112 protein-coding genes and 1 tRNA gene (2 of these 113 running past the window's edge) are annotated in these 115,343 nt (G+C 48.6%); 41 read left to right on the top strand and 72 right to left on the bottom strand.

Annotated elements, in window-relative coordinates; genetic code table 11:
- Positions 1 to 1,350: the 3' portion of a carboxypeptidase regulatory-like domain-containing protein gene (locus E4T81_RS07845; protein ID WP_135043125.1), read on the top strand. Its footprint begins 1,275 nt before the window's first position; 1,350 of the gene's 2,625 nt are visible here — the last part of the coding sequence; the start codon falls outside the window, past its left edge; the stop codon is at positions 1,348 to 1,350.
- A 74-nt stretch (positions 1,351 to 1,424) separates the two neighbouring features.
- Here E4T81_RS07845 and E4T81_RS07850 read toward each other — a convergent pair whose 3' ends face one another.
- The 6 genes from E4T81_RS07850 to E4T81_RS07875 all read right to left on the bottom strand — a co-directional run bounded on the left by E4T81_RS07850 (position 1,425) and on the right by E4T81_RS07875 (position 10,830).
- Positions 1,425 to 2,423: a malate dehydrogenase gene (locus tag E4T81_RS07850; RefSeq protein WP_135043127.1), complete on the bottom strand. Its 999-nt coding sequence runs from the start codon at positions 2,421 to 2,423 to the stop codon at positions 1,425 to 1,427.
- Between the two features lie 67 nt (positions 2,424 to 2,490).
- Positions 2,491 to 3,399, bottom strand: coding sequence for a site-specific tyrosine recombinase XerD (gene xerD, locus E4T81_RS07855; protein ID WP_135043129.1), 909 nt, complete (start codon positions 3,397 to 3,399; stop codon positions 2,491 to 2,493).
- On the bottom strand, positions 3,399 to 4,001 hold the full coding sequence (locus tag E4T81_RS07860; protein ID WP_135043131.1) for a hypothetical protein: 603 nt from the start codon (positions 3,999 to 4,001) through the stop codon (positions 3,399 to 3,401). The genes xerD and E4T81_RS07860 overlap by 1 nt, the downstream gene beginning before the upstream one ends.
- A complete protein-coding gene (locus tag E4T81_RS07865) occupies positions 3,998 to 6,553 on the bottom strand; it encodes a YfhO family protein (protein ID WP_245207036.1) in 2,556 nt (851 codons plus the stop codon). The genes E4T81_RS07860 and E4T81_RS07865 overlap by 4 nt, the downstream gene beginning before the upstream one ends.
- Before the next feature lie 1,197 nt (positions 6,554 to 7,750).
- Positions 7,751 to 8,191 carry a PepSY-like domain-containing protein gene (locus tag E4T81_RS07870; RefSeq protein ID WP_167761785.1) on the bottom strand — a complete coding sequence of 147 codons (441 nt, stop codon included), beginning with the start codon at positions 8,189 to 8,191 and terminating at the stop codon, positions 7,751 to 7,753.
- A gap of 260 nt (positions 8,192 to 8,451) precedes the next feature.
- Positions 8,452 to 10,830 (bottom strand): TIM-barrel domain-containing protein, encoded by a 2,379-nt coding sequence (locus E4T81_RS07875; protein WP_167761786.1) that lies wholly within the window; start codon positions 10,828 to 10,830, stop codon positions 8,452 to 8,454.
- Positions 10,831 to 10,965: 135 nt separating this feature from the next.
- Between E4T81_RS07875 and E4T81_RS07880 the strand changes: the two genes are divergently transcribed.
- A complete protein-coding gene (locus E4T81_RS07880) occupies positions 10,966 to 12,402 on the top strand; it encodes an alpha-amylase family glycosyl hydrolase (protein ID WP_135043138.1) in 1,437 nt (478 codons plus the stop codon).
- Positions 12,403 to 12,405: 3 nt separating this feature from the next.
- Here E4T81_RS07880 and E4T81_RS07885 read toward each other — a convergent pair whose 3' ends face one another.
- The 3 genes from E4T81_RS07885 to E4T81_RS16090 all read right to left on the bottom strand — a co-directional run bounded on the left by E4T81_RS07885 (position 12,406) and on the right by E4T81_RS16090 (position 15,489).
- Entirely contained in the window at positions 12,406 to 13,017 is a 612-nt protein-coding gene (locus E4T81_RS07885) for a ribonuclease HII (RefSeq protein WP_135043140.1), read from the bottom strand.
- Entirely contained in the window at positions 13,014 to 13,448 is a 435-nt protein-coding gene (locus E4T81_RS07890) for a response regulator transcription factor (RefSeq protein ID WP_135043142.1), read from the bottom strand. The genes E4T81_RS07885 and E4T81_RS07890 overlap by 4 nt, the downstream gene beginning before the upstream one ends.
- Before the next feature lie 220 nt (positions 13,449 to 13,668).
- Complete coding sequence (locus E4T81_RS16090; protein WP_135043144.1) at positions 13,669 to 15,489, bottom strand: Na/Pi cotransporter family protein; 1,821 nt, start codon at positions 15,487 to 15,489, stop codon at positions 13,669 to 13,671.
- Between the two features lie 218 nt (positions 15,490 to 15,707).
- Here E4T81_RS16090 and E4T81_RS07900 point away from each other — a divergent pair, with 218 nt between their 5' ends.
- The 3 genes from E4T81_RS07900 (at position 15,708) to E4T81_RS07910 (ending at position 19,128) form a co-directional block, all read left to right on the top strand.
- Complete coding sequence (locus E4T81_RS07900) at positions 15,708 to 16,775, top strand: linear amide C-N hydrolase (RefSeq protein WP_135043146.1); 1,068 nt, start codon at positions 15,708 to 15,710, stop codon at positions 16,773 to 16,775.
- Positions 16,776 to 16,932: 157 nt separating this feature from the next.
- Positions 16,933 to 18,057: a DUF4421 domain-containing protein gene (locus tag E4T81_RS07905; RefSeq protein ID WP_167761791.1), complete on the top strand. Its 1,125-nt coding sequence runs from the start codon at positions 16,933 to 16,935 to the stop codon at positions 18,055 to 18,057.
- Between the two features lie 72 nt (positions 18,058 to 18,129).
- A complete protein-coding gene (locus E4T81_RS07910; protein WP_135043150.1) occupies positions 18,130 to 19,128 on the top strand; it encodes a calcium/sodium antiporter in 999 nt (332 codons plus the stop codon).
- Here the strand turns inward: E4T81_RS07910 and E4T81_RS07915 are convergent.
- The 9 genes from E4T81_RS07915 to argS form a co-directional block, all read right to left on the bottom strand.
- Complete coding sequence (locus tag E4T81_RS07915) at positions 19,125 to 20,237, bottom strand: Mrp/NBP35 family ATP-binding protein (RefSeq protein WP_135043152.1); 1,113 nt, start codon at positions 20,235 to 20,237, stop codon at positions 19,125 to 19,127. The two genes, E4T81_RS07910 and E4T81_RS07915, sit on opposite strands and share 4 nt — an antisense overlap.
- Before the next feature lie 26 nt (positions 20,238 to 20,263).
- Positions 20,264 to 21,022: a tRNA (guanosine(46)-N7)-methyltransferase TrmB gene (gene trmB, locus E4T81_RS07920; RefSeq protein WP_135043154.1), complete on the bottom strand. Its 759-nt coding sequence runs from the start codon at positions 21,020 to 21,022 to the stop codon at positions 20,264 to 20,266.
- Between the two features lie 6 nt (positions 21,023 to 21,028).
- Positions 21,029 to 21,991 (bottom strand): leucine-rich repeat domain-containing protein, encoded by a 963-nt coding sequence (locus E4T81_RS07925; RefSeq protein ID WP_135043156.1) that lies wholly within the window; start codon positions 21,989 to 21,991, stop codon positions 21,029 to 21,031.
- On the bottom strand, positions 21,988 to 22,266 hold the full coding sequence (locus E4T81_RS07930) for a hypothetical protein (protein WP_135043158.1): 279 nt from the start codon (positions 22,264 to 22,266) through the stop codon (positions 21,988 to 21,990). Before E4T81_RS07930 ends, E4T81_RS07925 begins: the two co-directional genes overlap by 4 nt.
- A 5-nt stretch (positions 22,267 to 22,271) precedes the next feature.
- A complete protein-coding gene (locus E4T81_RS07935; protein ID WP_135043160.1) occupies positions 22,272 to 23,285 on the bottom strand; it encodes an NAD(P)-dependent oxidoreductase in 1,014 nt (337 codons plus the stop codon).
- 105 nt (positions 23,286 to 23,390) lie between these two features.
- The gene (locus E4T81_RS07940) at positions 23,391 to 23,903 is read right to left on the bottom strand and encodes a type II toxin-antitoxin system VapC family toxin (RefSeq protein WP_135043161.1); all 513 of its coding nucleotides are present in this window, start codon (positions 23,901 to 23,903) and stop codon (positions 23,391 to 23,393) included.
- A gap of 3 nt (positions 23,904 to 23,906) precedes the next feature.
- Complete coding sequence (locus E4T81_RS07945) at positions 23,907 to 24,965, bottom strand: ImmA/IrrE family metallo-endopeptidase (protein ID WP_135043163.1); 1,059 nt, start codon at positions 24,963 to 24,965, stop codon at positions 23,907 to 23,909.
- A gap of 134 nt (positions 24,966 to 25,099) precedes the next feature.
- A complete protein-coding gene (locus tag E4T81_RS07950; RefSeq protein ID WP_135043165.1) occupies positions 25,100 to 25,801 on the bottom strand; it encodes a Bax inhibitor-1/YccA family protein in 702 nt (233 codons plus the stop codon).
- A gap of 72 nt (positions 25,802 to 25,873) precedes the next feature.
- On the bottom strand, positions 25,874 to 27,658 hold the full coding sequence (gene argS / locus E4T81_RS07955) for an arginine--tRNA ligase (protein ID WP_135043168.1): 1,785 nt from the start codon (positions 27,656 to 27,658) through the stop codon (positions 25,874 to 25,876).
- 126 nt (positions 27,659 to 27,784) lie between these two features.
- On the opposite strand from argS, the gene nadB reads away from it, so the two are divergent.
- From nadB to E4T81_RS08025, 14 genes are all read left to right on the top strand, one after another.
- Positions 27,785 to 29,365 carry an L-aspartate oxidase gene (gene nadB, locus E4T81_RS07960; protein ID WP_135043170.1) on the top strand — a complete coding sequence of 527 codons (1,581 nt, stop codon included), beginning with the start codon at positions 27,785 to 27,787 and terminating at the stop codon, positions 29,363 to 29,365.
- Positions 29,366 to 29,437: 72 nt separating this feature from the next.
- Complete coding sequence (locus E4T81_RS07965; protein WP_245207037.1) at positions 29,438 to 30,049, top strand: DUF4294 domain-containing protein; 612 nt, start codon at positions 29,438 to 29,440, stop codon at positions 30,047 to 30,049.
- Between the two features lie 177 nt (positions 30,050 to 30,226).
- A tRNA-Asp gene (locus E4T81_RS07970) sits at positions 30,227 to 30,300 on the top strand.
- A 153-nt stretch (positions 30,301 to 30,453) separates the two neighbouring features.
- Positions 30,454 to 31,287: a lysophospholipid acyltransferase family protein gene (locus E4T81_RS07975; RefSeq protein ID WP_135043173.1), complete on the top strand. Its 834-nt coding sequence runs from the start codon at positions 30,454 to 30,456 to the stop codon at positions 31,285 to 31,287.
- Between the two features lie 5 nt (positions 31,288 to 31,292).
- The gene (locus E4T81_RS07980; protein ID WP_135043175.1) at positions 31,293 to 32,510 is read left to right on the top strand and encodes a sigma-54-dependent Fis family transcriptional regulator; all 1,218 of its coding nucleotides are present in this window, start codon (positions 31,293 to 31,295) and stop codon (positions 32,508 to 32,510) included.
- Positions 32,511 to 32,520: 10 nt separating this feature from the next.
- Complete coding sequence (locus tag E4T81_RS07985; RefSeq protein ID WP_135043177.1) at positions 32,521 to 33,057, top strand: LptE family protein; 537 nt, start codon at positions 32,521 to 32,523, stop codon at positions 33,055 to 33,057.
- 6 nt (positions 33,058 to 33,063) lie between these two features.
- On the top strand, positions 33,064 to 33,837 hold the full coding sequence (locus tag E4T81_RS15895; protein WP_245207038.1) for a hypothetical protein: 774 nt from the start codon (positions 33,064 to 33,066) through the stop codon (positions 33,835 to 33,837).
- A gap of 12 nt (positions 33,838 to 33,849) precedes the next feature.
- The gene (gene secG, locus E4T81_RS07995; RefSeq protein ID WP_135043179.1) at positions 33,850 to 34,209 is read left to right on the top strand and encodes a preprotein translocase subunit SecG; all 360 of its coding nucleotides are present in this window, start codon (positions 33,850 to 33,852) and stop codon (positions 34,207 to 34,209) included.
- A 187-nt stretch (positions 34,210 to 34,396) separates the two neighbouring features.
- Complete coding sequence (locus E4T81_RS08000; protein ID WP_135043181.1) at positions 34,397 to 34,858, top strand: Lrp/AsnC ligand binding domain-containing protein; 462 nt, start codon at positions 34,397 to 34,399, stop codon at positions 34,856 to 34,858.
- A gap of 145 nt (positions 34,859 to 35,003) precedes the next feature.
- The gene (gene dtd, locus E4T81_RS08005; protein ID WP_135043183.1) at positions 35,004 to 35,456 is read left to right on the top strand and encodes a D-aminoacyl-tRNA deacylase; all 453 of its coding nucleotides are present in this window, start codon (positions 35,004 to 35,006) and stop codon (positions 35,454 to 35,456) included.
- A gap of 21 nt (positions 35,457 to 35,477) precedes the next feature.
- On the top strand, positions 35,478 to 35,804 hold the full coding sequence (locus tag E4T81_RS08010) for a nucleotide pyrophosphohydrolase (RefSeq protein WP_135043475.1): 327 nt from the start codon (positions 35,478 to 35,480) through the stop codon (positions 35,802 to 35,804).
- 33 nt (positions 35,805 to 35,837) lie between these two features.
- Positions 35,838 to 36,722, top strand: a complete 885-nt coding sequence (gene deoC / locus E4T81_RS08015) for a deoxyribose-phosphate aldolase (RefSeq protein ID WP_135043184.1) — start codon at positions 35,838 to 35,840, stop codon at positions 36,720 to 36,722.
- The gene (locus E4T81_RS08020) at positions 36,722 to 37,171 is read left to right on the top strand and encodes a CD225/dispanin family protein (protein WP_135043186.1); all 450 of its coding nucleotides are present in this window, start codon (positions 36,722 to 36,724) and stop codon (positions 37,169 to 37,171) included. The genes deoC and E4T81_RS08020 overlap by 1 nt, the downstream gene beginning before the upstream one ends.
- A complete protein-coding gene (locus tag E4T81_RS08025) occupies positions 37,171 to 37,551 on the top strand; it encodes a DUF2752 domain-containing protein (protein WP_135043188.1) in 381 nt (126 codons plus the stop codon). Before E4T81_RS08020 ends, E4T81_RS08025 begins: the two co-directional genes overlap by 1 nt.
- A gap of 10 nt (positions 37,552 to 37,561) precedes the next feature.
- On the opposite strand, the gene E4T81_RS08030 is transcribed toward E4T81_RS08025, so the two are convergent.
- Together E4T81_RS08030 and E4T81_RS08035 are read right to left on the bottom strand one after the other, a co-directional pair.
- The gene (locus E4T81_RS08030) at positions 37,562 to 38,413 is read right to left on the bottom strand and encodes a phospholipase A (RefSeq protein ID WP_135043190.1); all 852 of its coding nucleotides are present in this window, start codon (positions 38,411 to 38,413) and stop codon (positions 37,562 to 37,564) included.
- A 71-nt stretch (positions 38,414 to 38,484) separates the two neighbouring features.
- Positions 38,485 to 38,991, bottom strand: coding sequence for a PH domain-containing protein (locus E4T81_RS08035; RefSeq protein WP_135043192.1), 507 nt, complete (start codon positions 38,989 to 38,991; stop codon positions 38,485 to 38,487).
- A 93-nt stretch (positions 38,992 to 39,084) separates the two neighbouring features.
- Between E4T81_RS08035 and E4T81_RS08040 the strand changes: the two genes are divergently transcribed.
- Complete coding sequence (locus E4T81_RS08040; protein WP_135043195.1) at positions 39,085 to 40,095, top strand: hypothetical protein; 1,011 nt, start codon at positions 39,085 to 39,087, stop codon at positions 40,093 to 40,095.
- A 74-nt stretch (positions 40,096 to 40,169) separates the two neighbouring features.
- Here E4T81_RS08040 and E4T81_RS08045 read toward each other — a convergent pair whose 3' ends face one another.
- The 4 genes from E4T81_RS08045 to E4T81_RS08060 form a co-directional block, all read right to left on the bottom strand.
- Positions 40,170 to 41,630 carry a leucine-rich repeat domain-containing protein gene (locus E4T81_RS08045; RefSeq protein ID WP_135043197.1) on the bottom strand — a complete coding sequence of 487 codons (1,461 nt, stop codon included), beginning with the start codon at positions 41,628 to 41,630 and terminating at the stop codon, positions 40,170 to 40,172.
- 149 nt (positions 41,631 to 41,779) lie between these two features.
- Entirely contained in the window at positions 41,780 to 44,425 is a 2,646-nt protein-coding gene (locus tag E4T81_RS08050; protein WP_135043199.1) for a C13 family peptidase, read from the bottom strand.
- A 32-nt stretch (positions 44,426 to 44,457) separates the two neighbouring features.
- Positions 44,458 to 44,841, bottom strand: a complete 384-nt coding sequence (locus tag E4T81_RS08055) for a hypothetical protein (RefSeq protein WP_135043201.1) — start codon at positions 44,839 to 44,841, stop codon at positions 44,458 to 44,460.
- Positions 44,842 to 45,066: 225 nt separating this feature from the next.
- Positions 45,067 to 46,701, bottom strand: a complete 1,635-nt coding sequence (locus E4T81_RS08060) for a M48 family metallopeptidase (RefSeq protein ID WP_135043203.1) — start codon at positions 46,699 to 46,701, stop codon at positions 45,067 to 45,069.
- A gap of 158 nt (positions 46,702 to 46,859) precedes the next feature.
- On the opposite strand from E4T81_RS08060, the gene E4T81_RS08065 reads away from it, so the two are divergent.
- The 4 genes from E4T81_RS08065 to E4T81_RS08080 all read left to right on the top strand — a co-directional run bounded on the left by E4T81_RS08065 (position 46,860) and on the right by E4T81_RS08080 (position 50,260).
- Positions 46,860 to 47,780: a potassium channel family protein gene (locus E4T81_RS08065; protein ID WP_135043205.1), complete on the top strand. Its 921-nt coding sequence runs from the start codon at positions 46,860 to 46,862 to the stop codon at positions 47,778 to 47,780.
- A gap of 96 nt (positions 47,781 to 47,876) precedes the next feature.
- Complete coding sequence (locus E4T81_RS08070) at positions 47,877 to 48,440, top strand: cob(I)yrinic acid a,c-diamide adenosyltransferase (RefSeq protein ID WP_135043207.1); 564 nt, start codon at positions 47,877 to 47,879, stop codon at positions 48,438 to 48,440.
- A gap of 48 nt (positions 48,441 to 48,488) precedes the next feature.
- Entirely contained in the window at positions 48,489 to 48,710 is a 222-nt protein-coding gene (locus E4T81_RS08075) for a DUF2795 domain-containing protein (RefSeq protein ID WP_008863178.1), read from the top strand.
- 215 nt (positions 48,711 to 48,925) lie between these two features.
- A complete protein-coding gene (locus E4T81_RS08080; RefSeq protein ID WP_135043209.1) occupies positions 48,926 to 50,260 on the top strand; it encodes a site-specific integrase in 1,335 nt (444 codons plus the stop codon).
- A gap of 58 nt (positions 50,261 to 50,318) precedes the next feature.
- On the opposite strand, the gene E4T81_RS08085 is transcribed toward E4T81_RS08080, so the two are convergent.
- The 14 genes from E4T81_RS08085 to E4T81_RS08150 form a co-directional block, all read right to left on the bottom strand.
- A complete protein-coding gene (locus tag E4T81_RS08085; protein ID WP_135043211.1) occupies positions 50,319 to 50,768 on the bottom strand; it encodes a hypothetical protein in 450 nt (149 codons plus the stop codon).
- A gap of 219 nt (positions 50,769 to 50,987) precedes the next feature.
- A complete protein-coding gene (locus E4T81_RS08090) occupies positions 50,988 to 51,752 on the bottom strand; it encodes a hypothetical protein (RefSeq protein ID WP_135043213.1) in 765 nt (254 codons plus the stop codon).
- A gap of 318 nt (positions 51,753 to 52,070) precedes the next feature.
- Positions 52,071 to 52,862 (bottom strand): DNA-processing protein DprA, encoded by a 792-nt coding sequence (locus tag E4T81_RS08095; RefSeq protein ID WP_135043216.1) that lies wholly within the window; start codon positions 52,860 to 52,862, stop codon positions 52,071 to 52,073.
- Positions 52,863 to 52,868: 6 nt separating this feature from the next.
- Positions 52,869 to 53,531 carry a hypothetical protein gene (locus E4T81_RS08100; protein ID WP_135043218.1) on the bottom strand — a complete coding sequence of 221 codons (663 nt, stop codon included), beginning with the start codon at positions 53,529 to 53,531 and terminating at the stop codon, positions 52,869 to 52,871.
- Between the two features lie 10 nt (positions 53,532 to 53,541).
- Positions 53,542 to 55,437 carry a YqiA/YcfP family alpha/beta fold hydrolase gene (locus E4T81_RS08105; RefSeq protein WP_167761793.1) on the bottom strand — a complete coding sequence of 632 codons (1,896 nt, stop codon included), beginning with the start codon at positions 55,435 to 55,437 and terminating at the stop codon, positions 53,542 to 53,544.
- Positions 55,424 to 55,810, bottom strand: coding sequence for a hypothetical protein (locus E4T81_RS08110; RefSeq protein WP_135043223.1), 387 nt, complete (start codon positions 55,808 to 55,810; stop codon positions 55,424 to 55,426). Before E4T81_RS08110 ends, E4T81_RS08105 begins: the two co-directional genes overlap by 14 nt.
- Positions 55,811 to 55,855: 45 nt before the next feature.
- On the bottom strand, positions 55,856 to 56,305 hold the full coding sequence (locus E4T81_RS08115) for a hypothetical protein (RefSeq protein ID WP_135043226.1): 450 nt from the start codon (positions 56,303 to 56,305) through the stop codon (positions 55,856 to 55,858).
- Positions 56,306 to 56,489: 184 nt separating this feature from the next.
- Positions 56,490 to 57,428 carry a hypothetical protein gene (locus tag E4T81_RS08120; RefSeq protein WP_135043228.1) on the bottom strand — a complete coding sequence of 313 codons (939 nt, stop codon included), beginning with the start codon at positions 57,426 to 57,428 and terminating at the stop codon, positions 56,490 to 56,492.
- A gap of 20 nt (positions 57,429 to 57,448) precedes the next feature.
- Complete coding sequence (locus E4T81_RS08125) at positions 57,449 to 57,985, bottom strand: BspA family leucine-rich repeat surface protein (protein ID WP_135043230.1); 537 nt, start codon at positions 57,983 to 57,985, stop codon at positions 57,449 to 57,451.
- Positions 57,986 to 58,247: 262 nt separating this feature from the next.
- Positions 58,248 to 59,345, bottom strand: coding sequence for a BspA family leucine-rich repeat surface protein (locus E4T81_RS08130; RefSeq protein WP_245207039.1), 1,098 nt, complete (start codon positions 59,343 to 59,345; stop codon positions 58,248 to 58,250).
- A 66-nt stretch (positions 59,346 to 59,411) separates the two neighbouring features.
- Positions 59,412 to 59,660 carry a hypothetical protein gene (locus E4T81_RS08135; RefSeq protein ID WP_167761795.1) on the bottom strand — a complete coding sequence of 83 codons (249 nt, stop codon included), beginning with the start codon at positions 59,658 to 59,660 and terminating at the stop codon, positions 59,412 to 59,414.
- A gap of 10 nt (positions 59,661 to 59,670) precedes the next feature.
- Positions 59,671 to 60,135 (bottom strand): hypothetical protein, encoded by a 465-nt coding sequence (locus tag E4T81_RS08140; RefSeq protein ID WP_135043235.1) that lies wholly within the window; start codon positions 60,133 to 60,135, stop codon positions 59,671 to 59,673.
- A gap of 12 nt (positions 60,136 to 60,147) precedes the next feature.
- On the bottom strand, positions 60,148 to 61,062 hold the full coding sequence (locus tag E4T81_RS08145; RefSeq protein ID WP_135043238.1) for a hypothetical protein: 915 nt from the start codon (positions 61,060 to 61,062) through the stop codon (positions 60,148 to 60,150).
- Between the two features lie 94 nt (positions 61,063 to 61,156).
- Entirely contained in the window at positions 61,157 to 62,293 is a 1,137-nt protein-coding gene (locus E4T81_RS08150) for a hypothetical protein (protein ID WP_135043241.1), read from the bottom strand.
- Positions 62,294 to 63,129: 836 nt separating this feature from the next.
- On the opposite strand from E4T81_RS08150, the gene E4T81_RS08155 reads away from it, so the two are divergent.
- From E4T81_RS08155 to E4T81_RS08165, 3 genes are all read left to right on the top strand, one after another.
- Complete coding sequence (locus E4T81_RS08155; protein WP_135043243.1) at positions 63,130 to 63,501, top strand: hypothetical protein; 372 nt, start codon at positions 63,130 to 63,132, stop codon at positions 63,499 to 63,501.
- An 8-nt stretch (positions 63,502 to 63,509) separates the two neighbouring features.
- The gene (locus E4T81_RS08160) at positions 63,510 to 63,827 is read left to right on the top strand and encodes a hypothetical protein (protein WP_135043246.1); all 318 of its coding nucleotides are present in this window, start codon (positions 63,510 to 63,512) and stop codon (positions 63,825 to 63,827) included.
- Between the two features lie 83 nt (positions 63,828 to 63,910).
- Positions 63,911 to 64,573: a hypothetical protein gene (locus E4T81_RS08165; protein WP_135043249.1), complete on the top strand. Its 663-nt coding sequence runs from the start codon at positions 63,911 to 63,913 to the stop codon at positions 64,571 to 64,573.
- 25 nt (positions 64,574 to 64,598) lie between these two features.
- Here E4T81_RS08165 and E4T81_RS08170 read toward each other — a convergent pair whose 3' ends face one another.
- Both E4T81_RS08170 and E4T81_RS08175 read right to left on the bottom strand, forming a co-directional pair.
- Positions 64,599 to 65,225, bottom strand: a complete 627-nt coding sequence (locus tag E4T81_RS08170; RefSeq protein WP_135043252.1) for a recombinase family protein — start codon at positions 65,223 to 65,225, stop codon at positions 64,599 to 64,601.
- A gap of 99 nt (positions 65,226 to 65,324) precedes the next feature.
- Positions 65,325 to 65,633 carry a DNA-binding protein gene (locus tag E4T81_RS08175; RefSeq protein ID WP_135043255.1) on the bottom strand — a complete coding sequence of 103 codons (309 nt, stop codon included), beginning with the start codon at positions 65,631 to 65,633 and terminating at the stop codon, positions 65,325 to 65,327.
- A gap of 877 nt (positions 65,634 to 66,510) precedes the next feature.
- On the opposite strand from E4T81_RS08175, the gene E4T81_RS08185 reads away from it, so the two are divergent.
- The 4 genes from E4T81_RS08185 (at position 66,511) to E4T81_RS08200 (ending at position 71,400) form a co-directional block, all read left to right on the top strand.
- On the top strand, positions 66,511 to 68,172 hold the full coding sequence (locus E4T81_RS08185) for a putative transporter (RefSeq protein ID WP_135043261.1): 1,662 nt from the start codon (positions 66,511 to 66,513) through the stop codon (positions 68,170 to 68,172).
- A gap of 252 nt (positions 68,173 to 68,424) precedes the next feature.
- On the top strand, positions 68,425 to 69,198 hold the full coding sequence (locus E4T81_RS08190; RefSeq protein WP_135043263.1) for a hypothetical protein: 774 nt from the start codon (positions 68,425 to 68,427) through the stop codon (positions 69,196 to 69,198).
- The gene (locus E4T81_RS08195; RefSeq protein WP_135043266.1) at positions 69,192 to 70,751 is read left to right on the top strand and encodes an Eco57I restriction-modification methylase domain-containing protein; all 1,560 of its coding nucleotides are present in this window, start codon (positions 69,192 to 69,194) and stop codon (positions 70,749 to 70,751) included. Before E4T81_RS08190 ends, E4T81_RS08195 begins: the two co-directional genes overlap by 7 nt.
- A 166-nt stretch (positions 70,752 to 70,917) precedes the next feature.
- Positions 70,918 to 71,400 carry a hypothetical protein gene (locus E4T81_RS08200; RefSeq protein WP_135043269.1) on the top strand — a complete coding sequence of 161 codons (483 nt, stop codon included), beginning with the start codon at positions 70,918 to 70,920 and terminating at the stop codon, positions 71,398 to 71,400.
- Here the strand turns inward: E4T81_RS08200 and E4T81_RS08205 are convergent.
- From E4T81_RS08205 to E4T81_RS08215, 3 genes are all read right to left on the bottom strand, one after another.
- A complete protein-coding gene (locus tag E4T81_RS08205) occupies positions 71,394 to 72,461 on the bottom strand; it encodes a TIGR04133 family radical SAM/SPASM protein (protein ID WP_135043272.1) in 1,068 nt (355 codons plus the stop codon). The genes E4T81_RS08200 and E4T81_RS08205 overlap by 7 nt on opposite strands.
- 2 nt (positions 72,462 to 72,463) lie before the next feature.
- On the bottom strand, positions 72,464 to 72,928 hold the full coding sequence (locus E4T81_RS08210; protein ID WP_135043275.1) for a radical SAM-associated putative lipoprotein: 465 nt from the start codon (positions 72,926 to 72,928) through the stop codon (positions 72,464 to 72,466).
- Positions 72,929 to 72,992: 64 nt separating this feature from the next.
- A complete protein-coding gene (locus E4T81_RS08215; RefSeq protein ID WP_135043278.1) occupies positions 72,993 to 74,609 on the bottom strand; it encodes an RNA polymerase sigma factor in 1,617 nt (538 codons plus the stop codon).
- A 262-nt stretch (positions 74,610 to 74,871) separates the two neighbouring features.
- Here E4T81_RS08215 and E4T81_RS15610 point away from each other — a divergent pair, with 262 nt between their 5' ends.
- Positions 74,872 to 75,039, top strand: a complete 168-nt coding sequence (locus E4T81_RS15610; RefSeq protein ID WP_167761797.1) for a hypothetical protein — start codon at positions 74,872 to 74,874, stop codon at positions 75,037 to 75,039.
- Between the two features lie 17 nt (positions 75,040 to 75,056).
- On the opposite strand, the gene E4T81_RS15615 is transcribed toward E4T81_RS15610, so the two are convergent.
- A complete protein-coding gene (locus tag E4T81_RS15615) occupies positions 75,057 to 75,200 on the bottom strand; it encodes a hypothetical protein (protein WP_167761799.1) in 144 nt (47 codons plus the stop codon).
- A 166-nt stretch (positions 75,201 to 75,366) separates the two neighbouring features.
- Here E4T81_RS15615 and E4T81_RS08220 point away from each other — a divergent pair, with 166 nt between their 5' ends.
- Positions 75,367 to 77,385 (top strand): hypothetical protein, encoded by a 2,019-nt coding sequence (locus E4T81_RS08220; protein ID WP_245207044.1) that lies wholly within the window; start codon positions 75,367 to 75,369, stop codon positions 77,383 to 77,385.
- A gap of 313 nt (positions 77,386 to 77,698) precedes the next feature.
- Positions 77,699 to 78,118: a PH domain-containing protein gene (locus E4T81_RS08225; protein ID WP_135043281.1), complete on the top strand. Its 420-nt coding sequence runs from the start codon at positions 77,699 to 77,701 to the stop codon at positions 78,116 to 78,118.
- A 141-nt stretch (positions 78,119 to 78,259) separates the two neighbouring features.
- Here E4T81_RS08225 and serS read toward each other — a convergent pair whose 3' ends face one another.
- Complete coding sequence (serS, locus tag E4T81_RS08230; RefSeq protein WP_135043283.1) at positions 78,260 to 79,531, bottom strand: serine--tRNA ligase; 1,272 nt, start codon at positions 79,529 to 79,531, stop codon at positions 78,260 to 78,262.
- A gap of 20 nt (positions 79,532 to 79,551) precedes the next feature.
- Positions 79,552 to 80,001: a GatB/YqeY domain-containing protein gene (locus E4T81_RS08235; RefSeq protein WP_135043286.1), complete on the bottom strand. Its 450-nt coding sequence runs from the start codon at positions 79,999 to 80,001 to the stop codon at positions 79,552 to 79,554.
- Between the two features lie 249 nt (positions 80,002 to 80,250).
- On the opposite strand from E4T81_RS08235, the gene E4T81_RS08240 reads away from it, so the two are divergent.
- The 3 genes from E4T81_RS08240 to E4T81_RS08250 are packed head-to-tail and all read left to right on the top strand — an operon-like array spanning position 80,251 to position 82,520.
- Positions 80,251 to 81,225, top strand: a complete 975-nt coding sequence (locus tag E4T81_RS08240) for a 4Fe-4S binding protein (RefSeq protein WP_135043288.1) — start codon at positions 80,251 to 80,253, stop codon at positions 81,223 to 81,225.
- 3 nt (positions 81,226 to 81,228) lie between these two features.
- Entirely contained in the window at positions 81,229 to 82,023 is a 795-nt protein-coding gene (locus tag E4T81_RS08245) for a thymidylate synthase (RefSeq protein WP_135043291.1), read from the top strand.
- A complete protein-coding gene (locus tag E4T81_RS08250; protein WP_135043293.1) occupies positions 82,020 to 82,520 on the top strand; it encodes a dihydrofolate reductase in 501 nt (166 codons plus the stop codon). Before E4T81_RS08245 ends, E4T81_RS08250 begins: the two co-directional genes overlap by 4 nt.
- On the opposite strand, the gene era is transcribed toward E4T81_RS08250, so the two are convergent.
- From era to pyrH, 10 genes are all read right to left on the bottom strand, one after another.
- Positions 82,521 to 83,411, bottom strand: a complete 891-nt coding sequence (gene era, locus E4T81_RS08255) for a GTPase Era (protein WP_135043296.1) — start codon at positions 83,409 to 83,411, stop codon at positions 82,521 to 82,523.
- Between the two features lie 102 nt (positions 83,412 to 83,513).
- Positions 83,514 to 84,062, bottom strand: a complete 549-nt coding sequence (locus E4T81_RS08260; RefSeq protein WP_135043298.1) for a YhcH/YjgK/YiaL family protein — start codon at positions 84,060 to 84,062, stop codon at positions 83,514 to 83,516.
- A gap of 357 nt (positions 84,063 to 84,419) precedes the next feature.
- Positions 84,420 to 84,884 (bottom strand): hypothetical protein, encoded by a 465-nt coding sequence (locus tag E4T81_RS08265; RefSeq protein ID WP_135043301.1) that lies wholly within the window; start codon positions 84,882 to 84,884, stop codon positions 84,420 to 84,422.
- Positions 84,885 to 84,917: 33 nt separating this feature from the next.
- Positions 84,918 to 85,313 carry a hypothetical protein gene (locus tag E4T81_RS08270; RefSeq protein ID WP_135043304.1) on the bottom strand — a complete coding sequence of 132 codons (396 nt, stop codon included), beginning with the start codon at positions 85,311 to 85,313 and terminating at the stop codon, positions 84,918 to 84,920.
- 184 nt (positions 85,314 to 85,497) lie between these two features.
- Entirely contained in the window at positions 85,498 to 86,070 is a 573-nt protein-coding gene (locus E4T81_RS08275) for a peptidylprolyl isomerase (RefSeq protein WP_135043307.1), read from the bottom strand.
- A 76-nt stretch (positions 86,071 to 86,146) separates the two neighbouring features.
- Positions 86,147 to 87,517, bottom strand: a complete 1,371-nt coding sequence (mgtE, locus tag E4T81_RS08280) for a magnesium transporter (RefSeq protein WP_135043309.1) — start codon at positions 87,515 to 87,517, stop codon at positions 86,147 to 86,149.
- Complete coding sequence (gene rsmA / locus E4T81_RS08285) at positions 87,517 to 88,314, bottom strand: 16S rRNA (adenine(1518)-N(6)/adenine(1519)-N(6))-dimethyltransferase RsmA (RefSeq protein ID WP_135043312.1); 798 nt, start codon at positions 88,312 to 88,314, stop codon at positions 87,517 to 87,519. Before rsmA ends, mgtE begins: the two co-directional genes overlap by 1 nt.
- Positions 88,315 to 88,343: 29 nt before the next feature.
- The gene (gene bcp, locus E4T81_RS08290) at positions 88,344 to 88,796 is read right to left on the bottom strand and encodes a thioredoxin-dependent thiol peroxidase (protein WP_135043315.1); all 453 of its coding nucleotides are present in this window, start codon (positions 88,794 to 88,796) and stop codon (positions 88,344 to 88,346) included.
- 16 nt (positions 88,797 to 88,812) lie between these two features.
- On the bottom strand, positions 88,813 to 89,373 hold the full coding sequence (gene frr / locus E4T81_RS08295) for a ribosome recycling factor (protein WP_135043318.1): 561 nt from the start codon (positions 89,371 to 89,373) through the stop codon (positions 88,813 to 88,815).
- A 22-nt stretch (positions 89,374 to 89,395) separates the two neighbouring features.
- Positions 89,396 to 90,106 (bottom strand): UMP kinase, encoded by a 711-nt coding sequence (pyrH, locus tag E4T81_RS08300; protein WP_135043322.1) that lies wholly within the window; start codon positions 90,104 to 90,106, stop codon positions 89,396 to 89,398.
- A gap of 65 nt (positions 90,107 to 90,171) precedes the next feature.
- On the opposite strand from pyrH, the gene E4T81_RS08305 reads away from it, so the two are divergent.
- The gene (locus E4T81_RS08305; protein WP_135043325.1) at positions 90,172 to 90,924 is read left to right on the top strand and encodes a lipopolysaccharide assembly protein LapB; all 753 of its coding nucleotides are present in this window, start codon (positions 90,172 to 90,174) and stop codon (positions 90,922 to 90,924) included.
- A 1,318-nt stretch (positions 90,925 to 92,242) separates the two neighbouring features.
- Here the strand turns inward: E4T81_RS08305 and secD are convergent.
- The 3 genes from secD to E4T81_RS08320 form a co-directional block, all read right to left on the bottom strand.
- Positions 92,243 to 95,128, bottom strand: a complete 2,886-nt coding sequence (gene secD, locus E4T81_RS08310) for a protein translocase subunit SecD (RefSeq protein ID WP_135043327.1) — start codon at positions 95,126 to 95,128, stop codon at positions 92,243 to 92,245.
- A 162-nt stretch (positions 95,129 to 95,290) separates the two neighbouring features.
- Positions 95,291 to 96,247: a PCMD domain-containing protein gene (locus tag E4T81_RS08315; RefSeq protein WP_135043330.1), complete on the bottom strand. Its 957-nt coding sequence runs from the start codon at positions 96,245 to 96,247 to the stop codon at positions 95,291 to 95,293.
- Positions 96,248 to 96,382: 135 nt separating this feature from the next.
- A complete protein-coding gene (locus E4T81_RS08320; RefSeq protein WP_135043333.1) occupies positions 96,383 to 96,976 on the bottom strand; it encodes a class I SAM-dependent methyltransferase in 594 nt (197 codons plus the stop codon).
- A 198-nt stretch (positions 96,977 to 97,174) separates the two neighbouring features.
- Between E4T81_RS08320 and E4T81_RS08325 the strand changes: the two genes are divergently transcribed.
- Positions 97,175 to 97,570, top strand: a complete 396-nt coding sequence (locus tag E4T81_RS08325) for a T9SS type A sorting domain-containing protein (protein WP_135043336.1) — start codon at positions 97,175 to 97,177, stop codon at positions 97,568 to 97,570.
- On the top strand, positions 97,567 to 99,579 hold the full coding sequence (locus tag E4T81_RS08330) for a hypothetical protein (RefSeq protein WP_135043338.1): 2,013 nt from the start codon (positions 97,567 to 97,569) through the stop codon (positions 99,577 to 99,579). The genes E4T81_RS08325 and E4T81_RS08330 overlap by 4 nt, the downstream gene beginning before the upstream one ends.
- 28 nt (positions 99,580 to 99,607) lie before the next feature.
- On the opposite strand, the gene E4T81_RS08335 is transcribed toward E4T81_RS08330, so the two are convergent.
- From E4T81_RS08335 to E4T81_RS08345, 3 genes are read right to left on the bottom strand one after another with little or no spacing between them, the layout of a single operon-like run.
- Complete coding sequence (locus E4T81_RS08335) at positions 99,608 to 100,228, bottom strand: WbqC family protein (RefSeq protein WP_135043341.1); 621 nt, start codon at positions 100,226 to 100,228, stop codon at positions 99,608 to 99,610.
- The gene (gene lepB / locus E4T81_RS08340; protein ID WP_135043344.1) at positions 100,225 to 101,691 is read right to left on the bottom strand and encodes a signal peptidase I; all 1,467 of its coding nucleotides are present in this window, start codon (positions 101,689 to 101,691) and stop codon (positions 100,225 to 100,227) included. The genes E4T81_RS08335 and lepB overlap by 4 nt, the downstream gene beginning before the upstream one ends.
- The gene (locus E4T81_RS08345; protein ID WP_135043347.1) at positions 101,691 to 102,443 is read right to left on the bottom strand and encodes a 4-hydroxy-tetrahydrodipicolinate reductase; all 753 of its coding nucleotides are present in this window, start codon (positions 102,441 to 102,443) and stop codon (positions 101,691 to 101,693) included. Before E4T81_RS08345 ends, lepB begins: the two co-directional genes overlap by 1 nt.
- A gap of 255 nt (positions 102,444 to 102,698) precedes the next feature.
- Between E4T81_RS08345 and E4T81_RS08350 the strand changes: the two genes are divergently transcribed.
- Positions 102,699 to 103,229: a hypothetical protein gene (locus E4T81_RS08350; protein WP_135043349.1), complete on the top strand. Its 531-nt coding sequence runs from the start codon at positions 102,699 to 102,701 to the stop codon at positions 103,227 to 103,229.
- A 92-nt stretch (positions 103,230 to 103,321) separates the two neighbouring features.
- Here the strand turns inward: E4T81_RS08350 and ftsZ are convergent, their stop codons facing one another.
- The 10 genes from ftsZ to E4T81_RS08400 all read right to left on the bottom strand — a co-directional run.
- Positions 103,322 to 104,641, bottom strand: a complete 1,320-nt coding sequence (ftsZ, locus tag E4T81_RS08355) for a cell division protein FtsZ (protein ID WP_371683037.1) — start codon at positions 104,639 to 104,641, stop codon at positions 103,322 to 103,324.
- 85 nt (positions 104,642 to 104,726) lie between these two features.
- Complete coding sequence (ftsA, locus tag E4T81_RS08360; protein WP_135043354.1) at positions 104,727 to 106,085, bottom strand: cell division protein FtsA; 1,359 nt, start codon at positions 106,083 to 106,085, stop codon at positions 104,727 to 104,729.
- A gap of 18 nt (positions 106,086 to 106,103) precedes the next feature.
- Positions 106,104 to 106,988 carry a cell division protein FtsQ/DivIB gene (locus E4T81_RS08365; protein WP_135043357.1) on the bottom strand — a complete coding sequence of 295 codons (885 nt, stop codon included), beginning with the start codon at positions 106,986 to 106,988 and terminating at the stop codon, positions 106,104 to 106,106.
- A complete protein-coding gene (gene murC / locus E4T81_RS08370; RefSeq protein ID WP_135043360.1) occupies positions 106,988 to 108,364 on the bottom strand; it encodes a UDP-N-acetylmuramate--L-alanine ligase in 1,377 nt (458 codons plus the stop codon). Before murC ends, E4T81_RS08365 begins: the two co-directional genes overlap by 1 nt.
- Positions 108,364 to 109,476, bottom strand: coding sequence for an undecaprenyldiphospho-muramoylpentapeptide beta-N-acetylglucosaminyltransferase (gene murG, locus E4T81_RS08375; protein ID WP_135043363.1), 1,113 nt, complete (start codon positions 109,474 to 109,476; stop codon positions 108,364 to 108,366). Before murG ends, murC begins: the two co-directional genes overlap by 1 nt.
- 28 nt (positions 109,477 to 109,504) lie before the next feature.
- Positions 109,505 to 110,869: an FtsW/RodA/SpoVE family cell cycle protein gene (locus tag E4T81_RS08380; RefSeq protein WP_135043365.1), complete on the bottom strand. Its 1,365-nt coding sequence runs from the start codon at positions 110,867 to 110,869 to the stop codon at positions 109,505 to 109,507.
- 34 nt (positions 110,870 to 110,903) lie between these two features.
- The gene (gene murD, locus E4T81_RS08385) at positions 110,904 to 112,259 is read right to left on the bottom strand and encodes a UDP-N-acetylmuramoyl-L-alanine--D-glutamate ligase (protein ID WP_135043368.1); all 1,356 of its coding nucleotides are present in this window, start codon (positions 112,257 to 112,259) and stop codon (positions 110,904 to 110,906) included.
- A complete protein-coding gene (mraY, locus tag E4T81_RS08390; RefSeq protein ID WP_135043371.1) occupies positions 112,259 to 113,518 on the bottom strand; it encodes a phospho-N-acetylmuramoyl-pentapeptide-transferase in 1,260 nt (419 codons plus the stop codon). The genes murD and mraY overlap by 1 nt, the downstream gene beginning before the upstream one ends.
- Positions 113,519 to 113,530: 12 nt before the next feature.
- Positions 113,531 to 114,991: a UDP-N-acetylmuramoyl-L-alanyl-D-glutamate--2,6-diaminopimelate ligase gene (locus E4T81_RS08395; RefSeq protein WP_135043374.1), complete on the bottom strand. Its 1,461-nt coding sequence runs from the start codon at positions 114,989 to 114,991 to the stop codon at positions 113,531 to 113,533.
- Between the two features lie 34 nt (positions 114,992 to 115,025).
- Positions 115,026 to 115,343, bottom strand: partial view of a penicillin-binding protein gene (locus E4T81_RS08400; RefSeq protein WP_135043378.1) — the end only. The gene runs 1,764 nt beyond the window's last position; only the last 318 of its 2,082 coding nucleotides appear in the window; its start codon lies beyond the right edge, outside the window; it ends in the stop codon at positions 115,026 to 115,028.

The following is a 115,343-nucleotide window of genomic DNA, read 5'->3' on the forward strand; positions in this document are numbered from 1 at the left end:
ATAGTATATCATAACCACAACCATTATCTTGACATCGATGCTTCCGATGCAGAAAATGTAATGATCTTTGAGATGCCAATCGGTATTGATGTACAAGGAGAATCCATTACTCTTTTTAGCGACAAGAGCGGAAGTTTTGTTAACAATAAAATTACTTTCCCGACCAGAGGACTTGGCATAGGTGTATATGGCGGAGAAGATGATGGTTTCTTTTATGCAAATCAATTAGGTCGTTTCGCTGTCGAATTGCCTTGCACACTTAAAGTAAAAGCTTTTGACAATGACGGTAATCCTGTAGAGGGTGCTTATGTAAATGCACTGAGAGAAGAAGCTGTAACCGATGCCAACGGTGAAGCAAGCATAAGCCTTTTCGGAGTGCTTGGTACTAAGGTAGCCGTTTCGGTTTACAAAGATTACCTCTTCTGGGAAGGCGAGGCTGACTTCACCGAAAGTGCTGAAGCCTGGGCTATCGCCGAGCTCGCAGCTCCCGACTGCACACTTAAAGTAAAGGCTTTTGACAAGAACGGTGATCCGGTTGCCGGTGCAATGGTTTATGCCAACGGAGTTGATGGCGAGACCAATGAAAACGGAGAAGCCACTCTTACACTTCCGGGTGTAATCGGCAAGCAGGTAGCCGTATCGGTCTACAAGGATTACCTCTTCTGGGAAGGAAAGGCTGACTTTACTGAAAGCATGGAAGCTTTCTTGTTAGCCGAACTTGCAGGTCCTGACTGCTCTTTGATAATCAAGGCGCTTGACAAGGATGGCAATCCGGTTGCCGATGCACATGTACTTGCAGCCGGAGTAGAGGGTGTAACCGATGAGTTTGGAAGCGCTTCTCTCACTCTTCCCGATGTAATCGGCACCAAGGTAGCCGTATCGGTTTACAAAGATTACCTCTTCTGGGAGGGCGAAGCTGACTTTACCGAAAGCATGGATGCCTTCTTGTTAGCCGAACTCGTGGCTCCCGACTGCACTTTGAAGGTGACAGTAATCGACGGTGACAGTGAACCGGTGGAAGGTGCTACAGTAGAAGCCAACGGTAAAGACGCCGTAACCGACGCCAACGGTAATGCTGCAATTGAAGTGGGCGATGTAATCGGCAAGACTATCAAAGTCAATGTAAGCAAAGACGGATATGATGCTGCCGAAGCAGAGGCTGACTTCACCGAAAGCATGGAAAACCACATAGTGGTAGTGCTTAAAGCCAAGACTGTCGGTATCTCACTCGCTGTTATCGACGCCGACAAGAGCATCAAGGTTTATGATCTTAACGGACGCCGTGTAGAGCATCCTTCAGTAGGAAACATCTACATCGTTAACGGAAAGAAAGTAAGACTGACTGAATAATCATCATTATTTAAATAAGAAAGGGGCGCTTCGTCACATGTGCGGAGCGCCTCTTTTCTGTTACTTCTATAGGATTATAGATTGGGGTTCAGTTTATGCCAGTCGGCGATAGGAGGCAACACGCCCATCTCGATTACCTCGTCACGGAGTTTGCAAAGATGTTCATAGCTCTTTTCAAGCTCCTTGTTTTCTTCGGGTGTACCTTCGATAGGCTTGTAGCTTACGCCATCCTTGGTGATGGTGGTCTCCATAGCCATCATTATGTGCTGGAACTTGTCGTTGTTGACATATGTTCCGGCAGGCCAGCGGAACGGCTTACCACCCATAGCTGCAGCAATCATCTCGATAGACAGATATGCCGGGCTCTGGAATGAAGACCTTCCACGGAGTTCGATAATGTTCTTTCCACCTTGAACGACACGTGTCTTGATAGCTTCCCAGTTTGCTTCCGGAAGGACTCCTTCGTCAATAAGCTGCTTCAGCGGTTTGCCCTTTATAGTGGTGGTGGATTCAAATACCGCCATCTGCTCGCCGTGTCCGCCATAGGTACGCGCATTCTTGATTTCTGTATCGGGAATCTTGAAATATTTAGATAGTTCCGACTGCAATCGGGTGCTGTCGAGAGCGGCAAGAGTGCTGAGGCATGAAGGTTTCACTCCTGAATATATAAGGGCGATAAGACCTGTAATATCGGCAGGATTGAATACAACTACGATATGCTTTACATCGGGGCAATACTGCTTGATGTTTTTACCGAATTCCTCGGCGATAAGTGCGTTGCCTTTAAGAAGGTCTTCACGGGTCATGCCTGCCTTACGGGCGGCACCGCCTGACGACACAACATATTTGGCACCGGTCAAAGCTTCCTTGACATCGGTGGTATAGGTAAGGTTGACACCTTCAAATCCGCAATGGAACATTTCTTCTGCGACACCTTCAAGAGCGGGTCCGTAAGGGTCGTATAGACAGATGTTAGGGGTAAGGTGCATCATAAGCGCTGTCTGCGCCATGTTAGAACCGATCATGCCGGCTGCACCTACAATCGTGAGTTTATCAGTGGTTAAAAAGTCCATAGAAGTTAATAAGTTATTGGTTTTAGAATATAACAACTTATATGGCGCTAATGTTTTCGTAAAGTTTTCAACTCCTGTTTCGCGGATGATGCAGCAGTATTTCCCGCCGGAGCATCGACCGGTCGAGATGCAGATAAATCTCAGTCGTGGCTATTGACTCGTGACCGAGCATCTGCTGGATTGCGCGCAGATTGGCACCTCCTTCAAGCAAATGAGTGGCAAAGGAGTGGCGGAGCGAGTGAGGACTTATCACCTTGCGTATTCCGGCAAGCTCACAGAGTCGCTTTATTATGTAAAACACCATTACGCGGGTGAGACGCCTGCCGCGCCGGTTAAGAAATAGTATGCTCTCCTCACCCGGCTTTATGTCAAGCGATGCCCGCTGCTGCATGTAGAGCCTGATTTCCTCAACCGCAGTATCCGACACCGGCACCATGCGCTCCTTGCTCCCCTTGCCGCGCACTATCACATACCGCTCTTCGAGAAAAAGACTGGAAAGGGTGAGCCCTACAAGCTCGCTCACGCGGAGTCCGCAGCTGTATAGAGTCTCTACAATCGCACGGTTGCGCTGTCCTTCAGCCGTCGACAGGTCAATGCACGCTATCATACGGTCTATTTCCTCAACGGAAAGCACCTCAGGCAGATGTCGTCCGAGACGCGGGGCATCAAGAAGCAGGGTAGGATTGTCGGCTATGTAATCCTCCATTTTCAGATAGCGGAAAAATGATTTCAGCCCCGATATTATGCGCGCCTGCGACGACGAGGCGATACCGAGGTCGTGGAGAGCGGCAAGAAATTCATGCAACACTTCAGGACCGGCGTCGCGAATCATCATCTTTTTGTCGGCAAGAAAGCGGAGCAGCTTGTCAATGTCGGAACGATAGGAGACTACGGTATTTTCCGAAAGCCCTTTTTCAAGCATCAGATAGCCTTCGTAGGCATCCAGTATTACTGATATATCGTTGATAGCTCTCATCAGAACCAGAGAGAAAAGTGCTGACGCGGCAATTTTCTGTTGCCTATTATCACCGCTGTCCTGCCGTTGGAAAAAGTCATGCCCCATGTCATCGCTGACGCTGCGGCTTTAACGATTGCCCTGATTCTGCCGCCGCGCTTCATCCCGCCGACAATTACCACTCCCTGCCTTTCTATCGCATCGTCGATCAAGCAGCGCAGATTGTCGTCAGACAGCGGAGTAGTCGGACTTACGTATATAAAGGGGCGGTCGTCGCCAAGATTGTCCATGTACTTTGAATACATATCGTAACCGTCACCGGCAACCGTCACCACGGCATTGACCGACAGCTGTTTAAGTGTAGTCTCGGCTGTCTTGTTGTAGCCCGATACAAGCATTGAACCCGGGTTGAAGTGATTTGCCACCCTGAACAGCAGCCTTGCCTCGCTCCGTGAGACATGATTGAGCTTTGCCTCCCGGTCTATGATGTCGTAAGAGTAGTATCGGCATGTCTCTTTTATCACCCTTTTTATAAAGTAGAAAGCAAAGGGCGAGTGTACGCCGAAGCCACGGCTACGGCGATAACGGTTAAGAGATGTAAGATACAGACTCAGCGCCTTCATTTACGTCGCAAAGGTAACTTGAAGGTGTAAAGCAGGGCTGCGGCGATAACAGCGAGATAGATGATGATAATCGCTATCGTAGCCACGGTGACAGTCGTGTGGATCGACTGGGGGTCAAAGCGCATCTTGATGCTGTGGCTGCCCGCCGGAATCTTCAACGCGCGCAGCAGATAGTCGACACGCGCAATTTCTGTCTCGTTGCCGTCAATCCACGCTTTCCATCCCCAGGGGAAATATATCTCGGAGAATACGGCTACACCGCCTTTGGCACTGTTGACCGCATAGTGTAGCTCGTTGGGTGCATAGGATGTCTCATAGATTGTGTCACCGGGCATTTTCTGAGCTACTGTAGTGCCGAGCAGCGGCTTGAACCGGTTGTCGGCTACCGCCGTGACAGCGGGGTTTATACTGTCAAGTGCGCCCATCTCGGCATCGGCATCGGCTACATACATGAGACTGTCAACAAGCCACGCGTTGCCAAGGGCGTCAGGATTGGTATAGGCTTCGTCGTCACTCATCACAATATACTTGGCATTGAGCATGTTTAAGACATTCATGTCAGCCTCGCTTATGTTTCCGGTGGAGAAATTGCCGAGATGACGGTCGATCATGTCATGATAGCGTGTAAGCTTAGCGGCGTGATATCCGCCTATTGTCTTGTGGCGGTAAGAGGGTGCTGCTTCACCAAACTGAGGTATATTCATCACACGGTAGTTCATAGCCGTGTCGGCAAGAATCATCCTGTCGGCTTTTGTAATGGGGAACGGCTCGCCCGCCGCAAGAGTGCGCGGCACAAAACTCTCTGTATCGAGATAGCGCTTGTTGACTGTATACAGGTCGCCGATCACAATAAGAGTGAGTATGGCACAAAATGTCTTCTTGTCTATCTTGCGCGACATGAAGAGCCAGAGGAATATGCCTCCGAGAGCCACTATGCAGAAACTGCGGAGTGCATCGGCCGACACCATCGCCATCCTGACACTCTCTATCGCTGCAAAAAGCTGCGGCACCTGCTGTGCCATGCCGGAAGCCACATATGCGTCATGCTCCTGGTTGCTGAGATAAGAGCCGAAAATGCTTGGCGACGCGATGCCGAGAAGACAGAAAAACAGGCAGATGCCAAACGACACGGCAACCGGAGTGCGGTAACTGCGCCAACGGTCACGGTTGTCAACCAATTCCTTCAAGGCAAGAATGGCGAGAAGAGGTATTGTAAATTCCGCTACGACAAGGATGCTTGCCACTGTACGGAATTTGTTGTACATCGGGAAATGGTCAATCATCAGGTCGGTAAGCCACATCATGTTATGACCCCACGACAGGGCTATCGAGATGACGGTCACAATAAGAAGCATCCACTTTATGGGTCCCTTGACTATTATGCATCCGAGAATAAACAGCGCCACAAGCAACGCACCTACATAGACAGGACCGTTGGTCATCGGCTGGTCGCCGAAATATTGCGGGAACTGGCTGAGGTAAGATGCCATCTCGCCCGATACGGTGCCCGATTTTACGAGTTGTGAGGCTGTGTCGGTGTCGCCGAGCGACATCAGTTTGTTGCTTCCTTTTTCCGGCTTGATAGTGGCACCACCCTTTACATTAGGTATCAGCAGGGTGAAAGTCTCACTTTTACCGTAGCTCCACGCTGTTATGTAATCCTTGTTGAGACCACCTGAGGCGTTGACAGCACCACCTCCACTGTTTCCGGAAAGTTCGCTGTGTTTTCCTCTCATGGTCTCCTTTGAATACATGTAGGTATTGTAAAGGTTAGGGGCGTTGGCGGCGACAGCGAGTATAGCGGCGACGGCAAGCGCTCCGGTAGCTTTCCACCATTTTGACATGTTATGCTTGCGATATAGTACAACACCGTAAGCGACAACAAATCCTATCACGACCATAAGGAAGTAATAAGACATCTGTATATGGTTGCCGGCAATCTGCAGCATGGCAAACAAAGCCGCCAAAGCCGCTCCGGCAAGGTATTTGCCACGGTAGGCAAGCACAATTCCGGCAATAGTGGGCGGTATATAGGCAAGGGTTATGAATTTCCATATGTGTCCCGCGCCTATGATTATAATAAAGTAAGATGAAAAGCCGTAGGCTATAGCTCCCGGCAGGGCAAGATACCACTTCACTCTCATGGCAAGCAACAGAATGAAGAAGCCCGTCATCATCATGAACAGCAGACTGACGGGCGATGGCAGCCAAAGATGATACAGATTGCCTGCAAAGGTGATGAGTTTTCCGGAAGGGTAGGATGGATTGATCTGGAAAGTAGGCATTCCTGAGAAAAGGGAGTTGGTCCAGCGCGACAGTTCCCCCGACTCTTCCTCATAGGTGTTGACTTCATGGCTTATAGCCGTGCCTTGCTGCATGTCATGCTGCCTAAGCTCGTTGCCCTCGAAGGCATCGGGATAGAAAAACGCGCAAGCCACAACAAGCATTACCACCAGGGAAATCATGAACCCTATAAACGAACGGCTCGTAAGAAAAGCCTTGAGGCGACCACCGGCGGTAAGCTCTCTGTCAGATATGTTTTTATTATTCATAATAATTGTCGTTTAACCCACAAAATTAGTAAAAAACATCATATACCGTCATAACATCAACGACTTTTCATTTTGTTTGCCAATGATAATACCGCGTAGCCGATAATACCATCGCGTATAAAATATACGCATGCACGTATACATATGCAATGTAACACATGCAATGCATACATACAATATCCACATACACGTATACATACAATATACACATGCAGGTATACATACAATATACACATGCAATGTAGGGGCGAGTGGAAGCTCGCCCGCGTATCAACCATGCGTGTATAACACCGTGTTTCGCAATGCGTGTATTTCGGGCGAGCTTCCACTCGCCCCTACAGCTACGCGATGTATTTTATATGCGATGTATTTTATATGTATATTGCATGTATACCGTATTGCATCATGACCGTTGATGAATCGCATGCACATTACCTGTGTATTTTGTTTGTTGACAATTGTTGAAAACTATGTTGATTTATGACGATATACACATGCAATGTAGGGGCGAGTGGAAGCTCGCCCGCACATCAACCATGAGCATCAACCATGCGTGTACAACACCGTGTTCCGCAATGCGTGTATTCGGGCGAGCTTCCACTCGCCCCTACAGCTACGCGATGTATTTTATACGCGATGTATTTTATATGTATGTTGTATGTATACGTGCATGTGGATTTGTGTGTTGACAATTGTTGAAAACTATGTTGATTTATGATGATATATTTTGTGAAGGTTTTTTATAATTATATTTGCCTATTTGGGATTGGTGTCTTATTAGAGATTGTGCGCGTTATTCAAAATTTTTTATGTATCAGATTTTGTGCAGATATCAACCATGATTGCAATACTTATCAATACCGACGGTCTGTGATTTTTATTTACATAGCCACTTATTAACCATGTGTTGATAATGCAGTGATTTACCTGTAATAGTGGCGGTTAACATGTTGATAACAACGAAAGTAATGTTTATACGACTACAATAACTTAATATGCAAGCAAATGAAGCAAAACTTATCATTGCTATTAACAGCTATTACTATAACCTCATAAAAGAGATTTTTAAAAAATTTTTTCTTCTAATATAAAAAGTATGGTTGATAACAAGGGTTGACGGGTAACATGTAGGACGGGCATAAAAACAGAAATAGCCGGTTTCGACCCGGCTATTTAGTAATGATCAAGAAATAAGTGTCAGTCGTCGTAGCGCACAAAGTTGCCTGTCTTGTCAAACTTCATGTCAACGCCATTGGATAGCTCAACGTCATAACCGCTGCGTTCTTTGTCGATACCAACAATATGTGTGCCCGACTGATTTTTTGCCACGTAATTACGGATGTTTTCCGGGACAAGGCTTGAGGGGACTGACTTGGTGTTTGCGGTCTCCACATTGTCCCAGTTGCCGTGACTGTCAAATGTTATTTCAGTGCCGTCGCTCAAAGTGACATCATACTCGTCTATGTGACCGAGAGTCTTTTCTATCTTGACTACACTGACCTTAGCCTTGAAATTGGACGCTATAGTAGTGCGTGCAGCTTCAGGAAGCACCGATGCGTCATGAGCGTAAGTGTCACGTGCGACTGCTGTGGCTGAGATGCCCAGCGCAACCATGAGAATCATAATAATCTTTTTCATAATTCTTTCATTTAGAGATGTAACATATCTTAGAATAAGAACAAACAATAAATCAGATGGTTTTGGCAGGAATTGACTTCTCTTCCGGTAGCTATATAAACTAAGCGCGGAGATGCCTCGCGGTATCTCCGTGCCTGATAATAAACCAATCATTATCACATTTCTTGCAATGGAAAAAGTAATTTTGCTATGTACCTTTAAAACGCGGTAAAACGTAAATGGTTCAGCAATGACGTTGAAAAAAGAGAATAAAAATTGCCTTATTTAGCTAATATCTCTATTTTCAGCGGTTTACCGTTGAAAAATTTTGTCGAAAATTTTAAATCTTTTTTCGTGGTGACTTCAAACGGGATGGTGACACCATTGACCGATACCTCCGAGACTTTACTGCAAATGCCGGGAAGCACGAAGGAGAGGTCACGTTGGGCAGGCATTCCGGGGTAGTAGCCTGACAGGTCGACGCCGATTGTGATTTTACCGTCGGCAGCATCACTGGTAAAAGTCATCAGGGCATACTCCCCGCGGTCAAGCGATGAGGTAGAGCTGCGGTCATCCTCAAAGAGCACATACCGGCTCTTTACCTCTCCGCGCGGGAAATAAAGTATGGTATAGGCGGCAGGATTATAGTCGCCGGTATTTTCCATCGCGTAGTCAGCCTGAGGGATAAACGCGCCGTTGCGTATGAGAAGAGGGATTGTTTCAAGAGGAGCGTTGTAGCTGAACTCTGCGGGACCCTGATAATCGACTTCAGGATTGTTCCAGTCTATCCACTTTCCTTCGGGTATATAAACGTTGCGGTTAACTGCGCCTTGCTGCAATACAGGGGCTACAAGCACTTCGCTTCCCCACATGAACTCATCGGTTATGGTATCGGCGGGAGTGCCTGTAATGCCGTCGAAATTGACAGGTCGCACAAGGGGATAACCCTTGGTGGCATTTTCATAAGCGAGAGTATAGTTGTAAGGCAGCCAGCGATAGCGCATCTTTATAAGATCACGGAGCAACTGCGAGTATTCGGGGTATTTGTAGGGCTCGGCATATTTCTGGGCATGAGTGCGGAGGATGGGCGAGAACACTCCAAGCTGCAGCCAGCGCACATAAAGCTCAGGGTCGGTGGGGTTTTGCTCGTCAATGGCAAATCCACCCACATCATGAGACATGTATCCGAGTCCGCTCAATCCGGAGTTAAGCATGATTTTCACCTGAGGCTGCAATCCGCCCCAGGAGCGCGAAACGTCGGTCGACCAGGGAAACACACTGTAACGCTGCAGTCCGGCTGTGCCGCCACGCATCAGAGTCATAAGACGTGTGTCAGGGTATTCATCCTTGAACAGGTCATAGATGATTGAGCTCCACACATTGCCATATTGGTTGTGATATTCGCGCGCTGTCTCGCCGTTATGGTGGACGATGGTCTCGGGATGCACCTCAGGTTCGCCAAGGTCGCCCCACCATCCGCCTACTCCTTCATTGGTAAGTGAGCGGTAGCGTTCGCGCAGCCAGCGGCGTGTGTCGGGGTTTGCGACGTCAAACATTCCCGCCTCGCCTACCCATGTGGTGACATCGTTTATGTCGCCCGCGACATTCTTTGTCAACATGCCCTTTTCGGCAAGCATATTGTAATTGTCGATAGCGCCTATCTTGTTGATATAGGGTTGCGATATGATAACAGTGTTCACTCCTTTGTCTTTCAGTCCGGCAAGCATCTTTTTATGGTCGCCCCACTGCTCGCGGTTCCATTCAAGACGTCCCATGTCGGTCTCCTTGCCATACCAATATAGATCCAGCACAATTCCGTCGACCGGATAACCTTCACGTTTCAGGGTGTCTATTACGCCACAGGTCTCTTCTTGGGTCTTATAGCCATATTTAGAGGTTATATATCCGAGCGACCAGAATGGAGGAAGCTCCTGGCGTCCCGTAAGGAGCGTGTATTGCGAGGTTACATCGGCGATGCCCTCTTTTCCATATATAAAATAGTAGGAGACCGGTTTACGGCTCTCAGTCTCGTATTTTATGGTGTCGCCCATGATGAGTCTTGCCGCCGCATAGTCGTCAAACAGGATTCCATAGCCTGTATTGCTCACGAAAAGCGGCACACATATGTTCATCTGGTTTATGCGCGGGTCTCCCTCCGTGTAGCCATAATTCTGCCTGTTATACATCACGAGGGTGTCGCCGTTCAGTTTCAGGCTGTGACCGCGTTCACCGGCACCATAATATATACCGCCTTCGACGGGAATAAGCGACAGGGTTTTCATGCCCTGCGAGGAGTTTCTTGTGCCGTCGTCATAGAGCATCCGGTTGTCACCGTTGAAAAAGGTTACACCTGCCGAGTTTCGGTCGACAGTGACCGACAGCCCTGAAGGAAGAGTCATGGTGGTGTTTTGCCCGGTGGTTGATACGGTTCCGTTGAAAGGCTGTTTTTCCATGACAGCCGACACCGACTCTCTCACGCTTTCTCCCGGCATGAAATTGGATACTTTAATAATGTAGTCGTTTAACGCATTTACCACGACTGTCTTGCCGTCGCTTGACGTTGAGGTGATGATTCCCGTTTCGGCAGCTGAAGATGACAAAGCGGATAGCGCTGTCACTGCCGTCAGCATAATTGCTGTTAGCTTTGAATGTTTGTCCATGTTTTTATTGGCATTTGATAGAGACATTGCAAATGTAGTCATTTTTTTGTTATAATAGACGGGGGAAGTGAAAAATAGAGTATATTTGCACAGTCACGCTCTTAAACCGGGCAATACACTTTAAAACATTATTTTATGAGAAAGTTGTTAATTATGGCGTTTGCGGTATCGGTTGCCGCACTACTGGCTGTTTCATGCAGCAAAGGAAGAAAATCGGCTCATTCCTTATCGGATGACCGTGACAGTACATTCACTAATCTGAGTCATCCCGACTGGAGCCGTAATGCTGTCATATATGAAGTAAATCTACGACAGTATACCGACAGTGGTACAGTAAAGGAATTTGACCGCAATCTTCAGCGTTTAAAGGAGCTTGGGGTCGATATATTATGGTTCATGCCTGTACATCCTATATCGCAGGAAGGAAAGAAAGGCGAACTCGGAAGTTACTATGCCGTCAAGGACTATAAGGCATTTAATCCTGAATTTGGCACTCTTGACGAGTTTAAGGCGCTGGTAAAGAAAGCCCACGGGCTTGGCATGAAAGTGATAATCGACTGGGTTCCCAACCACACGGGACGTGACAACAGCTGGGTGAGCCAACATCCCGACTGGTATGCAAAAGATTCGCTCGGCAATATGTATGGTCCCTATGACTGGACCGATGTCTATAAGCTTGATTACAGCAACCGCGACATGCGTGAGGCAATGACCGATGCGCTTAAATTCTGGCTGAAGGAGGTTGATATAGACGGTTTCCGCTGTGATGTGGCGGGAGAAGTGCCTACTGATTTCTGGGATGAGGTGCGTCCGCGTCTTGATTCTATAAAGGAGGTGTTCATGCTTGCCGAGGCGAGCAAACCGGAATTGCATGTCAACGGATTTGACATGGGCTACAACTGGCCTATGAAAGACCTTTTCAGCGAGATTGCAGCCACTTCCGGTCAATATACATTCAAGGATGCAGATGGAAACATGAAGAGTTTCCCTGTGAAACATGCCGTGGCAATAGATTCACTTCTCGCATCGCAGGAGAAGGATTATCCCCGCGACAGCTACCTGATGAACATGATTACCAATCATGACCTTAACTCATGGGAGGGTACAGAGCAGGAACGTCTTGGCAATCTTGCCGACGCATTTGCCGTGTTGAGCTATACGCTTCCCGGAATGCCGCTTATTTATACAGGTCAGGAGACAGGCTTGAACCGTGCGTTTGAGTTTTTCAAGAAAGATGTGCCTCCCGTATGGGAACCGCGTAACCGCTACTTTGAGTTTTACAGGAAACTGAATCATCTTAAACACACACAGCCCGCGCTTCAGGCAGGGGTTGCCGGCGGTGACATGGTGCGTTATCCTACGGAGAGCGATGACCTGTACATATTCTCGCGTTCAGTTGACAATACGACCGTATACGTGTTTGTTAATCTTGGCAGTTCACCTGCCGATGTCATATATAAATCCGGAGCGCCGGCAGGCAATTCGACGACTGTCAATTTCTTTACCGGAGCTTCCGAGGAATTTCCTTCAAAGCTGCTCCCGGGAGAATATAAGGTATATGTAAACCGATAATGTCTAAAACAGGGTGAGCTGCTGGTCAAGAAGCCTGAAGCTCATCCTGTGATAGGGCGATGCTCCATGCAGGGCGATAGCCTCGCGATGGGCTTTTGTAGGATACCCCTTGTTTATGTTCCAGCCATACATGGGGTATTCTTCATGTATCTTTCTCATAAATTCGTCGCGGTGGGTCTTTGCGAGTATAGAGGCTGCGGCTATATTGCCAAATCTGCCGTCGCCTTTGACAAATGTCTGAAAAGGTATGTCCTTATAAGGCGAGAAGCGGTTGCCGTCGACCACTATAGCCCCGGGAGTCACTCCGAGCGCGTCGATAGCCCTGTGCATAGCCTCTATAGAGGCACGCAGTATATTTATCTTGTCAATCTCCTCATTGTCTACTATGCCCACAGCCCAGGCGACAGCCTCGGCTTCTATTATAGGGCGCAGCTTCTCGCGTTTAGCCTCGGTGAGCTGCTTGGAGTCGTTTAACAGCGGATGGTGGAAATCATCGGGAAGTATCACGGCGGCGGCGTGAACCGGGCCGGCAAGACATCCTCTTCCCGCCTCGTCACATCCTGCCTCAAAGCGACCGGCAACATAACATACCGGCAGGGAAAACTCTCTTTTCATCGGTTGCTGTTTAGTGTTAGCTTTCTTCTTCTCATCAAAGAATTGACACGCGCCACAAGCTCCTTCATGGCAAAGGGTTTCAGTATATAGTCATCGGCACCAAGGTCAAGCCCGTCGATGACGTCTTCCTCGTTGTTTCGCGACGAGCAGAATATAAGGGGTATGTTGATTGTCTCAAGATTTTGTTTCAGATAGCGTGCAAGCTCAAAACCTTCCTTATCCTCCATCATGACATCTATTATATAGAGGTCAAAGTCGATGAGATTGCTGTCCATAGCCTCTCCGGTGGAGTGAAACACATTTACCTTATATCCCGACTGTTCAAGATTGTATTGCATCAACTCGCTGACGAGCGGATCTTCGTCGGCAATACATATGCGGTTAAATTCGGGCGATTTTTTAGAATTGGCGGGCATATAGATAAAATTCATGAATGAAATGCCGGTCAGAGACTGTTTTGTCTCCGGGATTCATTTCTATGGCTACAAATGTAGGAAGGTAAGGGCTACAAAACAACTTTAGTAACTGTTTTGTAGCAAAAATATGGCAGTAACAATCATTAAATCAGAAAATTGTAACAAGCGACACCCGTTTGAAACAGATTTGTAAAAATAACGTCGGTTTTACACTTGCCTGATTTTTGACTGTCTGTTATGCCACTCTTTTACGGAAATGATCTTTTACAGTGTCGACCACATTGATTATATAGTCGCCCATCTTCTCAAGGTCACTTATTATGTCCATGTAATATATACCTGCCTGATACTCATAAGTGCGGTTGTTGATATTTTCAACATTGCTTGAGCGCAGCTGATTGCGCAGATTGTTGATTTCACGCTCCTTGTTATAAGAACGTATAATGTCAACCTGACGCACTTTCTCGACATCTCCAAGCAAGGTAAGCATGTCGGTCATCGCTTCCTTTACATAGTTGAACATGGTGTCGATATTGCGGAAAATGAAGTCGTCAAACTGAACTCCGCTTTCCTGCTTGCGGATAAGTATTTTCGCGCATCCGAAGCAGCAGTCGGCTATGCTCTCTATCTCGCTTACTATATTTAACATGGCTGCGATGTGAAGCTTACCTTCATTAGAGAGGCGACCTTCGGCACAGCGGTTGAGGTAGTTGGCGATTTCGATTTCCATGCGGTCAGATATCTCTTCATATTTTTCAAGCCGCGAGAAAAGTCGTGAGAACTCCTCCGTGTTTTCTTTGGTGTGGACAAGAGTCTCCGCCATGCCTATCATGCGCTCCACGCGCTGGGCGTAGACCACCATCTCCTTCTCGGCCTGCGCTATGTTAAGCTCTGACGCGCTCAGTAGACCGCCGGAGATAAATTTGAGCTGGAATTCCTCGTCTTCCTTGTGTTTTGCGGGCACAAGTTTCTCTACAATCTTTACATATAGTCCGGTAAGCCATATCATTATGGAAAGATTGACAAGGTTGAACACTGTATGGAACATTGACAATCCGAATGACACGCTGAACTGCATGGCTCCTATCTGGGCGAGCACGGGGTGACCGTTTGGCAGACTTCCGTCAAAGAGAGAGTTATATACATCGGGCTGTGTAGCCTCGAGATTATTGACAAATGAGAAAAGAGCCTCAGGATCGCCTTGTCCTATCTGCTCGGTAATCCACACATTGAGATTTACAAAGGGGAAGAATACAAAGAGAGTCCAGACAACACCGAAGAAATTAAACAGCAGGTGACCCATCGCTGTGCGTTTTGCCGCTACATTTCCGCTCATTGACGCGAGCAGCGGCGTTATGGTGGTTCCTATGTTGCTGCCAAGCACAACCGCACATCCGAGGTCAAATGTAATCCATCCCTTTGTACACATTATGAGTACAATGGCAAAGGTTGCTGCCGATGACTGGATGATTGCGGTGACAATAACTCCGACAAGGAGGAAGAGCAAAACTGATAGATAGCCCATCGAGGCATATCGCTCCAGAAATGCAAACATCTCGGGATTGCTTTGCAGGTCAGGCACATATTCGCTGATCATGTTAAGTCCCATGAAGAGGAATGCGAAACCGATAAGAAATTCACCTATCGATTTTGTGCGGCTTTTCTTGAAAAAGAGAAGCGGCACGGCACATGCTATTATAGGCAGGATGAATACCGAAGTGTCAACCTTGAATCCGAACAGGGCTATAATCCATGCCGTGAATGTGGTTCCGACATTGGCTCCGAATATTACAGCCATAGACTGTGCGAGGGTCATAAGTCCGGCGTTGACGAAACTTACAACCATCACTGTAGAGGCTGATGAACTTTGGATGAGAGCAGTGATTGCAAATCCGGTCAATGTCCCTGTAAACCGGTTGCGGGTCATAGCTGAAAGAATGTTGCGCAAGCGGTCGCCGGCGGCTTTTTGTAGGCCCTCGCTCATAACCTTCATTCCGTAAAGGAATAAGCAGACAGAGCCAAGGAGAGCTAAAAAGTCTAAGAACGTATAATTCATTATACCTGGAGTAATAAAAAAATTTCCTACGCAAAGATATAATAAATCTTTTTAATATGACACAAATGTTAAATTTTTATGTCATGTGTCGTGCCGTATATTTTGCGTCGGTCGATGTTTTAAACATGTGGTTAAACGATAAAGTTTTTTTGATTAGGTGCGTTTTGTGTTGAACTATCAGTGATGATGTCGCGTTTAGCATTAAAAATTAAATCGTTATGACAATGAAATTTAAGGTAATTTTCTTCTTTATCGCCTTCATGGCGTATTTTGGAGTAAACAAGTCGGAAGCCTGTTCGCGTATACTTTATGTCGGTGACACGACGGAAACCACGACGTCAGGCAATCTTTTGCGTATAGTAGGGCGGTCGCTTGATTGGAAAACGCCTATACCCACCAACCTCTATGTCTATCCGCGCGGCATGAAGAAAAAGGGTACTGACAAGCCGGGTGCGGTGACATGGACCTCACGTTATGGCGCTGTCTATGCCGTAGGTTATGACGGCGGCATAACAGAGGGAATGAATGAGAAGGGGCTTGTAGTGAACGGACTGTTCTGCAAGGGCACTGTCTATACCAACGGGGAGGATGCCGGACGTCCCGGCATGTCGCTTGCCATGTTTATAGCGTGGCTGCTTGACATGAACGAGACTACACCCGAGGTTGTGGCTGTGTTGAAAGAGCATAATTTCAGTATCTCGGGTGCTACTTTTGACGGTGGAACAGCGTCGACTCTTCACTGGGGCATCACCGACGCCGAGGGCAGAAGCGCGATTCTTGAATTTGACAACGGTGTAGTCAAGGTTTATGAAGGAGAGGATATGCCGGCTATGACCAATGACCCGCAGTTTCCTGCCATGACGGCAATCAACGATTACTGGCAGAAGGTGGGTGGTGTAAACATGCTCCCCGGCACTGTCAAGAGTCCCGACCGCTTTGTAAGAGGATATTTTTATCAAGGTCATGTGAAGCGCACAAATGACGCCGACCTTGGACTGTCGATTATACGCAGTATATTGATGAATGTATCGGTGCCTTATGAATATACGGTAGAGACGGAGCCTAATGTGTCATCGACACAGTGGCGCTCTTTCAGCAACATTCGTGACAGGCTGTATTATTTCGATATAGTGACTAATCCCGGAGTGTTTTATATCGACTTGAAGAAATGTGACCTTCGTCCCGGTGCATCAGTGATGAAGCTTGACACATCCAAATCGCAGGATTACATCGGTGATGTGACCTCGAAGCTTGTAAAACACGCTCCTTTCACCCCGATGTATTAGTCTTTTAGGCGTGGTTTGTGGCATTTGAGTCATAAACCGCGCCTGTCATTTTTTATATAAAGATAAAAATAGTAATTTTGTGAATAGTTAAAATTGTAAAATGAGATTGAGGGGATTACTATGTGCCGTTATGGTGTTTTTGGCAATTTGCGCTAATGTGGCGCATGGTGCTGAAACTGAAAACTACACTTCTATTCCTGCGATTTCGCCTGATTCATGTGAAACCGTGTCAGCCGTCGCGGCGGTCGATACCTTGCCTCCGCTTGAAGGTAAAAACTGGGTCTACCGGCTTTTCAATTCCGGATTCCGTATTAACGACCCCCGTATAAGGTATCCTAAGTTTGCTCAGTTCTGTGTTGATGTCTATAACTGGGGCGACCGCACATTTAATTCATATGACCCCGACTATGTAGTAGGTACCGGTAAAAACTGGAAGATAATAGGAAAGTCTTACAACTGGGCTCAGAGCTATATGCTGACATTTTCTAAAAATACATCCATAAGGATGATTTCAGATGTCTACAGCGATGTCGGTGCCCACTTGTGTTTCATGGCTGTCAGTGTCGGTTATGACTTCAATGCCAATGAATTCATAGGCGAGCCGGTGTCCAACCGTACCAACTTCGAGTTTAATTTTACATGTGCGCTTTTTGCCGCCAACTATCAGCGCTCGTCGACCAAGGGCGGCGCCCACGTCACAAAGTTCGGAAAGTTCAAGCCGTCATATAACAAGGAACTTAATTTCAGTTTTGACGGAGTGAACCAGGAGTCTACGGTAGTTGACGTGTATTATTTTTTCAATCACCGCAAGTATTCGCAGGCGGCGGCTTACTGTTATTCCAAATATCAACTCAAGAGTGCCGGTTCTGTAATCGCCGGCTTCAATTATACCCATCAGCAGATAGGTCTTGATTTCTCGATGCTTCCCGCCGACATGCTTGCTTATCTGCCGGGTGACTATGACCATTATAATTTCCGGTATACCGACTACGATTTAATGGTCGGTTATGCCTATAACTGCGTGATGAAACCACGCAAATGGCTGTTCAATATCACCGTTTTGCCTTCAATAGGCTACAAACATTCTTACGAGGATTCTACCGAGGGCAGGAAAGATATGTTTTCGACCAATATCAAGGCCATGACATCGTTTGTGTTTAATCACAGAAGCCTCTTTGCGTCTATGTCAGTGCGGTTTGACGGGCGTGCGTATTATGGTGACGGCTACACATTTTTCAATTCCAACGAGTCAGTCACTTTTCAGATAGGAGTGCGATTCTGACAAATATTTTGTATAGGTCAATAAAAACGGTTATAAGAATTGTTATAGAAGTGTAATTCATAACAATTTCTTATGGCTCACGACATAATATTTCTGATATTAGGTATCATACTGATAATTGCCGGCGGTAATTATCTTACTGACGGGGCGTCGGCTGTGGCTCGCCATTTCAAGGTGTCCAATCTTGTAATAGGACTGACGGTCGTCGCTTTCGGTTCTTCGACTCCTGACTTTGTAGTGTGTCTAACCTCGACTTTGAGCGGCAAGTCGCAGCTTGCCCTTGGCGATGTCGTGGGAGCCAATATATTTGACATTCTTCTCGTAGTGGGTATAGTGGCGCTGGTCAATCCTATACATATCAGCAAGGATATGCTCTGGAAGGACCTTCCGATGCTTGCGCTTGCCTCTTTGGCACTGTTTTTCTGCGGTGACGACCGGTTGTTTGACGGTACGGCTGATTATATAAGCCGAACTGACGGGCTTATGCTTCTTGCTTTTTTCGCGATATTCATGGCTTACACATTTGAAATGGCGCGTGAACCACAGCCGCTTGTACCTGCAAATGCCACGGAAAATACATCAAATAAAGATGCCGGCGGAGGCAAGGGTATGAAAATGTGGCTTGCCGCAGTCTGTATAGCCGGCGGACTTGCCGCTCTTGTCGTGGGCGGTAACTGGATAGTCGACGGAGCGTCGGGAATAGCCTTGAAGGCGGGTCTGTCGGAAGGGATGGTAGGTCTTACAATCGTGGCGATAGGCAGTTCTGTGCCTGACCTTGCCACTTCAGTTGTTGCTGCCGTGAAGAAGCAGCCGGGGATAGCCCTGGGAAATGTGGTCGGGGCGTGTATATTTAATGTGTTTTTTATAATAGGTCTTTGTGCCACAATCAGGCCGCTTGACACAGGTACAATATCACTGGTCGATTTCAGCACGCTTGTAGGCGGGTCGCTGTTGCTGTGGCTGTTTGGTCAGATAATAGGAAAGCGGGTGATAACCCGTGGCGAGGGTGTTGTCCTCGCCCTGGGTTATGTCGCTTATATAACTTATCTTATTGTCAAGGCTGTAGGCTAAGAGTGGGTCTCTACCGCAGCCGACGGTGGCAACGCCGCGTTACGCTCGTCGACCGCCGCCACTACAGCGTTTCCAAGTTCCATGAATGCCTCGCCGGTAATGCTGTCTTTCAGAGCTATCGGGGCGCCGCAGTCGCCTCCTTCACAGATGGTGCCTACGATAGGTATCTGCGCGAGCACTTTCACGTCAAGTTCTTCGGCGAGCTTTACGGCGCCGTCGCGTCCGAAGATGTAGTAGCGTTCGTCGGGATGGGCGGCGGGGGTGAACCATGCCATGTTTTCAACTATGCCGAGTACCGGGACATTTACCTTTTCATCGGTGAACATCGCGATTCCCTTGCGGGCATCGGCAAGAGCCACTTCCTGGGGTGTGCTGACAATCACCACGCCGGTTATGCCGAGAGTCTGGACAAGCGTAAGGTGGATGTCGCTCGTGCCCGGGGGCATGTCGATGAGGAAATAGTCAAGCTCGCCCCATGATGCCTGGGTGATAAGCTGGTTGAGGGCGCGTGATGCCATTGCGCCTCGCCATAGCACAGGGGAGTTCTTGTCGACGAGAAATCCTATCGAGAGCAGCTTGACGCCATATTTCTCTATGGGCACAATCATGTCTTGACCATCTACATTTTCCATATAGATAGGCTCGTCTTCCACACCAAACATCTTAGGAACCGACGGACCGAAAATGTCAGCGTCAAGCAATCCTACTTTGTAGCCGAGACGCGCAAGAGCGACAGCAAGGTTGCTCGCCACGGTGGATTTACCTACACCGCCTTTGCCCGATGACACACCGATGATGTTCTTTACTTTCGGGAGAGGGCGTTCATCGGCCTTGGGAGCGGGATTTTCCTTGCGGAATTTCACGCTTATGCGGTCTTTGACGTCAATTTCCGGAGAGATGAATGTGGTGAGTGCAGTCTCAGCGGCTTTCACAAGTGATTTTACGAAGGGGTCGGTAGGCTTGTCAAATATAAGCGAGAAGCTCACTTTGTTGCCGTCGATGCGTATGTCATCCTCGACCATGCCGAGTTCCACGATATTTTTTCCGTTACCGGGATAGCGCACGTTGGTGAGCGCGTCAAGAATCAGATTGGGATATAATGTCTCCATATAGGTGATTTTTTAGATTTTTAGAGTTAACATTTGTCGGGACACTGGAGTTCGCCGCGCGAGAAACTGCGATAAGTGTCAGGCTCTATCTCCACGTCAGGTTCCGACAGGGTTGTGGCGTGGTCAAGATGCCAGGAAATGTATTTTATGGTCAGTCCGCGGTCAAGCCATTGCTGCTCGTAGAATGTTCGTATGTTCAAGATGTCGCTTACACCCTGCGGGTCATGATACAGGTCGGAGGTGTCGGTAACCTTTTTGAACCCGTTATGCTCCACCATATATTGGGTATAGGTGTAAAGGAAGGGGCTGTCGCTTTTCAGATGTATGATGCCGTTGTCGCGTATTACCTGTCGGTAAAGGTCCATGAATCGTGTTCCGGTAAGGCGCTTGGTTACTTTTTTCATCTGCGGGTCGGGAAATGTTATCCATATCTCGTCAACCTCGTCGGGTGAGAAGAAGTGGGGAAGCAGCTCGATGCTTGTGCGCAGGAACGCAGCGTTTTTAATGCCGCGGTCGCGCACCTGGCGTGCGCCTGTCCACATTCGCGCACCTTTTATATCGATGCCGATGAAGTTTTTGTCGGGAAATCGCTCGGCGAGCCCCACTGTGTATTCGCCTTTACCACAGCCGAGTTCAAGCACTATAGGATTATCGTTGCCGAAATAGTCGCGTCCCCAGCTTCCTTTCATCGGGAAGCCTTTTTCCCGAAGTATGCCGAATGGATATTGGAATACACATTCCATTGACTCCATTTCGCTGAATTTTCTTAATTTATTTTTTCCCATATCAGGTCACTTTATATTTAATATTTTTTCGACGCGGCGGCTGCCGTCGTCATATACAGTCACAATTATGTCTATTTCTGAAACCCGGTAGACGGTCACGCTCTTTATCTGTGCAGTCACAGGGAGCGCAGCAGAAGCTTCCGTGGCGAGAGTGATGTTGAAATCGCGCCATTGAGGCGATGACATGAAGCGTTCGCTAAAATCAGGACTGACAATCAGCCGTATATCTTGTTGAGGCAATCCGTGCCACACATTCTCTCCAAGCCGCGGCACATCGTCAACCCCTGTAGCGTCAATCCGCGACAGTCTTGTCATGCCTTCCATCGCCCCGGAGCCGATATAACTTAACGGTGACGGTAGCTTTATGCCTGTTACCCCTGCCGTGCAGGCAAGCGAGAAATCGCCGATAGAATGTAACGATTCCGGCAGGTCAATCTCGGTAAGCGTAGCGCATCCGAAAAGCGCGGCGTCACCGATGCTGTCAACTGATGCAGGGAGATATATCTTGCCGAGCCTGTCGCAAGAGGCAAAACACCTGTCACCTATGTGGCGCAGTTTCTTGCAGTGGCTCAGGTCAATATCTTCAATGGCGGTGGCGGCAAACGCATCGGCTTCGATGCTCTCCAGCGATGAAGGCAACTCCACTTCACGCAATGACTTGCACCCTCTGAACAATCCTTTCGGAATTACTGTGACACCTTCAGGTATCGCGGCTCTGATAAGATGGTGGCAGTCGGCAAATGCGTATTGACCTATTTTGGTGAGCCCTTGCGGGATGTCGGCTGTCTTGACTCCTGTCCCCGCATATGCTCCTTCTCCTATTGCCGTGGTGCCGTCGGGTAGACCGAGGGCGGTAACCGACAGGTCTCCTGTAAAAGCGTAGTCGGCTACGGTCGCAGCCGACAGTGGTGACAGCATAAGCATAAACACCGCTGCCAGGAAAAACGGGCAATGGACGCGTTTTTTCATATAAGCAGGGAAAATGTTACGCCAAGATATGCGAGCAGCAACAGAGCCAGCAGGATTATGCTGAGCTCGCGGCGCCCGACATAGCAGCGATAGGCGTAATATGCACTTAGAATGGCGTATATCGGAAATAGATATATAAGCATCTTCCAGTTGCCGCTGTCTTCCTCAACAGGCAGTGAGGCAATCACCATAGGCCATGAGAACAGAGGGAGCAGCATGATTAAAATTACCACTGTCATCCACCAGGGCGGGCGGTTATAGCTGTTATTATCCATAGGGTTCAGTTTTTCCGGTTTTTATTGCGGCGATATTCCTCTACAGTTAGCTCGATACCCTTCTCAAGCGACACTTTAGGATTGAACCCGAAGTCGCGGCGCGAATCGGAGATGTCGGCACTCCAGTTACGCTGCTTCATGATTTTATACTTGTCGGAGTTCAGTGTCGACGGCTTCATTTTCAGTATGCCATATTTTTCCGCCACAACGCTCGCCACCTTTGCCATCCAGAGCGGGAGCCTCAGGGGTATCACAAATTTCTTACCGAGCTTGTCGGCTACTATCCTGCGAAATTCCGACTGTGTATAGGCGCGGTCCTCGCTGATTATGTATTTGCGGTGCAGCGGCGCTTTTTCAAGAGCCTCAAACATAGCTTCCACAAGGTCGTCGACATAGATGAATGTGAGCAGCTGTTTGCGGAATCCCACCCCGAAATCCCAATGACTGTCGATACACTTTATCATCATCAGATAGTCTTTCTCGTGTGGTCCGTAGACTCCTGTCGGGCGGAATATAATCCACGGAAAATCCGGCTTCATCTCCAGGAGGGTCTCGCTCTTGATTTTTGACATGCCGTATTTTGTGTTCGGGTCAGGGATGGTCTTTGACGTGTAAGGCTGATAAGTCTTTTCATCGACCGGACCGAGAGCGCTCAGGCTGCTTATATACAGGAATCGCTGCGGGGTCATGCCGGTTGCTTCCAGTTCCTCTACGAATGAACGCAGATAGCCGAAGTTTATGCGGTTGAAGTCAGAGTAGTTGGTCACCTTTGTGGCGCCGAGATTATATATAATCCAGTCCCATTTCTCACCTTCGGGCAGAGCTGATTTCAGCACACTCCCTATTGATTCCGCGGAATCGTAGTCAAAAGTCACGAAATGCAGCCTTTCATCAGTGAGATAGTGACGTGAGGTGGACTCTCTTACCCCTACCCAGGTCTCATAGCCGCGACGCAGGCTTTCGGCAGCTATAAAACCGCCTATGAATCCTCCAGCGCCGATTATCAATACACGTTTCATGTCGAGCAATGTTTATGGCTCAAATTTACACATAAATCGCGAGATTTCAAAAGGTCAAGGCCGCTACAGCTTATCGGTCGTTGATACCGTGCCTGGAGCAATCGTCTAATCGCCGATGTCTCTCCAGCGATTCAAGCGGTTTCTTATTTCGGTTTTTGGTAGTCGGGAGTTGATGACAAATAATTCTTCAAGTCTGTCTGCCGCCGTTAAAGCTGATATGATACCATGCCTCACAAGCTCATCAAATACGAATAAGATTCCATGCACTTCAATCGACTGTTGTTCGGCATATCGTCTCAGCCGTCGGTCGCCTGTTAGCATCGGGACTTTATATTTCCTCGCGAAAAAGCATACAGAGCAATCGGGTATGGAGAGATTGCCGGAAACAGCGGAATGTTCCGCTACAATTTCCATTACCTCGTCGGCGGTGAATCCATCAACTATGATATTCTTTCCATCAACAAGCTCATCAAAAATCTTGCGCTGGTCAGAGTCTTCAATTTCCGCCACTACAAAATCCACGGTATGAATCTCATATGGCAACTGACACAAGTCTTTCAATAAACCTACCGAATGAAGGTCGATGAAGATATTTGTATCGTTTACTAATATCTTCATTCTTTATACGAGCTTGAGTTGGTTCCTTACACTGTCAATAGAAGTATTGAGCAGTGTTGCCGCTTTTGAAAACGAGATGATTTCGTCAGCTACCGCACGATATACCATTCTGACAAATCTGCCGGAGGTCTCGGAAATAAAAAGCGATTTATCAACAATCTCATTGAAATCAGGGAAAAGTTTTTTCTTTTTAAGATAGACTTGGTATCTTCTTCCGCTTATGACTCCTATCTCTTTAAGAGACAGCATGATATTGTCTATTGAAACGCCATATTGCTTCTGGATGTCTCTTAATTCAGCCAACGATATGTCATGACGTATATTGCCCAACCGTCCTTTCAGCACTGATGAAGGCACAAGCATTTCCGAGGCAAACACATTGCAAAGGTTCTCAATTATTTTTGAATCGGATTCACCGGGATATTCCATTATGAGATGTCCGAGTTCGTGTAGCAAAGTAAAACGCTTCTCTTCAGAAGCCAGATTTCGATTTACCACAATTACCGGAATCGTGTCGTTGGCGTAGCCGCTAAGGCCTCCGAATGATTGGTCTTCTGAAATCTCAATAATTTTTATACCATTATCTTCAAGCACCTCTGTCACATTTGAGATGCCATCAAGTCCGAGACCGAGTTTGGCACGTACTTCTGTGGCATATTCCCTTGCCATTTCAATAGAGTTGACCTTTCTTTTACCGAGCATGAATTCAGTCTGGCTTTCACATAGCTCCTCTATTTCAAGGTATCTCTCCAGCTCCTCTCTGACTTTTTCGCGTATAGACGCGATTATACGCTCTGATGTGCCGGCTTTTTTATTGAACATTATTTTGTCAACCGCAACAGTAAAAGGTCGGAAGAAATAGTCAGGCTTGACATCCAGTGCCGTACTGAAAGCTATCAGCATGCGGCTGTCAGGCATAGTGTGCCCCTTTTCGTACTTGTTTATTGCCTGACGGGTCACTATGGGATGAACTCTTTTTCCAAGTTCATCCATCGTGAGTCCCTTTATAAGGCGCGCCCGGTTGAGCCTTCGTCCGAATATGTTGTCAGTGTCTTTGGTCATATTAGAGAAATTTTTGGTTGACAAATTTATGAAATATTTCTCATTTGTAAACCATGCTATGCCATAAAAAGTTTATATATACAAAAAGAGCCGGGACAGTGCCCGGCTCTTTTGAGGTGTATCGTGTAGATAAATCAGTCTCTTGAGCTGCCGAAGAAACGGAGCAGATAGAGGAAGAGGTTGATGAAATCGAGATACAGGGAGAGAGCGCCTATGGTGGCAAGACGTGACACGGAGAAACCTCCGTTGTATTCTGCCATGCGCTTGATCTGCTGGGTGTCCCAGGCGGTAAGTCCGATGAAAATCAGGACACCGGCTATTGACACAATCCATTCAAGGGTAGAGTTGGCCCAGAATATGTTGACCACGCTGGCGATTATAAGCCCTATCAGCGCCATAAACAGGAAGTTGCCTATTTTTGTAAGGTCACGGCTCGTGAAGTAGCCGTAGACACTCATGGCTCCGAACACTCCCGACGTTATTATGAACGTCTTGAAGATAGACACCGGGGTGTATGCGTAAAATATGAGTGAGAAAGTTACACCGTTAAGTATGGCAAACGCATAAAACAGCAGTGTGGCAACCGGAGAGCTGATTTTGTTGACTGCTCCGCTGATGCCAAATACCATCAGAAGTTCTGCAATGAGAAGTCCCCAGTATACCCAACGGTGAGTGGCGAGGAAATATACGAGATTGGGGATGCATGAGCATATCCAGGCCGCGCCTGCTGTAACGAGCAGCGCGAGAAACATCTTTACATAAACGCGCTTCATGACCTGCGATACGCGGCTGTCAAGCGACTGTGAGTTGAATGAATCTAAATTGTAATTATTCATAATTATTAATTGGTGTTTAGAGAGATAACGTATCAGCCGCGCCTTGTGTGACGCTGCCGATGTTAAATTATGTTACATGCGCTCCGGCACCTCGATTCCGAGAAGTGACATGCCGCTCTTTACCACGGCAGCCACCTCGGTGCTGAGGGCGAGACGCAATGAGCGTACAGCCGCGTCTTCCTCGTTGAGGATGGAGTAGTCGTGGTAGAACTGATTGTATTCTTTCACGAGGTCATAGACGTAGTTGGCTATGAGTGCCGGTGAATAGCTGCGTCCTGCTTCGGCTACCACCGCTGGATAGTCGGCAAGATGCTGTATGAGCGAAATCTCCTTTTCATTAGGTTTGACTGTTTCATATCCCTCAGCCTTGTAGCCGGCATCGGCGGCCTTGCGAAGCACTGAACGTATACGGGCATAGGTGTATTGAATGAATGGTCCGGTGTTTCCGTTGAAGTCGATTGACTCTTTGGGGTTGAACGTCATGTTTTTGCGCGGGTCAACCTTCAGGAGGAAGTATTTCAGTGCGCCCATTCCTACTATTCGCGCTATTTCTTCCGACTCTTCGGGAGTGAAATCGCCTTTTCCGCGTTCAGCCGATACTTCGCGTGCGCCCTGTATCATCTCGTCCATAAGGTCGTCGGCATCTACTACTGTGCCTTCGCGGCTCTTCATCTTTCCTTCGGGAAGCTCCACCATTCCGTAGGAGAAATGCACAAGATCCTTACCCCACTTGAATCCGAGCCTGTCGAGAAGCAGTGAAAGCACCTGGAAGTGGTAGTTTTGCTCGTTGCCTACGACATAAATCATCTTGTCAATCGGGAAATCCTGGTAGCGGAGCTTGGCGGTGCCGATATCCTGGGTCATGTAGACCGACGTGCCGTCGCTGCGGAGCAACAGCTTGTGGTCAAGTCCCGCATCGGTAAGGTCAGCCCATACTGAGCCGTCCTCCTTGCGATACATTATGCCCTTTTCTATGCCTTCAAGCACCTTGTCTTTACCTTCAAGATAAGTGTTGCTCTCGTAATATATCTTGTCGAAGTCCACACCGAGACGCTTGTAGGTCTCGTCAAATCCGGCATATACCCAGTCGTTCATCATTTCCCACAGAGCGCGCACCTCCGGGTCTTTCTGCTCCCAGCGGCGAAGCATCTCTCGCGCCTCAAGCATGAGCGGTGACTGCTTTTCAGCTTCTTCCTCGCTTAGCCCTTTTGCGACAAGCTCTTTCAGTTCAGCCTTGTAGTGCTTGTCAAATAACACATAGAAGTCGCCGATGAGGTGGTCGCCCTTCTTTCCGGTCGATTCCGGGGTGGCTCCTTCGCCCCATTTTTTCCATGCAAGCATCGACTTGCAGATGTGTATGCCTCGGTCGTTGACTATGTTGGTCTTTACGACGCGGTTGCCACAGGCGGCAAGGATGCGTGACAGGCTGTAGCCGAGCAGGTTGTTGCGCACGTGTCCGAGGTGAAGCGGCTTGTTGGTGTTTGGCGAAGAGTATTCGACCATTACAAGCGGGCTGTCGTCGGTGGCTTTCACAAATCCGTAGTCGGGGGTGTCGGCGATGTGACGGAGCATCGAGGTGAAGTAACCCGGCTCGATCACGATGTTGAGAAATCCCTTGATTACATTGAAGCGGTCGACAGCCGGCTCGTTGTCCACAAGCCAGTCGCCTATCTCGGTTCCCACCGCCTCGGGTGACTTCCGGGCTGCTTTCACCCAAGGAAACACTACGACAGTGAGGTTGCCCTCAAATTCCTTCTTGGTAGTCTGCGGCACAATTGACGCAGGGTCGGTCTCGACTCCGTAGAGTTCCTTGACCGCGCGTGCCACTGCCTGAGCTATAATGCTATCTATCGACATTATCTTTTGGTTTAAATTAATTTTTGCGGGTAACTTATGGCTGCAAAGATAATGTATTTTTTGCATTTTATTTTCAACCGACGCATAAAGTTGCTACCTTTGCGGCATATATATTATTCACGCGTTATGACTTACGAATATGACTATTTGGTGATAGGGTCGGGCATTGCGGGCATGAGTTTTGCCCTGAAAGTAGCCGGGACCGGTAAAGTGGCGTTGATTTGCAAGACAAATCTTGAAGAAGCCAACACCTATTTTGCCCAGGGCGGAGTGGCGTCGGTCACTAATCTTGAGGTAGATAATTTCGACAAGCATATCGAAGATACCATGATTGCCGGCGACTGGCTGAGCGACCGTGCCGCTGTCGAAAAAGTGGTAAAAGGAGCGCCGCAACAGATTAAGGAGCTCATCGGGTGGGGCGTCAACTTTGACAAGAATGAGAATGGCGACTTTGACCTGCACCGTGAAGGCGGACACTCCGAATTCAGAATACTCCACCATAAGGACAATACCGGGGCGGAGATTCAGGAAAGTCTTGTAAAGGCGGTAAGAAACAATCCGAACATCGACATATTTGACAATCACTTTGCCATCGAGATAATAACCCAGCACCATCTGGGCAAAATAGTGACACGCCGCACTCCCGACATCACATGTTACGGTGCCTATGTGCTTAACCCTTCCAACGGCAAGGTTGACACTTTCCTGGCGCGTGTGACGCTTATCGCCACCGGCGGAGTGGGGGCGGTCTACACCACCACCACCAATCCTCTTGTCGCTACAGGCGACGGAATCGCTATGGTCTACAGGGCAAAAGGCACGGTGAAAGACATGGAGTTTATCCAGTTTCACCCTACGGCGTTATATCACCCCGGCGACCGCCCGTCGTTTCTTATCACGGAGGCTATGCGCGGTTACGGCGCGGTGCTCCGCAACAAGCGCGGCGAAGAGTTCATGCATAAATATGACCCGCGACTGTCGCTCGCTCCGCGTGACATAGTGGCGCGTGCCATCGACTCGGAGATGAAGCAGTATGGCGACGAGCATGTGTATCTCGACGTCACCCATAAGGATCCGGAAGAGACTAAAAAGCATTTCCCCAACATATATCAGAAGTGTCTGTCGCTCGGTATAGACATAACGAAGGATTATATACCTGTCGCGCCCGCCGCCCATTATCTCTGCGGCGGAATAAAGGTCGACACCAATGGCGAGTCGTCGATAAAGCGCCTGTATGCGGTAGGCGAGTGTTCTTGCACGGGACTGCACGGCGGCAACCGTCTTGCGTCCAATTCGCTTATCGAGGCTGTGGTCTACGCCGATGCCGCCGCCCGCCACGCGATGGAGGTGAAGGATCATTACAGTTACCGTCACGATGTGCCGCAGTGGAATGATGAAGGCACCCGCCATCCTGAAGAAATGGTGCTGATTACCCAGAGCATAAAGGAGGTGGGGCAGATTATGTCAACCTACGTGGGCATTGTGCGCAGCGACCTGCGTCTTAAAAGGGCATGGAACAGGCTTGACATCCTTTATGAGGAGACCGAAAAACTGTTCAAATGTTCAAAGGCGAGCCGTGAGATATGTGAGCTGCGCAACATTATAAATGTAGGGTATCTTATCATGCGTCAGGCTATGGAGCGCAAGGAGTCGCGCGGTCTTCACTACACGGTCGATTATCCTCACACTGAACGCCGTGGGGAATAATCCCGCTCGTGTCATGCAATCTTTGCCGTCATGTCGCGTTATAGAGTTATGAGGATTCTGTTCTGTATAATCATGACCATATTATGCGCTTTCGGCTCATATGCCGCCGCGGCTGTTGATGCCGACGGCGTGCCTGTGCCCCGCAGTGTGGTCAGGAAGCCTGTCAACGGACGTTATCATTTTGTGACAGAGCAGGGCGACACGGCTTTGATGGTCGTGCTTAACGAGGTCACGGTGTTTCCTCCGATGAAGTTCAAGAATAAAAAGCAGGAGGAGTTTTACTGGCGCACCGTGCGTGATGTAAAGCGCACTTTGCCTTATGCAAAGCTGATAGCCGAGACTCTCCTTGAGACCTATGAATACATGGAGACGCTTCCTACCCAAAAAGAGAGGGAGGCCCACCTGACTCAGATGGAGAAAGAAATTTTTGCCCAGTATAAGCCACATCTGAAGAAGTTTACAAAGTCACAGGGAAAGATGCTCGTCAAGCTTATCAACCGGGAGACCAATCAAAGCAGCTATTCGATTCTGAAAGCGTTTCTCGGCACTTTCCGTGCCGGATTCTGGCAGACATTCGGAAAATTCTTCGGGGTTAGCCTGAAGACGAGCTATAATCCTGATAAAAATGAAGATGACGCGATTGTAGAGAGAGTGTGTATACTTGTTGAGCAGGGTCAGCTGTAAATCGATTGATTTACAGCCTATTGATGCTTGCATGGCGGCTCCTTGTAATGGCGCCGGAAATTTAATGGGAAAATATTTTTCAAAAAAAGAGTCAAAAAATTTGCAAGAATGAAATTTAGCATATAACTTTGCACTCGCAAAACGGCAGAGGCGGTTTTGATAAAATAGAAAAAATTTGGTGCGTTAGTTCAGTTGGTTAGAATACATGCCTGTCACGCATGGGGTCACGGGTTCGAGTCCCGTACGCACCGCTGAGGAGAGAGGAGAAGGAGAATTTGTAACACTTTCGGGTTTACATTTTCTCCTTCTTTTTTGTCTTGTGTACAAGATTTCGTAACTTTGTGGTAAATAGGCTTATGCCTGTATGCGCCCGGGAGGCGCGATAAATATCTTGAACGACAGAAATGAGTGAAAATATAAAACGTACTGTACTTGACTATAATGACATAGTAGGGATGTTGCCACAGCTTGAAGGTCATGAGAAACTGGTGAACAATGTGATTCACTGGATTGCGCTTGACAAGGTTAATGCCGTGCATGACAAGTATTGCGACAATCCCGGACCTGAATTTACGCGTAACCTGCTGAAAGATTTTGACATCACCCTGCGCGTCGACGGCAAGGAGGTGCTGGAGCATCTTCCCGAAGGGGCGTTCATCACTGTGAGCAATCATCCTTTCGGTGCGCTCGACGGCATATCGTTGATTTCGCTTATAGGCTCCATTCGTCCTGAGTTCAAGGTCATGGTCAACATGGTCTTGAACCATATCTCGGCGATGCGCCCCAACTTTATCGCTGTTGACGCCCTTGCATCTGACGACCCGGCAAAGAAAGCCGTGTCCATGAAGGGTATAAAGGAGGCTATAATGCAGGTGCGCCGAGGTAATCCTATCGGATTTTTCCCGGCTGGAGCTGTAAGCAAGATAAACGGTAAGCTACGTATCGAGGACCGCGAGTGGCAGCCCTCTATCATACGCCTTATACAGCAGCTCAACGTGCCCGTCATACCGATTTATTTTCACGGACATAACAGTCTTTGGTTCAATATACTCGGACTCATTGACTGGCGTCTGCGCACATTGCGCCTCCCTGCCGAGGTGTGGCGCAAGTGTCACAGCGAGATTCATGTCTCGGTAGGTGATGTAATATCGCCAGACGAGCTGAAGCAATATCCCGACGTGGCTGGGCTGGGCGATTTTCTGAAGAATAAAACCTATCAATTGCGTAATCGCCGATGAATGTGATGGATCTCTCTACTGAAGTGCGCGAGGCAAAATCGCGCTTCGGAATCGTTGGCAACGCCCCGGCACTTGTAGCCGCCGTCCAGCGCGCCCTGCGTGTGGCTCCGATTGACCTGTCGGTGCTTATTACGGGCGAGAGCGGTGCGGGAAAAGAGTTTTTTCCGCAGATAATACATGCCTACGGTTCGCGAAAACATTCAAAGTATATCGCCGTCAATTGCGGTGCGATACCCGAGGGCACTATCGACTCCGAACTTTTCGGTCACGAGAAAGGTGCTTTCACCGGAGCCATCGCTACCCGAAAGGGATATTTCGAGGAGGCCGACGGCGGCACTATCTTCCTTGATGAGGTGGCGGAGCTTCCGCTCACAACCCAGGCGAGGCTGCTGCGAGTGCTGGAGAGCGGAGAATTTATAAAGGTGGGCTCGTCAACCGTCCAGAAGACCAACATACGTGTCGTGGCTGCCACAAATGTCGACATGATGAAGGCTATACAGGCAGGCAAATTCCGGGAAGACCTATATTACCGCCTGTCGACGGTGCATATAACCGTGCCGCCGCTGCGTGACAGAGGCGATGACATATGGCTGCTTGCCCGCAAGTTTGCATCTGATTTTTCAGAGCGTTACCATACACCTGCCGTGGCTTTTGATGAAAATGTGGCGATGATGCTGAGCCATTATCCGTGGCCGGGCAATGTGCGTCAGCTTAAAAATGTGGTCGAGCAGATAGCCCTGTTTGAAGCCGGCAATTCAATCACTCCTGAAAAACTGCGGTCCTATCTTCCCGAGGTGACGACTTCGTTCACCCCCGCCGTGTCGGTCGACGGAAGCCATTCCTATGCATCGGAGAGGGAACTGCTGTTCAATATGCTTTTCCGCATGCGCAATGAGATTGACACCCTCCGCGCTACAATCGAGACAATGGAGAGCGGAGTTCCGCGCGACATAAGACCCCTTGACGAGCCGGAGCCCGTCGAGGAGCCTCCCCACTCGCTTGTGCGTTATTCACCGATGCCACGTCTATACCCCGACAGCCACGCCGCTCATGACATAATTACCGAGAGCCCCGACTCGGGCATGACTCTTGAGGACACCGAGCGCGAGACCATACGCCGGGCACTGGAGCGTAACGAAGGCCGTCGCAAGGCTACCGCCGTGGAGCTTAATATCTCGGAGCGCACGTTATATCGTAAAATCAAAGAGTTCGGACTTGAATAGCCCCATTTAAATGAAACGTATAGCCAATTATCTTCGCCATTGCCCCGGACTATGGGTGCTTGCAATCACAGTGGCAATGATTGTGCAGAGTTGTACAATCAGTTATAAATTCAATGGAACGGCGATAGACTATAATGTCTATAAGACAATCCGCGTGTCGCAGTTCCCGATACGTGCGGCGCTTGTCTACCCGCCGTTGCAGCAGACATTTGAAAACGCCCTGCTCGACTACATCACGCGAAACACCCGTCTACAGACCACCGACGGCTCCAGCGACCTTGAGATGGAAGGCGAGATCACCGGCTACACCCTCTCGCCTCAGGCTGTCACCGAAAACGCGCTTGCCTCAAAGACGCGTCTTACCATCACTGTCAGGGTGAAATATACTGACAACAAAAATGACAAGAATGATATAGACCAGTCATTTTCAGCCTATCAGGACTTTGACAGCTCCGAAATGCTTACCGATGTCCAGGACCAGCTCTGCGAGGAAATCACCGAGCAGCTTGTCGACCTTATTTTTAACGCTACTCTCGGTAACTGGTAATATTATATGGAAGGGCTTGCCGACACTCTGAAAAAACTTATCGCCGACACGGCGATGGTGCCCGACGACCGGTGGGTCGACGAGATGTACAGCCGCTACCCCTACTTCACGTTGCCCGCGATGCTGAGGCTTGAGCGTGACGCCGGACTTTCCGACGATCGCAGGCGCGAGCTTACACGCCGTGTCGCGCTCAACAGTGCCGACGCCGAGGCTTTATATCGTCTTATGGAGCCGATGGCTGCTGACTTTGATGACATATATCCACAGCGTGACGCTGTCGCAACTCCTACCACCGATGCCGCGATAGACACGTTTATCGACACATACGGCTCCTCGGGCTCCAACGAGGAGGAGATACTCGAGCGATTGATATTCAATCCTGTAGCCGATTATGCCCAGATTCTCGCCGACGAGGAAGAAAGAAGCTTCCCTGACAGCGAAGAGGCTGTCGGCGACTCGCAGGACAGCCTGATAAACGCTTTCATCCTGAAAAGCCGTGACAACAACGGGCATTTCCCTGCGGTAGAGGGTGAAAAGGATGAAGTGACAGAGGAAGCTCCCGCCGTGCCGGAGCCTATAAAGCCTCCTGTCGTTCAGGATGACTCGCTTTTAAGTGAAAGTCTGGCAAAAATTTATATAAAACAGCACCGATATGACAAGGCTTTTGAAATAATAAGCGGTTTAAGTTTGAAATATCCGGAAAAAAGTATTTACTTTGCAGACCAATTGCGTTTCTTACAGAAACTTATCATAAATCAGAAATATATAAAACAAAAATAATACAAAAAAACAATGTACATAGTAATTATTATCCTTACGGTCATTGCTTCACTTCTTATGATAGGCATCGTGCTTATCCAGAAATCCAAAGGAGGCGGACTATCTTCTCAGTTTGGCGGTGCAAACCAGGTGATGGGTGTACGCCGCACCAATGATTTTATTGAAAAAGTTACCTGGTGGCTTGCTGCTGCAATCGGTGTGCTTGCCGTGCTTGGTGTGTTCTTCATGCCCCGCAACATTATCCAGAGCTCATCACGTGTGGCTCCCCAGGCTACAGAGCAGACTCAGCCCGCCGACTTCAATACCGACGTCGAGACTCCGGCTGCCGCTCCTGTTCTTCCCGCTCCCGCTCCGGAGGCTGCTGCAGAATAATCCTTTTTGATATTCCGACTATAACAGATTATAACCGTGAATAAGGTGTTTTTCCTTTTTCACGGTTTTTTTCTCGGTCTAATTTATGGCGGTTTTTGTAAATAATGTGACACAATGATTGTCAAATCAAAATAAATGCTTACATTTGCTATGTAAAATTGGTAAATTTGAATACATTTTATAGAATATGGAAAAAATAGACAACCTTGATCGCAAAATACTCGAAATCGTAATGCGAAATGCACGTATTCCGTCAAAGGATGTCGCTATGGAGTGTGGTGTCTCACGCGCCGCCATCCACCAGCGTCTGCAACGGATGATTGACCTCAAGGTGATTACCGGGTCGGGCTATCATGTCAATCCCAAGATATTAGGCTATCGCACATGTACCTATATCGGGGTCAATCTTGAGCGCGGCGCGATGTACCGTGACGTGGTGCCTGAGCTGGAAAAGATTCCCGAAGTGGTGGAGTGTCACTTCACGACCGGTCCATATACAATGTTGATAAAATTGTATGCGCGTGACAACGAGCACCTTATGGAGCTGCTTAACGACAAGATTCAGATGATTCACGGCGTTAACGGCACTGAGACTCTCATCTCGCTTGACAGCAGCATAGACCGCGAGATTCCGATTAATTACGAATAACTCCCGGCAATAAGATACTATGAGTGCCGCAGCCTGAGTCAAAGGTGGCGGCACTTTCTGTGTCTATATCGGTCTATGTGACGAAAATGTTTTGATATTGGGAAAATTTAGCTATTTTTGTGTGATAAGTAATTGATAATTTGCGATGCGACTTGTTATACAACGTGTGACCCGTGCATCAGTCAGCATTGCCGGCTCTGTTCATTCTTCGATTGATGCCGGGATGATGGTGCTTGTAGGAGTGGAGACCGGTGATACTCCCGCCGATGTCGAGTGGCTTGCCGGAAAAGTGGCGGCGCTGCGTATATTTAACGACGAGGCGGGTGTCATGAACCGCTCGATTATTGATGCCGGCGGCGACCTGCTTGCCGTCAGTCAGTTCACTCTCACGGCGTCGACCCGCAAGGGCAACCGCCCGAGCTACATACGCGCGGCTCGCCCGGAAGAGGCTGTTCCGCTCTACGAGCTGTTTTGCTCCATGATGGAGGAGCGTCTCGGCAAGGAGGTGAAGCGGGGAGTCTTCGGCGCTGACATGCAGGTCGAGCTTATTAACGACGGGCCGGTGACGATAATCATCGACTCCCGTCTTAAAGAGTAGATGATTATGAATAATGACGATATTACACTGCGTGAGGCGCAGGCTGTTGTCGACAGGTGGATTACCACGGTCGGTGTGCGTTACTTCTCCCCGCTCACCAATATGGCTGTGCTTGCCGAGGAGGTAGGCGAGGTGGCGAGAGTGATGGCGCGGCGTTATGGCGACCAGTCGTTCAAGCCGGGCGAGGAGGACACTCTTGCCGATGAACTCGCCGATGTGATGTGGGTCGTGCTTGCCATAGCCAATCAGAGCGGCGTCGACCTTACGGAGGCGTTGGCGCGTAATATCGAGAAGAAGACATTGCGTGACCGTGACCGTCATAAAAACAATCATAAATTAAGCGACTAACCATAAATTCAATAATTAAAACCGATTTTTACAATGAGCGACAAATATCATGACACCGTAGCCGCCTCTAAGGTCATCACTGACGACGAGGCTGTGAAAAAAGCCGTTGACGAGATTCTTGAGAAGCATCTTGATGAAAACATGAATGTCGAGGTCTATAAGTCAATATTCAACTGCATTGACCTCACTACGCTTTCTACTACCGACTCGCCTCAGTCGGTGGCTGACTTCACCGAGCGTGTCAACGCCTTTGACAATGAATATCCCGCGCTGAAAAATGTTGCGGCGATATGTGTTTATCCTAATTTTGCCCAGGTAGTAAGGACTGTGCTTGATGTCACTGACGTGAAAGTGGCGTGTGTGTCGGGTGCTTTCCCCTCCTCTCAGTCATTTCTGGAGGTGAAGGTTGCGGAGACCGCGCTCGCAGTGGCGTCGGGTGCCGACGAGATTGACATTGTGCTTAATGTAGGCAATTATCTTGACGGTGACTGGGAAGAGGTGTGTGACGAAATCAGCGAGCAGAAACATGCCTGCCGCGACGCTCACCTGAAGGTGATTCTTGAGACCGGAGCGTTGAAGAGCGCTGAGAATATACGCAACGCCTCGGTGCTTGCCATGTATTCGGGTGCCGATTTCATCAAGACTTCGACCGGAAAGGTATATGACGGCGCTTCGCTTGAGGCTGCTTACGTGATGGCTCAGGCAATAAAGGAATATCACGAGACCACCGGCAACAAGGTTGGCTTCAAGGCTGCGGGTGGAGTGTCGACCACAGTTGACGCCGTGAAGTATTACACGGTGATAAAGGAGGTGCTTGGAGAAGAGTGGCTCGACAACGGTCTGTTCCGTATAGGCGCGAGCCGTCTTGCCAATAATCTGCTCGGCGACATTCTTGGAGAACCGGTGAAATATTTCTGATGATGACATATTACGCGATAATCAACAATGTAAAGGTAGGTCCGCACACTCCCGGGGAACTTCTCAACCTCGGGATGGTGCGCGACACCCTTGTGTGGCGCGAAGGGATGGCGGAGTGGATGCCGGCGTGGCGTCTGCCTGAGCTCGACGGGTGTTTCTATAAGGTGGCTCCCGGAGCGGGCTACGGTCAGCCTTCGGAGTTGCCGCCATGTCCGCCCTCTTATCTTGCATGGTCACTTGTGGCTACATTGCTCTGTTGCCAGATACCCGGGCTTGTGGCTATAGTCTATTCGGTGTGTGTCGAAAACCGTTATTCCCGCGGCGACTTTGAAGGCGCCAAGCGTGCGTCGCAGACAGCGCTGATATGGATATGGGTCAGTGTCGCTCTCGCGCTTATATCCATTCCGTGTGTTATCGCGCTCCAGTTGTTGCCCGCATTCCTTGCTTGATGGCGGTGAAGATTGACCGTAGGCTTTTAATTGTGGCAGGGGTCGCGCTCCTGCTTGCCGCGATATGTGTCTACTTCTACTTTGACCCGTCGGGCAACCGGTTTTTCCCGCGCTGCCCGTTTCTTGCCGCCACCGGCTATCTGTGTCCCGGCTGCGGCTCTCAGCGTGCCATACACGCTCTTCTTCATGGCGACATCGCTTCGGCGTGGCATTACAACTGCATGCTGCTGCTGTTTGCCCCGCTTATAGTGCTGCTGCTCTATTCGGAGTGTGTCCGCACATCCTGTCCGCGCTACTACTCGCGTATAAATTCCGCACCCGTCATATGGGGGTGCTTCATCGTGCTGACTCTGTGGTGGATTCTTAGAAATATATTCTGACGCGGCGTCGTTAATATTCGCTGAAGAACTGGGGCTTGATGCAGATGCCTACCCTCAGCTGCGACTTGAAGGTCTTGTAGTCGAGCAGTCCTTCACCGTAGCCGTTGTAATACTGCATGAAGAGATACTGGTTTTCATTATTGAACAGCTTGTAGCTCAGTTCAAGCACAGTGTTGAAATTAAATGGATTCCATCCCTTGCGTTTGGTGAGTATGATTGAGCCGCCGAAGCGTTTGGAAGGAGTCATGTAGGTGATGCCAAACTGGTAAAGTCCGTAATAGTCAAGCAGGTCACGGTTGTTTTCACCGTCCACGATAGGAATCCATATTTTTCCATGTACCATCATGGTGGGGTCGATGAGTATGTTGCCGGCAAATGAAATCCTGTTCCATGAGCGGCTGTCTTCCTCCGCCTTGCCGTTGCTCTCATGCTCAAGGATGAGCGACACTTTACCGATGAAGCGGTCTTTTACAAAGAGGGGCTTGGTAAGTCCTATTCCGGGATTGAAATTCAGGTCGGTCATGGGAAACGACTTGCGCAGCACGTCCCAGAAGCACTTCTGGGTATAGAATAGATACAGGTAGCTGCCAAAGGGAAGGGTGCGCTTCGTGAGCCGCTGGCTTATGGATATCTGAAATTTTACGTTGGTGTTGTATTTTGTCGGCTTCATGCCGATTGCCGGACCAAAAATAAAGTAATTGTCCTTATAAAGGCCGAAATAGGGCGCGTCGTCAAATGCTTTTTTCACGCTGTCGACATCCAGAACCTGGTCGCGCTCCGGACTGACAATCTGAGCCCGCGCCTGTGTCAGCGACGATATAAACACGGCGAGCAATACAATTATATACCGGCAGTTAAGCATCGTTTTTTTCTTGTTATGTGATGAATGTCCAAAGTTAGCTTATTTGGCAGTCACTTTATAGAGCCAAAAGGCTATTTTTGTAGTCTGTTTTTCCAGGCTCTGATATTTGACTTGCTAATTTCCACCAGCTTGTCGGGATTCAGACATGAAACAATGTATCTCCTGCCATTGTTCATGGTAATAATTACTGTGCGGTACATCGACCCAATATAGCCGGTGAAAGTGCCGGTGAGCTTGTTGTAAAACAATCCGGTATAGCCCAGAAATCCGCCGCTGCCGATGATGCGTATGTTGGGGGCGCTCTGCAGGTCGCAAAGCGCTATATCTTTAATGTCGCTGTAGGGAAACCGTTTTTTGCCGATAAGCTTAAACATGACAATCCCCGTGGAGGTGATGCGAAGCTTCACCGGCGCCATGAATGAGGTGGCGAGCAGCAACACCCCGACGGCGCCAGCTATGATCCAGCGGGTGACACCGGAGAGAAACATAAACGACAGGACTATGACGGCGGCGAGCAACGCGGCGATAAACACCGTGCGCCACCATACTTTATCGTCCCAGTTTACCTTGAAATCCATAATGTCACGAATATAGCCACTTTATTCCGTTCCACCAAATAGCACAGGGCTATTAATTGAAAAAATTGCTAACTTTGTGGAAATTACTTTAGGATGAAATCAAGATTGATCATAGCGATGATTGTCGCTGCGGTATTTGCTGCGTGTGGCGACGACACTCAGTTTCGTGTCACAGGCGAGGTGCAGGGTCTCGGAACCCGCACAATCAATATGTTGTATGTCGCCGACGGGACTGTGCATCAGGAAGGGCAGCCGGCTATCGACGGAAAATTTGACCTTCACGGGGTGTCGGGTGAATATACCGTCGCTGAGCTGTTTACGGCACAGCATGTGCTTATCGCGCGCCTTATAGTCAAAAACGGTCAGACAATAGACTGCAAGCTCGACCTTGACAATCCTTACGTAATCGAAATGAAAGGCAACAAGCCGGTGGAGCAGTGGAGCCGCTGGATAAGGGAAAATGCCGGAGTGATAGAGGTGGGTAATCCTCGTCAGGTCAACACTCTGGTCGCCGACTATGTGGTAGGTCACCGTGATGACATATTGTCATCGGCACTGATGCTCACGACTTATTACGCGCCCGACAATGAGTCGCAGGCCGATTCGCTTTTTGCCCTTATATCGCCCAAGGCGCGCCCCGACAAGCTCGTGGACGACTACCGCCTGCTGCTCTCCTACAACAATTCAGCCCATCTGAACGCCAAGATACGCCCGTTTTCCATCTATTCCTACGGCGACTCTACTGAGCATTACGCTCCGGGCAAGTCAAGCTACACGCTTTTCTACTTTGCCTGTCAGGAACATCGCCGCGACACAATCGTAAAGGCTATCGAAGGGATATATGACGATTATCCGCGACGACGCCTGAAAGTGCTTGACGTGTCATTTGCCCCCGACACTCTCGCGTGGAAGCGCGAGCGTCCCGACTCATTGAAGTGGACTCGCGTCTGGACTCCTGCCGGAGTGGCGTCGGCGTCATTTGACCATCTCAACATACCGCGTCTGCCTTACTACATCGTGTCTGACTCCACCGGCGCCCAGATTTACCGCGGCTCCTCAGTGAAGGCTGCGCTTGACAGCCTGCATCGCCGCCTTGACAAATAAGCGGCAGGAAGGCTCGTCTCGGCCTCCCTGCCTTAGCGGTGTATTTCTCCGGAGAGTGATACCTGCAAGTAATTTCAGATTCTTATTTTCTTTACCTTGTCACATGCATTTACAATATAATAGCCGGAAGATACAGAGATTCTTATGACTTCATTTCCTATTGAGCCAGTGGCAATTGTTGTCCCGTCAAGTGAATATATGGTAAATCTTCCTTCTTTGCCGCTTATCACTATCTCGCCTCCTTCGACCGAGACTGTCACGCTGTCTTTGTCATAGACTTCAGCTATTGCGGCAGGACTGTATTCGGTCTCGATAAAGTTGAAGAATATGTCCCATCCCGGCGAATTTCTGTATAGTTCAAGCGATCCTTTTGGCACATAGACCGGAATACTGTTGATTACTCCGTCGTTGACATTATAATTGGGTGTCCCAAACGGACCGAGTCCGTTTGTGGCAATTTCACAGACCGGGGGTACCGCTCCGATACAGCGTATTGATTTGAGTCCCGACCAGTTGTCGCAACTTAGCATTCCGAGGGATAAAAGAGTGGAAGGAAATGTAACCTCCCTGATTCCGGTCGCTCCATAAAAGGCTCGGTCGCCGATTTCAGTCAGTCCTTCAGGTAGTTTTAGGCTGCCACCGAGCGGACAGAGTGAAAACGCCATATTGCCGATGGTCTTTAATGACGACGGCATGTTTACGTCAATAAGACTCAAGCCTTCTTCTGCAAAATCATCGGGAATTGATGTAAGCCCGTCAGGAAGAGATAGTGTGCGCAGATTGCGGTTTAGAGCAAAGTGGGCGGTTCCGTCAAGGGTCAGGCATGATGACGGAAGCACTGCTTCTTCAAGATGTGATCCGTAAAAGGCACTGTCACCAATCTTTTCCAGTCCTTCCGGAAAGTTAATCTTCGTGATGTGGCTGCCGAAAAATGTAGCTTCGCCTATAGACCTTATTGTCGAGGGTAATGTCACTTCTGACAACGAACGGCAATTCATGAAGCAGCGCCGAGGTATCTCGGTGAGTCCTTCTGGCAATACGAGCGGCGAGGTTCTCAGATTTTTACAGTCGCTGAAACTGATTTCACCAAGTTTCTTCAGCGTTGAGGGCAGGTTTATTTCACAAAGATTGGTTGCATACATGAATGCACCTTTGCCTATTTCTGTAATGCCTTCGCCAAGCATTATGTTGCGCAGCGCTATCACATGGATTACACCGTTGCTGAAGTCGGTCTGTTCATTTGAGTTGAAAAATGCATAATCAGGTACAATACCGTCGACAACCTTTGCCTTTTCAAGATTCAGAGCCGATAGCCTGCCGTTGAACGACGCGCTCCACATCGCTTTGAAGTCAGCGGCATTGATTGTTCCCGTCACTACAAGCGAGTCAATATCATTGGCACGCTCGCCCATAAGTTCTGCCAGTTTGCCCGGTTCGGTTACATTTATCTCGATAAAATCCTTGTCAGAACCTTTTGCTGCATTTGTTGCAATAAAAGAAATCATTGAGGCAACTATTAGTAAATATTTTTTCATAACTTATTACTTTAAGTATTCTACAATTCAACTGAGAAATTGCTGCAATAAATTATCGCAAATATGGTGCGATAAACTAATATTTAATATTTATGTTGGATAAAATCATTAGTGTATTAGTGCAGACAATAAATTCAGTCAGTAAATTATCATTGATTGAATTTTATGGTGTCTATGATTTCTCCGTTCACTGAATAATTTATCACGTATAAGCCTGATGGCAAATTATATGTGTCAATCTTTACAGAAAGGATGCCCTTTTGTAATTCCACTTTGTTCTTTATTAATCCATCAAATAAGGAAGTGATGGTTAAAGCACTATTTTCAAGACTTTCATTATTTAATTTAATCTCTATGGTATTGTTTGATAGCTTGTTAATTGACTTTATTCCAAATTCTGAAGCAATTGAGACACTTCCAATTCCCATTTCTTCTTCTTGATTAAGTGCGGTAACAGAAATCAGTCCCGAGCTTGCAGTCGGCATTATAATTAAATTTTGTTCTCTTCCAAGGTCATTACCTTGTTCATCCGTCCAAAGATAAGTAGAATAAGTATCATCTGTTACAGATAATCTGATTGAACCACCTGATACCGGATTGTAGTCAATGGGAATTGGATTTGAGATAGTAAGTGGAGGTTCAATGATAAATGTTTCGCCGCCTACTATATTACCTTCGTCATCTCGTTGTATAAGATCAAATGTATAATTGCCACGATATGTGGATGACATTTTGAATTTAAATCTTAATGAGACTTTATCAAACTCACCTTTTGCTAATGCAACATTGTCTATCTTGTTTTTGGGGTTGACTATTTTTAGTTTATGCATACCATTTGTCTGTGTATTATCATACATGATGCCAGTAGAAGTTTTACCTCCACTCACCCAGGCATTATAAATTTTAGGAGTCATTTCCATCTCAATTTCTGCGTGATTAAACATTTTGATGTCCGTCGTTCTTCGTGGAACTAATTCCAAAGAATATTTTTTTGATTCATTTGAAATATTACGTATGAACACGCTTTGAGAGTTCAGAATGGTAGATGTTGTTACGATTGTAACATTTTTTTGAGCCTGATCATTACTTTCTTTTACATAGAAATAAGGTTTACCATCCACATATCCATCATCATAAGGAATATCCATAATCTTGCCTAAAAGGCAGAAATGCAGGTTTTCGTTAGGGTGGTTTTCGAGCATTGCAGGAAGAGCCCATTTTATTTTGACAATAGTTGAATCTCCTGCTTCAATAGGGGGGATGTTTATCGGTTCGAGCGCGCCACCTGTCACTTCTGTTTCATTATATAATTCACGACCTTTCCATGTGGCTGGTCTTATTGCAGTAGATGCTTCTGCCCAATACATGTGTATCCAATTTTTATTGCTCGATTTTTCTTTTCCGCGATTATAGATTTTAACATAAATATATGCCATCTGATGTGTAGGCGTATATTCCGGATTTTGATGTTCTATAATGCCGTCATCATGATTTCTACACCATATTGAAGGACTTATCCAGAATTTTTCAGTAGTCATGTTTGGTGTTTTACCTGTGTCATCCCAATTATCTTTGATGTATAAGTCATAGGATGGTACAAATCTATTAAAAGCAAGATCTTCGCCAACAGATACTGGTTTTGATGCATACTGTGGAGTTTCGTCCTGACTGTCATTTCTTACAGCATAATCAAATGCTTCTTCCATTGTGATAAACTTGTTGCCATCAATGTCTGCGATGATGGGGCGGTTAGTGTGAGTTGCGCCATTTATCGCACAGGTCCAGTGGTATACAAATTCATCATATGGTATGTCGCGGCATCCATAAGATGATTCATTGCCTTTTGATGCTGTAGAAACCACACATCCTATTTTCTCAAGGTCATCAATAAAACCGCCTGAGTAACATTGTCCTAATACAACATTGACATTAACATATCTATCTGTGAACGGGCGTAGCATCTGAGCAAGTTCTGTGTCCTGTAATTTTTCGAAATTCCATAAACAGATATATGAACTCATATTATTATCATTTGTGCCACCATGGTCAATAACATAGATAAACAGATGATCATTTTTATCTATTTTATTAGACAATGTATTAAGTACCGTCTTTATATTGTTTTTAGTGGCAGCATATTGAATTTCATTATTCCCATCAAAATCAAGGTCGAGTGATTGTGATGTAAATTTGTAGGTTGATAGTGAAAGCATATCTTCCTCAGGATTGTCTCCATCTGACATTAATGGATATATATTGCTCTTTGGTATACCATATTTTTTTGTCAAAGTCTGATATATAAATGAACAGTCATTCCAGTAGCGGTCATAGTTGAGGTTTCTTGACACTCCTCCACTTATTATTAAAGCATAAGTTCTTTGTGCCATGGGATTAGTAGCAGGAGTGTTTTCTATATGAGATAGTCGTGGTATAGAATTTGCATTATCTCCATATTTGTTCCGATTTGCAGCTGGAATTAGCTTTGCTCCTTCTGGTGGCATTCTGTATCGCTTCTTTAATAATGGTCGTTGCTCTTGTTGTGATAGTTTGCTTGGCACATATACGATATAGCAATCATGTTCCCATCCTTTTAGTGGTTCCGCGTCAACAAATACTTTGACGTAATCGACATTTGAGTAGTCTTCATCAATGAAGTAATAGTCGGCGTCAATATCAGTAAATTCTTTTTGAGCCATCTGAATGGCCCTTGTTCTTAAAAACGCTGCTGTTAATTGTGCAGAAGCATACTCTGACATGGCAAAGTATACAAGAATTAATAGTAAAAATTTTTTCATATAGTTTGGTCTTTAATTATTAAAGTTATATTTTATATAATTTCGCATTCTCCGTAAAATATGTCACCATTATCGCTTGTACAAGTGATAATATAGTTGCCCGAAGGAAGAAATTGATACATGACAGGATTGTCCTGAGAAACCTCTCCCGTATATATATAATGCGTTGTTATCTCTGTTATAGTTACAGATAGTACTTCAATATCATAGTTAAAAGTAAAGAGGCATTCTCTTGAATTATTGAAATAAATGAATTCCAAGTACTGATTACTTGGCATACGAGGATAGAATTTACCTAGGTTATGTTTTACTATTTTTGTCCTTTGCGGTTCCGGCGTTTTGTTTTGAGCGAAAATATGCACATTTGTAAACAAAATCAGACAGAAGAATGTGATGATTAATTTGATCTTTTTCATAAATTCCAATTTGTCACAAATTTATGATTAAAGACTAAAAAACAACGAAAAATCTGCTAAGATTCATTTGTTTTTTGATGCAAATGGTCGTGTCGTAATTTATTGATTATTAGCGCTTTATTTAGGGTTGGTGTAAATTCTATTTGTTGTTTGTGCGTTGGTAATGTGTTGGCTATCAGCGTGTTGTGGTCTTATATTTGTAACGAGGTATATAGTTAAATGTGCTTATTTCGATAATTTGCTGATAAATAGGTCTTTATGTTTGGAGTCGGATTTCTTTATTTTTGTTTTAAGGCGTGCTTTCCTATTATACACAGCTTCAAGCTTTTCTTGATTCAGAAATATAGCAATGGCGGTAGTGGAAAATCCAAGAGCAGAGTATATGAATAGTCTATAATCTGCATCTTTTAAATCAGGAAAGTCTGTTCTTAAAAGAGCTACAATATTGTGGCAATTTTTGTTCAAAGAATTTTCTAAATCTGATATTCGCTCTTCTGTCATTAAATCATCTATTAGCCGTTCTACTTCATCTGAAATTTTTTTACGGAGATTCTTTGTTGCTTTACCCTCATAATACGATGCGAATAAAGAATCAAACATTTCAAAGCGCGATGTTAAAAGTTTAGAAATTTCATCTTGTGCGTTGATGTATTGTGCCTGTTTTAAATCAAGAAGTTCTCTTAGATTGTGTGCGATATCCACATTTTTTTCAATTACTTGATTTTTGTGCTTTATAATTCGGATAATCATTAAAATTACAAATATGACTGCTGCAGCTGCCGATATTGCTATTATAAGATTAAACATTCTGATATTTTTGATTTTTAGATTGTTAATCATAGCTTCATATTCATAGTAGCTTGATAGTTCCATGCCAAATCCCTGATTCAGAGAATTTACCAAGGCACTGTCATTTTGTAGCATCAGCATGTCTGAAAGAGATAACGCGTTTTTATAGTCAAGTTTGACTTTATAAAGCTCAGATTGAAAGGTGACTAAGTTAGGATATTGAATGTCAATAGAGTCAATTTTAAGCTTCATGGCTTTTTCTATTTCTCCTTTTTTGAGATATGCTATACCAAGCGAACCTAATAAGTCGGGATTATCATCAATCATCATAAGCTCGTTGTAGCTGTTTATTGATTCGTCAAGCATATCGAGGAAGTAGTAACAGTCTGCACAGATTTTTTTTGCGGACTTATATATGATAGGGTCATTGTATTTCTTGGCTGAGTCTGTTGCAGCTATTGCCAAAAGCAATGCATCATTATATTGATCACAGTTGTAGTGGGCGCGAGCAAGCTCTAACAAAGCATGCATTGAAAAAGGAGAATGTTTGTCTGATTTATTAAAAAAATCATAGGTTAGTTTTGCGTAGTGAAGGGCGTCATTGCTATAAAAAAACTTGTCATAAATCAGATATATCTGGGCTGCGTTTCTGCCACACCAGAAGTTGTCATTGAGTTGCCGGGCGCATTGCAGGCTCTTGCTATGAGCGAGCAAGCTCCGGGTAAAAGCTTCCTTATTATACAATATGCGCGCATGATAGTAGTAGCTTAGCATAAGCCGGTGCAGGTCGTCGCTTTTTTCATAAAAATCTACGGCAATTGATATGAGGGAATCGTCGGTGACATCGATATAATTTTTGTCAAGAGCCTGAGAATAGAGCAGGGCGTAACGGGCATTGCTCTCGCAGTCGGTAGGAGATTCGATTGAGTCAAGCAGAGCGAGGGCTACCTCTGGATGTTCTTCCATCATGCTTTCGGCGCTGTCAAGCTCAGCCGTGGTGTTACCATGGCTGCAAGAGACGGCAAGAAGCGATATAGAAATAATTAATATGATAAAATGACCGGCATTCATTTTTTTCTTTGAATATGTACAAAATTATATAATAAATGTGACATAAGATAATTTGTCCGAAAAAAAACTTATAGGAACGTAAGCAAAGGTGTTGGTGGTACAGCGACGGGCTCTAATCTTTTTACAGCGGCAAAGTGTTGTTAAGATAAAAAAGATTTATGCTGCACACATTGTCAGTAAAAACGAGACATTTCTTTCATGTCGTCTCCAATGTCCGCCCTATCGTGTGGATAGGGCTTTATGTGGCCCTAACGCCGGTGTTTGCACTTATCTATATGTGGCTTCCCGACAGCCAGTTTCGCATTCCCGACGGAGCGGGCACGGATTTCGGCTCATGGCTCTATTACAGCATAGTCACGATAACGACGCTCGGATTTGGCGACTACACTCCCGCCCACGGATGGGCACAGGCGGTGACTGCCGTCGAGGTGATGTGCGGGTTGATATCGCTTGGCTTTTTTCTGAATGCCGTGGGGTCGATGAAGTCGGAGATTGACGTGGAGTCGGAGATCGAGAGGCAGCGTGCGGTCCATTACGCGTCAGAGCGTGAGAAGCTGCTGAAGATAATGCCCTCGGTGCTTCACAATCTCAACATGTTTCTCGCCTATTGCTATGCGGTCACCACCCCTGTCACGAAGCGAAAGGACACGGAGGCCCGCTACGACCCCGACTTCGCATTTCGCGACATGACCGACCTTTTCAAGCCCTCCGGACTGCCATTTGACCGCAGCCGCCGTCCCGCCGTGGAGAGACTGCTGAAATCGGCGTCACACACGAGCCTTGTGCTTGACTCGCTTCAGGCAAGGGTGGACCTGACGCTCTGGCAGGACATCGTGGACGACTGCTTTGCATTTGTGGCAAACTGTCAGATGTTTTCATCGACCGACACCCTTTCAGAGAAGCCGCAGGTCGAGGCGGAGCTTTCCCGCGCTATAGCCGCGACCCCGGGGGAGCCCGAGTTCAAGGCCGACGATGAGCTGTATCCGGTGGCAGAGCTGTATTATTTCATAAAAGACAGCGCGTCGCTCGCCATGAAGCTGGAGACGGCGCTCACCGCCGTGGCTACGTCGCCTCGATAGCTGCCTGCTCTAAAGCAGTGGCAGGCTGATGAAAAGATGTTGCCTATATCAGAAATTTTATATATCTTTGCCGCCCACATTCATAACTTTACCACTATGACAAAAAGCAAAGTGTACACTTGTACCGGTGACACGGGCGCCACTTCACTTGTTGGCGGCATGCGTGTAAAGAAAACCGACATACGCATCGAGGCTTACGGTTCAGTCGATGAGTTGAATGCCAATATCGGTGTACTTGTTGCAATCCCCAACCTGCAGCCGGAGTATGTCGACCTGTTGCGTCGCGTACAGAACAAACTATTCAATATCGGCGCCTATCTCGCCACCCCCAATCCCGACAATGCCATCACGCAGTGTCCCGGACTTAACCATGACGTGATCGAGCGCATCGAGCGTTGCATCGACGAGATGGACGTGCAGCTGCCGCCTCTCACCAATTTCGTGTTGCCCGGCGGAACCCACCGCTCTGCTGTGGCACACGTGTGCCGCACAATGTGCCGCCGCTGCGAACGCCGCATCGTGGCACTCGCCGACACCACCTACGTCGACCCTAATGTGCTCAAGTTTGTCAACCGCCTCAGTGACTTCCTCTTCGTGTTTGCACGATTTAACAATGTCGCTAATCAATTTGATGAAATATTTTGGGATAAAAATTGTTAGTTAATACAACGACATAAGACAAAACGTAAAATTAAATCTATCCTGAATATGTATTGGACACTTGAACTCGCATCAAAACTCGAAGACGCTCCCTGGCCCGCAACCAAAGAGGAGCTTATCGACTACGCCATGCGCTCCGGCGCCCCCCTCGAGGTAATCGAAAACCTCCAGGAAATGGAAGACGAAGGCGAAACCTACGAATGTATAGAAGACATCTGGCCCGACTACCCCTCCAAAGAAGACTTCTTCTTCAACGAGGAGGAATACTAAGCCCACACAAAAGGATTAACCCAAAGAATACCAAAGAGTTGAGCTTCGCACCAAGCGACAGCCCAACTCTTTTTTCTTGCATTTTACCCCCTTTTACAGCATAATAAACTAACGTAAAATTAGCGCACCGACAAAAAAGGAATATAAACAATCGGGATAAACTGTCGTATAACTGTTGTAAATTCGCTTAAAATAAAAGAAACGGAACATACAACATGGGTAAAGCAGCAAGACCATTCCCGACCGGACATTTCCGGTTGTACAAGACCAGACAAACCAAGAATGACCGCCCTCTGGTGATCCAGATTGAATATGCTGTCAAATCAGTGGCAGTCAGACGCTCTACCGGAATCTCTGTCAAAGAAAAGGACTGGAATCCTAACGAGAACAAGGGACGTGGCGGTGTCAGGGCAAGCTACGGACCTGACTATCGCAATATCAACAGTAGGCTTACAAAAAGCGTCAGTGAGCTTGACTCCAAAATAGCGGCTTGGTGTGAGAAGCACCCCGACCGTTTGACAGTGGAGATCATGAGGGCTCTTCTTGACGACCACCCGACAACACGTGAAGACAAAGGTATTGATTTTGTGAGTTATGTGTCAGACCTCCTTAAAAACGAGCTGGACCGAAATAAAATCGGTCAGAGTGTATATCGCAATGGCTTGAGTGCCATGAAAATATTCCGGGAGTTCCTTAAATCGGAAAAACGCGGTACGTATGCACCTGACAGCATTTATATCTCTGAGATTTCCACGGAGCTCATAGAGTCACACATAAAGTGGAGACGCGAGATCAAGGACAACAGTGACGATACTATAAACCATGCCCTGACCCCTATACTCAAAGGCTGTCAACAGGCAATGGTAATGGGATACATTCCGGTGGCTCTCAATGCCGCCATACAGAAGATGAGAATCATAAAGACCGTATCACTCCAGAAGAATGATGAGTCAAGCGTGAAGCATCTTTCCAAAAAGGAACTGGAGTGTCTTATAAAGTTTTACATTGAAGATAAGGAAGCGAGACGGAAGGAATATATCGAGATGTTCCTGTTTGCCCTATATGCCTGTGGTTTGCGTGTCATTGACATCATCACCCTGCAATGGTCTGACATAGACTTCGACAAACGGACTCTTAACAAGATACAGGTCAAGACGAAAAACAGGAATGTTATACCCCTAAGCGACCAGGCTATGGGAATACTTGAACAGTGGAAAGGTCGATACAATCGTTTTGTTTTCGGATTGCTTGACGATGACTTTAACCTTGATGACACAGATGCTCTGTACCGTGTGAGGAACACAAAGACACGTGGTATCAATCAAGCTCTCAATGTGATTGGTGAAAAACTGGGACTGTCATTCAGTCTCACATTTCATGTCGGACGCCACACCTTTGCTGTCCTGAGCCTTAATAACGGTATGGACATGACGATGGTGAGCCAGCTTCTCGGTCATTCCTCTACTGAAATAACCGAGAAAGTCTACGCTCACTTTATGCCGGCAAGACTGCGTGAAGAGCTGAGCAAGATTAAGTTGCCATCCCTTTAGTCGGGATGCCGTTGTCCTTGCAGTGCTTGTATAAGGACGACTGTGACACCTTGATGCCCTATGCCCGTGCTGTCTGTAGGTTAAGTCTTACCGAGACAGCCGGGTTATACCACTCCGATATGTTGCAATGTCCCGGATTGACAGGTATATTGTTGAACTTGCAATAGCGTCGGAGTGTAGACAGACTGACGGTAAGCCCTCTGTCGCGCGCTTCCTTCAGGTTTGAGGTAACAGATTTCCCAGGTTTATACCACGCCTGTATGGATTCGTAATTCTGATACATAAGAGCCTTCCGGGAATATGATCGTCTTGACACACCGTGTTCACGACAGTATCCGGGAGAAGTAGTGACCTTCCCTGCGTCAAGCGACTTGAACTCCATCGCATCGAACTCGGTATAATTCATGACATCATAAGCCTTGCGGGCTATAAGTTCATCAGACAACACACCGTCGGAATTGTCATAGTAGAAATACACCCTGTGAACCAGATTGAAAAATAGATCCATGAATGTTACTCCGGGATTTATCTTGCGTATGATGCATCCGTCGGTAAACAATCGGTTACGACGTTTCTCCCCGTCACGGAAACGGTTGACCGTACATTCCCCTCGCCTGTTACGATAACGTACAAACAGTGAAAGATGATTTTCGGGTATGACACAATAGCCGGCTTCGTTATATGACAGCTTTGACCACCTTAAAAGCTTGTGTTCCTTCCCATAAATCTATAGGAATTCCTGTCTGCTCTCTGCAAGGACCTTCAAAGGGACACTGATGCTTTCAAGCTGTTTTTTCCAATCCGGGTCATTAGATTTATATTGTTTTTGATTTGATTTTGATGAATTAATATTATTAGGTTGATAGATTGCTGAAGAGTGTCTGGGTTTATAAACGTTTGGCACTACAGGAAGAAGTGAATGTTGATATGTGACAATCTGTTCCTGTTCAGTTGCATCGACAGGAAGGTCGGTGATTGACGAGTATATCCGGTTGGAGCGGAATACCTTTGCTTCATATGTAGTTCCGTTCATGAGCTGTGTGATGACTTTACCGCAATGGTCTTTAGTCTTGTCAAGATTGGTCATCCTGCATATTTTCTCATACAGTTCACCGAAAGCACGGATATTAATACGCTCTTTGAAGACATATACCAGACGATAGCTGTAATTTCCGCCAGTACCATTTGAAAATGTCTCGTAAGCAAAGGTCGGTTTCAACTGGCATTGACGGTAGAATGTTTCAAGGTCTGTATCGGTGTCATCAACATCAATGCTGATGGTCTGCGTATAGAGAAATTTATTTTTCCTACGCAGGTTCCTATAGTAAATATGGCAATAGCTGTAACCCATTCTGACCATCGAAATGAAGCTACTAAGACTCATTTTGGTCTTATTCCATCGCATTTGCCGATAGTCGGTAGGAGTCGGTTTGGACTTGTAACATTTTTCAGTGACGGATACGTCAATCTTGAAATTGGGATTTGTGATCATATCTATAATGACTGATGGTTTTGTAAGTTATATATGAAAGAGTCCTCGAAGTCTAAATTACATATCCGGCTACCGGTGTTAGAACAGGAAACCGCGTCAATATAAAAACGTGTCAGAATAATCTTGTAAAGGTTATCCTGACACGCTCTTTTTCGCAGCGGTTCAATCTTTTAGGTTATTCTGATACAGTTAAAGGCATAACAGTCAAAACATATATGACAAATCTCTCAGCCCGGATGTGTCTCAGGCTGAGAGATTGAAAGATGCGATGGTTTCAGGTGTGGTTTATTGAATCTCAAACCTGACATGGCTGGGATGTCATATAGGTTTTGCAAGATTCTGTTCAATAAGGTCATAGTTTCCGGCATTTGCCTCGGTGTGGCGCGGGAAGGTGGCCGCGAGGCTCTCCCGGCCATACTTGCGGGCAAAGCGCATGGTGTGGAGCGAGCCGCTTTGAGCCGGACACTGGGCCAGTATCACAGCCTCTGAGAGTGCAGCCTGGAGGCGGTTGCGGGCCACCAGACGCGTGGGATTGGCCTTGACGCCTATTGGTTGTTCCGACAGCATCAGACCGCCGTTGCGCAATATTGAATCCTCCAAAACCTTGTTCTCACGCGGATGTGTGATGTCGAGTCCGTTTCCCACGATAGCTATCGTGCTACCCTTGACATCAAGACAGCCACGGTGGGCGGTAGCATCGCATCCGAGAGCGAGACCGCTCACCACGACATACCCTTTCCGGGCATAGTCCGCACCGAGCTGATAAGCTTTCGTGTTCCCCTCCTTGTCGGCTGAGCGTGCTCCTATTACAGCCACAGCTTTTTCGGCTTCCAGCAGCTTCAGGTTGCCTTTGCAATGTATCACTGCCGGACAGTCGGCACCGATGGCAAGCAGGCGCGCCGGAAACCGTGAATCCTGACAGGATATGCTGACGATACCCAGTTTTTCCTGTCGGTCAAGTATTGAATTGGCCTTGTCAAGATACCCGTCAAACTCCGGATTCTCTTCATATAGACGGTCAAACTCTGCAAGGTCGGTCTTTATTATTTGTGAGGTGGGCATGCCCGACATCTGCAATGCCATCACCTCGTCGATATTCAGTTTTTCCATATGATTTTACTTTATAAAACTTTTTAATACACCCGCGATCTCTTCTGGGACAGACCTGCAAGGCTTCATCATAGAGAGGGCATCGGCATGGTCATGACAACACTCTCCGGGTCCGTCCAACACATAATAGCAGTCATCTCTGGCATCGGCAAGGTAGCCCATACCGTCCTTAGACCTTTCGTAGCGTTCCCAAAACCGATCGACGGTCGGTCCGTCGTCAGCGACAACCGCAAGGCGCACGCTATCACGCCCTACCACCTCCACGATGTCTCCTTTCCTGAACAGTATGCGCGTCCGGTGCCGTCCGAAGAAACAAGAACTGATAGTGTCACCTCCTGTGGTCGTGCTTCTGAAATCAATAAGTACACCATTCGGGCCATAAGTCCATGAGGCACCGGTCTCCTCTCCGATGTCACGTCCGACAGGAAGCTGGGTGATGACAAACCGATATGTCGCCTCCCGGTTGACAAAACTCTCACGCATGAGCCTCTCAGCATCCTCAAGCGTCAGAAAGAGGTATTCATTCGTGTAGATGTCAAATTCGGGATAAACCACTCCATTGCTCAGGAAGGTGTGCTCCAGACGGTATATCCACACCCCTTCAAGCGAGGGACTGCGGTCGGCAAGATCAAGAAACTGACTGTAAGTAAGGTTATCCGGAAGTGTCATACATCTATAATTATACCGAGTTTTCCTGAGTGTACATGTTGATTATATCAATGATCTGAAGATTTGTATCACTGACATTGAAAGTGTTGTTATACTCCAGAAATGCGTTCCATTCTTCTTTGTCACACTCGTCAGGGGCGTAACCGTTATCACGCCACCATGTCAGGTAAGCTCCAAGCATCACCTTTTTGTCTCCTGTATGATGGTAGGCTATCGGTAACGGAGTGGAACGCTGGGCCGGATCGGCAAGAATCTCGTCGATATGTTCAAACAGATGTCTCTTGGCGATGTGGAAACGTATACCGAAACATGCCTGTGTCCGTCGCCCCATGCCATACACCCGATTACGATGTTCATTTTCCAGAGTCCTCGCTATGCGTTCATGAAGATGCTCGTCTTTATTTTTAAGTTCGCAATATTGAGAGTGCCATTGCATCATCAGATCAACCATAGCATAGCCTACCGGAAACTTCACCGGGAAAATTTCCATCGGATGACGATAGGACAGAGTGTTCATGCTTTCATTATAAAAGCCTGTCTGAACCAGATAGCGGTCATTCTCATAACCCGGATAATTCTCTTCGTCAAGCCAGTCACTCACAGGTAGTCCGTCACGCTCGCGACGCTTTACCACCCTACGGTAATATTCGTAACCTTTTTTGACCGTGTGTGGCTCTTCGGCGATCACACCCATCATGGCGTATGTACGGTTACTATTCGGAGACGGTTCAAACACAATTACAATGTCACCCTTCCTATAAGGGAGACTGTCAGGTAAATGACCGAAGAAATTTCCATATATCCCCGGCTGTCTGTTATGGACAGGTGAACAGGTTGACTTCTGAATCAGGGAGCCGCGGAAGTCATACATCCACGATTCCACATACCGATGAGTCTGCGACATTATACCGAAGGGATAATGTCTTATCTCGAAATCAAGAATACCTTTACTTCCGACCAGACCGTTCATTGCCTCCGCAGCCTCATGAAATGTAGCATAATCCGCGCTGTCAGGGTTGAATACCTTTACATTGCGGTCACTCGGCATCATGCGTACTGCAACATCACCGTTGCGTCTTACCAGACGGAATGACATCGGGTCACAGGCTGCCTCTTCCGCGGTTTGCCGGTTGACATACACACGCTTCAAATCCATTTGGTCAGGTTCATACGAACGCACTGTCAGACGGTAGAATCCGGGAACTTCGGGTTGCGGACGGGTGCGTACCATCTCTTCAAAATCACTGAATGACATCGGTGAGCCACCCATTCTCCGACGGCGGTCGATGACGAGTTCAAGAAGGTCGTAGAGGTGTGTCATGCTGGCATCCTTGCACTGGTGTCCGAAATCGTCCACCACCTTGAAATAGCTGTCCCACACCAGACCTGTCAGGGCTTTTACATGAGAGTCGCCAAGCAGGTCATCGGTTGTCGAACACAGGGCGGAGACACGCGGAGAGTTGTCACGCACTGACTGCACGGCGTCATAACGCTCATATTTGTCGAGAGTAGCCTGTGTCAGAGTATAGGTCTGAACGCCGTCGAGACGCTTGCAGAAGTATGTGTGCTCCTCACCGACCCATTGGGCCAACTGTGACTTCGGGAAAAGACAGGGGTTGACGATGACCACATCGGCATCGCCCGACTCACATTCAAGAGCCATAAATCCGCCCAGCGAAGTGCCTATGATTATTTCCGGGTGTTCCTCGCGTATGGCGCGGTTGATTACCTCCAGAGAGCTGTCGGGGTCAGCGTCCAGCTCAGGGGCAATCACCCGGTAGCGACCCTTGAACTGACGTTGCAACTGTCGCTGCTTGGCTCCGTTGGCTCCCGACATAAACCCGTGGAGATACATCATCACGGGGAGTGTATCGCTTATGTTTTCTACAATATCATTCATCTTCATAGTCATTTTGTTTGTTGTCAAGTCCGAGCCTGATTATTACCTCCTCAATCGAACAGGCTCCTTCGGCATCCATTTGTGAGTATTTCATGATACTCTCATTGAGAGATTCGTTCCAGTTATACTCTCCATGCGTAAGATCCCCCCAAAGTACTCTACCCCATTGCAACTCAGGCAACTCCCGACCTATTACCCACCTCCCGTCAGGAGTCAGGATGTCGGCTTTCCGAGTTCCGTAGTTGTGGACGTAGAGTAAAAGGTTGCCCTTGGGATCACGAGCCAGATCGGGGTGTCGCGACCACCATTCAATAAGGCCTCCCAACCTTGGCAGACTGCGCGTCGAAGAGCAGAACATATAGTCACCGATTGCAGCCATATACAATGAGCGGTGGGCAAGTATCTCCCCGGAGTGTTCCAACAGTCAGTAGGCATGTTTACGAAACGAAGGATAATAGCACGACGTTGAAGCCAGCAGCAGGAGGCGTACATTCTCCGTTTGCGTCTCGCAGACATCCATTCCGCAACACACATCAAGCACCTGTGGCAGACGAGAGAAACGAGTAGACAAAGAGTCAAGTTGCCCGGCTGTCACTCCGCTGTCCGGTCGACAGACTAGACGGAATACCACACGCCTGTAGCCCCACAGCTTATAATTCACTACCAGCTCTCTTAACTGTCTGACAACATCGTCAATGGAATCTCCGGAGTAGATTCTGGAAAGGAAACCCAAAGGCTCTTCCGCCAATAGCTTTACATCCTGCTCATAGTCCAGGGCAATCAGTCGGTGTCCTGACGGAATCTCTCCGCATAACGCCTGCTTTACCTCTTCCGGGGTGCTCATTCCTTCAGCTATAAAACTCGTTGTTTTCATTTTGTGTCGTCAGTATTATATTGTTTTGAGAGATTGTTGAGTATATTATAATATAATATGAGACTGAGCGAATCAGTCACACACATGCAAAGATAGCCAATAAGCGGATACAGTGGTAGTTAAATCGTTTCTTGACACTGCAAGACCGATGTTTTTAACTCAATTTCTTGACAATTATCAAGAATCAGTCATCATCTTCCTCTTTTAAGAGATATGATTTGTCAATCGGTGTCTTGTTGAGCAGAAAGGCGTCAGAATTAAGTTTCCAAACTGAAATCTCACCCTCACTCTTTGACAGTTGTATCAACATGTCTTTATAATGGCTGGCAAATCTAAGCACATTTGAAAGATCTCTCGGCTCTATATGGTGCATGAACCTTAACAGTTTATCGTCAGGAAATCCGACAGAGCCGCCATCGTAAATTACTACTGCAAAATATCTTAACGGGTCGTGGTATTCGTCAGGTATGAAAAGTGCCAGCGGATGGTCGGTCTCTCGACATGTATTGACATATATGTCGAATGGCAGATGTGTCACAGTCTTGTCAAGCCGTTCCATATTCCATGCAAAACGAATATCCTTGGCAGGGAAATAAGTAAACCCTTCTATATTGAACTCATCGCTATCGATGGTATAATTCAGCATTAAATCATCCTCGACACGTCCGTGAAACCCTATTTTATAGATTTCATCGCCAAGCAATTTATCGATTATGCCTACGAGTATGGCATCGGAAATCTCGCGGTCAACTTCAGCCACCATGCCATCCTCGTTACCATCGCTATAATAATGCGGAAATCTATTATAATATAACGGGTCTATATTATAGGTCGATTGACTATAGCTGACCATACTGTATTCAAGCATAAGCTTATCGTCGTCAAGACGCAGTTCTTTGGCTGCATAGAAGGCACCCTTGAAATGCCCCCAGAGATCACCGAGCTCAAAGAATTCGTTTCGCTCTGCTTCCCGAAGGTATAGAGTGCTTTTTCCCTTCTCCTTCATACGGGATATGATTGCCGGGACACATTCAGTCCATACAAACTCCCTGCGTTCCTCTTCAATAGTCGATATTTGTCCGGCCATATCCGCAAGCCGGGTCTTCATTTCCTTGTTCGTCATAGTCTTATAGTTTAGTGGTATTAGAGTATTATCTCCACTCCTTCCGGTAACTCGGCCTTGATTTTCTCTACGGTCTCGTCCGAACAGTTTTTCATGATTACGGTCTTGAGGCTACGGCAACCGTAGAACATTTTGCCCACGTCAGCATTGGACGCGTCAAACGAACTGATATTCAGTGTAACCAGCTCGCTGCAATCCGCAAACATTCCAAACATCGATTCCACCTTTGATGTGTCGAAATTGCTCAAATCAAGCGAAGTCAGCCCGTTACAACGCAGAAACATCTCACTCATATCCTCGACATTCGAGGTATCAAACGCGCTTAAATCAAGAGCCGTCAGCGCATGACAGTCAATGAACATTCCGCGCATGCTTTCCGCCTTTGAGGTGTCTAACCTGCTTAAATCAATCGAGGTCAGTTTCTCACAGAATCCAAACATATAGCTCATTCTAATCACCTCTGAAGTATCGAGAGAGCTAATGTCAAGCGTCTCCATATCGCAAAGATTCGCATGTGAACACATATAGCCCATGTCGGTTTTATCGGGAATTTCCATTTTGTGTCGTCAGTATTATATTGTTTTGAGAGATTGTTGAGTATTATAATATGATAGCAGACTGAGTGAATCAGTTACACATATGCAAAGATAGCCAATAAGCGGATACAGTGATAGTTAAATCATTTCTTGACACTATATGACTGCTGTTTTTAACTCAATTTCTTGACAAATCAACCTACGACTTTCAGGAGCAGAGTAAAAAATAAAGAGAGCGGTAGTTTAGTCTTCCTGACTGAATGCTACCGCTCTCCTAACTGCGTCATTGAATGATTTCCACACCTTCCGGTAACTTAGACTTGATTTTCTTGATAGTCGCTGCTGAACAGTTTCTCATAATCACGGTCTTGAGACTATCGCAGCCGACGAACATGGCCTCCATATCCGTTACTTTCGATGTATCAAACGAGCTGAGGTCAAGTGTAGTCAGCTCTGTACAGTCGCTAAACATTTCTCTCATGTTCGTTACATTCGACGTGTCAAACGAACTGAGATTAAGTGTACTCAGAGCCGAACACCCCTCAAACATTCCAGACATATTAACTACTTTTGATGTATCAAAAGAGCTGAGGTCAAGTGTGGTCAGATCCGAACAATAACCAAACATAAGCGACATATTAACTACTTTTGATGTATCAAAAGAGCTGAGGTCAAGTGTGGTTTCTCCTCTCAAAAGAAACATCGATTGCATACTCGTCATTTCAGATGTCTCCTCGGGAATATCATCATCATCCACTTCTTCTATCTCCCAATCAGACATATCACCCCATGGGAATAGCGTATGAGAACTTGATCCACCACGAGGTATTTCCTCAATCTCATATATGAGGATGAATGTATCGTCATTTTTCTCTTTCAGAGCAGAGCGCAGGGCTTCAACGTCTTCCTCAGAGGAAATTTTTGTCCCTGTCAGTTCTTCAATACGCTTATAGACATCTTCGATGGTTCTGAAACTACCCGCTTCATCATCCTCGTCTTCTGAATAGCGCATATCAAGATAATACTTGTCGGGAAACCAGCCTTTTTCCGGGTTCTCTCTCTTCTGAGCAAGTTCATATGCCCATAATTCACCTTTAAAGTAGGGGCAAAGTGTCTCGAAGTTGTCACATACTTCATCCCATTCTTCAATGTAGGTTCTCCCGGCTCCTTCAAACACGAAAGATATACAATCTTCCTCACGTTTAAGCTCCGACCATTGACCTCTTCCATCTTCAGCCTCCTCGCGGTTAATCTCGGTCATTAGGTCACATAGCCATGGTCCACCTTCGGCATTCTCAACCTTCTGCATGATTCCGAACAAGCGGTCAAGCTCTTCCGGTTCGCCGGCTATGCGATATTCACAATAACTCCAGTCTGCCATTATTTTTGATTTTAATTGTTATAAAATGTTTATTACAAAGGATAAACCTCTTTTCTTGATTTCTCGTCACGTCAGCAGCTTTGTGATGGCGAGCTTCACGGTGGCGATGAAGTCGGGGAAACGGTCGTCGGAGAAGATTTTCCACGGACGGAAGGCACAGAGCCACAATGCTGCGACCACACACAGCGCAATCTTAATCCACAGCGTATGCATCACCGTCGCTGCCATCGCAATAGCCAACAGGGGTATCAGCCATTGCGATAGCAAAAACGATATGGTCACCAACAGGTTAAGTAGCAGACGTAGTTTTACCATATACGCATTATCAGTCATCGATGGGCAATGATAGCTCACAAATCATCGGAAAAAAATCGTCATCGTCATCAAGTTCGATGTCATAATCTAGCTTCCGAGAGCTATTAATCGTCTCAGCCATATACTTGTCGTTGGCTATCATGCGTCTGTAGGCGGTGTCATATACCACATACTTTACAGATGTCAGTCCGTCGATGGCCTTGATTCCATCATACACCTGAGGGATATAGTTGTTGGTACGCAGTTCGATGGTAAAACATCCCAAGCTATGATACTGGCGCACCCACTCAATACTATCTTCCGACAATGAATCTTTTATCCACTCTTTGGTCACCAAAGCACAAGCCGAGGCGATAGCCTCCTCTGAGCCTTTAAGCCCAATGATGGTTATGACCGGATTGTCAACCTTGATAAAGGGACATCCGTCCATATCCACATTGTGATGATAAAACTTTGAATAGTTTTGGTCTGTCATGATTACCGACGGTTACTTTGCAGCGGGCAGTCCGTGATATTCATGGAGAGCCTCATATACATTTTGAGTGACACAGTTTAGTCGATAAATCGCATGCAGCTTGAACTGGTCCACACGGGAGAGGTCGACAGCCATTGCCTTTACGCAATTCGGTAGGATAATTGACGTCTTCCATACATCTTCGGGAAGTGCTTCAAGCGTATCAGACAGCTTGTTCCAGTCAATGTCTCCGTCAGTAAAGAGCGAGTGGAACATAGGCTCCACCAATGAAGCTATTTCCTCTGACTTACCCTTATGACCATTGGCGCGAACTGCAGACTCAAGCATATGCTTTATCCCAGAGATAAGGCTATGGCTCGCAGCTTCCCACTTTGAAGGTTGATTCTGGGTCATACTGAAAGATCCCTCCTGTGGGTACAAAGAGATGAATTCATCCGGGGCTTGCTTCAGGAAGTCAAGATAGAACCGGTCTATCTTGCGTCGGCCTGTAGCCGGGTTGATTTCCTCACTTGCGTTGAGCCATTCCTCTCGGTCAAAGTCATAGAAGTTGATGTCGCAGTCAACATCATTACCCCATTCACGAATCAGTGAATCCTCGATGTAGATAAACCACGGAGCTTTTGATGCAATGGGAAGAGAAAGCACTTCTTTGAGTTCTTCTCCACGCCCGCGTCCGATAGGTATTATAAAGAAATGCTCTGTGTCGCATTTCATGATCTCAGGCAGTTGGGCATATGATGGAGCGACCCATGAATAGGGTCGAAGTTCGTCCTTGCCTCCGGGGATACGCTTATTTTCACCTACGAGTTGGTTTAACCTTGGATAGTACATCTCTGAAGCGATTATGTGAGGCCTGGAATAGTCTCCGGCTTCAACATATTGCTTGATTGCCTTTATTGAGTCGGCAAAGTTCTTGGAATGAAGCATGGTAGTTGTTATTTTTGCAAATGTAAATGTTTTCCGTTTGCAATAACCTGATTTAACGTCATTTGGCGTTGTTATTGCTAACAGGGTAAAGTTCTCAGTGTTTTTTAAGGTTGTCGGTTGATGACATTGCGGTCAGACGGGTGGCAGCGGCGATATAGTCGAGTTCTACCCGGACAAGTGAAAGCAGCGGGGCTATGAAGTCCCAGTCCACATTGTCGCAATACCATCCGCTGACGAGTGTAAGCGTTCCGGGACGGAAGGAATCGAGCTCTATTTTATGCTCATTCCTTCTTTTGTCTTTGACAGTTACAGTCTGTCCATTCACAGATGCTTTGATATTGTCGGTAATCTGACGCATGACAGTAAGCACCGGTTCGAGACGTATGAGAAGATCCTCCATGCGTTCGGTATGGTCGAGATGGATTTGCTTCAATGACTTTGCTTTCATAGGCTGCAAGCCGTTCTCACCTTCTGACAACAAAGGTATAGTACGTGAATGCTCCTTGTCGACAATCCACACACTGCCCGTAGACCGCATAATCCGAAGACCTTCGAGTTCAGAAAGCCTATAGTCGCCCTTGGTTGTATGGAATACTACTCGTCCGACTATGCTCTTTACCCAACTGTCATACCATCTCTTGAGATACAAAGGACTCCCGTCAGATGCAAGAATACCCTTGCGGACAAACATATCGAGATGGTAACGGTCTGCTGTTGAGAAAAGACTCCCAAGAATACGTATGGGGAAGAAAACATTCTTACCCGCGCTCATGCGGTCTTGTGTCTTGATACGAAGAGAGAATATGCCCGCCAGTGTATCATGGTCAAAAAACTCGAAGTCGGAATCAAGAGCGCTGTCGTCGAGCAGCTCTGTCTCACTATGATCTATGGCAGCAACAGTGTCATCCTGAAGTGCGACAACATATTCAATGAATTTTTTCAGGTGGCTCACATTATCTTGAAGCCGCTTTTTCTCCGTCGGGTCTGTAGTGTTTCTACTCTTCTCTCCTATGGTGCCGACCAATGCTGTGAGGAAGTTCTCCGCACACCCTTTTGCCACAGCGTCGACAAGCCCGTCAAACAGGTCTTTATTGACTATCGGAAGGAAGAATTCCCTGTTGACACGCCTTATGCCTGAGCAATAGCTGTCGGCGCTGCGTTTGGAATGTCCCTTGTTTAACCACCACTGACGGAAACCTTCAAGGAACTTATCGGTATTAGTCTCGGTCATTTGCCTGAGTTTAGCCTTTCCCGCTCCCCTGAGGAAAGAGATAAAATGACGAAAGCGTGGAAGCTGCTATCTTATCCCAAATGTGTCCAGGCGGTGGAAGAAGCCTTCAATGCTTGGGTATAAGTGCAAACTCCCACGCCGTATGAGTGTACGACGCGAGAGTGTCCACTTTTCCTCGCATTGGTCTCCAAGCTTCCACACTTCAGACACATGAGAATCAGTAAGACACTTTCGTGTTTTGACTATGAACCGCCTTAACGGTACACTGCAAAGTTAAACATTATTTTGCGATTGACCAAGCTGTTTTGAGAATCAGAGTGTTAAATCCGTTCTTGACTCCAAAAATTAGTGATTTTAACATTATCTCTTGACATAACCTCTCCGAAGACAAGCACTGTTACTTTACAAAAAGTGTCATCAGTATTATATTGTTTTTGAGTGAAAGAGGATATAATTAATATAATAAGGAGAAAAAAATTACAGTAACAGCCATCTTCGTATAAACTTTTTCATCAAGTTGATCTACCATTGATAGAAACTTCATAATTCAACAAAATGAAAAAGTATATCTCTCAACCCCTGCAAACAGTCCTCTTCTCGAATATCTGCAATACAATCAAAGCCATCTTGGCCAGGTATCATCCCAGAGGGATGCTATATGAATATATCTACATCCACATCCTGTTAACATCAATTAACAATAAAATTTCACCCCAAATCTAGACTTTCTACTCAATCCCTAATATAACTGGCAGAGAAGGCAACGAAGCCGACTCTTTAAACCGCAAAAACAACCAGATATGGCAAATAAAACAAACTCAAAAAAAATGCATCATATGCATCGACAGTTAAAGTTTACCGTCCTCCAACAAATCTTTGCAAAGGGCAAAGGTCTGCATAGCTTCCTGAAAGACGAGGAGCTTAACAATCAAAAGAATGTGTTTTTCTTCCCTACAGAAGAGAATGCACAGGGTACTAATGGCGAAGAAAGAATCGCCGCGTATATGCTGACCATCGAAGGGCGCATGAGAATCATAAAGGAGAAAGATGGCAAGTTCTTCTTTGTCCCCAGCTATAACGAGGGCTTGCTTGACGAAGCGGTCGAGATTCTACGAGAGGAGGTTGAATACAATGGTCGTTCATGCTTCTATCAGACTCTGAAGGAAATCGAGAGTGTCGTATCAGTCAACATCCAACCATTATTCTGACAGTCATTATGCGTAAAATCACTACTGAATATATCTTTGATCGTCATCCTAATCTTGGGTGGCTGATGTATAACCTCTGGTTGATTAATTCCGAATATGTCTATTATGAGGCAAGATACCAGTATCGCGACTCATGGGCAACAGGTGGTTACCCTCATATCATCGTTGCATGTCCCAACGGTATATTGTACAGGGTGTACATCGATAAGGAATTGAATCCGTTCTACGAGCAGGTTTCTCCTGAGATGCACATATTCCGAACCGGCTACGGTGATCATTATGAATATATCCTAAGCCAATATGGACTGCCGGAGGCACTGTTCTAAAGCCATTCGTCTCTCCCTCTCACAACCAGAGAGGGAGATTCAATCCACTGAAACAAAAATTTCAAAACTCTAATATCAAAAATATGACCAATCAATTAAACAATTCCACAAATTTTTCCTATAACCAAACGGAAGAGCTCAGCAATAAAGCTGATTCAAAATCAACGTCCATTATGAACACAACAACAAAAACAGAAAATATCATGACTCAAGAAAAAACAAGCATTCTTAATGCAATGAGCGAAATGCAGGATGCCACAGGCAATCAATGGGCCTACATCTTAGAGGACTCCGGCAAGCTCTATTACGAATCCGTCTCTTATACCATTGAGTATAACGAAGACTATGAGGAGGAAGACTGCGATGATGAAGATCCTGACGAAGACTACGAGGAATCATCTCCCATGACAGTATGTTGCTTCAACTCTACACCCAAAGAAATGGCCACCTATCTCCCCACGGATGTAGATGTCATTGATGAGAAGCAGATGGCAGCTTATATGTGGGCCAACCATGAGGTTCTGTGCAAAACATACGAATATGAGTGCTGGACAATGGAGGATGAATGCGGAATACTTGATGCCATAGCAATGCAACTATATTACATCCGACAACTTTCTCCAAAGTACTACAAGGACAACATGGGATTCTCCGAACCATATAAAAGCCTACGCGATTACACTTATGCAAGAAAACGAGCACATGAAATCTATCAAAATTTACAAGAAGAGGCCCGTACATATTGACCGACTACATACATTGATACATTCCCTATAGTAGTAGCAAGGACCGGCACTTCCGAAGAGTGTTGACAGAGGTGCCGGTCAGCTTACTTACATTTCGCAGACTGATACCCTTTCGCAAAAGTCGTAGCTCTTCGGTATATTCCACTTGCATTATGTCGGCGGTTTTGTGGTAGCCGGGTTTTCGGCCCACACGACCGCCGGCATTTATGTAATTGACATACCCGCTCTCCATGCGTTCCCTGATTGTACGTCGCTCCATTCTCGCCACTTCGGCAAGTATCGTGACCATAAACTGACTCATAGCGTTTATTTTGCCCTCAGAAGTCAGAGTCTCGATATTATAGTTGTCAATATAAAGCGACACTCCGGATTCATTCAATCGCTCGATTACTTCAAGCACCTGTACGGTATCGCGTCCCAGACGGCTTAACTCAGTTACCATTACTTTTTCTATATGGTTGACCGAGATATAATCAAGCATAGCAACCAGTTCGCCCCTGTTTTTGTTTGAGGTAGCTCCGCTGATCTGTTCACAGAACACTTTCTCGACATTCCAGCCCCGTCGCCCGGCAATCTCATTGAGGTCGTTGACCTGACGCTGGTTGTCCTGTATGCGTGTTGACACACGTGTGAATATTACTACTTTACACATTGACACATCGTTTTAATCCTGTTCGTATCAAGCGAATTTACAAGATTAAAACGATGTGTCAGTTTTTCGTTAAGCTAAAAAATACCGGATTCTGCCGGCTTAGGCAAAAGCCTCATAACGGCTCCGGTTAAGAAATGTTATCACATCCGAGCCTAAGTACCAATACTTGTCACTTTCACGGATATATGACAACAGTCCGTTATCACGGTATTTTTTCACAAGACGTTCATCGACACCAAGCAGCAACCGTATCTCCTTATTATTATAAAGAGCCTTGGGATTAAGCTGGATTTTAGTAGTTTCCAGTCCGCTCCTGAGGTCATTGAGCTCAGCTCTCAGGCTCTTTATTTCTTTTATAAGGGTGGTAATCAAGTTGTCGTTGATCGGTTCGGGGTTATTCGTTGACATCTACACACATTGAGATGGGGTTTTGTAAGTTATATACTGAAATCCCGCTATTGTCTACATAAATTTCACCGGTCAACCACCATAACAGACAATAAACCCACTCAAACCTCTCACTTGAAAACTATCGCCGTCGGCATTTCACCGCATTTTACCGCATAATACGCTGTCGTAAAACTATCAACAAATCAGCAATCACCTGATAATCAATTATTAAAACAGTCAGTTCTTTCTTCAACGAGGAGGAATACTAAGCCTGCACAAAAGGATTAACACATAGAATACCAAAGAGTTGAGCTTCGCACCACGCGACAGCCCAACTCTTTTTTCTTGCATTTTACCACCTTTTACAGCCGAATACACCGGCGTAAAATTAGCGCATTTACAAGAATATAGACAATCGGGATAAAGGATGGGTCAATAAGGATTTAACAATTTTCGGTTTGTTGTATTATACAAATGTTTTACTTTTGTATAACAAATAATATCAAGCGTTATAATGTCGTTATGGATAAAGATAAATCGTCAAACATAAAACGTATAAGCCTGTTTGCTGCGGGAGGTCTTATTGTGGCGGCGGCTCTGTTGTATTGGGTCTGCGATATTAGCGGAGTATTTGCATCGTGCCTTGCCGCTGCCGGTCTGTGTTTTTTGGGCGCAGGATTAACAGCTAATACCGAGAAAAAAGGTTAACTTATATCATTCGAGTCAACGCCCGGGCGGCGGCTCTGATGGATAGAGGCTCGGCAAAGCGGCATGCCGCGAGGCTAATCAAGGCGTACATTGAAAAAAAGATGTTGCGTGTCGTCAGGTGGATGATACGCTATTTTTTATGCACATGATTTGACTATTTAAGAGGGATAATGTGTAATTTTGCAGCGTGAATTGGTTTGAGAGTTTATTTTTTGAGCAGTCGGCACTACAGGCAGTGTGCGTAATCTCGGTCATCATCGCTATCGGACTGGGACTGGGTAAGTTGCGCATATGTGGTATCTCGCTTGGCGTTACATTTGTGTTTTTTACCGGAATCATGGCGGGTCATTTCGGATTTGCCATCGACCCGGCTATATTGAAGTATGCCGAGGATTTCGGTCTGATGCTGTTTGTCTATGAACTCGGCTTGAAGGTGGGCCCCGGATTTTTCAGTTCGTTCCGCACCGGCGGGATCAAACTGAATATGCTCGGGCTCGGGCTTGTGTTTGCCGGAACAGCCACGGCTATAGCGTTGAGCTATATACTTGCCATACCGATGGCCGACATGGTTGGCATACTCAGTGGCGCCACGACAAACACGCCTTCGCTCGGAGCCGCCCAGCAGACACTTAATCAGCTCGGGCTTTCTGCCGAGGGGGCGGCGCTCAGTTGTGCGGTGACCTATCCTCTCGGTGTCGTCGGCGTGATTCTTGCGTTTGTCTTCATTAAGAAATTTGTGGCCCGGAAGACTGATTATGAGCCGCGCCATAAAGGGGAGTCCGACAATACATTTGTCGCTGAGTTTCATGTGACCAATCCTGCCGTCGGTGGAAAGACGCTAAGTGAAATCAGCAAGCTTGTCGCCACTAAATTTGTCGTGTCGCGTATATGGCATGGCGACGACGTCTCTATCCCGGGTCCCGATGACGTGCTTTGTCTCGGTGACCGCGTGCTCGCCATTTCGACTGAAGATGAGGTAGGGCGTCTTACAATCCTGTTTGGCGAAAAGAGCGACCGCGACTGGAACAAACCTGATATAAACTGGGACACTCTTGACAAGAACCTTGTGTCGCGCACGATAGCCATAAGCAAGCCGCAGATTAACGGGCGCAGGCTTGGTTCGCTCAAGCTGCGCAAGCATTATGCGGTCAATATATCGCGTGTGTCGCGTTCCGGAGTGCGTCTGCTGGCTCGCCCCGACCTTGTCTTGCAGCTTGGCGACAGGCTGACAATCGTCGGCACCCCCGACGCTATCAACAAGGTGGGTGCCTTGGTGGGCAATTCCGTGACTGACCTGAAGGACCCCAATCTTGCGGCGATATTCATCGGCATGGTGCTGTCGCTCATCGTCGGGTCTATACCCATTACCATTCCCGGCATCTCTGTGCCGGTAAAGCTCGGACTTGCAGGAGGCCCGATAGTGGTAGGCATACTCATAGGTCGTTTCGGCCCGCATTTCCACATGATTACCTACACGACACGCAGCGCCAATCTGATGTTGCGCGGAATCGGCCTTTCGCTCTTCCTGGCATGTCTCGGGCTTGATGCCGGAGGCAAGTTTATCGACACGATAATGCGAGCCGACGGGCTGATATGGATTGTTGCCGGCTTTATCATCACTCTGCTGCCCTCGCTGGTCATGACGGTCGTTTCGATGAGATGGTGGCATCTTGACTTCGGCACTGCGGCGGGACTGGTCAGCGGCGCGATGGCAAACCCCATGTCAATGACCTATGCCAATGAAACCACCCCGGGCGACAATGCCCCTGTGGCTTATGCCACCACCTATCCGCTATCGATGTTTGCCCGCGTGGTCATTGTCCAGCTGCTTGTCATCTGCTTTGCCTGACCGGACTATTGTTTATCTCTTTTAAATTTGTCGATTGTATTATTCCGGCAAATTTGTAGAATACTTAACGAATGAATATCTTTGTATCTGATAAACAAGAGTCGCGGAATGGAAATTGACAGAAACATAAGATGCAGAAAACAAGATTTATTGTCGTACTTTAGAGGACGGTCTCAAGAAATTGTCGCGGAGTTAGAACTGGAATATTCAATTAACGACTATAAGAAGAAGACATCAGCCTTAAACCGGGCTATGATAGATAGTCGCGATAATCTGCTTGCAATTCTTGAAGAGAAAGCGAAATCTGAAAAGTGGGGCAATGAGGAGTTATTGGAATGTGCCCTCATGATATACTACACTAACGATGTGGTAATGCTCGAAGTGCGCAATTCTGTATGGGAATATGAATACATGTCTTTTTCCAGAAGAATAGGAGAATTGTGGGAGCCTTTCTGTAAGTTGTGTTTTAGATATCCGTTGACTGGTATTTCATCATTTCTTCCTCCCTTGTTCTCGGAAGTGAAACGACAGCTTACGGATGAAATATCACTATATATCAGCAGGCTCGCAATTAAGGAGGAGGAGAAATCTCAATTGGCTAAATATTACGATAAGGTTTGGTGTCTTGTGACATCGGGAGAGATTAAGCTTGAATGTGACCTGCATTTTCTAAAAGATGGCATAAGGTATATAGTTGACTTTAAAAGCGGATTTGGCTCTAATGAAAAAGGCAATACAAATAGACTGCTTCTTGTCGGAAGCATATATGACAGCATAGAGACAGAGAAGTATAGATGCCTTATTTTTGTACGTTCTTCTGAGAATAATCATTATCTTGCCACATTGCAGTCCTCAGGAGTGTGGGATACCTATACCGGAGATGACACTTATGGTAAGATTAAAGAATTTACCGGTTATGATATTCGCCGATGGATTGTCAACAATGTTGACTGGATGGGTGATTTCTCCGATTTGATGAAGGCGACAATTAAGAGCCATGACTTGGAAAAATATTTGATATGGTAACAAGCGAGTTTTTGAAATATCAGGCATATTATACTAAATCCGACTATATAGTCGATTATATGGTAAGTATGCTTAATTTGCAACCTTGTGAAAGCATATTGGAGCCATGTGGAGGTGATGGTGTTTTTGTTGACAAAATCAGGCAGATGGGCAATGGAGTCTCCATTGATGTGCTTGAGTTGAATCCATTGAGTGTTGACCTGCTGAAAGAAAAATACAAGCATTGCAATAATATTTTTGTAAAGCACACTGACACGCTGTTGGATGAAGCCGTTATCAATTGCTGCAAAACCTATGATAAAATCATAGGCAATCCACCATATGGTGCCAGAAATGACAAGGACAAAAAAAATCTGCTGAACATACTGTATCCTAACCTTTATACGAAGGAGAGTTATACACTTTTTCTGTATTTATGTACAAGGAGCCTTAAAGAGGGAGGTAGATTATGTTTCATCCTTCCTGACACCTTCCTTTCTCTACACCGGCATGAGAGTCTAAGGAAGTTTATTTTGACAAATGCTAAAATTTTGGAATTGTCCATGTTTCCTTCTTCATTTTTTCCGGGTATAAAGTTTGGATATGCCAATCTGTGTATCATTACTCTTGAAAAATGCAGTAATATTACTGAAAACCTGAAAAATAATATAGTTGTACGCTCCGACTTCAGGGATGTTAGCGAACTTGTGAAACAGAAAGGACCCGGTGCCACCACAATAAATCAAGGAGAGGTGCTAAACAACGTGTCTTCTGCATTTATGTTTAAATCTTCATCCTTGATTGAACTTATAAATAGCAGGTCTATTCTTAAAATAGGAGATATTGCTGATTGTGTCACAGGTTTTTATTCAGGTGAGGATAAAAAATATCTACATCCTGTAAATCATGAAATTAAAAATGCGAAGAAATACACCTGCGCGTCTCCGTTAAGTGTCAGGCGGCATCCTCTCAGTGACATTGAGAAAAGAGACGGCATCTCTGCTAAAGATAACCTCATTCCTATCGTAAAAGGAGGGAACATCGAATATATCAAGCCAACCCTATGGTTTATGGACTGGTCGGAAAAATCTGTAGGCGAATACCGGTTAAGTAAAAAATGCCGGTTCCAGAATTCTGATTATTATTTTAAAGAAGGGATTGCGATTCCTATGATACGATCTTCTAAAATGACGGCTGCGTTAATGGAATGTCGTTTGTTTGACCAATCTATAGTCGGTGTTTTCCCTAAAGATATAAAGTTGCTTAAATATTTGTTGGCGTTTTTCAATACAGAAGTCTGCACCGAGATTATCAACGCGATAAATCCGTCGACAAATAACTCTGCCAATTATATCAAGAAGATTCCGTTTATAATTCCGGACGATGAGGTGAAGCAGCGTGTCGATAATATTGTAGACGAAATAATCGGGAGCTTGAAAAGTGGCAATGGTAAGATTGATGCGCTGAAAGCGGAGTTGGATGGTATATTCAATGGCATTTATCGAGCCGAAACGATTAGGTCAAAGTCTAAAAAGAAGGCGCCGGTAAGGCAACTCGCTTTGCCCGGATTGTAAGAGTCTTGTGAGGTGACGGCTGCGGATTTTGATTCCGGGGATGACGGTATGGGCGGTTATTGACTGTTTTGTGTTAAAAATGGGTGGATTATTTATGAAATGTTTGGTTAATTAAACGGATTGTAATACATTTGCATATAATCAACCTACTATCTTACCGCTAAAAATGATAAGCAGATTTCCTCGTTTGCGGCATGAAGACATCACACTATCCTGGAACAACTTCAACGGTGTGTTCTGGGTGACTATGAAGACAGTTCTTGAGAAAAATGATTTCGGTGACATTGAGGACGGCGTCATGAATTTGACCGTTTCCGGGAAGGTCTTGAAGAGGATGCTCGAAAATGCCCACCTTCATTTTCCGATGATTGCCATGCCCGCGTTTGTCATATTTCCCAACGGCTTTGACGCGATATTGATATTGCGTAAACGTCAGGTCGGTGAATATAAGAGTCAGGACATCGTGGATATAATTAATGATTTTGCCCTGCGTCTAAGGCTGCTGAGCCGTAGCAGCAAGCGTTCGCTGTTTCCGGTGGATATAAACGTGTGGGCCGACAGGCTCCGCAAGATAGAGCGCAACGAGGTCAGTGTCGTATATGACATCTTTGCGTCGCGTCTATCGACATGGGTCGATGTCCATCAGTGATCGTCCCTGACGATACAGTGCATCAGTTTGCCATTGCTGTCACGCAGATGCATCCCGTTGCCTTCGCAGTAACGCCAGTAAGAACAATTGTCGCAGGCGCCACATTTCATCCACTGCCTGTTGCGATAGGGTTGAAAGCGGTTTTGCCACACATCCCAGAAGTCATCCTCATAGATATTGCCTTGCGAGTAATCGGCGCGGATACTCGGGCATGCGCCTATGCTCCCGTCGATTAGCACCGACCCCACGTTTATCCCGGCGATACATTCAAAGAAATGGTCTCTTACCTCTCCTTCGTAGCCGGCGAGGAATCCCTCACAGCAAAATGACGCATGTATAAGCCCTTCCTTTCTGGTGTCGGAAATAAATTTCATGAGTGATGATGTCTCGCTTGCCGATAGTTGAAATTGCGGATATGCCGCCGCTCTTCCCGCAGGGAATATTGTGAATAGCCTCCAGCGCTTTACCGCGGCGTCGATCAGGAGTTTTTTCAACTCTCCAAGCAGCGGCAATGAATGATGGTTCACGCAGGTCACCACATCAAAGTTCAGGTCAGCCGCCCCGGCAGTCATTTTTATCGCCGTGCAGGCATTGTCAAATGATGACGGGTGGTTTCTCATCCAATTGTGAGCATTCTCTGTCCCGTCAAGGCTTATAGTGATGTTATGTATTCCCGCTTTCCTCAGGCTTTCAAGGCGGTTTTCGTCAAGCTTCATCCCATTGGTGACTATTCCCCAGGGAAACTCCATGTCATAGAGCCTTCTGCCGACATATTCAATGTCGTCGCGCATGAGAGGTTCGCCTCCTGTTATTACGATGTTGACGTGATGAGGATTTACGTGTGGCAATAGTGATTCGGCGACCTTCAGAAAATCGTCGGCAGGCATGTCGGGTATTGACGATGAGCTCTTGCAGTCACTGCCGCAATGGCGGCATGACAGATTGCATCGTTGCGTACATTCCCAGAATAGCTGCCTGAGTGCATGCGCTTTCCTGCGTTGTCGCTTTATCCTGAGATTAAGTTCAAGGGCGAGTCTCTGTTTTAATCCGAGATGTTTCATCGTCAGTCAGTTTTTTTCTTCAGTTGAAAATTGGCTGTGGCTGTCGCTATGCCGCGATTCCACGAGTCGTTATTATCCTCCTTTACATAGTCGAGGTTGACGATGACCGAGTCATTTTCAAGCGTTTTGTTTTCCGTGAGGCATACAATTTTCACTCTGTCATCCGGAAAAATATATACCCTGTCGGTTGAGTAGTCGCCATTGGTGTCGCTTACTACCGATATAAATGAATGGGTGTCTGATGATTTTTCCGCCTTGCTGACTCTGATTGTAGCGTTGGCTACAGGTTTGCCGTTTTCGTCGGTGACTTTGCCTTTCACCTCAAAGATGCCGGTCGGCGTGCCATACATGCATATGGTGTTGTTTTTGTCATTTGGTTCGTCAGCGGAGCAGCTGAAGCCAAGCAGAGAAACTATTACCGCACACAGGCGAGTCAAGAGAGCCGAGATTTTTTTGTTTAAGACCATAATTGCATAATTTAAGTGATTTTATAATTATGATAGGAAATTATTACAATCACTGCATCGGGGTCTAAAATTTAAATCTGAATCCCACAGGAATGGAGATGCCGGTTGACCTGTCGGTCCATAAGTTGGGCACGGTATAATTGTTTTTGAAATGGTACTCCAGCGTCGGTTCTGCGAAAATTTCAGTTCTGCCCGATGTTTTAAACGCAATGCCACAGCTTGCGGTAAGTGACCACACGACCGGTGAGTCAAATCTGCCGTCTCTCAGGTCGGCTTTGCCATTTATGGTTGTGACGGTGGCTGAGGAATATACCGGAATATCCATTCTCGCGCCTAAAGAGCCATACATTCTCATCCTGCCGGTAGACAACATGCTGATATTAAGCTTTATCGGTATGCCGATGTAATGCCACCGGCAGTCACTTGTTGAGCTGCTGCTTTCAAAAGAAGATTTAAGATAGGTATAGGCGAGCCCTGTCTCGACACTGATGCCTCCCGATAGCGATTTTCCGGCTGTTATCTGTACGGTTACAGGCATGTCATTGTGTCGCGCCACGTCGCGGTAGTCCCTGTAATGGTTTTGGGTGTCGCGGGGTTTTACTTTATGAGCTGCTGGCTCGGGTGTCTCCGGTTTCGGTTCCGGTGTTTCATTGTCTCCGGGTCCTGAAGAGGATAAGTCATCATCATATATAGAGCCGTCGGCCTGACTGTTGAACGTAAACCCCGTGTTCACCCCTACGCCAAGCGACCAGCCTTTATGCCTTTTAATGTCATATGAACTGCTGTTGTAGGCATAAAGAGCCGGCTCTTCTGTCGTGGTCACAGTCATGGTGTCAACAGAGGCGTATTCTGCCGGAGTCTTCACTTGTGGCAGTGTCACATTCTCCTGTGTCGTGTCAGCCGATGGCTCAGCCGGTTTATCGCATGGCTTGGCTGACGGTTTGTGCCGGGCTATGCTTGCGGGCGGCGCCGGTGGTGTTGCCGGGACGCTTTCATTAGCCTGACCCCCGGTAATCAGATTGTCTCTCCTGATGCCGGATGATAATACTTTGACAGGTGTTTCGCTACGCATGTCCCGGTTGCTGTCTGACAGTATTAAATAGCCGAAAGATATGGCGAGCAACAGAGCCGACAGAAGTCCTGCCTGTTTTTTATAATCAGAGATCAGGCGTCTCATCATCAGCTTTGCATGAAATAGCTGGGATGAAGATGAGTTTGGGGCGATGCCGAGGAGTTTTCCTATCTCTTTATGGGATTTGTTTTCAAGCACTGCGAGTCGGAATACTGTCTGATAGCCTGTCGGGAGCTTCCTGACAAGAGAGTCGATGACATCCATGTCAATTATATCATCTATGTCGGCGGCATCTTCAATTTCAGGCAGATCTTCAAGGATTCCGGTGACATCCTGCGACTGCAGAAACTGTAGCGACAGGTTTTTCATGATTGTTGCAAGCCAGTAGTCCACGCGGTTGCCGTCGCGCAGCGATTCAAGCCTTGTGTATGCTATAATGAATCCGTCGTGCAATATGTCTTCTGCGTCTTTTTTATCTTTGACATAGCGGTTTATGACACCCGACATCTTTGGCGCAAAACGAGTGTAAAAGAGGCTGAGTGCCTCTTTGTTTCCATTGCGACATTCTTCAATCAGGCTTTTATTGTCTATTTTGATATTAAGGCTCACTATATAGAGATGTGAAACTACTGTAAATACTGCATGACTGCCGCAATTTATTTAAAAAAGAGAGAATATGCAATAATAATAGACAAATCTCTTCTACTTTTCATTCGGTGAAATAGGTGTTGTCGCCCCGCTCTTCCGTAGAAGGAGATGGCGGCGCGATACGTTAAATAACAATATTTTTTCGCGTCGCAGAATGGCTGAAATGAACGCTTGAGCGTGGAGTGATGTTGTAACTGTACATAACCCCTCAAAAGTAAAGAATATGTTAGACGAATTAAAAGATAAGGCTGCTGACCTTATGGATAATGAGACAGTAAAGGAAGTCGTTGAAAAGGCGACTGAGTTTATTAAGACTGAAAAAGGCAAAGAAGTGGTCGAGACTGTAAAAGAGAAAGCCGAAGAGTTTATCAAAGATAAATTTGGCAAATAGAAGTCATCTGACAACTTTTATTTGAAGATTACAGCCACAAAGGATAGCGGTTCCTTTGTGGCTGTCCTGTTGATGGGGATTGTCACCGCGACAGCGGTTTTTATGCCCGATTCCAGCCCGTTACGCCAATGATGAGACACAGGCAAAGGGATTTGAAACATTTTCGTCGGGCATTGTTTCACGAGGGGCATATTCGTGCAACATATTTATGGTGAAGATAAGCCTCCCGGTCGCTAAATTTGGATATTGAAAAATAATAACATAACCAATCTTTATAACATGAATATCTACCGGCTTTCTCTTTCTATTATCTGCACGGCGGGGAGTATGATTTTTCCCTTGTCCGGGAGTGCTGCTTCACCGTCGGTTCCCGTACACGGGACAGGCAATCCGTATCTTCCATTGTGGGAACATCTCCCCGACGGAGAGCCACGTGTGTTTGAGGATCCTGACAACCCGGGTAAATACCGTGCCTATATCATTGGCTCCCATGACACAAGCTTTGACAAGTATTGCGGTTCCGATATACGTATGTGGTCGGCTCCTGTCGAAGATCTTACCGACTGGCGTGATGAAGGACCGATTTTTACCTATAGCATAGACGGGCAATGGGACATAATGTATGCGCCCGATCTCGTGGAGATTCCGCAGAAGGACGGTTCGAAGGTATATTACCTTTATCCCCACAGCCGCGGTCCGCGACGGGAGGCGATGGTGTGCAAGAGTGACCGCCCCGACGGACCTTTTACTCCGGTGAATCTTACCGCCGACGGCTCGGCTACAGTTGAGGGCAGTGTCTTCGGCTTTGACCCATCGGTGTATATCGATGTGATTACCGACCCGTCCGACCCCGATTTTGACAAGGGATTCCGAGCTTACGGCTTTTGGGGATTCCAGCGTTCGCTTGCCGCAGAGATTGACCAGAATACGATGTATTCCGTGCGTCCCGGTACAGAGGTGATACCTTACTTTATACCCGCAAGTACACCCGACGGTAAAATCCGTGCGCCTAAGGGTACTGTCTATCCTGCATTGCATAAAGACCAGGATCCCCACGACTTCAACTTTTTTGAGGCATCGTCAATACGTAAGGTGGGAAACAAGTATGTCATGATCTTTTCAGGATATTCCGGCCCTGAATATGGTCTCGGCAATACAAATTCCACACTGCGTTATGCCTTTGGCGATTCTCCGCTCGGACCGTGGCGCAGCGGAGGCGTGCTGGTCGACTCCCGCGGAGTGGAGCTTGACCGTGACGGAAGCAAGCTGATCGGAGCTAATGCCGCCCACAATACTCACGGCAGTCTTCAGGAAATCAACGGTCAGTGGTATGTGTTCTATCACCGTCCTCCGAGAGGATTTGGCTTTGCGCGTCAGGCGATGGTTGCACCGGTGTCGATTGTATGGGACGAGGCTCCCGTTGCCGATGGCGGAAAGGTGGTGATACGTGGCTATGACCCCTATGCCCCTGATGGCATATGGACAGTCAGGGCTGCTGATGGAAATGAATATACAGGCGCGGAAGTGACTTCGGAGGGATTTCAGATATATGGACTTGACCCTTTCAAATACTATTCTGCCGGATATGCCTGCTATCTGACCAATGTTGGCTCACAGATGGATTCATGGGATATATGGGACAATGATATGCCTGTAAAAATGAACGGAGATGACGTGGTAGGTTACAAATACTTCGGTTTTGGCGGTCTTGATAAGGCTGACAAAGGTCTTAAACCGTTTAAAGGCACAAAGAAAGGTGACAAGACCTGTCTTAATCTGTTTTTGACTCCGCTTACCGATAAAGAGTTTAAGATTAATGTCATGCTTGACGGCCCTGTGGCAAATGGCGTCTGGAATGGCAAGAAAATAGGCGAAATCATCGTGCCGGCAGGCTCGGCATCGGAAGTTACGAAGTTTGTCGCCGATGTATCGGAGTCGGTTGATCGTCTTGACCGGAAACACGCCATTTATCTTGTCGCCGAAGGTAAGGCTGGAGAGCCTGTGTGTCTGCTCAAAGGGCTTGGTTTCAGCAAAAAAGGTGCATCAATGGATTTCCCGCGTGTACCTAAGGTGGAAGTATGTGTTAACGGAAAGGCGATAGAGCTCCCTTCGACACCTGTGCGCATGACACATCAGAACGGTTACACCGGTTATGACCGCTATGAGGCATACTACACTCTTGACAAATCGGAAAAATCGGTTCCGGAGATTACTGCCGCTGCTGATAACTCCGATGTGAAAATCGAGATTATCCGGCCCAAATCGGCAAATGACAAAGCTGTTGTGAAATTTGACTACAACGGCAAAGTCAAGACCTACGAAATAATCCCCGACCCGGAAGCTTGACGGTCAAGATGTTATGTGACTGCCTTTGAACCGCATAGCTGGGGCGAGTGGAAGCCCGCCCTGATGAACCGATAATTAACGGAGACTGTCTGATAGTCTCCGTTAATTATTATTTGACAAATAAATCACCAAATAAGTATCTATTTTGCTATATAAACAACCGCTGTATAAATAATTATTACTAACTTTGCAAAAGAGTTCAACAAAGCGCCATCCAGCTATCTCAAAAGTAGATCTGTTGAAATCGATATTGAGATTGCAGATGATGCACTTATGAGAATCGTTTCAGAAAATGTTATTATAATTGAACAGTATGGAAAAAGTCTATAAAACAAAAATTGCAATTTGGCTAATATGTGTCATTGTAGGATTCACTGTAGTGCCTATAATACCTGTATTAGTATACGATTTTTCGTGGATTGGAGTGACAATTATAGCATTAATTCTTTTTGTTGCTCTTTTTTCTATTTTTAATACTCGTTATACTATTCATAATAACATTCTCTCTGTAAAATGTGGTATGTTCTCAACCGATAGCTATGACATAAATCAGATAAGAAAAATAAAGGACACTAATTCTATTCTTGCTGCACCTGCAGCCTCTTTAGATCGAATAGCAATATATTTCGCCCAACAAAGAACTCCCCTTATAATTTCGCCTAAAGACAAAATTGGTTTCATCAGAAATCTGCAAGCGATAAATCCCGATATTGTGTATCTTAATAGCAAATAAAACGACTTCTTTTAAGACAGGCTACCGGCATTCGACTGCCTCAAGCCAAGAAATATCCGTCTCAAAACCGATAAGAAAAAGAGGATATGCCAATTAAGATTTTGGCATATCCTCTTTTATGTTAATCGTCTGCGATATTTATCAGTCGATGATGTCGAAGCCGGTGTATTTGCGGAGCACTTCGGGCACTACGATGCCTTCGGGTGTCTGGTTGTTTTCAAGTATAGCGGCCATGATACGCGGAAGGGCGAGAGCGGAGCCGTTTAGGGTGTGGCAGAGACGGGTCTTCTTGTCTTCTCCACGATAGCGGCATTTGAGGCGGTTGGCCTGGTAGGTCTCGAAGTTGGACACTGACGATACCTCGAGCCAGCGCTTCTGGGCGGCTGAGAATACCTCGAAGTCAAAGGTGATGGCCGATGTAAATGACATGTCGCCGCCGCAGAGACGGAGTATGTGCCAGGGGAGTCCGAGCTTGTCGAGCAGTCCCTGCACGTGGTCTTTCATCTCTTCAAGTGCGGCATAGGAGTTTTCTGGCTTTTCGATGCGCACAATCTCCACCTTGTCAAACTGGTGAAGGCGGTTGAGTCCGCGCACATCCTTTCCGTAGCTTCCGGCTTCGCGGCGGAAACATGCGGAATAAGCACAGTTCTTCACCGGCAGGCGGTCGTCGCTAAGTATCACGTCGCGGTAGATGTTGGTGACCGGTACTTCGGCTGTGGGGATTAGGTAAAGATTGTCTTCGCTGACATAATACATCTGTCCCTCTTTGTCGGGGAGCTGACCTGTCCCGTAGCCTGAAGCCTCGTTCACGACATAGGGGGGCTGTACCTCGAGATAACCCGCCTTTCCTGCCTCGTCAAGGAAGAACTGGATGAGGGCGCGCTGTAGGCGAGCGCCTTTGCCGAGATATACGGGAAATCCCGCACCTGTAATCTTCACGCCGAGGTCAAAATCAATGATATTGTATTTTTTCGCGAGTTCCCAGTGGGGTAGCGCGTCATCGCCGAGGTCAGGCATGTTGCCGCCAGTTTTTTCCACTACGTTGTCTTCGGCAGTCTTTCCTTCGGGCACCATGTCGCAGGGCACGTTGGGTATCGTCAGCAGGATGTCGCGGATTTCGGTCTCAGTGCGGGCAAGCTCGTCGGCGATTGCCTTCTGCTCTTCTTTAAGGGCTGCTACCGCTGCCTTGGCTTTTTCGGCTTCTTCCTTGTTGCCTTCTTTCATGAGCTTTCCTATCGAGGCGGCGAGCTTGTTAAGCTCCGCAGCCTTTGTGTCGTTGCTCAACTGGGTCTTGCGTCGGTTGTCGTCAAGTTCAAGAATCTTGTTAATGGTGACAGTTCCGTCATAACCTTTTACGGCAAGACGCTCAATGATGCGTTGAGGGTCTTCCTTTATTTGCTGGATTGTAAGCATATGATGATGTAGTTGTTTTTTTAAGCGAGTAGTTCCTTGACCTTTGCCGAGATGGCGCGACCGTCGGCACGTCCGGCGAGAGCCTTCGATGCGACTCCCATTACCTTTCCCATCTCTTTTGCCGAAGTGGCACCGGTCTGTGCTATAATCTTGCGCAGCTCCTCGGTCAGCTCTTCCTCAGTCAGCTGCTTGGGCAGATATTCCTCGATGATTGCCGCCTGTGCGGTCTCGTCACCGGCGAGGTCGGCGCGGTTTTGTGAATTATATATTTCAGCACTTTCCTTGCGCTGCTTTACCATCTTGACGAGGATTTTCATCGCTGCATCGTCGGATAGCACGCCATCGGCTCCGGGAGCTGTCTTTGCTTCCAGAAATTCTTTTTTGACACCGCGGAGAGTCTCAAGCCTCACGCGGTCCTTGGCGAGCATTGCCGACTTGATGTCGGCGCTGATTTTGTCAAATAAATCCATTTGCTATGAATATTTTAAATTTAAATAACTCAATGTCAGGCAATCCCTGCGCTGTCACGTCATTTCTTGACTTTCATTATTATTCTGACTGGCGACAGCCGCCGGATGCAAGCTAAAACTCTTCAAAAATCATAAGACAACACTTCATGACTGTGTATCAGCCGATTTTTGAGGGTTGGTTTCGCAAAATTACTAATAATAAGATATTGATTGAAATTTTATTCGTGGATTTTTGTAATTTTGTTGAATATGAGCGGAAGGGCAGCATCAAGGACGGGATTGAGACGGTGGCGCATAGTCATCTCCGTCGCCATCTTCGTGATGGTGACGCTGCTTTGGGTTGAATACAGTGAACTATTTCTCCGCCCGCTCGGCTGGGTGTCGCGAGTGCAGGTGTTTCCCGTAGCCACAGGAATCTCTTTGGTCGTGGTGGTGTTCTGGCTGCTTGCCTCGCTGCTTTTCGGGCGTGTATATTGCTCGACTGTGTGTCCTGTCGGGACATGGCTTGATATCGTTGGACATGCCGGTCGTCTTACCCGCAGAGGGGCGGCGCGCGACTACCGCTACTCTCCGGCGCTTACGCGCTGGCGCTACGTCTCTCTCGGGGTGTTTGCGGTGAGCATTGTCGCCGGGATAGCCGTCATCCCCGCGATTCTGGAGCCTTATACCCAATACAGCCGCTTTGTCATAAACGTGCTGAAACCCGGCTGGGGCTGGCTCAACAATCAGCTTGCGGCTCTCGGTAACGCTACCGGATGGTGGGACATGTATTATGTAGGTCATGTAGAGGCATCCTTGTTTGCTGTCTTGCTGTCGGTTGTCACTGTCATCGGGATAAGCATTCCGGCGTGGTTTTTCGGGCGCACATTCTGCAACAGCCTGTGTCCCGTCGGCACTGTGCTCGGGGTCGCCTCGGCGCGCTCGGTGTGGCACATAGATATAGACACTGATTTGTGTACCAACTGCCGCAAGTGTGAATATGCTTGCAAGGCTTCATGTATAAATCTTTCCGACCATGTGGTCGACGGTTCCCGCTGCGTCAACTGCTTTGACTGTATCGACGTGTGTCCCGACGATGCCATATTTTACCGGCCTACCCGCAAGCAGCTGTCGTTTCCTCTTATGCAGCGGCTGTTGCCGCCGAAGGTGACCGCCCCGAGCGCGTCGGCTAATGTGCCTGTCCAGAGGGTTTCCGACCATGTTACAAATGAAAAAAATGACTGAAATATGAAACAATATCTTGACCTGTTGCGCTATGTGAAAGAGAATGGCGCCGATAAGGGTGACCGCACAGGCACCGGAATACACAGCGTGTTTGGCTATCAGATGCGCTTCAACATGGAGGACGGATTTCCACTCCTTACCACCAAGAAACTCCACCTGAAGTCAATCATCCACGAGCTGCTGTGGTTTTTGCAGGGCGACACCAATGTGAAGTATCTCCAGGACAACGGGGTGAGAATCTGGAATGAATGGGCTGACGCCGACGGCGATCTCGGTCCTATCTACGGCTACCAGTGGCGCAAGTGGAAAGATTACAACGGCGGTCACATCGACCAGATTACAGAGGCGATCGAGACGATTAAGCATAATCCCGAGTCGCGACGTATTATTGTGAGCGCCTGGAATGTCGCCGACCTTCCCGACATGAAGCTACCGCCCTGTCATGCGTTTTTCCAGTTTTATGTGGCGGGCGGCAAGCTGAGCCTTCAGCTTTATCAGCGCTCCGCCGATATTTTCCTCGGTGTGCCGTTTAACATCGCGTCCTACGCCTTGCTGCTGCTCATGGTGGCTCAGGTCACCGGACTGAAGCCCGGTGACTTCGTGCATACTCTCGGCGACGCACATATCTATAGCAATCACATGGAGCAGGTCGACCTGCAGCTTACACGCGAGCCGAGAAAGCTCCCGGTGATGAAGCTTAATCCCGACGTGAAGTCGATATTTGATTTCCGTTATGAAGACTTCACTCTTGAAGGCTATGACCCGCATCCTCACATCAAAGCCACAGTAGCCGTATGACGCCGCAGATTACTATTATTGCCGCTGTCGCCCGCAACGGGGCGATAGGGCGCAAGGGCGACCTGCTTTTTCACATCAGTGACGATCTGCGCCGGTTTAAGGCGATAACCCTGGGCAAGCCGGTGATTATGGGGCGCAAGACTTTTGAGTCATTTCCCAACGGCGCGTTGCCCGGACGACGCAATATCGTGATTACCCGCAACAGCTCTTACCGCGCTCCCGGAGTGGAGACAGCCTCCTCCCTCGAAGAGGCGCTGGAACTTGTCGCCAACAGCGCGGAAGCAATGGTGATAGGCGGCGGCGAGATATATAGTCAGGCATTTCCTCTTGCCGGTTTACTGCGTCTTACCCTGATAGATGCGGAAGTCGCCGATGCCGACACTTTCATGCCCCCAGTGGATGAAAAAACGTGGGTAGTGAAAGAGCAGTCAGCTCCATTCACCGACCCACGCAGTGGTGTGACATATTGTTTTGTGGACTACGAAAGACGCCGCTGACTATTCGATATAGCCAAATGAGCGCAGCTTGTTTTCGCGGTTGCGCCAGTCTTTCTCGACCTTGACAAAGAGTTCGAGATAGACATGCTTGTCAAAAAATTTCTCGATGTCCTTTCGTGCCTCTGTGCCGATCCTTTTCAGCATCGAGCCTCCCTTGCCTATTATGATGCCTTTCTGGGAGTCACGCTCGACATAGATGACGGTCATGATGTGGATGCTGTCATCCTTTTCCTCAAATTTCTCCACAACCACCTCTACCGAATAGGGCACTTCCTTGTCAAGGTTGGTGAGCAGTTTCTCGCGTATTATCTCGGTGACGAAGAAGCGCGCCGGCTTGTCGGTGAGCGCGTCCTTGCCGAAGTAGGGAGGCGCTACCGGGAGCAGTTCGATGATGCGGTGCATGAGGGTGTCTACATTAAATCCGAGCTTTGCCGAGGTGGGAAACACTTCGGCATTGGGAAGCAGCTCATTCCATCGGCCCACAATCTTTTCAAGTTCTTCATTGCCCTTGAGCAGGTCTACCTTGTTGATGACAAGCAGCACAGGCACTTTCTCCTTTGCCACCTTGGCAAGAAAATCGGCGTTTTTAGTGGGATCCTCCACCACGTCGGTCACGTAAAGCAGCACGTCGGCGTCGGTGAGCGCCCCTTCCGAGAACTCTCTCATCGCCTCCTGCATCTTATAGTTGGGCTTCAGCACACCGGGGGTGTCGGAAAATACAATCTGATATTCGTCGGTGTTCACGATGCCGGTTATGCGATGGCGCGTGGTCTGGGCTTTGGAGGTTATGATGCTTATGCGCTCGCCCACAAGGTCGTTCATAAGCGTGGATTTGCCTACATTGGGATTGCCCACGATGTTGACAAATCCTGATTTATGGTTTTCATTCATAATCTTGAATTTTGGTTATTATCTTATATAACAAATACGGGGCGGAAATATTTCATCATACCCCGTATTTATAGCCGGCATCGGTAAGCGGTAGGTCGCCGCTTACTTCGCATATTCAATCTTGCCGACGAGCTTGCGGCTTGTCACGGCGTCGCCCTCTCCCTTGACCGACGGCTGGTGCATGTCGGCGGGGAAGTAGAGGAAGAAGCGGTCGGGGGTGGCGGGAGTGTAGTCGACATCACCCTCGATGGCGTAGAATGTGCGGTCCTTCACCGGGTCATAGTCGGTCACGGGGGTCACCTTGTGGGCAAGTCCCATGACCTCATTGCCTTCGTAGGTGTACTGGAGGTCGATGAAGTCCTTGTGTGATTCGGTTTTTGTCTCGGCCGCACACTTGGGGGTGTATTCAAGCACGTTGATCCAAAGGCGTCCTTCTTCAAGCACTATTTTGCCCGGCTGAAGGGTCTTCGGGTCAGTTTCGGCGAGATATTTGAAAAGCTTGTCCCACAAAGGCTTGTTGAGCTCATACTGTGTGGCAAACTCTACTGCGTCTATCGACTTGTCGGCAATGGCGTCCCAGCCATTTGCCCACGCGCGGCTGTCGACCCATTTCTGAGCCTCCTCGCGGTTGATTTCAGGTTTTGTTGACATAGCTTGTGTATTGGTTATTATGGTATTTTCACAAAATTACTCAACTTCCACCGATTATCCAAAACAGTGACTGATAGATTTTGCATGGAAAGTCCCTTTGTTGATTAGAGAGGGAAGACTGTTGAAAGCCCTCCCTCTTGTCCCTTATTTCAAAGGGCGACCGTCACACATGTCAGAAAGAGTTGACAGTCCGAATACAATAAATACAAGTATGAACATCATGACTTATAAAATTTAATGGTTAAACACTTGTGTGAGGGGATTGCTCCCCCCGTAAAGACTGTCGACTCCGGTGACCGGTTTGCACAAATATAGTGGTTTATGTTGGTAACTGCAAATGATTTGCCCGTTTGTGATTCATGAAGAGGGGGTGATACGCGGCGGGGTGATTGCCGGCGGCATGAGGAGGCGGATGGTGTCAAGGTCGCGGTTGAGGTGGATTGCAAATTCGGAAGCGGCACCGGGATCGATTCCGGCGTAACATGTAAGGAGTGTTGCCGAGGCTATGGCGCGCTCGACAGCGTGACGCATGGTCGCGGCGGCACCGTCGGTGGTTGTAGCCGGCACTCTTACCGATAGCGGCATGAGCATTTCTGTGTCTTCGCCGGGGTGTATCGACTCGATGGAGCCTACGGCGTCAAGGGCTACACGGAGAAAAGAGGCGCGGATGACGGGGATGAGCGCATTGCGGTGTCCCGGTGTCAGGAGTTCCGGGACGGGAGAATCGACAGGGGCGATAGAGTGACGGAGTGCGGCTGTGGCATATATCTCTTTCGCGACTGCCTCGACTGAGATTGAAATGTGGATTGTCAGGTAGTTCATAATAGTGGCTGGTTTATGGCGATGAATGATGTGTCAGAGGTTTGATTTGCGGCGGCGATTGTAGCCGCGCACTATTTTCACGGCATATTGCGGAGAGATGAAAAATGCCGACGCTTTTTCTTCAGTGATGACGGCGACTACTGCGTCAAGGATTGTCATGCGGGGATTGATGGCGACCTTTGCGGCGACTTTGTCAAAGATTTCTGTCCAGAGCCGCTGTGACATTCTGCGTGTTGGTATTTTACCATGATTTCGCATGTCAAGTACCCTTCGGTAGGCGTAGTCGACATCGACGTAGTAGCGCGGGGCGCGTGCGGTGACTGCCGTCTCGATTGCTGCACGGTCGCGGTTTCGCTGCCATGCAGGATGGTTCATGCACTCGTGGAGGAAGTCGGAGTCGCGTTGAGGCGAGAATGTGTGGGTCTTCATAGTATTTTGCCTTTTTGTGGTTTATTGTGTTGCAAATATACAACACAAAATGGGCGAAATACAAGTATTGCTATGTTAAAATCGGTTAATACGGCTTCTCGTTGCGTGAAGAGAAATAATGAAAAGGCTCCGGTCGCGCAGTCACGCAACCGGAGCCTTGATTCCGTTATTTTTTTCTAATGCATTAGTGGCATCCGCATCCGTCGCCACATCCGTGGTCGCCACACGCGCCGTCGCCGCAGTGGTCGTGGTCACATCCGCAACCGCATCCGTGGGCGGGCTGTAGCTCTTCAGGTGTAGCGTCGCGCACAGTGACTACCTTGCCCTTGAAGCGCACGTCCTTGCCAGCGAGCGGATGGTTGAAATCCATTTCTACCTTGTCGTCGGTCACGGCAAGCACCTTGCCGTTGAGGCGGAAACCGTCGGCTGTCATCATGGGGATGTCGGCGCCGGTCTTGATATGTTCGGCGTCAAACTTGCCGTCGATTTCAAATACGCTCTTGTCAAGCTGCACTATCTGCTCGGGGTCGGGCATTCCGAAAGCTTCGGCTGCCGCCACATTTACGTCAAACTCCTCTCCGGCAGCGAGTCCGTCAAGCGCTTTTTCGAGGGGCGCTATGACTCCGCGGGTCACGCCAAACACGATGCGTTCGGGGTTTTCCGGGTCGACCTGATGCACGAGCTGCTCGCCATCGTTATCTTTAACATAGAGGTCATATATCATTTCGACATATTTGCCTGGCTTAATCTGTTCCATATCTTCAAATATTTTTTAATTGATAATTAGTAGTATAACAAAAACCGCGCCAAAAATGATTGCCGCCGAGGCTGCGTCACATGCCGGGTGTCATCGCCGACAGGAGCGCCGAACTGATTGACATGTATATCACCATGCCTATGATATCGTTGGTGATGGAGATGAACGGGCCTGTGGCAAGCGCAGGGTCAATCTTGAACCGCTCCAGGGTCAAGGGGACAAATGTGCCGAATATAGACGCAAACACTACCACGGCAAACAGTGACAGTGACACGGCTATGGTGGTTACCTGGGCGGGTCCGAGAGCAAACACGTTGTAGACAAAGACCAGTAGCGAGATTATGCACGCGTTGAGGAGTCCGACTCCGAGTTCCTTGAACAGCTGCTTTGCCGAGCCGCTCACGTCGAGCGAGCCGTTGGCGAGTCCCTGCACGATGATTGCCGACGACTGGATGCCGACGTTTCCTCCCGTACCGCCGATAAGCGGTATGAACAGAGCCATGGCCGGATTGACCGCAAATCCCGACTCAAAGTGACCGAGGATAAGCGAGTTGCCGATACCGCCGAGTATTCCTATCAGGAGCCACGGCAGGCGTGCCTTGGTCTGGTTGAAGAGGGTGTCGTCGCTTTCAACGTCACCGGAAAGACCTGATGCGAGCTGATAGTCACGTTCGCTCTGCTCGCGCGCCTCGTCCATTACATCATCGACGGTAATCTGACCCACAAGCCTGCCTATCGAGTCGACAACCGGCATCGCTACAAGGTCATATTTCTCGAAGTCGAGAGTAAGCTCGTCGACAGGAGTGTCGGTCTTGACCGAGACGGGGTCGACCTCCATCACGTGTTTTATCTTTGACACTGAAGGATGGGTGATCATCTTTTTCAGCGGGAACACTCCGCGCAGGCGATAGTCATTGTCGACCACATACACGTAGTATATCTCGTCAAGGTCCTCTGCCTGACGGCGCATCTCCTGGACACACTGCGGCATGCTCCAATTCTCGTTGACGACAATCATCTCCGTGCCCATAAGACCGCCGGCTGTGTCCTCGTCATATTTCAGCAGGTCAATGATGTCGCCTGCCTGCTCCACGTTGTCTATATGTGACAGGATTTCATCCCTGTCCTCCTCGTCGAGTTCCTGGATGATGTCGACGGCGTCGTCGGTGTCGAGATGGTCGATGACCTGGCGCGCTATGTCTTCGCTCGACATCGCGCTCAGGAGCTTGTGGCGGTCATCCTCGTCAAGCTCCATCAAGACATCGGCTGCGGTCTGGTCGTCAAGGAGGCGGAAGAGAAATTCCGCCTCGTCGATGTCCAGGTCCTGATATAGCTCCGCGATGTCGGCAGGGTGGAGCGCTGTCAGCTCCTTGCGCGCCGCCTCTTCGTCGTGGCGCGTTATGATGTCGCGGAGGAAGTCAAGATATTCGGGTGTATATTCTTTCATTAATCATTGGTTGCGGCGTCGCGCATGGCGGCGACACGATTGGTAAGGTCGATGAACTGAGCGACACTCAGCTGTTCGGGACGCGCTCCCCACACCGGGTCGTCGCCCAAGGCGGCACCGGGGGGCAAAAGCCCGCGGATGGAGTTGCGCAAGGTCTTGCGGCGCTGTCCGAACGTGGTCTTTACGATTGTCTTGAATAGCTTCTCGTCGCAGCCGAGGTCGGTAACGCCGTTGCGAGTGCAGCGTATTACGCCCGACTTGACCTTTGGCGGCGGGTTGAAGACATGTTCATCGACGGTGAACAGATATTCCACGTCATACCATGCCTGCAGAAGCACGCTAAGGATGCCGTAGACTTTTGAGCCCGGGGAGGCGGCGAGCCTCTCCGCCACCTCTTTCTGCAACATTCCGGAGCAGCAGGGAATCAGGTCGCGGTAGTCGAGAACCTTGAAAAATATCTGCGAGGATATGTTGTAGGGATAATTACCGATGACGCAGAAAGGCTTGCCGCCCATAACGTCGGCAAGATCCATCTTCAGGAAGTCGCCTTCGATAATCCTGCCTTTCAAGTCGGGGAAATTGGCGGTAAGATACTCGACACTTTCCGTGTCGATTTCCACCACTTTCACGTCATGTCCTTCATCAAGGAGAAAGCGGGTGAGCACCCCCATGCCGGGGCCTATCTCCAGTACCGGCTCTCCCTTGAACCCGTCGAGCGTGGCAGCTATGCGTCCGGCTATCGACAGGTCGGTCAGAAAGTGTTGACCGAGAGCTTTTTTAGGCTTGACTTTCTGCATCTTTATTGTAATTGGTGGTTAAGATTCGTTTATTTTACGATACCGAGCAGCTGGGAAGCGGCGTTTTTGGTGTCGACTTTCTTGATGACGTGGGTTATGTTATGGTCGGCATCGGTGACAAACGTCGTGCGAACCGTGCCCATATATTCCCTTCCACACATCTTTTTCAACTGCCACACGCCAAACTCGCTGTTGACGGCTCCTTCCGGGTCGCTCAGAAGAGTGAACGGAAGAGAATGTTTTTCTGCAAATTTGGCATGGCTCGCAGCCGAGTCCTTGCTTATGCCGATAATCTCGTAGCCGAGATCGCGCAGCTCGGCATAACCGTCGCGCAGCGAACACGCCTCGGCAGTGCAACCCGGAGTATTGTCCTTCGGGTAGAAATACACGATGAGCGGCTTGCCGGCGAAGTCTGACGCCTTGACTTCATTTCCGTTGGCGTCATATCCGAGCAGTTGTGGTAATTTGTCGCCTATTTCCATTTCCGGTATATCGTTATTATACGGTAAGTATCTCCTTCTCTTTTGCTGCGAAAAGGTCGTCGATTTTCTTCAGGTACTTGTCGTGAAGTTTCTGCACCTGTGCTTCAGCGTCTTTCTCGACATCTTCAGGCATGCCCTGCTTGACAGCCTTCTTCAGCCCGTCGATAGCGTCGCGGCGCGCGTTTCTTACTGATACCTTGGCATTTTCAGCCTCGCCCTTCGACTGCTTTACGAGAGCCTTGCGGCGGTCTTCGGTAAGCGGGGGGATAGAGAGGCGTATCACCTCGCCGTTGTTTTCGGGAGTGATGCCAAGTTCTGAATTGATGATTGCCTTCTCGATTTCCTTGAACATGGCTTTTTCCCAGGGGGTGATGGTGATTGTGCGTGCATCGGGCACACTTACGTTTGCCACATTGCCAACAGGCACTGCGCTGCCGTAATATTCGACACGGATGCCATCAAGGATTTTGGGGTTTGCCTTGCCGGCGCGGATGTGGGCGAGCGATTCGTCAAGATAGGCTACTGCCATCTCCATCTTCTCCTCAGCGGGGTCAAGATAAGTCTTTACGTCAGTCATGATTTCAGTTATTTTAGTGTAATTAATAAACGAGAGTACCGATTGGTTCACCTTCAAGCACCTTTTTAAGATTACCGGGGGTGTCCATGTCAAAAACTATTATCGGGAGTTTGTTTTCCTTGCAAAGCGCGGTGGCAGTAAGGTCCATGACCTTTAGTCCGCGGTTGTAGACTTCATCATAGGTGATTTCGGCAAACTTTGTCGCGGTCGGGTCCTTTTCCGGGTCGGCTGTGTAGATTCCGTCGACGCGGGTGCCTTTCATCATCACTTCGGCTTCGACCTCGATGCCTCGCAGAGCCGAACCGGTGTCGGTCGTGAAGAACGGGTTGCCTGTGCCGCCCGAGATTATTGCCACGGCACCGCCCTGCATCGCCTCGATGGCGCGCCACTTGCTGTAGTGTTCACCGATGGGAAACATGTTGATTGCGGTAAACACCTTTGCCGGCTGTCCGGCGGCTTCGAGTGCCGAGCTAAGCGCAAGCGAATTGATTACAGTAGCAAGCATGCCCATCTGGTCGCCTTTCACGCGGTCAAAGCCTTTTGACGCGCCCGAGAGTCCACGGAATATGTTGCCGCCGCCGATTACGATTGCCACTTCGACGCCCGATGCCGCTACTTCGTGTATCTGCTCGGCATACTGGTTAAGGCGTTTGGTATCGATTCCGTAACCCTGCTCGCCCATAAGCGATTCGCCGCTCAATTTCAATAATATGCGCTTATATTTTGTTCTCATCTCGATAAATTGTATATTTATATTGTTTTTTAGTTTAGCAAAGATAATAAAAACAAATTAAAGAGATGTCTAATTTGTCATTTTCCATTCGTAATGTTTTGTTGTGCCTCGTGATTGGGGGCATGTCGTGTGGCGTCAGTGTCGCGGGAACGCGTGATTATGAGGCGACGGCTGCAAAGGCGCAGCGTTTTTTCAAATACCAGGAGTGGGCAAACGCCGCTGCCATGTATGAGATTATGCTGGAAGACAGCGCGAAGGTTGTTGACACATATGCCCGGGCCATAGCAGTGGCGGGTATGCGCAAGCTGCCCGACTATCAGATGTCGCTGCTTGAGCGCGCGCAGGCCAATCTGATACCGATGGGCGACGTGCTGAGAGGGGTGCAGCAAGTGAGCTTTGCGATGGGGCATAATTCGCTCTACGAAAACTTCCTGTTGCTCGTCAAGGAGCGTCAGCCCTGGCTCACACGCAGCATCGAGAAGCAGCTGTTGAGCTATTATATGTTCAGGCGCAATGCCCCGGAGATAATACGCTACAGCCGCATAATGCTTTCCGGCGCACCTGACAATGCCGAATATCTCTCCAACCTCGCCACCGGCTACATGCTTGAGGGCAACGACACCGACGGCATTGCCACTTACAAGCGGCTGCTTGAATATCACCCGGGCAACTACAAGACTCTGCTTGTACTTGGAAATTACTATGACTTGAAGGGCGACACCGCGCAGGCGCTGCGCTATCTGCGTCAAGCCGACTCGATACAGCCGACTCCCTACGTCACCGAAATCCTGAAGCGCCTCGCCCCGCAACCGCGATAAACACGACAATCGCTTGCGATTCACCGCGCAGCTGTAATACACTCTTGCGTGACATCACCACACAGAGGCAATGTAGGGGCGATGTGGTTTGCATGCGGTAATTTGCATGCGGTGATGTGTTGGCATTTGCAGGGGGGTGTGTTGGCATATACATGCAATGTAGGGGCGAGTGGAAGCTCGCCCGCGTATCGTCCTGTGGTGGTATAGTTGTGTCGCCGGTGTGGGAATGGATGCATTGTGTGTGTTTCGGGCGAGCTTCCACTCGCCCCTACAGCTACGCGATGGTGTTTGCATGCGGTAATTTGCATGCGGTGATGTGTTGGCATTTGCAGGGGGTGTTGTATTGGCATATACATGCAGTGTAGGGGCGAGTGGAAGCTCGCCCGCGTATCGTCCTGTGGTGGTATTGTTGTGTCGCCGGCGTGGGAATGGATGGATTGTGTGTGTTTCGGGCGAGCTTCCACTCGCCCCTACAGCTACGCGATGGGGTTTGCATGCGGTAATTTGCAGGGGGTGATGTGTTGGCATATACATGCAGTGTAGGGGCGAGTGGAATCTCGCCCGCGTATCGTCCTGTGGTGGTATTGTTGTGTCGCCGGCGAGGGAATGGATTCATTGTGTGTGTTTCGGGCGAGCTTCCACTCGCCCCTACAGCTACGCGATGAGGTTTGCATGCGGTAATTTGCATGCGGTGATGTGTTGGCATTTGCAGGGGGGTGTTGTGTTGGCATATACATGCAGTGTAGGGGCGAGTGGAAGCCCGCCCGCGTATTGTCCTGTGGTGGTATTGTTTTGTCGCCGGCGTGGGAATGGATGCATTGTGTGTGTTTCGGGCGAGCTTCCACTCGCCCCTACAGCTACGCGATGAGGTTTGCATGCGGTAATTTGCATGCGGTGATGTGTTGTCATTTGCAGGGGGTGATGTGTTGGCATATACATGCAGTGTAGGGGCGAGTGGAAGCTCGCCCGCGTATCGTCCTGTGGTGGTATAGTTGTGTCGCCGGCGTGGGAATGGATGCATTGTGAGTGTTTCGGGCGAGCTTCCACTCGCCCCTACAGCTACGCGATGAGGTTTGCATGCGGTGATGTGTTGACATTTGCAGGGGGTGTTGTGTTGGCATATACATGCAGTGTAGGGGCGAGTGGAAGCTCGCCCGAAATACCAACCATGCGGACTCACAATCTATCCCCTGCCCGGGATACCAAAATATATGCATTGCGCCCGGTGCCCAATCTTGCAAAGCAATGCCTTATAATTGACAATAAAAAAGCAGGCTACCCTGGTGGATAGCCTGCCCGGTTATAGTAAAGGTTGGGATTATGCTTTCTTTGCGTTGCGGCGACGGTCGGTCAGGTAAGCTACGGGAGCTGCGACATAGATGGTCGCGAGTGTACCGGTGATTACGCCGAAGAGCATTGCGAAGGTGAAGCTGCGGATTGAATCGCCACCGAGGATGAAGATACAGAGAAGCACAAGGAGGGTAGAGCATGAGGTCATGATTGTACGACCCAATGTGCTGTTCATTGAATTGTTGATGGTGGTGAAGAAATCCTGCTTCGGATAAAGCTGCATGTTTTCGCGCACACGGTCAAATACCACCACCGTATCGTTAATCTGGTAACCGATTACGGTAAGTATTGCCGCGATAAACGACTGGTCGATTTCCATCGAGAAGGGCAGCACACCCCAGAAGAGTGAGTAGAAGCCGATGATTGTGAACGCAGTGAACGCTACGGCTGCGAGTGCGCCTACCGAGAACGCTACGTTGTGGAAACGGATCAGAATGTAGAGGAACATGGCGATGAGCGAGAGGATTACGGCTATATAGGCGTCTTTCTTCATGTCGGCTGCAATAGTCGGACCCACTTTCTGTGAGCTCTGTATACCTATGTTCTCGTTGGTGGTAGAGAAGTCGGTGAGTGACATTCCGCCAAGCTCGCTGCTGAGACCCTTGTAAAGGATTTCAGTGATTTCAGCGTCAACGCCGTCGGTCTCCTCGTTAATCTTGTAGTTGGTGGAGATACGCACCTTGGTGTCGTTGTCGATGGTGATGACAGAGAGTGAAGAGTTGGGGAACATCGGGGCAAGTTTCTGCTGGAGTTCGGCAGTCTTTACAGGATGGTCAAACTGCACGATGTAGTTGCGTCCTCCGGAGAAGTCGATACCCTGGTTCATTCCGCGTGCAAAGAGCGATACAACAACGATTGCAACGAAGATGCCGCATATGATGAACGATATCTTGCGTGCGCCAAGGAAGTTGAACTTGGTGTCGTTGAGCATGTTGCGTGACAGCGGAGTGGTGAAGGTAAGGCGCTTGAAGGGAGCTGTGTTGCCAAATGCCACGAATACCAGACGGGTAAGGAACACTGCCGTAAAGAACGAGCAGACGATACCGATGATAAGGGTGGTTGCAAATCCCTTGATGGGGCCTGTTCCGTAAAGGAGAAGGATTACCGCTGTGATGATTGAGGTAAGGTTAGAGTCAAAGATTGCCGAGAAGGCATTGCTGTAACCGTCGGCGATAGCCTGGCGGATGTTCTTGCCTGCGCGGAGCTCTTCCTTGGCGCGCTCGAAGATAAGCACGTTGGCGTCAACCGCCATACCGAGCGCAAGCACGATACCGGCGATACCTGAAAGGGTGAGCACAGCCTGGAAAGAGGCGAGGATACCCATCGTGAAGAAGAGGTTGCATACAAGACCGATGTTGGCGATAAGTCCGGGGATTACGCCGTAGAAAAGCATCATGAAAATCATCAGGAGCACAAGGGCGATGATGAATGACATGAATCCGTCATGGATTGCCTGCTTTCCGAGCGACGGACCAATCACGGTGTCGCTGATGATGTCAACCTTTGCCGCCATCTTACCTGACTTGAGCACGTTGGCAAGGTCCTTCGCATCTTCAACCGAGAAGTTACCGGTGATCTGTGAGCGACCGCCCTCGATTACAGAGTTGATGCGCGGATAAGAGTATACATGGTCGTCAAGCACGATTGCGACGGGCTTGCCGAGGTTGTTCTGAGTCACGCGTGCCCATGCCTTCGCGCCTTCGCTGTTCATGTTCATTGAAACATAGTTGCCCTGCATGGTCTCGAAGTCGCTTGATGCCGACACTACGACGTCACCGCCGAGAGCGGGCTTGCCGTTGTTTGACTTCAGCGCGATAAGCGTAAACAGCTCTGCCTTGCGGGTTGCGTTGGTTGCGGTATCGGTGTACTGCACTTCCTGAGGCTTAACCTCCCAGCGGAGCTTGAGGTTGGAGGGGAGTATGCGGGCTGCGGTGGCGGTGCCGAGAATCGAGTCGATGATTTCGCGGTGAGCCTGTGTAGCCATACCTACGATGGGGGTGCCTGAGTAGCCCTGACCGTCGAAGTTGCCGAGGAAGGTCTTTGCCACGCCGGCTGAGTCGCTGCGGAGAGCGGTCTCGAGTGACATGAGCTGATTCTGGATTTCGTCAAGGGTGTAGGTCTCGTAAAATTCGAGGTTTGCCGAAGCCTTGAGCAGCTCGCGCACACGGTCATGCTCCTTAACGCCCGGAAGCTCAAGAAGAATCTGACCGTCCTTTTCAAGCTCCTGGATGTTGGGGGCAACGACACCGAACTGGTCGATACGGTTGCGGAGCACATTGGTAGAGCTTGACACACGGTCCTTCACTTCCTGCTTTACGGTGTTTTCAACCTGGTCGGCCGACTCACCGCGCTTTGCGACGTTCTTGAACACGACTGCCATGTCGGCTGTCGGGTCAATGCGCTTATATTCTTTGAAGAAAGCTGCCACGTAGTCGCTGGTCTTGGTCTTTTTCACCACTGAGTCAGTGGCGGCGAGCACGCGGTTGAATGTCTTGTTGTCTTCGGCATTGGCGATTGAACGGAGGATGTCGGGCACTGACACCTGAAGAATCACGTTCATACCACCCTTCAGGTCAAGACCCAAGCCTACGCCCATCTTTTGTACTTGATTGAACGTATAGCCGAATACGGGATAAACTTCCTCTTTACCGATTGAATCGATGTAGTTTTTGTAGGCCTTCTTGTAGGCTTCTCCATTGGCATCGCCGTTAGCGACAACCAGTGCATAAGTTTCCGCCTTCTTCTCATAGCGTGAGGTTACCCAGCTGAACGAGAGGTAGAACAGACACACGAGCACCAAGAAGATTGCTATTACACCGGAGATTACACTTCCGGTAGTACCTTTGCTTTGCATGTGTTGTTAATAATGATATTAAAGTTATGAAATTTTTTAGTGTCTAAATTTTCAAGGTGCAAATATAACTCTTTTTTCCTTTAATATCACAAATACAACTCAATAAAAATGGGCTATAACTCTCTATTGTGAGTTTTTTTAAGGGTTGATTATGGCTTTTTGTCAATAGACAAGCTCGATGTTGTCAATCCAGAGCGTCATGCCGGGTGTGCCCTCGTAGGCGACTCCACATCCCGACGATGCCATCACGAGCAAGTGTGTCGGGGTGGCGTCGGGGCTGTCCCAGCCCACTTCTTTGACCGGGACCATCTTCCCTTTCGAGTTTTTGGCGTAATAGCTGCGCGATGCCGGAATCAGCCCCATGTAGTCTTTGTAATCCTTGTGGGTTGACATGTCACCGTAATATACCGGCAGGTCGTGGCGTGAGACCCAGCCCGATGTCGATCTGGAATAACGCTCCCTGCCTGTGCCGACGCGCTTTGCGTAGATGTTGCCGTCGGCGTCTTCCCACCGGCGTTGCAGAAGTATGTAGACCTCGGCGTTGTCGGCTCCCGGAAGGGGCTTCGACGATGTGCCGGTGGCGCGTATGCGTTGTACGCCCTTCGGTATCTCGAGTCTATAGTCGTAGCGGAGCGCCTTCGGGCGACCGGTGAAAGGTATGCCCATCTCCATTTTTGAATATGGGCTTGAGGTGTTGCGTATCGGCTCGATGTTGTAGCCGAGATAGATTGAGCCTGCGACGAGCACTTTCAGGTTGACCATGCCGAGCACTTTTACCTCCTCTATCATGGTGCAGAGCTTGCAGCAGCGTCCTCCCGCAGGGTTTTTGTCGGGAAACACCGTGTTGCTTGCCTTGACGATTCCCATCACGTTTGCCACGACATTGGATGTCGCCCACGGCGAGCCGCCCATGTTGTGATATGCCTCGGTGCTGTTTATGACCGCATTCGGGGCTATCTCGTAGACCTGCCGGGTGTTTCCCCCTATGATTTTTGATTCGGGGATGTTGCGTGTCACCCAGTTCTCGAAGTTGCCATATTTTATCGGCTCCACTTTCTGGGCTTGCGTGTATGTCGCCGCGGTCAGCAGGCAGGATATTATGAAGGCTCTGTTGCTCATGATAAATAGTTGTGTTGTTGACGTCGCTTTATGCTCTTTTGTCGGCTAATAGTTGAACTGCAAATATATAAATAAAAGGAGTAACTGCAAAGACTCTTGTTGGCGTCTTTGTCTTCTGCTTTGGCATATATTGCCCTACCGGTTGGTTATGCGTATGATGTAGCAGCTGTCGTTGTCCTCGGTGTAGTCGGTTGTCAGTCCCGTCTCGCGTAGTCTCGTGGCGAGTTCCTCGGCGGAGTCGAGAAAGTGGCTGCGGAGCATTCCGGTGATGTCGCGGTGGCAGCTGTTTATCTTCTCTTTGCTGCATGAAAATGCTATGAGCAGTTTGCCGTCGGGCATGAGGTTGTTGTCGACAAGTTTTGCGACTGTGGCTACGGGGTCGTTAAGATGGGGCAGCATGCAGAACATCACTATGCGGTCGTAAGCGCCGAAAAGTGTGTCGCGCTCGATGTCGCCGAGTATGAATCTCGCTTTGCCGGCGGAAGCATATTTCTCATGGGCTTTGTTGAGCATTCCTGTGGATATGTCATATGCGTCGACCCAGCCGTTGCCGGTAAGGCGTTCTGCGTAATATGGCAGGAGGATGCCTGTCCCGGTGCCGCAGTCAAGGATTATGTTGTCGGGTTTTATCTCTGCTTTATCGAGTATGTGGTTGATGACTCCGGGGTCGACTCTGAACATGTCGTCCCATTTTTCTGCCATCCGGTTAAAATAGTCGGTTGTATTCATTTGGCGGGGTTTGTGATTTTGTATAATATTTAACTTGAATGGGGCGGATTTTGTTCATGTTTCCTTGGTTAACTCAATAATTATTAGTATCTTTGCCTATATAGATAAACTAATCGACATGAAACATCTGTTCTTGCTTGCCCTCGCGCTCGTGGGGGGGGTAAAAGTCTTTGCGGCTCCGAAGCCGTGTGGCAGGCTGTGACTGACCGTGGGGAGGTCATTGCGCTTGAAGCTGTGGATTATCTTGTGGCTGACGACGGGGCCGATAACTTTTCAATTGTGCTTGCCGACGGCGGTGCTGTCGAAGGGGTGAAGAGCCTCGGGTTTGAGATGCTTGTGGCGACCGGGCTCCCGGTCGACGTGGCTCTTGACAAGGCGACAGTCCTGTTTGAGGATGGCGGAGCCGGTGGTTCTGTCACCGTGACCGGTGTCGCGCCGCTCGGCACTGTTTCCGTGCTTTCCCTTGATGGGCGGGTCATTGTCAGCAGTGATGCCAAGGGGCGTGACAAGGTGACTGTCGATGTGTCAGCTCTTTCTCCGGGATATTATCTTTTGTCGGCAGGTTCGACTGTAATTAAATTTTATAAGAAATGAAGCGAGTACTCTCTTTTGCCGTGATAGTAGCCGCTGCGTGGAGTGGTGTGCGTGGCGAGTTTGTAGCCGAGTTTGTTGACGGTACGGTCGCGCCGTTGGCTGATGCCGCTGTGGTCAGTGACGGTGAGGGCTTCCTTATCGGTGGTCATCCCGTGGCGACGGTTAAGAAAGTGTGGCATAATGCCGTGGCTCAGCCCGAGCCGGGCGGCCAGGTTGAGTTTCCTGACGAGATGGTAAAGAAAGTGGCTGTCCTGGACATGAATCAGCGCAATCTTGAGACAGAGGCGGGTTACGAGAACAGCCGTAATCTATACTCTGCCGAGTATATGGCTGAAATTGCCGGTATGCCGGCTGTTACGACCGACAATCTTGAAGAGGCGCTCGCGTGTGCCGACATGATACTGTTTTCATCAAGGGTGAAAGGTGGTACGAAGCCCACATTTACAGCCGGAGAGATTGAGGCGCTTGCCCGTTGGGTGGGTGCCGGAGGTGTGCTTGTGGCGCCTGCGCTTGATTCAAGCGTCGATGCAGCCACTAAGGCACTTTTCGGGGTGAGTGAGGTCAAGGCTCACCGGAAAAACCATTCTTTTCTGGTGTGGACCGAGGAGGAGCATCCCGAGCTTGTCTACTTTGACGAGCCGGAGGAGCGTGAGGTGAATATCTGTAACCGCTATATAAATGTTACTGAATATGTGGCGGGTGAAGACGCTGTCGTGCTTGCCGGATATGAGGACGGCACTACGGCTGTGGTTAAAAACCGGTTTGGCGAAGGGGCGGTCTACACACTCGGCTTGAGGTGGCGCGATGTCATCCAGCGTCCGCAGCTCAACAAGGATGACGACTCCCATCAGTCGTCCAATGTGTTTGTGCCCGGAGCCGACATATATTCTTTGTTCCTTCGCGCTGTTTATGTCGCCGCTCATCCTGTGTCGGCTTGGAAATACACCGTGCCCGACGGTTATGACGCAGTGCTCGTGCCGACCCACGACTGCGATTCCAGCACGGCATATGAGGAGATGCACCACATGGGTGATTATGAGCATAGTCTCGGTCTTAACGGACACTATTTCCTGACCGTGCATTATTATCGCGACAAGGGCTATCTGTCACAATTCTATAATGACACCAATATAGGATTTACAAAGGAGCTTATGGCGCAGGGTCACACCATCGGCAGCCATTCGATAGGGCATTTCCCCGATTTCAGCAAGACTGACCGCTTTCCGCTGACGGTCACCACCGAAGAAGAATATGCGCTCACCGCCGACCATGACGAGACCACGGGCGTTACTTCAGGAGGCTCGACCTGGGCAGAGATAGTTATGTCAAAGGATATTCTTGAGCGCGACCTCGGAATCCCGGTGAGGGCTTTCCGTTCAGGTCATCTATGCGTGAACAAGCACATGCCGGAAGCCCTTACGATGGGGCAATATAATTTCGCGTCATGCTACACTGCCGGCGATGTGATGTGTGCGACGCCTTATTTTACCCGCAAGAGCAATGACTGGGTGGGTGAGCTCACCGACGTGTTGCAGATGCCGCTTCATTTCTCCGACGTGTTTACCAAAGACAAGATGACGGAAGACAACTGGCAGGAAAAGCCCGCCATCTGGCATGAGATATTTGAAAAGCATAAAGGCAATCACTTTTCATCTATAATCCTTATACATCCTAATCGCAAGTGGAAGATGGAGGCGCAGAAAATGCTTGTCGACATGATGGACCTTTCAAAGTCAGGACTCTATAATTTCCATGACTATGGCGATTTCTGGACCGGCAGGTTCGGCTTCGACTTCGACATGGTTTATGTGCAGGAAAGCGAGACTGTGATGTTGCGGGCTTCAGCTGCCGATATCGAGCGTAATCAGGCTCTCGGCATAATGATTGAGGCTTCCGCTCCGGTAAAGGAGATAACGCTGACCGATGAAAACGGCAATGTATATCCTCTCCGCATTACCGCCCCGGCGCCTGGCAGATACCTCGCGCTTATCGGGACTTCACGCCGATAGGATTTTTCCGGGTCGTGGCGCCGCCGTGTCAGCGTGGCTGTGCCATTGCCTGCAATACGAGCGGTGACTCGGTGCCCATGTTGAATATGAGGTCGAGCACACTAAGTCCGGGTGTGAATCCGAATCGCTGCGCCCATATCTGGTAATACTCTACATCATGAGTGGCAGGCATCTGACGGGTGGCTGTGCCGATGATTTTTCCATTGTCGGCAGGCAGTCCGAGGGCTTCCCGGCAGAAACAGTCTATTTTGCTGTCAAGTTCGGCGAGAAATTCGATTTCTCCGGAAAATGCGGGCGCAAGGTCATCGGCGTAATACTCGAAAAAGGGTGTGCGTCCATAAGCCGAGCATATTGCCTCCCAATGTACATGCCACCATTTCCCGTGGGTGGAGACGCGCACATCCTGAAGGCGTGTGCTGTGCCATTCCTGCGGCTTTTCCAGCGGGACTGTAAGCCGCTGGATGCCGTTGGAGCCTTCGATGACACATCGGTGACACTCCTTGTCGCGCTTGTTGAAGCGCAGCGACAGGTCGGTGACAGCCGACCCGAACATTGCTATGGCTGCATATCGGTGTATGCTGCCGCAGTAGGCCGGCGGCAACACAAGTGTCTTTTCCGGATATAGGGTGAGCGGAGAGATTACGGTCATTTGTCGGGATTGGCGTTCTTAAACACGCGGTTCCATCTGATACCGCCGTTAAACAGGCTCTTGTCTTTGTCAAATGAAATCAGCACCTTCCACGGCTTGCCCACAATATGGTCCTCGGGCACAAAGCCCCAGTAACGTGAGTCGGCTGAGTTGTCACGGTTGTCGCCCATCATGAAATAGTAGTCCATTTCAAAGGTGTAGGTCTCTGCCGGTTTTCCGTCGATATATACTGTTCCGGTCCCGTCGATATAGGCGTCGTTGTGACCTTCGTAATTGCGTATGCAGCGGTTGTAGGTGGCCCAGGCTTCAGGCGTGAGCTTGATTGTCGCGCCTTTCTCGGGTATCCACAGTTCGCCGTAGTCGGCACGTGTCCATCCGTCGGAGATGCCTGCCGGAAAGAGCGGCACCTGCTCGGTCGCGGGCACCTGCATAATGTGAGTCACGCGGCTGTCGGCTTTGAGCCGCTCAATCATCGCCGGAGTGAGCGGCGAGGCGTAGATGGGCGGCACCGAGCCGTCGGGATTGACTGCAAAGCCGTTAGCTACCACGCTCTGCACGTCGTTGCGGTCGACCGGCACGATATTGCGGTCGGCTACGCTTATGCCGAGGTCGTCCCAGTCTTTTTCTGTGAACGCTCCGTCGCGCAACTGGTAGAAATAGTTGAACTGTACATTTTCCGGCTGCGGCTGCCGCTCTCCGTTGATATAGATTACGCCGTCGACAATCTTTATGCGTTCGCCCGGCAATCCTACCGCGCGTTTTACATAGTTCTCGCGCCTGTCGACAGGACGGTATATCACGTCGCCAAACTGCTCCTTGTTGTTATGCACGGCAAAGCGTCCGAGCATGGCGACAAGCGTGTAGTAGTCGGGGTTGGTGACCTTGGTGGTCACGGTGTCGCCGGCGGGGAAGTTGAACACCACTATGTCGCCGCGCTCCACATTGCCGAGTCCCTTCAGTCGCTTGTATTTCCATTGAGGGAAGTCGGTGTAGCTTTTTGTGTTGATGATGGGGAATGTGTTCTGCACAAGCGGGAAGTGGACAGGAGTCATCGGGACACGCGGTCCGTAAGCCATCTTGTTTACCCAAAGGTAATCGCCGACAAGCAGCGACTTCTCAAGCGACGAGGAGGGTATCTGGTAGTTCTGTCCTACAAAGGTGAACACAAAATATACGAGCACGAGCGCATAGACGATGGCGTCTACCCAGCTCATCACGCTTTTGACCGTCTTGTTTTTGCTCTTTTTCCACCAGGTAAGGGGTATATAGCCGGTGATATAGATGTCAAACAGAAGTAGCAGGAATATGAGCACCCACCAGCTTCCGAGCCAAGCCACCCACGCTATGAAAATTAGTGCGACTATCGTGAAACGTATCCAGCGTGTGACCTTGGTCTCTTTTAAGCGGCGGCGGAAGTCGTCGGCAAATGTCGGTTTCGTGTTGTCGGTTCTTGTCTGTTGCATTATTTTACGATGTCAAGCAGTGAGGATTTATGTACAAGCGAGTGCATCATCTCGTCCATTGTAAGGAAGCCTTTCTTTCCCGCCGACCATTCGGCGGCTACCACAGCACCGAGGGCGAAGCCTTCCCTTGACTTTGCCTTGTGTTCGATAGTCACAGAGTCCACGTCGCTTTCCCAGCTGATGATGTGGGTTCCGGGCACTTCACCTTCGCGCAGCGCCGTGATGCGTAGCGTGTCGTCGCCTGCGTTTTCCGCTTCCGACCATCCTTTGACAGCGTCATCTTTTGCCATTATGCCTTCGGCAAGGGTGATTGCTGTTCCGCTGGGGTGGTCGAGCTTGTGGATGTGGTGAATCTCTGTCATCGACGGACGGTATTGGGGAAATCCCTCCATCATTGATGCAAGATAGCGGTTAAGGGCGAAAAATATGTTGACACCAAGTGAAAAGTTGGATGTCCAGAAGAAAGTCGCCTCACCACGGTCACAGATTTTCTTAACTTCAGGCATGTCGGCAAGCCAGCCTGTGCTTCCCGATACGACAGGCACACCGTGGCTGAACGCGCGCAGATAGTTGTTGTAAGCAGTGGCGGGAGTGGTGAACTCTATTGCTACATCCGACGAGGCAAATTCCGGCGATTCGAAGTCATCCTGATTGTCCTTGTCTATGCGTACTGTTATTTCGTGTCCTCTTGCGATGGCTATTTTTTCAATGGTTTTTCCCATCTTGCCATAACCGATAAGCGCTATCTTCATAAGTCTCTATAAATTTGAATACAAAAATAAGAATTTAAAGCCGAGTGATAAAATATATCACTCTAAAAACAAAGTTTTATTAATAATTGATTGTGGCAATTGATAATCCCGCGATACACTGACTGTCACGTAGCCTCCGGGTCATCGCTGCCCATCGTCTAAAAATGAATAATTTGAAATTTTTCTTCAAATGTGTAAAACATTTTTCTACCACTGTTGTTTTTAAGCATAAACGGATTTATTTATAAAGGACTTATGAAAAAGATTTTTTTAGCAGTAGCCGTAGTCGCTACAGTGATGTTTGCCTCTTGTTCTTCAACACAGAAGGCTAAAGATGAAGGTGCCGACTTGAAGTCAAAAATCGAGAATTGCACTAATCCCGACAGTCTCAAGGTCTATGTAGAGCAGGCTAAGGCTTACGCCGACAAGCTCGTGAGTGAAGGCAAGGACAAGGAAGCTGAAGCTTATCTTCAGGAAGTGGCTCCGGTTGTTGCAGCCAAGGATCCCTCGGCAACATCTGTATTTGACAAGATTGGCGCTGCCGCCGACTCTGTGGCAGGTGACGCTACCGATGCAGTAAAGGCTGCCGGTGATTCTGTCGCTTCAGCTGCAAGTGCTGTCGGTGATGCTGTTTCTGATAAGGTTGACGCTGCAAAGGATGCCGCTGCCGGTGCTGTTGAAGATGCTAAGGCTAAGGCTTCACAGGTCGCTGAAGATGCAAAGGCTAAGGCTGCCGATGCTGCTGCAAGCGCTGCCGACAAAGTCAAGGATGCTCTCGGAAAATAATAAAACTATTAATAGCAATAAAACCTTTATTATAGCGGAAAGGGGATATTCAACAATGAATATCCCCTTTCCTTTTTCTGTCTTACCGGCTTTTAGCCGAAGTGAATAGTGTTGGTTCCGCCCGATGACTGCGCGGGGCGCGGTTCGTGGTAGGCAGGTTTTGCCTGCTGACCTGTTTTACCGATTTCCTTTATCTCGTCAGATGCCTTTTTGTCACGGTTCAACGTGGGGCTCTTCTCAAGCGCGTCGATAAAGGCGTCGTCATCCATCTGCGACGGCTCGATTACGATGTAGCGGGCTTTTGCCTGATCGCCTTGCATGCGAATGACAGCTCCGTCGCCATATTCTCCGGCTATCTTTGTGATAATATCGGCTCCGTCAGGATCTTTTGACTTGTTTCCGCCGAAGCGGAAAGTCTCGTTGCCTTTCTTGCCACCTCTCATGGTATCGACCGAAAGCTCAAATCCCGCCGCAAGGATTGTTATCTTTATGCGGTCGCCGAGACTGCGGTCATATGCCGTACCCCAGATGACATCCACGTTGGAGTCGATGCCACCGATGAATGTGGTAAGCTCGTCGGTCTCGCCTGCTTTCAGCGGAGTCTCTGCATCGGGATTGAAGTATAGGTTAAAGAGAAGCTTCTTGGAGGTGAGTATGTTGCGGTTTTTGAGCAGCGGCGAGTTCAGGGCATCGTCGATAGCCTTGGTGATACGGTGTTCGCCTTCGCCATATCCTGTCGAGATTATAGCCGCTCCACCGTTGCGCAGAGTGGTGTCGACATCGTTGAAGTCAAGGTTGATTTTTCCTTCACTGGTGATAAGCTCCGAGATGGAGCGTGCAGCTGTGGTAAGGGTGTCGTCGGCCTTGTCAAATGCGTTGACAAAGTTAAGATCAGGATATATGACATTGAGGCGCTCGTTGTTGATGATAAGAAGCGCGTCGACAAACTTGCTCATCTCGTCGGCTCCGGCGAGTGCCTTGTCTATCTTTCTGACTCCCTCGAAGAGAAACGGGATAGTCACGATACCGATTGTGAGCAGACCTTTCTCGCGCGCGAGACGTGCCACGACAGGTGCGGCTCCCGTTCCGGTGCCACCGCCCATTCCTGCGGTAATGAACACCATCTTGGTATTGTCGTCAAAGAGCTCAAGAATCTTGTCGGCTGCTTCCTCTGCCGCCTCGCGGGCTATCTCCGGCTTGTTGCCGGCGCCGAGACCGTTGCCGATCTGCACGCGGGTGGGCACGGGGGAGTGTTCCAGCGCCTGGCGATCGGTGTTCAGGATCACAAACGATACATCGTTGATGTCTTGCTCATACATGTGGCTCACGGCATTGTTGCCGCCTCCGCCCACACCGATTACCTTGATGATGGGCTGCCGGGCTTGTCCGTCGGTAAATCCTGCTTCCGACATGGGAGGGATATTATATTGGTCGGTCATTGTATTCTTATATTAATGGAGGTGACTTTAATGATGTATATAATAATGTGTAGGTGGATTATTCATCGTCGTCCGACTCGCGGTCATCCAGCAGGGAGTCCCAGCCTTTGACAATGTTTCCGAATATCTTCTTTATGCGTGAGGGCCCTTTTTCGCGCGGTTCTTCATCATGCTCCTTGTATTTCTTGCCTCCTTTTATAGGCTTGATTCCGGGACCGTCATCTTCACCGTCGACAAATGGATCGGGGGCGGGAGTGGTATTGACCGGTTTTTCAGTACACTCGACGGGGTTGTGGCTTGCCGCCGAGTTAAGCAGGGCTATGATGTCAAGCATGTTTATGTTCTGAAGGCGCGAATCGGTAATGCGTATGGTCGATGGCAGTGCGCCGAGCCTTACTTTTACCTTGCTCTGCTCGGCAAGCAGGTCGACAAATCCTTTCAGCTTGGCTCCGGCTCCGACGATTACAATTCCGGCAGCAATGTCGTTAGGGAGCGAGTAACCTGCATATTTTACCTGTTCGAGTATATTTACCGCTATTTCGCCGGCGCGGGCGCGTATGCCGCTGTTCACCTTTGAGGCGTCGCCGTCAAAGTCACTCTTCCTGAAATTGGGCTCTTCGTTCATAGCGTCTCCGAGCGCGCGTTTCAGCTCTTCGGCACGTTCTTCAGTGATGTTGTTAAGCATCATCACGTCGCGGGTTATGTTGCGTGAGCCGAGGGGGATAGTGGTGAGATAGCGTAATGAGCCTCCACGGTAGATGGACACTGTCGTTGTCTCGGCTCCGAAGTCGACAAGCATGCATCCGAGTTGCTTTTCATCGCCTGTCAGCACAAGGTCGGCGATTGACAACTGTCTTACAAAGCGGTCCTTCACGGCGAGCTGCTGACGCTCGGTGATAGCTATATCGAGGTTGCGCAATATCTTCGGACGGCAAGTGATAAGGTTGATGTCGGCTTTGATGTATTTGCCGAGGGTGCCTACTGGATTGGAACATTCAAGATTGTCGACAATGAAGTCTTTGGGCAACACGTCAATAACCGTGCGCTCTGTCAGTCCGTTGGCTTTTGCCTCCTCTTTCATCTGGTCGATTATGTGGGCGGTGATGTCGGTCACGTCGTCAAACTGTCTTACGACCTCTCTTGACGTGCTTGCAGTCGACCTGCCTCCGATGCTGATATATAGCCCCTTGATTTTGCGCGGACTTATCGACGGATAGTTTTCAAGGCGCAGAATCAACCGTTTGATGCGGTTGCTTACTTCATCCACATTCTGCACGATACCGTAACGTACCACATCGACGGCATGTTCCTCTTCCACTGCGAGCAGTGTAAGGGTTCCGGTGTCGTCAACGGTGCCTACTGCGGCTCTGATGTGAGAGCTGCCGATTTCAAGGGCTGCTATATATTTTTCTTCCATGATGAAATAGATAGTTTTTTAATTCTGTTTGTTTTCTTGTGCGGGCTTTTCCGGTATTCCGATTGCCGACCGGTTGACCTGTCCCGCGGTGTCGCCTGAAAGCATTGTGCCTATATCGGGCGCTTCCTGCTCGGCTTCGTAGTCGATAGGATTCACTGCATGATGCAGTCGCTTTGCACGGCGTGTCGCCACGAGCTGTCCGCGCCATTTTACCGACAGGGTGTCGTAATAGTCCCATCCTTTTACCGGAAGCACTTCCCTGTAGGCGCGTGACAGACGGTAAAACTTGTTGTCAAGGTCATTCATGTCACCGATGTTAATTACGTGTCCGTGAATGAGCGGGACCAATATGATATTGCGCGGATTTTCCGCCTTTATGTAGGTCACGAGCGAGTTCCATGCCGAGTCGTTGTTGAGGTAGTTTACAAGCGGCAATATGTCCTGAGGCTTGAATACCGAGTCGAAATGTCCGGTTATTATAGGCACGTCGGAGTGATAACGCGCGTTAGCCGAGATGCGTTTACCCGCCTTGTTGATGTAATAGCTCTTGTCGGCGTCAAATACCCTTGCCACGGGCTGAAGCGGATTGACCGAGATGCGTATTTTTCCTGTCGTGGTCACCACGCAGTTGACATCTTCGATTTTGTCGATCCGTGACAATATCCTCTCGATGCTGTCGACATTGATTTCCGACAGCAGCATGGAGTCGGCATATCCCGGCAGGTCGCCTATCTCTTTGGCAATCTCCTTGCCGGTCACGAAGCGCGAGCGTATAGAGTCGTTGACTACAATCTCCACTCCCGAGCACACTGCCGTCGAAGCCTGCATGCGCGACCATGTGACCGCCATAATAAGGTAGGCGATCAACGCAATTGAGACGATGCAGCGCAGTATGGTTTTCATCAGGCGTTTTTGACAGTTTTAACAATTTCCGGAAGGTAGTTGCATATGTCGCCGGCTCCTGCCGTCAACAAGATTTCAAAGTTACGATTTTTTATCGTCTCTGTCAAGTCATCTTTGGTAATCATTGTCTTGGCGGGGGCGGTAATGCGGTCAAAGATTATTTTTGACGTGACTCCGGGTATCGGTTCTTCCCTTGCGGGATATATGTCAAGCAGTATCACCTCGTCGGCAAGCGATAGCGCTTCGGCAAATCCGTCGGCAAAGTCGCGTGTCCGGGAATAGAGGTGGGGCTGGAAGGCTACAGTGAGCTTTCTGCCGGGATAAAGTGACTTGACTGAGCTGATTGATGCCTTCAGCTCGTCGGGGTGATGGGCATAGTCATCGATTATTGCCTTCACGGGTGCGCTCTCTTTGAGCCAGAACTCAAAGCGTCGCTTGGGTCCCATGAAAGTGGCTATTGCCTCTTTTGCCGCTTCCGGCTCAAGGTCGCCTGTGAGGTGACAGGCGGCGAGCGCGGCGATGGCATTTTCGATGTTTATCTCTACCGGTACGCCGAGGCTTATATCGGAAATTTTTCCGTCGGGCGTCACGAAGTCAAATATTATCTCGCCGTCGGCGTGGCGTAGGTTGTCGGCATGGAAGTCGCCTTTTTCTTTGGAGTAAGTGTAGACTTTGACATCTTTTCCGGGACGAGGCACCAGTTTCAGTCCCTCGTGGACTATGAGCGAGCCGCCGGGACGTATCAGTTCGGTGAAGCGGGCGAAGCTTTCAAGATATGCCTCCTCTGTGCCGTATATGTCAAGATGGTCGGGGTCGGTGGCTGTTATGACAGCGATGTAGGGCGACAGGTGGTGAAACGAGCGGTCATATTCATCGGCCTCGATTACGGAGTAGGGCGAAGTCGCGCTCAACAGAAGATTGCTGTCATAGTTGCGCAGGATGCCGCCGAGGAAGGCGTTGCATCCGACGTGACATGTATGCAATACATGTGCCGCCATCGATGACGTGGTTGTCTTTCCGTGGGTCCCTGCAAAGCATATTCCCTTGCTGTCGCGGGTGATGCGTCCGAGCACCTCGGCGCGTTTCACGACCTCATAACCATGGTCGCGGAAGTAGGTGAGCTGAGGGTGAGTGTCAGGGAGTGCCGGCGTGTAGACAACAAGCACGTTGGCGGGGTTGTCGCGGAAACTCTCCGGGATAGCCTCTGCGCTGTCGTCATAGTTGATTGCTACACCCTCTTCGGCAAGCGCGCGTGTAAGGTCGGTGGGTGTGCGGTCGTAACCGGCTACCTCACATCCGCGCGATAGGTAATAGCGTTCAAGCGCAGCCATGCCTATGCCGCCGGCTCCGGCGAAGTATATCTTGTTTTTTTCCATTATTTCTTGTCGGAAAGTATGTTATAGATTGTGTCCACTATTTTCTCGTCGGCATCGCGGAGAGCCATCTTCCTGATGTTTTCTGACAGCAGTTCGCAGCGAGGCGTGTCGTTAAGGAGTGCCACGGTCTCGCTTCCGAGCTTGTCGGGCGCATCGGCGTCAAGAATCATCACGGCTGCGTTACACTGCACGAGTGCCTCGGCGTTTTTGCGCTGGTGGTCCTCAGCCACATTGGGCGACGGGATGAGGATAGTGGGCAGTCCAAGGAGCTGCAGCTCGGAAATCGTGCCCGCTCCGGCGCGTGACACCACTACATCGGCTGCTTTATATGCAAGATCCATGCGCGAGATGAACGGGGTTGCCTTGACGACATTGTTATACTTATCAGCAATCTTCCGACATTCGTCGGCATATAGCTTGCCTGTCTGCCATAACACGTAGCCGCCGGCGTTTTCAATCTTGTTGAAAGCCTTGGCGATGCTTTGGTTGATTGTGCGGGCACCGAGGCTGCCGCCAATGACAAGCACCAGTTTCCTGTGGGCGGGAAGCCCGAGCTGTCGCCGCGCCTCTTCCTTGCTGACGTCGGCTGTGAGTATGTTGTCACGCACGGGATTTCCGGTAAGTATTATGCGGTCTTCGGGGAAAAAGCGCTGCATGTCGGGATAAGCGACGCAGATAGCCTTTGCCTCTTTGGCAAGCAGCTTGTTGGTCACGCCGGCATAGGAGTTCTGTTCTTGCAGGAGTGTCGGGATGCCATGTTTCTGTGCCTCTTTCAGCATAGGTCCGCTTGCATAGCCGCCAACACCTATGGCGATGTCGGGATTGAAGTCCTTCAACACTTTTTTTGCGCGTAGCATGCTCTTTAGCAGCTTGAACACCACTTTTACATTGCTCAACATGTTTTTGCGGTTGAATCCGCTGACTGGCAGTCCTATGATTTCGTAGCCTGCTGCGGGCACACGCTCCATCTCCATTCTTCCTTCAGCCCCAACAAACAGAATCTCGGTCTTCGGGTCGCGTCGGCGAAGTGCGTTGGCTATCGACAGGGCGGGAAATATATGTCCGCCTGTACCACCACCGCTTATAAGTATTTTATAGTGACGTTGTTCCATGATGATTTTTTTCTTCTACATTGACGGTTTAAATCTGTACCGGGTTGTTGGCGCGCAGGTCTTCGGGAAGTTCGCTGAGCTCTTCCTTGACAGCCTGCCTGCTGCCATTCTGTACGGCTGTGCGGCTCACGCTCAGCATTGCTCCAAACGCTATCGAGGTGACGAGTATCGACGTTCCACCCTTGGATATGAGCGGCAACGGCTGTCCCGATACCGGGAATGCCCCGGTGGTGATTGCCATGTGGAAAAGTGCCTGCAACACAATCATCACCGCCATTCCTGTCACAAGCAGCACCGGAAACGCGCGATGGCATTTTCTGGCAATCACGCCGGCACGCACAAGCAAGCAGAGATAAAGCACCATAAGCAGGAATCCGCCGATAAACCCTACGTCCTCAAGGATGATTGCGAAGATATAGTCGGAAAATGCGAGCGGCAGACGCGCCGTCTCACGAGAGTTTCCTGGAAACACTCCGATGAGACCGCCGTTGGCTTGTGCCATGTAGGAGTATTGTTCCTGACGGTTGGTCGCGGTGATAGGCTCCTCATATTTAGGCGTGGACGACATGTAGCGGTCTACTCGTGCCTGCCATGTGTGGTGGCGCTGGTTTGCCACATCTTCTGGCGCGTTTACAAGAGCGGTTGCCACTTGCGGTTCCGGTGCCCTGTCGGAGAATACGTCTTTTAACATGAATGCACCGACGGCTATGACTCCATACACGAGACCGACCGCAAGCAGTTTTTTCCATTCCGTGCCTCCAAGCACCATCATCGCGCCGCTTATCATCATGAGCAGGATGGTATTAGTAAGACCCTGCTTGAAAAGTACCGCGCCGAAGGCAAGTACCCACAGCGCCGACCATATTATGCCGCTGTTGTTGACTCCGATGCTTTTTTTCTGGGAACGCGCCATGATGCGCGCCACGACAAGCACCGCCGACATCTTTATGAATTCCGACGGCTGCAGGGTGATGCCGAAAAGGCTGACACTGCGTCGCGCACCGTTGACAATCTCGCCAAACGCGCTGACGTAGATCATGGCAAGCAGGCTTATCCCGGCTACAAACCAGGTGAGTCCGAAAAACCATTTGTAATGCACCTTTTCAAGGGTCCATACAATGCCGACGCCTATGGCGAGCATGATGCAGTGGCGCAGTATGGGACCGTAGACTCCCGCCGAGGCTACCTCGCGGCTCGACGCGCTGTATAGCTCAATTATTGAGATGAGACATAGCATGATGAATATGCCCCATATTGACTTGTCGCCGTGGCGCTTGTAGGGTATGGCGCTTGTGGCGGCAGCCTTAGGCGGCGCTGCCGAGGCTATGCCGGGAGCTGTTGCCGAAGCTGTTGCCTCTGCTGTGCCAAACATGTATGAGTCGTTGTCGTTCATTGTCTGATAGAGAGTTTTTATATATAATGTGATGTCAGTTGTTCAGCCTTTTTACCGTCGCTTTGAATTGCTCTCCGCGGTCTTCGTAACTCTTGAAGAGGTCGAAACTTGCGCAGCAGGGTGAAAGCAATACCGTGTCGCCTTCCGATGCGATTTCGGCGCAGGTCTTGACAGCCTCTTCGATAGAGTGGGTGTCGTGAATACTGTCGGTCTTTCCGGAGAAAAAGTCGAGCAGTTTACCGTTGTCTTTGCCCATACACACGATAGCCTTTACTTTTTTTCTCACAAGCGGCTCGATTTCGCTGTAGTCGTTGCCCTTGTCCTTTCCACCGAGTATAAGTATGGTGTTACGGTCGTCGGGCATACTTTCAAGCGCATACCAGCATGAGTTCACGTTGGTAGCCTTGGAGTCGTTGATGTAGCGCACTCCGTTGATTGTGTCGACATATTCGAGGCGGTGTTCCACACCGTCAAAATCTTCGAGCGCATGGCGTATCACATCTTTCTTTATGTCAAGCAGACAAGCCGAGAGTCCTGCCGCCATCGAGTTGTAAAGATTGTGAAGGCCGTGAAGTGACAGTCCGCTCCGGGGCATTGTGAGAGAGGTGTGGGGCGTATTGAGCGCAAGCTCTCCGTTTTCATCAACGTAGGCGGCTGAATTTTGTTCAAAGTGTTCGCTGAACGGATATAATTTCGCTTCTGTGTCAATGCTTTTCAGTTGGGCGGTGATCACAGGGTCATCCTGCCAGAAGATAAACGCGTCTTCGGGAGTCTGGTTGCGTATGATGCGGAACTTTGCGTTGATGTAGTTCTGCATCTTGTAGTCGTAGCGGTCCATGTGGTCGGGGGTGATGTTGAGCATCACGGCAACGTTGGCTTTGAAGTCATACATGTTTTCAAGCTGGAAGCTGCTCAGCTCGATTACATAAACTTCGTGTGGGTCACGCGCTACCTGAAGGGCAAGGCTTTTGCCTACATTTCCGGCAAGACCCACATTGATTCCCGCATTTTGAAGGATGTGGTAGGTGAGAAGAGTGGTTGTGGTCTTTCCGTTACTACCGGTTATACAGACCATTTTTGCATCGGTGAAGCGTCCGGCAAACTCGATTTCCGAGATTACCGGTATGCCTGCCGCTGTGATTTTCTGCATGATGGGCGATGTGGGCGGTATGCCGGGGCTTTTAATCACCTCGGCTGCGTTGAGAATCGACGATTCGGTGTGTCCGCCCTCCTCATAGGCTATCTGTTCAGAGTCGAGTTGTTCCTTGTAACGGGAGGGAATTGACCCGAAGTCTGACAGGAATACGTCGTAGCCCTTGTCTTTGGCGAGGATTGCGGCCCCTACACCGCTTTCACCGCCGCCTAATATTACTATGCGGTTGTTGTTCATTATCTTATTTTTAGAGTGACAAATGTTATTACTGCGAGAAATATGCCTATAATCCAGAAGCGCGTCACAATCTTGGACTCAGGAATAGCGGAGTAAGGACGCTGGATGAGTGCCTGTATCGTGCCTCCGGCTTTCTGATAGTGGTGATGGAGCGGTGTCATCTTGAACACACGCTTGCCCTCGCCGGTCTTTCGCTTGGTGTATTTGAAGTATGCCACCTGCAATATCACCGACAGGTCTTCGATGAAGAAGATGGCACAGAGAATCGGGAGAAGCAGCTCCTTCCTGATAAGGATGGCGAAGACGGCGATTATGCCGCCGAGAGTAAGGCTTCCGGTGTCGCCCATGAATACCTGCGCGGGGTAGGCGTTATACCACAGAAAGCCGATGAGGGCGCCTATGAATGCCGCCATATACACCACCAGCTCCTCCGACCCCGGTATATACATTATATTCAGGTAGGAGGAGTAGATGATATTGGCGCCGAGATAAGCCATGATGGCGAGCGCGGTGCCTATTATCGCCGAGGTGCCTGTGGCGAGCCCGTCAAGTCCGTCGGTGAGATTTGCTCCGTTGGATGTCGCCGTGACGACAAATATCACGACAAGCACAAACAGAATCCAGCCGCCTGTCGCTGCATACTTGCCCATCCATTGGGTGAAGTAGGCATAGTTGAAGTTGTTGTTTTTTACAAAAGGTATTGTAGTCTGGGGCGACTTGATGTTCTCCCCTTTGTACTCGACCACTATTTCGTGATTCTCGACATTTTCGGTCTCGATGTTTTCCCTCATTGTGATTGAGGGGCTGAACACCATCGTGAGTCCTACGATAAGTCCGAGACCTATCTGCCCTACAATCTTGAACTTGCCTTTCAGCCCGTCTTTGTCACGTCGCGCCACCTTGATGTAGTCGTCAAGAAATCCGATTGTACCGAGCCAGAGAGTGGCGACAATCATCAGCATCATATAGACATTGGAGAGATTGCCAACAAGAAGACACGGAACCAGGATGGCTATTATGATTATGACTCCGCCCATAGTGGGGGTGCCGGTCTTCTTCATCTGTCCTTCAAGCCCGAGGTCACGGATGATTTCTCCCACCTGCATGAGCTGAAGGCGGTCGATGATGCGGCGTCCGAATACGATGGCGATAAACAGTGACAGCACAAGTGCCGCTCCGGAGCGGAAGGTGATGTAGTCCATCAGTCGCGCTCCGGGGAAACCGAGTTGTCCGAGATAGTTGAATAGGTAATATAACATGTCTGAATTTGGTTATGCTTCGTTGGCAAAAACTTCTTTTATGACCTCGCGGTCGTCGAAATGGTGTTTCACTCCCTTTATTTCCTGATAATCTTCATGACCCTTGCCTGCAATGAGGATTACGTCGCCGGGCTGTGCGATTACGGCGGCTGTCCTTATCGCCTCGCGGCGGTCAACGATGCTCAATGTCTTCTTCTTTCCTTCAAGCTCGAGTCCGGCTTCCATGTCGTGGAGTATCTCCGCGGGGTCTTCGTCGCGCGGGTTGTCTGACGTGAGAATCAGGCGGTCGCTGCGCAGTGACGCCTCCTTTGCCATAATCGGACGCTTGCCTTTGTCGCGGTTGCCGCCGGCACCCACGACTGTGATTATCGAGCCGCGGTTGCCGATAACCTCGCGTATTGCCTGAAGCACGTTGACTACGGCGTCGGGGGTGTGGGCATAGTCGACGATGGCGGTGTAGCCTTTCGGTGAGTGGAATGCCTGGAAACGTCCGGCTACAGGCACGAGGCGGCTCATGTTGACGAGTATTTCCTCGATGTCCCATCCGAGAAGCACTGACGCTCCGTAGACGGCGGTAAGATTGTAGGCATTGAACTTACCGGTGAAGAGCACTTCCACTTCGCGTCCGTTGAAGCTCATGGTTGTGCCGTCAAGGCGGCTCTCTATCACCTTTCCGGTGAAGTCGGCGCGGGTGCGCAGTGAATAGGTGTATTTTTTCGCGTCGGTGTTCTGCAGCATTACCTCGCCGGTCTTGTCGTCAAGATTGGTGAGGGCGAAGGCGCTTGCCGGCAGTCCGTCGAAAAATGATTTTTTTGCGGCGAGATATGCCTCGACGGTCTTGTGATAGTCGAGGTGGTCGCGTGTGAGATTGGAGAATATACCGCCGGCGAAGTGCAATCCTGCTATGCGGTGCTGATGTGCGGCATGTGAGCTGACCTCCATAGAGGCGTAGGAGCATCCCGCCTCTACCATGCGGTGTAGGAGCGAGTTGATAGTGAGGGGGTCGGGGGTCGTCTGGTTGGTCGGGATAGCCTCGGTTTCGATGTAATTGCAGACAGTGGAGAGCAGACCTGCCTTGTAGCCCATTAGACGAGACATTTCGTAGATCAGCGTGGCGGTCGTGGTCTTTCCGTTGGTGCCGGTGACACCTACAAGCTTCAGCTTGCGAGAGGGGTTGTCCCACCATTCGGAGGCGAGGTATCCGAGCGCGATAGCCGAGTTGCTTACTTTTATATAAGTGATTGAAGTCTCAAGAAATTCCGGGAACTCCTCACATACGATAGCTGCTACGCCGCTATATTGAAGTAGCGGGATAAAAGAGTGTCCGTCGACATTGGTGCCGCGCACGGCAACAAAGAGTGAGCCGGTGGTGACTTTGCGCGAGTCGCTTACAACATCGGTGATTACCTTGTCGTCGGAACCTATTATTTCTTCCACCATTATGGCGGAAAGGAGTGTCGTGAGAGATTTCATATTGTGTTGTTATCTGTTAGAAAATACGTTTTGTTTACTGGGCAAGGGTCAAGGTGACGCGTTGTCCGGGTGTTATCTTTGAGCCGGGCGGAAGCGACTGTGCCACGACATAGCCCGTGCCGTTGATTCTGACATCGACGCCCGACTTTTCAAGCAGGTGGATTGCGTCGCGCAGATTGTAGCCTACAACACTCGGCATGCCTGATTTTGCCTCGCGGGGCTGGAAGTAGCGCATGGGACCGAGTTCGAGTCTGCTGCGCAGGTGCTCGAAGCGGTTGCGGTTTGCAGTGGCATATAAGGTCGGACGCACATCCCGGGGGGTTCCTGACCGATAGTCGGAACTGTTTTCAAG

Source organism: Barnesiella sp. WM24, from assembly GCF_004570975.1.
GTDB lineage: Bacteria > Bacteroidota > Bacteroidia > Bacteroidales > Muribaculaceae > Muribaculum.

Bases quoted from the DNA above. Each gene is read 5' to 3' on its own strand.
- E4T81_RS08080 (WP_135043209.1), top strand. From the start codon at position 48,926: ATGGGTAAAGCAGCAAGACCATTCCCGACCGGACATTTCCGGTTGTAC.
- E4T81_RS08110 (WP_135043223.1), bottom strand. From the start codon at position 55,810: ATGGCTGCAATCGGTGACTATATGTTCTGCTCTTCGACGCGCAGTCTG.
- rsmA (WP_135043312.1), bottom strand. From the start codon at position 88,314: ATGCAGAAAGTCAAGCCTAAAAAAGCTCTCGGTCAACACTTTCTGACC.
- E4T81_RS07880 (WP_135043138.1), top strand. From the start codon at position 10,966: ATGAGAAAGTTGTTAATTATGGCGTTTGCGGTATCGGTTGCCGCACTA.
- E4T81_RS07965 (WP_245207037.1), top strand. From the start codon at position 29,438: ATGACCATATTATGCGCTTTCGGCTCATATGCCGCCGCGGCTGTTGAT.
- E4T81_RS07930 (WP_135043158.1), bottom strand. From the start codon at position 22,266: ATGGATAATAACAGCTATAACCGCCCGCCCTGGTGGATGACAGTGGTA.
- E4T81_RS08245 (WP_135043291.1), top strand. From the start codon at position 81,229: ATGAAACAATATCTTGACCTGTTGCGCTATGTGAAAGAGAATGGCGCC.
- E4T81_RS08100 (WP_135043218.1), bottom strand. From the start codon at position 53,531: ATGACACTTCCGGATAACCTTACTTACAGTCAGTTTCTTGATCTTGCC.
- E4T81_RS15615 (WP_167761799.1), bottom strand. From the start codon at position 75,200: ATGTTTCAAATCCCTTTGCCTGTGTCTCATCATTGGCGTAACGGGCTG.
- bcp (WP_135043315.1), bottom strand. From the start codon at position 88,796: ATGGAAATAGGCGACAAATTACCACAACTGCTCGGATATGACGCCAAC.
- E4T81_RS08210 (WP_135043275.1), bottom strand. From the start codon at position 72,928: ATGGTCTTAAACAAAAAAATCTCGGCTCTCTTGACTCGCCTGTGTGCG.
- murG (WP_135043363.1), bottom strand. From the start codon at position 109,476: ATGGAACAACGTCACTATAAAATACTTATAAGCGGTGGTGGTACAGGC.
- nadB (WP_135043170.1), top strand. From the start codon at position 27,785: ATGACTTACGAATATGACTATTTGGTGATAGGGTCGGGCATTGCGGGC.
- E4T81_RS07865 (WP_245207036.1), bottom strand. From the start codon at position 6,553: ATGAATAATAAAAACATATCTGACAGAGAGCTTACCGCCGGTGGTCGC.
- E4T81_RS08085 (WP_135043211.1), bottom strand. From the start codon at position 50,768: ATGGATCTATTTTTCAATCTGGTTCACAGGGTGTATTTCTACTATGAC.
- E4T81_RS15610 (WP_167761797.1), top strand. From the start codon at position 74,872: ATGTTAGACGAATTAAAAGATAAGGCTGCTGACCTTATGGATAATGAG.
- E4T81_RS08190 (WP_135043263.1), top strand. From the start codon at position 68,425: ATGATAGATAGTCGCGATAATCTGCTTGCAATTCTTGAAGAGAAAGCG.
- era (WP_135043296.1), bottom strand. From the start codon at position 83,411: ATGAATGAAAACCATAAATCAGGATTTGTCAACATCGTGGGCAATCCC.
- E4T81_RS08205 (WP_135043272.1), bottom strand. From the start codon at position 72,461: ATGAAACATCTCGGATTAAAACAGAGACTCGCCCTTGAACTTAATCTC.
- mraY (WP_135043371.1), bottom strand. From the start codon at position 113,518: ATGTTATATTACCTATTCAACTATCTCGGACAACTCGGTTTCCCCGGA.
- E4T81_RS07900 (WP_135043146.1), top strand. From the start codon at position 15,708: ATGACAATGAAATTTAAGGTAATTTTCTTCTTTATCGCCTTCATGGCG.
- deoC (WP_135043184.1), top strand. From the start codon at position 35,838: ATGAGCGACAAATATCATGACACCGTAGCCGCCTCTAAGGTCATCACT.
- E4T81_RS08320 (WP_135043333.1), bottom strand. From the start codon at position 96,976: ATGAATACAACCGACTATTTTAACCGGATGGCAGAAAAATGGGACGAC.
- E4T81_RS08165 (WP_135043249.1), top strand. From the start codon at position 63,911: ATGACCAATCAATTAAACAATTCCACAAATTTTTCCTATAACCAAACG.
- E4T81_RS08120 (WP_135043228.1), bottom strand. From the start codon at position 57,428: ATGACGAACAAGGAAATGAAGACCCGGCTTGCGGATATGGCCGGACAA.
- E4T81_RS15895 (WP_245207038.1), top strand. From the start codon at position 33,064: ATGGAAGGGCTTGCCGACACTCTGAAAAAACTTATCGCCGACACGGCG.
- E4T81_RS07915 (WP_135043152.1), bottom strand. From the start codon at position 20,237: ATGGAGACATTATATCCCAATCTGATTCTTGACGCGCTCACCAACGTG.
- frr (WP_135043318.1), bottom strand. From the start codon at position 89,373: ATGACTGACGTAAAGACTTATCTTGACCCCGCTGAGGAGAAGATGGAG.
- E4T81_RS08090 (WP_135043213.1), bottom strand. From the start codon at position 51,752: ATGATCACAAATCCCAATTTCAAGATTGACGTATCCGTCACTGAAAAA.
- trmB (WP_135043154.1), bottom strand. From the start codon at position 21,022: ATGGGAAAAAATAAATTAAGAAAATTCAGCGAAATGGAGTCAATGGAA.
- E4T81_RS08145 (WP_135043238.1), bottom strand. From the start codon at position 61,062: ATGCTTCATTCCAAGAACTTTGCCGACTCAATAAAGGCAATCAAGCAA.
- E4T81_RS08380 (WP_135043365.1), bottom strand. From the start codon at position 110,869: ATGAACGACAACGACTCATACATGTTTGGCACAGCAGAGGCAACAGCT.
- E4T81_RS08220 (WP_245207044.1), top strand. From the start codon at position 75,367: ATGATTTTTCCCTTGTCCGGGAGTGCTGCTTCACCGTCGGTTCCCGTA.
- secD (WP_135043327.1), bottom strand. From the start codon at position 95,128: ATGCAAAGCAAAGGTACTACCGGAAGTGTAATCTCCGGTGTAATAGCA.
- serS (WP_135043283.1), bottom strand. From the start codon at position 79,531: ATGCTTACAATCCAGCAAATAAAGGAAGACCCTCAACGCATCATTGAG.
- E4T81_RS08305 (WP_135043325.1), top strand. From the start codon at position 90,172: ATGTCTAATTTGTCATTTTCCATTCGTAATGTTTTGTTGTGCCTCGTG.
- E4T81_RS07935 (WP_135043160.1), bottom strand. From the start codon at position 23,285: ATGAAACGTGTATTGATAATCGGCGCTGGAGGATTCATAGGCGGTTTT.
- E4T81_RS08365 (WP_135043357.1), bottom strand. From the start codon at position 106,988: ATGAAAACCATACTGCGCTGCATCGTCTCAATTGCGTTGATCGCCTAC.
- E4T81_RS08260 (WP_135043298.1), bottom strand. From the start codon at position 84,062: ATGTCAACAAAACCTGAAATCAACCGCGAGGAGGCTCAGAAATGGGTC.
- E4T81_RS08130 (WP_245207039.1), bottom strand. From the start codon at position 59,345: ATGGCAGACTGGAGTTATTGTGAATATCGCATAGCCGGCGAACCGGAA.
- E4T81_RS08105 (WP_167761793.1), bottom strand. From the start codon at position 55,437: ATGAAGATGAATGATATTGTAGAAAACATAAGCGATACACTCCCCGTG.
- E4T81_RS08265 (WP_135043301.1), bottom strand. From the start codon at position 84,884: ATGAACTACCTGACAATCCACATTTCAATCTCAGTCGAGGCAGTCGCG.
- E4T81_RS07980 (WP_135043175.1), top strand. From the start codon at position 31,293: ATGGATCTCTCTACTGAAGTGCGCGAGGCAAAATCGCGCTTCGGAATC.
- E4T81_RS07860 (WP_135043131.1), bottom strand. From the start codon at position 4,001: ATGAAGGCGCTGAGTCTGTATCTTACATCTCTTAACCGTTATCGCCGT.
- murC (WP_135043360.1), bottom strand. From the start codon at position 108,364: ATGGAAAAAAACAAGATATACTTCGCCGGAGCCGGCGGCATAGGCATG.
- E4T81_RS07870 (WP_167761785.1), bottom strand. From the start codon at position 8,191: ATGAAAAAGATTATTATGATTCTCATGGTTGCGCTGGGCATCTCAGCC.
- E4T81_RS08335 (WP_135043341.1), bottom strand. From the start codon at position 100,228: ATGACCGTAATCTCTCCGCTCACCCTATATCCGGAAAAGACACTTGTG.
- E4T81_RS08175 (WP_135043255.1), bottom strand. From the start codon at position 65,633: ATGTCAACGAATAACCCCGAACCGATCAACGACAACTTGATTACCACC.
- E4T81_RS08135 (WP_167761795.1), bottom strand. From the start codon at position 59,660: ATGGTAAAACTACGTCTGCTACTTAACCTGTTGGTGACCATATCGTTT.
- E4T81_RS07890 (WP_135043142.1), bottom strand. From the start codon at position 13,448: ATGAATTTTATCTATATGCCCGCCAATTCTAAAAAATCGCCCGAATTT.
- E4T81_RS08170 (WP_135043252.1), bottom strand. From the start codon at position 65,225: ATGTGTAAAGTAGTAATATTCACACGTGTGTCAACACGCATACAGGAC.
- E4T81_RS08140 (WP_135043235.1), bottom strand. From the start codon at position 60,135: ATGACAGACCAAAACTATTCAAAGTTTTATCATCACAATGTGGATATG.
- ftsA (WP_135043354.1), bottom strand. From the start codon at position 106,085: ATGGAAGAAAAATATATAGCAGCCCTTGAAATCGGCAGCTCTCACATC.
- E4T81_RS07910 (WP_135043150.1), top strand. From the start codon at position 18,130: ATGGCTCACGACATAATATTTCTGATATTAGGTATCATACTGATAATT.
- E4T81_RS08030 (WP_135043190.1), bottom strand. From the start codon at position 38,413: ATGCTTAACTGCCGGTATATAATTGTATTGCTCGCCGTGTTTATATCG.
- E4T81_RS08315 (WP_135043330.1), bottom strand. From the start codon at position 96,247: ATGAGCAACAGAGCCTTCATAATATCCTGCCTGCTGACCGCGGCGACA.
- ftsZ (WP_371683037.1), bottom strand. From the start codon at position 104,641: ATGTCGGAAGCAGGATTTACCGACGGACAAGCCCGGCAGCCCATCATC.
- E4T81_RS08000 (WP_135043181.1), top strand. From the start codon at position 34,397: ATGGAAAAAATAGACAACCTTGATCGCAAAATACTCGAAATCGTAATG.
- E4T81_RS07885 (WP_135043140.1), bottom strand. From the start codon at position 13,017: ATGAAAAGAGAGTTTTCCCTGCCGGTATGTTATGTTGCCGGTCGCTTT.
- E4T81_RS08350 (WP_135043349.1), top strand. From the start codon at position 102,699: ATGAAAAAGATTTTTTTAGCAGTAGCCGTAGTCGCTACAGTGATGTTT.
- E4T81_RS08060 (WP_135043203.1), bottom strand. From the start codon at position 46,701: ATGAATGCCGGTCATTTTATCATATTAATTATTTCTATATCGCTTCTT.
- E4T81_RS08115 (WP_135043226.1), bottom strand. From the start codon at position 56,305: ATGAAAACAACGAGTTTTATAGCTGAAGGAATGAGCACCCCGGAAGAG.
- E4T81_RS08270 (WP_135043304.1), bottom strand. From the start codon at position 85,313: ATGAAGACCCACACATTCTCGCCTCAACGCGACTCCGACTTCCTCCAC.
- mgtE (WP_135043309.1), bottom strand. From the start codon at position 87,517: ATGAAAGAATATACACCCGAATATCTTGACTTCCTCCGCGACATCATA.
- E4T81_RS07940 (WP_135043161.1), bottom strand. From the start codon at position 23,903: ATGAAGATATTAGTAAACGATACAAATATCTTCATCGACCTTCATTCG.
- xerD (WP_135043129.1), bottom strand. From the start codon at position 3,399: ATGAGAGCTATCAACGATATATCAGTAATACTGGATGCCTACGAAGGC.
- E4T81_RS07850 (WP_135043127.1), bottom strand. From the start codon at position 2,423: ATGGACTTTTTAACCACTGATAAACTCACGATTGTAGGTGCAGCCGGC.
- E4T81_RS08225 (WP_135043281.1), top strand. From the start codon at position 77,699: ATGGAAAAAGTCTATAAAACAAAAATTGCAATTTGGCTAATATGTGTC.
- E4T81_RS08155 (WP_135043243.1), top strand. From the start codon at position 63,130: ATGCATCGACAGTTAAAGTTTACCGTCCTCCAACAAATCTTTGCAAAG.
- secG (WP_135043179.1), top strand. From the start codon at position 33,850: ATGTACATAGTAATTATTATCCTTACGGTCATTGCTTCACTTCTTATG.
- E4T81_RS08200 (WP_135043269.1), top strand. From the start codon at position 70,918: ATGATAAGCAGATTTCCTCGTTTGCGGCATGAAGACATCACACTATCC.
- E4T81_RS08045 (WP_135043197.1), bottom strand. From the start codon at position 41,630: ATGAAAAAATATTTACTAATAGTTGCCTCAATGATTTCTTTTATTGCA.
- E4T81_RS08055 (WP_135043201.1), bottom strand. From the start codon at position 44,841: ATGAAAAAGATCAAATTAATCATCACATTCTTCTGTCTGATTTTGTTT.
- E4T81_RS07975 (WP_135043173.1), top strand. From the start codon at position 30,454: ATGAGTGAAAATATAAAACGTACTGTACTTGACTATAATGACATAGTA.
- E4T81_RS08345 (WP_135043347.1), bottom strand. From the start codon at position 102,443: ATGAAGATAGCGCTTATCGGTTATGGCAAGATGGGAAAAACCATTGAA.
- E4T81_RS08125 (WP_135043230.1), bottom strand. From the start codon at position 57,985: ATGGAAATTCCCGATAAAACCGACATGGGCTATATGTGTTCACATGCG.
- E4T81_RS16090 (WP_135043144.1), bottom strand. From the start codon at position 15,489: ATGAATTATACGTTCTTAGACTTTTTAGCTCTCCTTGGCTCTGTCTGC.
- E4T81_RS08395 (WP_135043374.1), bottom strand. From the start codon at position 114,991: ATGAAATCTCTCACGACACTCCTTTCCGCCATAATGGTGGAAGAAATA.
- E4T81_RS08195 (WP_135043266.1), top strand. From the start codon at position 69,192: ATGGTAACAAGCGAGTTTTTGAAATATCAGGCATATTATACTAAATCC.
- E4T81_RS07950 (WP_135043165.1), bottom strand. From the start codon at position 25,801: ATGAATAATTACAATTTAGATTCATTCAACTCACAGTCGCTTGACAGC.
- E4T81_RS08160 (WP_135043246.1), top strand. From the start codon at position 63,510: ATGCGTAAAATCACTACTGAATATATCTTTGATCGTCATCCTAATCTT.
- lepB (WP_135043344.1), bottom strand. From the start codon at position 101,691: ATGCAACAGACAAGAACCGACAACACGAAACCGACATTTGCCGACGAC.
- argS (WP_135043168.1), bottom strand. From the start codon at position 27,658: ATGTCGATAGATAGCATTATAGCTCAGGCAGTGGCACGCGCGGTCAAG.
- E4T81_RS08095 (WP_135043216.1), bottom strand. From the start codon at position 52,862: ATGGAAAAACTGAATATCGACGAGGTGATGGCATTGCAGATGTCGGGC.
- E4T81_RS07875 (WP_167761786.1), bottom strand. From the start codon at position 10,830: ATGGACAAACATTCAAAGCTAACAGCAATTATGCTGACGGCAGTGACA.
- E4T81_RS08065 (WP_135043205.1), top strand. From the start codon at position 46,860: ATGCTGCACACATTGTCAGTAAAAACGAGACATTTCTTTCATGTCGTC.
- E4T81_RS08150 (WP_135043241.1), bottom strand. From the start codon at position 62,293: ATGACCGAGACTAATACCGATAAGTTCCTTGAAGGTTTCCGTCAGTGG.
- E4T81_RS08330 (WP_135043338.1), top strand. From the start codon at position 97,567: ATGAAGCGAGTACTCTCTTTTGCCGTGATAGTAGCCGCTGCGTGGAGT.
- pyrH (WP_135043322.1), bottom strand. From the start codon at position 90,106: ATGAGAACAAAATATAAGCGCATATTATTGAAATTGAGCGGCGAATCG.
- dtd (WP_135043183.1), top strand. From the start codon at position 35,004: ATGCGACTTGTTATACAACGTGTGACCCGTGCATCAGTCAGCATTGCC.
- E4T81_RS08075 (WP_008863178.1), top strand. From the start codon at position 48,489: ATGTATTGGACACTTGAACTCGCATCAAAACTCGAAGACGCTCCCTGG.
- E4T81_RS08020 (WP_135043186.1), top strand. From the start codon at position 36,722: ATGATGACATATTACGCGATAATCAACAATGTAAAGGTAGGTCCGCAC.
- E4T81_RS08035 (WP_135043192.1), bottom strand. From the start codon at position 38,991: ATGGATTTCAAGGTAAACTGGGACGATAAAGTATGGTGGCGCACGGTG.
- E4T81_RS08240 (WP_135043288.1), top strand. From the start codon at position 80,251: ATGAGCGGAAGGGCAGCATCAAGGACGGGATTGAGACGGTGGCGCATA.
- E4T81_RS08040 (WP_135043195.1), top strand. From the start codon at position 39,085: ATGAAATCAAGATTGATCATAGCGATGATTGTCGCTGCGGTATTTGCT.
- E4T81_RS08250 (WP_135043293.1), top strand. From the start codon at position 82,020: ATGACGCCGCAGATTACTATTATTGCCGCTGTCGCCCGCAACGGGGCG.
- E4T81_RS08070 (WP_135043207.1), top strand. From the start codon at position 47,877: ATGACAAAAAGCAAAGTGTACACTTGTACCGGTGACACGGGCGCCACT.
- E4T81_RS08235 (WP_135043286.1), bottom strand. From the start codon at position 80,001: ATGGATTTATTTGACAAAATCAGCGCCGACATCAAGTCGGCAATGCTC.
- E4T81_RS07925 (WP_135043156.1), bottom strand. From the start codon at position 21,991: ATGAAAAAACGCGTCCATTGCCCGTTTTTCCTGGCAGCGGTGTTTATG.
- E4T81_RS08275 (WP_135043307.1), bottom strand. From the start codon at position 86,070: ATGGAACAGATTAAGCCAGGCAAATATGTCGAAATGATATATGACCTC.
- E4T81_RS08050 (WP_135043199.1), bottom strand. From the start codon at position 44,425: ATGAAAAAATTTTTACTATTAATTCTTGTATACTTTGCCATGTCAGAG.
- E4T81_RS07945 (WP_135043163.1), bottom strand. From the start codon at position 24,965: ATGACCAAAGACACTGACAACATATTCGGACGAAGGCTCAACCGGGCG.
- E4T81_RS07985 (WP_135043177.1), top strand. From the start codon at position 32,521: ATGAAACGTATAGCCAATTATCTTCGCCATTGCCCCGGACTATGGGTG.
- murD (WP_135043368.1), bottom strand. From the start codon at position 112,259: ATGAACAACAACCGCATAGTAATATTAGGCGGCGGTGAAAGCGGTGTA.
- E4T81_RS08025 (WP_135043188.1), top strand. From the start codon at position 37,171: ATGGCGGTGAAGATTGACCGTAGGCTTTTAATTGTGGCAGGGGTCGCG.